The 111,885-nt window shown below is 67.7% G+C and carries 107 protein-coding genes and 1 pseudogene (2 of these 108 only partly in view); 53 read left to right on the forward strand and 55 right to left on the reverse strand.

Features of this window, described 5'->3' with window-relative positions:
* A protein-coding gene (locus tag AC3WLY_RS23615; protein WP_425132380.1) for an O-methyltransferase crosses the window boundary here: on the reverse strand, positions 1-642 show its 5' portion. 24 nt of this gene lie to the left of the window's left edge; the window shows 642 of its 666 coding nt (coding positions 1-642); its start codon is at positions 640-642; its stop codon lies off the left edge, out of view.
* Between the two features lie 48 nt (positions 643-690).
* On the opposite strand from AC3WLY_RS23615, the gene AC3WLY_RS23620 reads away from it, so the two are divergent.
* The 3 genes from AC3WLY_RS23620 (at position 691) to AC3WLY_RS23630 (ending at position 3,999) form a co-directional block, all read left to right on the forward strand.
* Entirely contained in the window at positions 691-1,368 is a 678-nt protein-coding gene (locus tag AC3WLY_RS23620) for a TetR/AcrR family transcriptional regulator (protein ID WP_175960053.1), read from the forward strand.
* Positions 1,369-1,803: 435 nt separating this feature from the next.
* The gene (locus AC3WLY_RS23625) at positions 1,804-3,192 is read left to right on the forward strand and encodes an NCS2 family permease (RefSeq protein WP_492309759.1); all 1,389 of its coding nucleotides are present in this window, start codon (positions 1,804-1,806) and stop codon (positions 3,190-3,192) included.
* A 213-nt stretch (positions 3,193-3,405) separates the two neighbouring features.
* Positions 3,406-3,999, forward strand: coding sequence for a hypothetical protein (locus tag AC3WLY_RS23630; RefSeq protein WP_175960051.1), 594 nt, complete (start codon positions 3,406-3,408; stop codon positions 3,997-3,999).
* Between the two features lie 9 nt (positions 4,000-4,008).
* On the opposite strand, the gene AC3WLY_RS23635 is transcribed toward AC3WLY_RS23630, so the two are convergent.
* Positions 4,009-4,410, reverse strand: coding sequence for a CopD family protein (locus tag AC3WLY_RS23635; protein ID WP_492309758.1), 402 nt, complete (start codon positions 4,408-4,410; stop codon positions 4,009-4,011).
* Complete coding sequence (locus tag AC3WLY_RS23640; protein WP_111019019.1) at positions 4,407-4,715, reverse strand: DUF3817 domain-containing protein; 309 nt, start codon at positions 4,713-4,715, stop codon at positions 4,407-4,409. The genes AC3WLY_RS23635 and AC3WLY_RS23640 overlap by 4 nt, the downstream gene beginning before the upstream one ends.
* A 108-nt stretch (positions 4,716-4,823) precedes the next feature.
* On the opposite strand from AC3WLY_RS23640, the gene AC3WLY_RS23645 reads away from it, so the two are divergent.
* The 4 genes from AC3WLY_RS23645 (at position 4,824) to AC3WLY_RS23660 (ending at position 9,185) form a co-directional block, all read left to right on the forward strand.
* Positions 4,824-5,771: a GlxA family transcriptional regulator gene (locus tag AC3WLY_RS23645; RefSeq protein ID WP_492309757.1), complete on the forward strand. Its 948-nt coding sequence runs from the start codon at positions 4,824-4,826 to the stop codon at positions 5,769-5,771.
* Between the two features lie 141 nt (positions 5,772-5,912).
* The gene (locus AC3WLY_RS23650) at positions 5,913-6,833 is read left to right on the forward strand and encodes a LysR substrate-binding domain-containing protein (RefSeq protein WP_165948156.1); all 921 of its coding nucleotides are present in this window, start codon (positions 5,913-5,915) and stop codon (positions 6,831-6,833) included.
* Positions 6,834-7,059: 226 nt separating this feature from the next.
* Entirely contained in the window at positions 7,060-7,842 is a 783-nt protein-coding gene (locus AC3WLY_RS23655; protein ID WP_310136621.1) for a lysine/arginine/ornithine ABC transporter substrate-binding protein, read from the forward strand.
* A gap of 227 nt (positions 7,843-8,069) precedes the next feature.
* A complete protein-coding gene (locus AC3WLY_RS23660) occupies positions 8,070-9,185 on the forward strand; it encodes a succinylglutamate desuccinylase/aspartoacylase family protein (protein ID WP_175960048.1) in 1,116 nt (371 codons plus the stop codon).
* A 133-nt stretch (positions 9,186-9,318) separates the two neighbouring features.
* On the opposite strand, the gene AC3WLY_RS23665 is transcribed toward AC3WLY_RS23660, so the two are convergent.
* Positions 9,319-10,125, reverse strand: coding sequence for a MetQ/NlpA family ABC transporter substrate-binding protein (locus tag AC3WLY_RS23665; RefSeq protein ID WP_175960047.1), 807 nt, complete (start codon positions 10,123-10,125; stop codon positions 9,319-9,321).
* 359 nt (positions 10,126-10,484) lie between these two features.
* Here AC3WLY_RS23665 and AC3WLY_RS23670 point away from each other — a divergent pair, with 359 nt between their 5' ends.
* From AC3WLY_RS23670 to AC3WLY_RS23715, 10 genes are all read left to right on the forward strand, one after another.
* On the forward strand, positions 10,485-11,645 hold the full coding sequence (locus AC3WLY_RS23670) for a porin (RefSeq protein WP_425132377.1): 1,161 nt from the start codon (positions 10,485-10,487) through the stop codon (positions 11,643-11,645).
* A gap of 207 nt (positions 11,646-11,852) precedes the next feature.
* A complete protein-coding gene (locus AC3WLY_RS23675; RefSeq protein ID WP_072440302.1) occupies positions 11,853-12,113 on the forward strand; it encodes a DUF2866 domain-containing protein in 261 nt (86 codons plus the stop codon).
* Between the two features lie 123 nt (positions 12,114-12,236).
* Positions 12,237-12,638, forward strand: coding sequence for a DUF6232 family protein (locus AC3WLY_RS23680; RefSeq protein WP_492309756.1), 402 nt, complete (start codon positions 12,237-12,239; stop codon positions 12,636-12,638).
* 210 nt (positions 12,639-12,848) lie between these two features.
* Positions 12,849-13,076: a hypothetical protein gene (locus AC3WLY_RS23685; RefSeq protein ID WP_492309755.1), complete on the forward strand. Its 228-nt coding sequence runs from the start codon at positions 12,849-12,851 to the stop codon at positions 13,074-13,076.
* A gap of 244 nt (positions 13,077-13,320) precedes the next feature.
* A complete protein-coding gene (locus tag AC3WLY_RS23690) occupies positions 13,321-15,591 on the forward strand; it encodes a TonB-dependent hemoglobin/transferrin/lactoferrin family receptor (protein WP_492309754.1) in 2,271 nt (756 codons plus the stop codon).
* Between the two features lie 49 nt (positions 15,592-15,640).
* A complete protein-coding gene (locus AC3WLY_RS23695) occupies positions 15,641-16,732 on the forward strand; it encodes a hemin-degrading factor (RefSeq protein WP_492309753.1) in 1,092 nt (363 codons plus the stop codon).
* Positions 16,729-17,646 (forward strand): heme/hemin ABC transporter substrate-binding protein, encoded by a 918-nt coding sequence (locus tag AC3WLY_RS23700; RefSeq protein WP_492309752.1) that lies wholly within the window; start codon positions 16,729-16,731, stop codon positions 17,644-17,646. Before AC3WLY_RS23695 ends, AC3WLY_RS23700 begins: the two co-directional genes overlap by 4 nt.
* A gap of 15 nt (positions 17,647-17,661) precedes the next feature.
* Entirely contained in the window at positions 17,662-18,750 is a 1,089-nt protein-coding gene (locus tag AC3WLY_RS23705; RefSeq protein ID WP_310136630.1) for a FecCD family ABC transporter permease, read from the forward strand.
* A gap of 19 nt (positions 18,751-18,769) precedes the next feature.
* The gene (locus tag AC3WLY_RS23710) at positions 18,770-19,600 is read left to right on the forward strand and encodes a heme ABC transporter ATP-binding protein (protein WP_175960042.1); all 831 of its coding nucleotides are present in this window, start codon (positions 18,770-18,772) and stop codon (positions 19,598-19,600) included.
* Positions 19,601-19,705: 105 nt separating this feature from the next.
* Positions 19,706-20,089, forward strand: coding sequence for a VOC family protein (locus tag AC3WLY_RS23715; RefSeq protein ID WP_175960041.1), 384 nt, complete (start codon positions 19,706-19,708; stop codon positions 20,087-20,089).
* A gap of 21 nt (positions 20,090-20,110) precedes the next feature.
* Here AC3WLY_RS23715 and AC3WLY_RS23720 read toward each other — a convergent pair whose 3' ends face one another.
* Entirely contained in the window at positions 20,111-20,722 is a 612-nt protein-coding gene (locus tag AC3WLY_RS23720; protein ID WP_175960040.1) for a trimeric intracellular cation channel family protein, read from the reverse strand.
* Between the two features lie 8 nt (positions 20,723-20,730).
* Entirely contained in the window at positions 20,731-22,848 is a 2,118-nt protein-coding gene (locus tag AC3WLY_RS23725; protein WP_175960039.1) for a penicillin-binding protein 1A, read from the reverse strand.
* A gap of 238 nt (positions 22,849-23,086) precedes the next feature.
* Here AC3WLY_RS23725 and AC3WLY_RS23730 point away from each other — a divergent pair, with 238 nt between their 5' ends.
* Entirely contained in the window at positions 23,087-23,878 is a 792-nt protein-coding gene (locus AC3WLY_RS23730; protein ID WP_175960038.1) for an aminoglycoside phosphotransferase family protein, read from the forward strand.
* A gap of 85 nt (positions 23,879-23,963) precedes the next feature.
* Here AC3WLY_RS23730 and AC3WLY_RS23735 read toward each other — a convergent pair whose 3' ends face one another.
* The 5 genes from AC3WLY_RS23735 to AC3WLY_RS23755 all read right to left on the reverse strand — a co-directional run bounded on the left by AC3WLY_RS23735 (position 23,964) and on the right by AC3WLY_RS23755 (position 28,163).
* Positions 23,964-24,800: a bifunctional allantoicase/(S)-ureidoglycine aminohydrolase gene (locus tag AC3WLY_RS23735; protein ID WP_060240603.1), complete on the reverse strand. Its 837-nt coding sequence runs from the start codon at positions 24,798-24,800 to the stop codon at positions 23,964-23,966.
* A gap of 878 nt (positions 24,801-25,678) precedes the next feature.
* The gene (locus AC3WLY_RS23740) at positions 25,679-26,134 is read right to left on the reverse strand and encodes a hypothetical protein (RefSeq protein WP_034181694.1); all 456 of its coding nucleotides are present in this window, start codon (positions 26,132-26,134) and stop codon (positions 25,679-25,681) included.
* 376 nt (positions 26,135-26,510) lie between these two features.
* On the reverse strand, positions 26,511-27,170 hold the full coding sequence (locus AC3WLY_RS23745) for a methyltransferase family protein (protein WP_175960036.1): 660 nt from the start codon (positions 27,168-27,170) through the stop codon (positions 26,511-26,513).
* A gap of 150 nt (positions 27,171-27,320) precedes the next feature.
* On the reverse strand, positions 27,321-27,485 hold the full coding sequence (locus AC3WLY_RS23750) for a hypothetical protein (protein WP_162836114.1): 165 nt from the start codon (positions 27,483-27,485) through the stop codon (positions 27,321-27,323).
* A gap of 258 nt (positions 27,486-27,743) precedes the next feature.
* The gene (locus AC3WLY_RS23755) at positions 27,744-28,163 is read right to left on the reverse strand and encodes an HIT family protein (RefSeq protein ID WP_072440179.1); all 420 of its coding nucleotides are present in this window, start codon (positions 28,161-28,163) and stop codon (positions 27,744-27,746) included.
* A gap of 285 nt (positions 28,164-28,448) precedes the next feature.
* Between AC3WLY_RS23755 and AC3WLY_RS23760 the strand changes: the two genes are divergently transcribed.
* Positions 28,449-29,624, forward strand: a complete 1,176-nt coding sequence (locus AC3WLY_RS23760; RefSeq protein WP_492332722.1) for a YncE family protein — start codon at positions 28,449-28,451, stop codon at positions 29,622-29,624.
* Between the two features lie 191 nt (positions 29,625-29,815).
* Positions 29,816-31,216, forward strand: a complete 1,401-nt coding sequence (locus tag AC3WLY_RS23765) for a serine hydrolase domain-containing protein (protein ID WP_492309505.1) — start codon at positions 29,816-29,818, stop codon at positions 31,214-31,216.
* 62 nt (positions 31,217-31,278) lie between these two features.
* Here the strand turns inward: AC3WLY_RS23765 and AC3WLY_RS23770 are convergent, their stop codons facing one another.
* The 5 genes from AC3WLY_RS23770 to AC3WLY_RS23790 form a co-directional block, all read right to left on the reverse strand.
* The gene (locus AC3WLY_RS23770) at positions 31,279-31,902 is read right to left on the reverse strand and encodes a glutathione S-transferase family protein (protein WP_492309504.1); all 624 of its coding nucleotides are present in this window, start codon (positions 31,900-31,902) and stop codon (positions 31,279-31,281) included.
* A gap of 139 nt (positions 31,903-32,041) precedes the next feature.
* Positions 32,042-32,350, reverse strand: coding sequence for a hypothetical protein (locus tag AC3WLY_RS23775; protein ID WP_492309503.1), 309 nt, complete (start codon positions 32,348-32,350; stop codon positions 32,042-32,044).
* Positions 32,351-32,419: 69 nt separating this feature from the next.
* A complete protein-coding gene (locus tag AC3WLY_RS23780) occupies positions 32,420-32,890 on the reverse strand; it encodes a DUF2269 family protein (protein WP_175960031.1) in 471 nt (156 codons plus the stop codon).
* A complete protein-coding gene (locus AC3WLY_RS23785; RefSeq protein ID WP_492309502.1) occupies positions 32,887-34,206 on the reverse strand; it encodes an SDR family oxidoreductase in 1,320 nt (439 codons plus the stop codon). The genes AC3WLY_RS23780 and AC3WLY_RS23785 overlap by 4 nt, the downstream gene beginning before the upstream one ends.
* Positions 34,207-34,294: 88 nt before the next feature.
* Positions 34,295-34,828: a GbsR/MarR family transcriptional regulator gene (locus AC3WLY_RS23790; protein WP_011548968.1), complete on the reverse strand. Its 534-nt coding sequence runs from the start codon at positions 34,826-34,828 to the stop codon at positions 34,295-34,297.
* A gap of 160 nt (positions 34,829-34,988) precedes the next feature.
* On the opposite strand from AC3WLY_RS23790, the gene fabV reads away from it, so the two are divergent.
* Positions 34,989-36,191: an enoyl-ACP reductase FabV gene (gene fabV, locus AC3WLY_RS23795; RefSeq protein WP_492309501.1), complete on the forward strand. Its 1,203-nt coding sequence runs from the start codon at positions 34,989-34,991 to the stop codon at positions 36,189-36,191.
* A 62-nt stretch (positions 36,192-36,253) separates the two neighbouring features.
* Here fabV and AC3WLY_RS23800 read toward each other — a convergent pair whose 3' ends face one another.
* Positions 36,254-36,958, reverse strand: coding sequence for an SDR family oxidoreductase (locus AC3WLY_RS23800; RefSeq protein WP_492309500.1), 705 nt, complete (start codon positions 36,956-36,958; stop codon positions 36,254-36,256).
* Between the two features lie 345 nt (positions 36,959-37,303).
* Between AC3WLY_RS23800 and AC3WLY_RS23805 the strand changes: the two genes are divergently transcribed.
* Complete coding sequence (locus AC3WLY_RS23805; RefSeq protein ID WP_425130869.1) at positions 37,304-37,888, forward strand: TetR/AcrR family transcriptional regulator; 585 nt, start codon at positions 37,304-37,306, stop codon at positions 37,886-37,888.
* A 33-nt stretch (positions 37,889-37,921) separates the two neighbouring features.
* Here AC3WLY_RS23805 and AC3WLY_RS23810 read toward each other — a convergent pair whose 3' ends face one another.
* The 3 genes from AC3WLY_RS23810 to AC3WLY_RS23820 all read right to left on the reverse strand — a co-directional run bounded on the left by AC3WLY_RS23810 (position 37,922) and on the right by AC3WLY_RS23820 (position 40,131).
* A complete protein-coding gene (locus AC3WLY_RS23810) occupies positions 37,922-38,500 on the reverse strand; it encodes a hypothetical protein (protein ID WP_310136650.1) in 579 nt (192 codons plus the stop codon).
* 280 nt (positions 38,501-38,780) lie between these two features.
* Complete coding sequence (locus AC3WLY_RS23815) at positions 38,781-39,566, reverse strand: YhfC family intramembrane metalloprotease (RefSeq protein ID WP_492309499.1); 786 nt, start codon at positions 39,564-39,566, stop codon at positions 38,781-38,783.
* A 34-nt stretch (positions 39,567-39,600) separates the two neighbouring features.
* On the reverse strand, positions 39,601-40,131 hold the full coding sequence (locus AC3WLY_RS23820) for a GNAT family N-acetyltransferase (RefSeq protein ID WP_175960026.1): 531 nt from the start codon (positions 40,129-40,131) through the stop codon (positions 39,601-39,603).
* 191 nt (positions 40,132-40,322) lie between these two features.
* On the opposite strand from AC3WLY_RS23820, the gene AC3WLY_RS23825 reads away from it, so the two are divergent.
* From AC3WLY_RS23825 to AC3WLY_RS23835, 3 genes are all read left to right on the forward strand, one after another.
* Positions 40,323-40,688, forward strand: a complete 366-nt coding sequence (locus AC3WLY_RS23825; protein WP_072440154.1) for an ArsR/SmtB family transcription factor — start codon at positions 40,323-40,325, stop codon at positions 40,686-40,688.
* Positions 40,660-41,145 (forward strand): SRPBCC family protein, encoded by a 486-nt coding sequence (locus AC3WLY_RS23830; RefSeq protein ID WP_175960025.1) that lies wholly within the window; start codon positions 40,660-40,662, stop codon positions 41,143-41,145. The genes AC3WLY_RS23825 and AC3WLY_RS23830 overlap by 29 nt, the downstream gene beginning before the upstream one ends.
* Before the next feature lie 127 nt (positions 41,146-41,272).
* Positions 41,273-41,749 carry an SRPBCC family protein gene (locus AC3WLY_RS23835; RefSeq protein WP_034181826.1) on the forward strand — a complete coding sequence of 159 codons (477 nt, stop codon included), beginning with the start codon at positions 41,273-41,275 and terminating at the stop codon, positions 41,747-41,749.
* A 27-nt stretch (positions 41,750-41,776) separates the two neighbouring features.
* Here the strand turns inward: AC3WLY_RS23835 and AC3WLY_RS23840 are convergent, their stop codons facing one another.
* From AC3WLY_RS23840 to AC3WLY_RS23855, 4 genes are all read right to left on the reverse strand, one after another.
* A complete protein-coding gene (locus tag AC3WLY_RS23840) occupies positions 41,777-42,907 on the reverse strand; it encodes an amidohydrolase family protein (protein ID WP_492309498.1) in 1,131 nt (376 codons plus the stop codon).
* Position 42,908: 1 nt separating this feature from the next.
* Positions 42,909-44,216, reverse strand: coding sequence for an MFS transporter (locus tag AC3WLY_RS23845; protein WP_492309497.1), 1,308 nt, complete (start codon positions 44,214-44,216; stop codon positions 42,909-42,911).
* An 82-nt stretch (positions 44,217-44,298) separates the two neighbouring features.
* The gene (locus tag AC3WLY_RS23850; protein ID WP_492309496.1) at positions 44,299-45,591 is read right to left on the reverse strand and encodes a CaiB/BaiF CoA transferase family protein; all 1,293 of its coding nucleotides are present in this window, start codon (positions 45,589-45,591) and stop codon (positions 44,299-44,301) included.
* On the reverse strand, positions 45,588-46,574 hold the full coding sequence (locus AC3WLY_RS23855) for a hydroxymethylglutaryl-CoA lyase (RefSeq protein ID WP_492309495.1): 987 nt from the start codon (positions 46,572-46,574) through the stop codon (positions 45,588-45,590). Before AC3WLY_RS23855 ends, AC3WLY_RS23850 begins: the two co-directional genes overlap by 4 nt.
* Positions 46,575-46,746: 172 nt before the next feature.
* Here AC3WLY_RS23855 and AC3WLY_RS23860 point away from each other — a divergent pair, with 172 nt between their 5' ends.
* Both AC3WLY_RS23860 and AC3WLY_RS23865 read left to right on the forward strand, forming a co-directional pair.
* Positions 46,747-47,565, forward strand: coding sequence for an IclR family transcriptional regulator (locus tag AC3WLY_RS23860; RefSeq protein ID WP_492309494.1), 819 nt, complete (start codon positions 46,747-46,749; stop codon positions 47,563-47,565).
* A gap of 134 nt (positions 47,566-47,699) precedes the next feature.
* Complete coding sequence (locus AC3WLY_RS23865; RefSeq protein WP_175960019.1) at positions 47,700-48,338, forward strand: 2-hydroxychromene-2-carboxylate isomerase; 639 nt, start codon at positions 47,700-47,702, stop codon at positions 48,336-48,338.
* 23 nt (positions 48,339-48,361) lie between these two features.
* On the opposite strand, the gene AC3WLY_RS23870 is transcribed toward AC3WLY_RS23865, so the two are convergent.
* Positions 48,362-48,505, reverse strand: coding sequence for a hypothetical protein (locus AC3WLY_RS23870; RefSeq protein ID WP_208457409.1), 144 nt, complete (start codon positions 48,503-48,505; stop codon positions 48,362-48,364).
* 345 nt (positions 48,506-48,850) lie between these two features.
* Between AC3WLY_RS23870 and AC3WLY_RS23875 the strand changes: the two genes are divergently transcribed.
* Entirely contained in the window at positions 48,851-49,543 is a 693-nt protein-coding gene (locus AC3WLY_RS23875) for a phosphatase PAP2 family protein (RefSeq protein WP_175960018.1), read from the forward strand.
* 100 nt (positions 49,544-49,643) lie between these two features.
* Here the strand turns inward: AC3WLY_RS23875 and AC3WLY_RS23880 are convergent, their stop codons facing one another.
* The 3 genes from AC3WLY_RS23880 to AC3WLY_RS23890 all read right to left on the reverse strand — a co-directional run bounded on the left by AC3WLY_RS23880 (position 49,644) and on the right by AC3WLY_RS23890 (position 52,013).
* The gene (locus AC3WLY_RS23880) at positions 49,644-50,303 is read right to left on the reverse strand and encodes a glutathione S-transferase family protein (RefSeq protein WP_492309493.1); all 660 of its coding nucleotides are present in this window, start codon (positions 50,301-50,303) and stop codon (positions 49,644-49,646) included.
* A 126-nt stretch (positions 50,304-50,429) separates the two neighbouring features.
* Positions 50,430-51,500 (reverse strand): MBL fold metallo-hydrolase, encoded by a 1,071-nt coding sequence (locus AC3WLY_RS23885; RefSeq protein ID WP_175960016.1) that lies wholly within the window; start codon positions 51,498-51,500, stop codon positions 50,430-50,432.
* Between the two features lie 231 nt (positions 51,501-51,731).
* Positions 51,732-52,013: a hypothetical protein gene (locus AC3WLY_RS23890; RefSeq protein WP_492309492.1), complete on the reverse strand. Its 282-nt coding sequence runs from the start codon at positions 52,011-52,013 to the stop codon at positions 51,732-51,734.
* Between the two features lie 829 nt (positions 52,014-52,842).
* Here AC3WLY_RS23890 and AC3WLY_RS23895 point away from each other — a divergent pair.
* The 3 genes from AC3WLY_RS23895 (at position 52,843) to AC3WLY_RS23905 (ending at position 54,818) form a co-directional block, all read left to right on the forward strand.
* Positions 52,843-53,445 (forward strand): hypothetical protein, encoded by a 603-nt coding sequence (locus AC3WLY_RS23895; RefSeq protein WP_175960014.1) that lies wholly within the window; start codon positions 52,843-52,845, stop codon positions 53,443-53,445.
* Entirely contained in the window at positions 53,442-53,837 is a 396-nt protein-coding gene (locus tag AC3WLY_RS23900) for a hypothetical protein (RefSeq protein WP_175960013.1), read from the forward strand. The genes AC3WLY_RS23895 and AC3WLY_RS23900 overlap by 4 nt, the downstream gene beginning before the upstream one ends.
* A 72-nt stretch (positions 53,838-53,909) precedes the next feature.
* Positions 53,910-54,818: an HTH-type transcriptional regulator ArgP gene (locus AC3WLY_RS23905; RefSeq protein ID WP_175960012.1), complete on the forward strand. Its 909-nt coding sequence runs from the start codon at positions 53,910-53,912 to the stop codon at positions 54,816-54,818.
* A 31-nt stretch (positions 54,819-54,849) separates the two neighbouring features.
* Here AC3WLY_RS23905 and ltaE read toward each other — a convergent pair whose 3' ends face one another.
* On the reverse strand, positions 54,850-55,863 hold the full coding sequence (gene ltaE / locus AC3WLY_RS23910) for a low-specificity L-threonine aldolase (protein WP_310136663.1): 1,014 nt from the start codon (positions 55,861-55,863) through the stop codon (positions 54,850-54,852).
* Between the two features lie 485 nt (positions 55,864-56,348).
* Here ltaE and AC3WLY_RS23915 point away from each other — a divergent pair, with 485 nt between their 5' ends.
* From AC3WLY_RS23915 to AC3WLY_RS23925, 3 genes are read left to right on the forward strand one after another with little or no spacing between them, the layout of a single operon-like run.
* A complete protein-coding gene (locus AC3WLY_RS23915) occupies positions 56,349-57,761 on the forward strand; it encodes a cytochrome ubiquinol oxidase subunit I (protein ID WP_175960010.1) in 1,413 nt (470 codons plus the stop codon).
* A 29-nt stretch (positions 57,762-57,790) separates the two neighbouring features.
* The gene (cydB, locus tag AC3WLY_RS23920) at positions 57,791-58,798 is read left to right on the forward strand and encodes a cytochrome d ubiquinol oxidase subunit II (RefSeq protein ID WP_175031550.1); all 1,008 of its coding nucleotides are present in this window, start codon (positions 57,791-57,793) and stop codon (positions 58,796-58,798) included.
* Positions 58,770-58,949 carry a hypothetical protein gene (locus AC3WLY_RS23925; RefSeq protein ID WP_175960009.1) on the forward strand — a complete coding sequence of 60 codons (180 nt, stop codon included), beginning with the start codon at positions 58,770-58,772 and terminating at the stop codon, positions 58,947-58,949. Before cydB ends, AC3WLY_RS23925 begins: the two co-directional genes overlap by 29 nt.
* A 104-nt stretch (positions 58,950-59,053) precedes the next feature.
* Here AC3WLY_RS23925 and AC3WLY_RS23930 read toward each other — a convergent pair whose 3' ends face one another.
* The 8 genes from AC3WLY_RS23930 to AC3WLY_RS23965 form a co-directional block, all read right to left on the reverse strand.
* Positions 59,054-59,341 carry a helix-turn-helix domain-containing protein gene (locus tag AC3WLY_RS23930; RefSeq protein ID WP_175960008.1) on the reverse strand — a complete coding sequence of 96 codons (288 nt, stop codon included), beginning with the start codon at positions 59,339-59,341 and terminating at the stop codon, positions 59,054-59,056.
* A 154-nt stretch (positions 59,342-59,495) separates the two neighbouring features.
* Entirely contained in the window at positions 59,496-59,690 is a 195-nt protein-coding gene (locus tag AC3WLY_RS23935; protein WP_105390536.1) for a YqaE/Pmp3 family membrane protein, read from the reverse strand.
* A gap of 169 nt (positions 59,691-59,859) precedes the next feature.
* On the reverse strand, positions 59,860-61,059 hold the full coding sequence (locus AC3WLY_RS23940) for a porin (RefSeq protein ID WP_492309491.1): 1,200 nt from the start codon (positions 61,057-61,059) through the stop codon (positions 59,860-59,862).
* A 68-nt stretch (positions 61,060-61,127) separates the two neighbouring features.
* Entirely contained in the window at positions 61,128-61,583 is a 456-nt protein-coding gene (locus AC3WLY_RS23945; protein WP_425130875.1) for a TIGR00725 family protein, read from the reverse strand.
* Between the two features lie 70 nt (positions 61,584-61,653).
* A complete protein-coding gene (locus AC3WLY_RS23950) occupies positions 61,654-62,484 on the reverse strand; it encodes an ABC transporter permease (RefSeq protein ID WP_492309490.1) in 831 nt (276 codons plus the stop codon).
* A gap of 10 nt (positions 62,485-62,494) precedes the next feature.
* A complete protein-coding gene (locus AC3WLY_RS23955) occupies positions 62,495-63,583 on the reverse strand; it encodes an extracellular solute-binding protein (protein ID WP_204422065.1) in 1,089 nt (362 codons plus the stop codon).
* Positions 63,584-63,619: 36 nt separating this feature from the next.
* On the reverse strand, positions 63,620-64,651 hold the full coding sequence (locus tag AC3WLY_RS23960) for an ABC transporter ATP-binding protein (protein ID WP_492309489.1): 1,032 nt from the start codon (positions 64,649-64,651) through the stop codon (positions 63,620-63,622).
* Between the two features lie 7 nt (positions 64,652-64,658).
* Positions 64,659-65,510, reverse strand: coding sequence for an ABC transporter permease (locus AC3WLY_RS23965; RefSeq protein ID WP_492309488.1), 852 nt, complete (start codon positions 65,508-65,510; stop codon positions 64,659-64,661).
* A gap of 162 nt (positions 65,511-65,672) precedes the next feature.
* Between AC3WLY_RS23965 and AC3WLY_RS23970 the strand changes: the two genes are divergently transcribed.
* The gene (locus tag AC3WLY_RS23970; protein ID WP_492309487.1) at positions 65,673-66,569 is read left to right on the forward strand and encodes a LysR family transcriptional regulator; all 897 of its coding nucleotides are present in this window, start codon (positions 65,673-65,675) and stop codon (positions 66,567-66,569) included.
* Positions 66,570-66,677: 108 nt separating this feature from the next.
* Here the strand turns inward: AC3WLY_RS23970 and AC3WLY_RS23975 are convergent, their stop codons facing one another.
* Positions 66,678-68,354: an alkaline phosphatase family protein gene (locus AC3WLY_RS23975; protein ID WP_492309486.1), complete on the reverse strand. Its 1,677-nt coding sequence runs from the start codon at positions 68,352-68,354 to the stop codon at positions 66,678-66,680.
* Between the two features lie 250 nt (positions 68,355-68,604).
* On the opposite strand from AC3WLY_RS23975, the gene AC3WLY_RS23980 reads away from it, so the two are divergent.
* A complete protein-coding gene (locus AC3WLY_RS23980; RefSeq protein WP_034181647.1) occupies positions 68,605-68,826 on the forward strand; it encodes a hypothetical protein in 222 nt (73 codons plus the stop codon).
* A 57-nt stretch (positions 68,827-68,883) separates the two neighbouring features.
* Here the strand turns inward: AC3WLY_RS23980 and AC3WLY_RS23985 are convergent, their stop codons facing one another.
* Positions 68,884-72,696 carry a DUF748 domain-containing protein gene (locus AC3WLY_RS23985; RefSeq protein ID WP_492309485.1) on the reverse strand — a complete coding sequence of 1,271 codons (3,813 nt, stop codon included), beginning with the start codon at positions 72,694-72,696 and terminating at the stop codon, positions 68,884-68,886.
* A 151-nt stretch (positions 72,697-72,847) separates the two neighbouring features.
* Entirely contained in the window at positions 72,848-74,284 is a 1,437-nt protein-coding gene (locus AC3WLY_RS23990; protein WP_492332723.1) for a DUF1254 domain-containing protein, read from the reverse strand.
* Positions 74,285-74,619: 335 nt separating this feature from the next.
* Between AC3WLY_RS23990 and AC3WLY_RS23995 the strand changes: the two genes are divergently transcribed.
* A complete protein-coding gene (locus AC3WLY_RS23995; RefSeq protein WP_492309483.1) occupies positions 74,620-77,460 on the forward strand; it encodes a heavy metal translocating P-type ATPase in 2,841 nt (946 codons plus the stop codon).
* 132 nt (positions 77,461-77,592) lie between these two features.
* On the opposite strand, the gene AC3WLY_RS24000 is transcribed toward AC3WLY_RS23995, so the two are convergent.
* From AC3WLY_RS24000 to AC3WLY_RS24010, 3 genes are all read right to left on the reverse strand, one after another.
* Positions 77,593-78,072 (reverse strand): GNAT family N-acetyltransferase, encoded by a 480-nt coding sequence (locus tag AC3WLY_RS24000; protein WP_492309482.1) that lies wholly within the window; start codon positions 78,070-78,072, stop codon positions 77,593-77,595.
* Between the two features lie 175 nt (positions 78,073-78,247).
* The gene (locus tag AC3WLY_RS24005) at positions 78,248-78,403 is read right to left on the reverse strand and encodes a hypothetical protein (RefSeq protein WP_175959995.1); all 156 of its coding nucleotides are present in this window, start codon (positions 78,401-78,403) and stop codon (positions 78,248-78,250) included.
* A 175-nt stretch (positions 78,404-78,578) separates the two neighbouring features.
* Positions 78,579-79,958: a flagellar hook-length control protein FliK gene (locus tag AC3WLY_RS24010; protein ID WP_492309481.1), complete on the reverse strand. Its 1,380-nt coding sequence runs from the start codon at positions 79,956-79,958 to the stop codon at positions 78,579-78,581.
* A 133-nt stretch (positions 79,959-80,091) separates the two neighbouring features.
* On the opposite strand from AC3WLY_RS24010, the gene AC3WLY_RS24015 reads away from it, so the two are divergent.
* Both AC3WLY_RS24015 and AC3WLY_RS24020 read left to right on the forward strand, forming a co-directional pair.
* Entirely contained in the window at positions 80,092-80,457 is a 366-nt protein-coding gene (locus AC3WLY_RS24015; RefSeq protein WP_492332724.1) for an Arm DNA-binding domain-containing protein, read from the forward strand.
* A gap of 220 nt (positions 80,458-80,677) precedes the next feature.
* On the forward strand, positions 80,678-81,301 hold the full coding sequence (locus tag AC3WLY_RS24020) for a tyrosine-type recombinase/integrase (protein ID WP_492309479.1): 624 nt from the start codon (positions 80,678-80,680) through the stop codon (positions 81,299-81,301).
* A gap of 339 nt (positions 81,302-81,640) precedes the next feature.
* On the opposite strand, the gene AC3WLY_RS24025 is transcribed toward AC3WLY_RS24020, so the two are convergent.
* On the reverse strand, positions 81,641-81,997 hold the full coding sequence (locus AC3WLY_RS24025) for a VOC family protein (RefSeq protein ID WP_310136676.1): 357 nt from the start codon (positions 81,995-81,997) through the stop codon (positions 81,641-81,643).
* Between the two features lie 70 nt (positions 81,998-82,067).
* Here AC3WLY_RS24025 and AC3WLY_RS24030 point away from each other — a divergent pair, with 70 nt between their 5' ends.
* The 3 genes from AC3WLY_RS24030 (at position 82,068) to AC3WLY_RS24040 (ending at position 84,557) form a co-directional block, all read left to right on the forward strand.
* Positions 82,068-82,415: a winged helix-turn-helix transcriptional regulator gene (locus tag AC3WLY_RS24030; RefSeq protein WP_492309478.1), complete on the forward strand. Its 348-nt coding sequence runs from the start codon at positions 82,068-82,070 to the stop codon at positions 82,413-82,415.
* A 304-nt stretch (positions 82,416-82,719) separates the two neighbouring features.
* Complete coding sequence (locus AC3WLY_RS24035; RefSeq protein ID WP_492309477.1) at positions 82,720-83,922, forward strand: DUF6136 family protein; 1,203 nt, start codon at positions 82,720-82,722, stop codon at positions 83,920-83,922.
* Between the two features lie 11 nt (positions 83,923-83,933).
* Positions 83,934-84,557 (forward strand): ABC transporter ATP-binding protein, encoded by a 624-nt coding sequence (locus tag AC3WLY_RS24040; protein WP_492309507.1) that lies wholly within the window; start codon positions 83,934-83,936, stop codon positions 84,555-84,557.
* A 563-nt stretch (positions 84,558-85,120) separates the two neighbouring features.
* Here AC3WLY_RS24040 and AC3WLY_RS24045 read toward each other — a convergent pair.
* Positions 85,121-86,632, reverse strand: coding sequence for an MFS transporter (locus AC3WLY_RS24045; protein ID WP_310136681.1), 1,512 nt, complete (start codon positions 86,630-86,632; stop codon positions 85,121-85,123).
* 14 nt (positions 86,633-86,646) lie between these two features.
* Here AC3WLY_RS24045 and pdxR point away from each other — a divergent pair, with 14 nt between their 5' ends.
* Complete coding sequence (gene pdxR / locus AC3WLY_RS24050; RefSeq protein WP_310136682.1) at positions 86,647-88,155, forward strand: MocR-like pyridoxine biosynthesis transcription factor PdxR; 1,509 nt, start codon at positions 86,647-86,649, stop codon at positions 88,153-88,155.
* A gap of 102 nt (positions 88,156-88,257) precedes the next feature.
* Here the strand turns inward: pdxR and AC3WLY_RS24055 are convergent.
* Both AC3WLY_RS24055 and AC3WLY_RS24060 read right to left on the reverse strand, forming a co-directional pair.
* Positions 88,258-88,551: pseudogene (locus AC3WLY_RS24055) on the reverse strand (beta-ketoacyl synthase N-terminal-like domain-containing protein); the annotation flags it as partial.
* A gap of 395 nt (positions 88,552-88,946) precedes the next feature.
* A complete protein-coding gene (locus tag AC3WLY_RS24060; RefSeq protein ID WP_310136685.1) occupies positions 88,947-89,645 on the reverse strand; it encodes an MgtC/SapB family protein in 699 nt (232 codons plus the stop codon).
* Positions 89,646-89,757: 112 nt separating this feature from the next.
* Here AC3WLY_RS24060 and AC3WLY_RS24065 point away from each other — a divergent pair, with 112 nt between their 5' ends.
* Positions 89,758-90,867: an AGE family epimerase/isomerase gene (locus tag AC3WLY_RS24065; protein ID WP_492309476.1), complete on the forward strand. Its 1,110-nt coding sequence runs from the start codon at positions 89,758-89,760 to the stop codon at positions 90,865-90,867.
* On the opposite strand, the gene AC3WLY_RS24070 is transcribed toward AC3WLY_RS24065, so the two are convergent.
* Complete coding sequence (locus AC3WLY_RS24070; RefSeq protein ID WP_492309475.1) at positions 90,840-92,459, reverse strand: methyl-accepting chemotaxis protein; 1,620 nt, start codon at positions 92,457-92,459, stop codon at positions 90,840-90,842. The two genes, AC3WLY_RS24065 and AC3WLY_RS24070, sit on opposite strands and share 28 nt — an antisense overlap.
* A gap of 304 nt (positions 92,460-92,763) precedes the next feature.
* Between AC3WLY_RS24070 and AC3WLY_RS24075 the strand changes: the two genes are divergently transcribed.
* Positions 92,764-93,207 (forward strand): PaaI family thioesterase, encoded by a 444-nt coding sequence (locus AC3WLY_RS24075; RefSeq protein WP_047902232.1) that lies wholly within the window; start codon positions 92,764-92,766, stop codon positions 93,205-93,207.
* A 67-nt stretch (positions 93,208-93,274) separates the two neighbouring features.
* Here the strand turns inward: AC3WLY_RS24075 and AC3WLY_RS24080 are convergent, their stop codons facing one another.
* Both AC3WLY_RS24080 and AC3WLY_RS24085 read right to left on the reverse strand, forming a co-directional pair.
* Entirely contained in the window at positions 93,275-94,327 is a 1,053-nt protein-coding gene (locus tag AC3WLY_RS24080; protein ID WP_492309474.1) for a CaiB/BaiF CoA transferase family protein, read from the reverse strand.
* Between the two features lie 201 nt (positions 94,328-94,528).
* Positions 94,529-95,293, reverse strand: coding sequence for an IclR family transcriptional regulator (locus tag AC3WLY_RS24085; protein WP_175959989.1), 765 nt, complete (start codon positions 95,291-95,293; stop codon positions 94,529-94,531).
* Positions 95,294-95,428: 135 nt separating this feature from the next.
* Here AC3WLY_RS24085 and AC3WLY_RS24090 point away from each other — a divergent pair, with 135 nt between their 5' ends.
* The 7 genes from AC3WLY_RS24090 to AC3WLY_RS24120 all read left to right on the forward strand — a co-directional run bounded on the left by AC3WLY_RS24090 (position 95,429) and on the right by AC3WLY_RS24120 (position 103,173).
* Positions 95,429-96,211 carry a crotonase/enoyl-CoA hydratase family protein gene (locus tag AC3WLY_RS24090; protein ID WP_492309473.1) on the forward strand — a complete coding sequence of 261 codons (783 nt, stop codon included), beginning with the start codon at positions 95,429-95,431 and terminating at the stop codon, positions 96,209-96,211.
* Positions 96,212-96,293: 82 nt separating this feature from the next.
* Positions 96,294-97,514 (forward strand): CaiB/BaiF CoA transferase family protein, encoded by a 1,221-nt coding sequence (locus tag AC3WLY_RS24095; RefSeq protein ID WP_175959987.1) that lies wholly within the window; start codon positions 96,294-96,296, stop codon positions 97,512-97,514.
* Positions 97,511-98,311 (forward strand): enoyl-CoA hydratase/isomerase family protein, encoded by an 801-nt coding sequence (locus AC3WLY_RS24100; RefSeq protein WP_310136696.1) that lies wholly within the window; start codon positions 97,511-97,513, stop codon positions 98,309-98,311. Before AC3WLY_RS24095 ends, AC3WLY_RS24100 begins: the two co-directional genes overlap by 4 nt.
* 90 nt (positions 98,312-98,401) lie before the next feature.
* Entirely contained in the window at positions 98,402-99,454 is a 1,053-nt protein-coding gene (locus AC3WLY_RS24105; protein ID WP_492309472.1) for a porin, read from the forward strand.
* A gap of 10 nt (positions 99,455-99,464) precedes the next feature.
* The gene (locus AC3WLY_RS24110) at positions 99,465-100,787 is read left to right on the forward strand and encodes an MFS transporter (protein ID WP_492309471.1); all 1,323 of its coding nucleotides are present in this window, start codon (positions 99,465-99,467) and stop codon (positions 100,785-100,787) included.
* A 37-nt stretch (positions 100,788-100,824) separates the two neighbouring features.
* On the forward strand, positions 100,825-101,979 hold the full coding sequence (locus AC3WLY_RS24115; RefSeq protein ID WP_492309470.1) for an acyl-CoA dehydrogenase family protein: 1,155 nt from the start codon (positions 100,825-100,827) through the stop codon (positions 101,977-101,979).
* Between the two features lie 255 nt (positions 101,980-102,234).
* Positions 102,235-103,173 (forward strand): alpha/beta hydrolase, encoded by a 939-nt coding sequence (locus AC3WLY_RS24120; protein ID WP_175959982.1) that lies wholly within the window; start codon positions 102,235-102,237, stop codon positions 103,171-103,173.
* Between the two features lie 57 nt (positions 103,174-103,230).
* On the opposite strand, the gene prpF is transcribed toward AC3WLY_RS24120, so the two are convergent.
* From prpF to prpB, 4 genes are all read right to left on the reverse strand, one after another.
* The gene (gene prpF / locus AC3WLY_RS24125) at positions 103,231-104,424 is read right to left on the reverse strand and encodes a 2-methylaconitate cis-trans isomerase PrpF (RefSeq protein ID WP_310136701.1); all 1,194 of its coding nucleotides are present in this window, start codon (positions 104,422-104,424) and stop codon (positions 103,231-103,233) included.
* 24 nt (positions 104,425-104,448) lie between these two features.
* Positions 104,449-107,043, reverse strand: a complete 2,595-nt coding sequence (gene acnD / locus AC3WLY_RS24130) for a Fe/S-dependent 2-methylisocitrate dehydratase AcnD (RefSeq protein WP_492309469.1) — start codon at positions 107,041-107,043, stop codon at positions 104,449-104,451.
* A gap of 79 nt (positions 107,044-107,122) precedes the next feature.
* The gene (prpC, locus tag AC3WLY_RS24135; protein WP_175959979.1) at positions 107,123-108,295 is read right to left on the reverse strand and encodes a bifunctional 2-methylcitrate synthase/citrate synthase; all 1,173 of its coding nucleotides are present in this window, start codon (positions 108,293-108,295) and stop codon (positions 107,123-107,125) included.
* Between the two features lie 107 nt (positions 108,296-108,402).
* The gene (gene prpB, locus AC3WLY_RS24140; protein WP_175959978.1) at positions 108,403-109,296 is read right to left on the reverse strand and encodes a methylisocitrate lyase; all 894 of its coding nucleotides are present in this window, start codon (positions 109,294-109,296) and stop codon (positions 108,403-108,405) included.
* A gap of 170 nt (positions 109,297-109,466) precedes the next feature.
* On the opposite strand from prpB, the gene prpR reads away from it, so the two are divergent.
* On the forward strand, positions 109,467-111,455 hold the full coding sequence (prpR, locus tag AC3WLY_RS24145) for a propionate catabolism operon regulatory protein PrpR (RefSeq protein WP_492309468.1): 1,989 nt from the start codon (positions 109,467-109,469) through the stop codon (positions 111,453-111,455).
* Between the two features lie 48 nt (positions 111,456-111,503).
* Here prpR and AC3WLY_RS24150 read toward each other — a convergent pair whose 3' ends face one another.
* Positions 111,504-111,885 carry the 3' portion of a CGNR zinc finger domain-containing protein gene (locus tag AC3WLY_RS24150; RefSeq protein ID WP_492309467.1) on the reverse strand. It continues 263 nt past the right edge of the window, so the window shows 382 of its 645 coding nt (coding positions 264-645); the start codon falls outside the window, past its right edge; the stop codon is at positions 111,504-111,506.

Consider the following 111,885-nt stretch of genomic DNA (forward strand, 5'->3'; position numbering starts at 1 on the left):
GACATCGCCGCCGAACGGCACCGACAGATAGCCGTTTTCCGGTGCGCGCACATAAGCGAGGTAGTCGGGGCTGTATTCCGCGTTGTCGGCGACGACGAACGCACCCGCCCCGAGCCGCGATTCGACCAGCGCGAGTATCTCGGGATACAGCGCCTTCGCGCCGTCGAGCAGCAGCAGATCGACCGTATCCGGAAGGTCGGCGGCCAGCGTGCGCAGCGCATCGCCTTCGCGAATCTCCACGAGATCGGCAAGCCCGGCGGCCGTCAGGTTCGCCCGCGCGCGCACGACCTTCGACGGCTCGAACTCGCTCGTGATCAACCGGCCGCCGCCGTTGTCGCGCAGCGCGGCCGCGAGATGCAGCGTCGAAATGCCGAACGACGTGCCGAATTCGACGATCGCCCGCGCGCCACGGCTGCGCGCGAGCATATACAGCAGCGTGCCCGTCTCGCGCGATACGGCGAGCGGGTAATCCTTCAGGCGCGCATAAAAATCGGCGTAGTCGGTCTTGCTGCGCATCAGCCGCGCGTGCTCGTCGTGCGACAGGTCGGCAAAGTCCGGGCTCGTCGCGGGCGACGACGCGTCGGCCTCGTCGAACAGGCGCTCCAGCAGCGAGGCAAGCGGGTCGAGAATCAGGGTGGTCATGCGAATCTCCGGTATCGGGTTGAGTGCGTCGTTGCACCCGATTAGAATATGACGAACTATTCAGGTTTTACTATTCGCATTGGCAAACCGCTCATGACCGACCGCCGAAACACCCGGATCGCCACGCGCAAACAGCCCCAGCAGGCCCGCTCGACGCGTCTCGTCGAAGACGTCCTCCAGGCCGCTGTTCAGGTTTTGGCGAGCGAAGGCGCGCAGCGCTTCACGATGGCGCGCGTCGCCGAGCGGGCCGGCGTGAGCGTCGGTTCGCTGTACCAGTACTTCCCGAACAAGGCGGCCGTGCTGTTCCGGCTGCAGTACGACGAATGGCGGCAGACATCCGAGATGCTGCGCGGCATGCTGGAGGACGCGCGTCAAACGCCGCCCGAGCGGCTGCGCACGGCCGTCCACGCGTTCATCCGTTCGGAATGCGACGAGGCGCGCATGCGCATCGCGCTCGACGACGCCGCGCCGCTCTATCGCGACGCGCCCGAGGCGCAGGAAGCGAAGGCGGCCGGCAACCGCATCTTCCAGGCGTTCATGCGGGAGGCGCTGCCCGATGCGCCGGACGCCACGCGCGCGCTCGCGTGCGACCTGATCACCACCACGCTCGCCACGGCCGGCAAGGCGTTTTCGGAAAGCGAGCGCACGCCCGTGGAAATCGACGCGTATTCGGCGGCCATGGGCGACATGTTCTGCGCGTACCTCGAGCGTCTCGCGCACAATTGACGCGTGGACGGGACCGGCCACGACGAAAGACTTTCGTAATACCCGATACGCCACCCGCTGCCGCCCTGCCCGCCGACCCCGCATTCAAATAGTCGCCTTAACGGATTCGAACTAGGCGTATACACGCGTTCCGGCACGACGAAGCCCCGTTTCACGCCGATATAAGCGTTGCGACATGCGCTGCATGCTCTTCCCCCAATGGGACGTGATGGGCGGTTCGCCTAACCTTCGCTACGGCAAAGCACACGTGACGGGGTCGACCACACAACGCGCCGTACGACGCGACACGCTCGCGATCGTTTCGATTCGCGCATGACGACACGGATCACGCGTCATTCGTCCCCACGACGTTGCCGACAATCCCAACCAGATACGAGACACCCTGACGACGGTTCTCTACGGGCCGTTTCAGCATGCTGATAAAGGAGCAAGCTCATGAGTGATACCCCGGTGCAGCCGACGGTCGGCGTCGGCGCGGAAGAAACTGACTTTGGCACCACGGGAGTCATCGACCGGTACTTCGGCATTTCGTCGCGCGGCAGCACGCAGCGCGGCGAAATCATTGCGGGCGTGACCACGTTCCTCGCGATGGTCTATTCCGTGTTCGTCGTGCCCGGCATGTTCGGCAAGGCCGGCTTCGACACGAGCGCCGTGTTCGTCGCGGTCTGCCTCACCACCGCGTTCGGCTCGCTGCTGATGGGCCTGTGGGCGAAGCTGCCGATCGCGATCGGCTGCGCGATCTCGCTGACCGCGTTCACCGCGTTCGGCCTCGTGCTCGGCAAGGGGCTGCATCCGACGGTCGCGCTCGGCGCCGTGTTCCTGATGGGCCTCGTGTTCACGGGCATCTCGGTCACCGGCGTGCGCTCGTGGATCCTGCGCAACCTGCCCGCGGGCGTCGCGCACGGCACCGGCATCGGCATCGGCCTGTTCCTGCTGCTGATCGCGTCGAACGACGTCGGCCTCGTGATCAAGAACCCGGGCGCCGGCCTGCCGGTCTCGCTCGGCCAGATCACCGCGTTCCCGGTCATCATGTCGGTCGTCGGCCTCGCCGCGATCTTCGGCCTCGAAAAGCGTCGCGTGCCGGGCGGAATCCTGCTCGTCGTGATCGCGATCTCGGTGTTCGGCCTCGTGTTCGACCCGGCCGTGAAGTACCACGGCATCTTCGCGCTGCCGTCGCTGAGCGCACCGGGCCATGCGTCGCTGATCGGCGCGATGGACATCAAGGGCGCGCTGTCGATGGCCGTGCTGCCGAGCGTGCTGGCGCTGGTGATGACGGCCGTGTTCGACGCGACCGGCACGATCCGCGCGGTCGCCGGGCAGGCCGGCCAGCTCGACGAGAACGGCCGCATCATCAACGGCGGCCGCGCGCTGACCGCCGATTCGATCAGCTCGATCTTCTCCGGCTTCCTCGGCGGCGCGCCGGCGGCGGCCTACATCGAGTCGAGCGTCGGCGTGGCCGCCGGCGCGAAGACGGGCCTCGCGGCGGCCGTGGTCGGCCTGCTGTTCCTCGTCGTGATGTTCTTCTCGCCGCTCGCGGGCCTCGTGCCGTCGTACGCCACCGCACCCGCGCTGATGTACGTCGGCCTGCTGATGCTCGGCAGCGTGAGCAAGCTGCACATGGACGACATGGTCGACGCGATGTCGGGCCTCGTGTGCGCGGTGTTCATCGTGCTGACCGCGAACATCGTGACGGGCATCATGCTCGGCTTCTCGACGCTCGTGATCGGCCGCATTGCGAGCGGCGAATTCCGCAAGCTCAACGTCGGCACCGTGCTGATCGCGGCCGTGCTCGTCACGTTCTATCTCGGCGGCTGGGCGATCTGACCGCGGATCGTGCGCGACGTCGCAGGCAGAAGGACGGCGCGCATCCGGACGACAACGTCTCCTCCACCATCATCGTTGATGGTCTCCCGCCTGGGAACGCGAGTTTCCGGGCTTTTTTTGTCGATGCGGCGCGGTGCGATGCGCATCGCCGAAGCGGCGCGGCGCCAATTCGCGCCCGGTGCTACGATCGGGCTTTGCCTTCAGGAGCCGCCCATGAACGCGCTCGGCATCGTCTCCGAATCGAGCACCCGGACCTCGGCGCGCAAGCCGCCGTTCATCCCGTCGTTCGGCTTCCACGAAGTGCACGAATCGCAGCCGATCCATGCGTCGCCGGCCCGCATCATCGACGCGGTCGCGTCGCTCGACATGCGCGCCGATCCGGTCGTCGATGCACTGATGACGGTGCGCGAATTCCCGTCGGCCGTCGTCGACACGCTTCGCAACGGGCCGGCCCGAAGCGAACGCGCGCGTTTCGGTTTCCACACGTTCACGCTGCTTCACCGGGACGACACGTCGCTGTCGCTCGGTCTCGTCGGACGCTTCTGGCGCCCGACGACCGACGTACGCGCCATCGCCGATGCAACGGCCTTCGTCCGGCACGACGACCCACGCGACGCGAAGCTGGTGCTCCGGTTCGAAGTCGTCGGGCTGGCATCGGGTGCGTACATCCTGCGTACCGAAACCTTCATCCACTGCCCGATCGCACGGACGCGGCGGCTGTTTACGCCGTACTGGCTCGCGATCCGGCTGGGGAGCGGGTGGATCCGGCGCCGCATGCTGGCAGCCGTCGAAACGGCGCTGGCGTAGGCCAACGCATCAAAACGGCTTGATCACGACCAGCCCGACGACGATCCCCGCCGCGACCACGACAGCGCCCGCTGCCTGCCCGAGCCATTGCGCGGGCACGACGACGAGATCGTCGCGCTCCATGCGCCGCAGCGTGCCGGCCAGCATCCCGTGCAGCGCCGACAGCGCGGTGACGACTACCAGCTTCACCGACAGCCACGCAGCGCCGAACCAGTGTCCGCTCAGCGCGAGCGCAATCCCCGTGATCCAGACGAGCGCGAGCGCGGGCGCCGTCACCGAACGATCCCAGCGCCGCACCGCGCGATGCACGGCGAGGTTCGCGATACGGACGCCGACGGACAACATCAGCAGCCCGCCGACGAACGTGACGACGGCGACGACGTGCACGGCCTTGAGCAGCAGGTAGATCATTGCGCGTGCCGCCTGCGCGCGATCCATCCGGCGCTCGCCAGCCCCGCAAACGGCACGACGGCCGACAGCACGAGCCGTGCGACGTCGCCCTTGCTCCACAGCCCGCTCGACGCGGTGCCGACGACCGCCCACACGTACATCGCGAAAGCGATGCCGTGAATCGGCCCCATGATCGATACCGCGACCGGATAACCGGCCAGATGCTTGAGCGGCACCGCGATGCACACCAGCACGACGAGCGTGGTCGCCTCCAGTAGCGACAGGTACTGCAGGTTGCGCAACGCATTGCGATCGTCTTGTTTCATCGATGGGCCCTCAAGGTTGGTCAGCCGCAATTATGGCGTGTGGCACGGGCCCGATCCATTGGCTAGAATGCCATCTTTAAACGGATTCTGGCCACGGCCTCGAACGCCATGCATACGGTCGCCGTCCTCGCTCTGCCCGATGTCGTCCCGTTCGATCTGGGCGTCGCTTGCGATACGTTCGCGCGCGTGCGTTCGCCCGGCGTCGAGCATGCGTACCGCGTGCGCGTGTGCAGCGAGCATGCGCGCGTCGCCGGCGACCTGTTCGAACTGCGGCCCGCGTTTCGTCTCGATGCGCTCGCCGACGCCGACACGATCGTCGTCCCCGGCACGTCCGTGCCGCTCGCGCCGACGTCGCGCCGCGCGATCGCGGCCCTGCGCGCGGCGGCCGCGCGCGGTTGCCGGATCGCGTCGATCTGCAGCGGCGCGTTCGTGCTCGCGGAAGCCGGTCTGCTCGACGGCCTGCGCGCGACGACGCACTGGCTGGCGGCCGGCGAACTCGCGCGCCGCTACCCGAACGTGACGGTCGACCCGAACGTGCTGTTCATCGACAACGGGCAGATCCTGACGTCGGCCGGCGCAGCGGCCGGCCTCGATCTGTGCCTGCACATGATCCAGGCCGACTACGGCGCGGCGGTCGCCGTCGACGCCGCACGCTGCGCGGTGGCGCCGCGCGTCCGCGAAGGCGGGCAGGCGCAGTTCATCGCGCCGGAATGGCCGGCCGGCACCGACGGGCTGCAAAGCCTGATCGACTGGCTGCAGGCCAACCTGCACAAGCCGCTCACGCTCGACGCGATGGCCCGCAAGGCGTCGACGAGCGTGCGCACGCTGACGCGGCGCTTTCAGGAGCAGACGGGCACGTCGCCGCGGCAATGGCTGCAGACCGCGCGCGTCAGGCATGCGCAGCAGTTGCTGGAAGTCACGGAGCTGTCGATCGAACATGTGGCAACGGAAGCCGGGTTCGGTTCGGTGACCGCGTTTCGCGAGCGGTTCGCGCGCATCGTCGGCACGTCGCCGCAGCGGTATCGTCACGCGTTCCGCGCGCGGTCCGGCGCATGACGCTCGCGCTGCGCATCGGCACCCGACGCGTCGACCCGACGACGTGAACCCACGCGCACAATCGCCAGGATCGCGACCGGAAGCCGCCGCCCCCGCCACCTCGCCCGCCAAAGCCCCTTTCGCGCCAACCGGACCCGACCGATGACCCGCATCCGCAATCCCCTGAACATCGCGCAGCTCCAGGCGTTCGTCTCCGCCGCGCATCTCAAGAGCCTGCGCGCCGCCGCACGCGAGCTCGGCGTGACGCAGCCCGCGATCACGCACACGATCCGCGAACTCGAAACGGCGCTCAACGCGGAACTGCTCGCGCGCAGCGTGCGCGGCGTCGAGCTGACCGCCTGCGGCCATGCGCTGCTGCCGCGTGCCGAGCAGTTGCTCGGCGACATCCGCCGCACGGTCGAGGCCGTCGAACAGGTGAAAGGCGAGATGTCGGGGCGCGTCGCGGTCGGCACGATGCCGTCGATCGCGCTGACGGCGCTGCCGCACGCGGTGACGGCGTTCCGCCGGTCGATGCCGAACGTCAGCCTGCATCTCGAGGAAGTGACGGTGCCCGACGCGCTCGCGCAATTGCGCAACGGCACGCTCGACATCGCCGCGATGCACCATGTGCCCGCGCTCGACCGCGATTTCACGCAATCGCCGCTGCTGTCGACCGAATTCACCGTCGTGATGCGCGAAGGCCACCCGCTCGCGCATGCGCGCCGTTTAGAGGAATTGCTCGACGCCGAGTGGATCGTCACCGTCGGCGCCGAGCAGTTTCCGCACAGCGTGATGGTCGGGATGTTCGAGGCGCGCGGGCTGCCGCTGCCGAAACGCCTGCTGAGATCGCCGATGTCGTTCGCGGTGACGCTCGGGCTCGTCGCGCGCTCGGACGTGATCGGCTGCTTCACGCGCCCGCTCGCCGCGATGGTCGCGCCGCTCGGCATCCGCACGGCCGAACTCGACGAAAGCATGCCGCGCTTCGACCTGTCGATCATCGCGCGGCGCGACATGCTGCCCACGCCCGCCGTTTCGCAATTCGTCACGTGCCTGCAGCGGGCGGTCAACGAAACGCTCGGCTGAATCGTTCCTGTGTCTGAAACGGTCGCGCGCAGCCGCGCGCCGCCGCCGGGCCCGGTATCGGGGCTTGTCCTAGGCGCCCTGCCGGTATTTTGTCTTGATAATCTCCGCACGTCGTGCGCCCGCATCGGGCGGGCGAAACGGACAGTCCGGCGCGAAGCCGTGCCGGACCGAAGGCTTACGGCGCGGCACAACCGCGCACCCATCGAACAAAACGAGGAGTCACCGAGTGAAAAAGATTCTTGCGGCTGTGACCGTTGCCCTGCTTGCCGTATCGGCCGGCAGCGCGTACGCGAAGGACTGGACGACCGTGCGGTTCGGCGTCGACGCAAGCTACCCGCCTTTCGAATCGAAAGGCCCGGACGGCAAGGTGGTCGGCTTCGACGTCGACCTCGGCAACGAAATCTGCCGCCGCATGAACGCGAAATGCGTGTGGATCGAAAACGACTTCGACGGGATGATCCCGGCGCTGAAGGCGCGCAAGTTCGACGGCGTGCTGTCGTCGATGTCGATGACGCCGGCGCGCGAGGAACAGATCGCGTTCTCGTCGAAGCTGTTCAATACGCCGACGCGCCTCGTCGCGAAGAAGGGCGCCGGCCTGCTGCCGACGGCCGAATCGCTGAAGGGCAAGTCGATCGGCGTCGAACAGGGCACGATCCAGGAAACCTACGCAAAGACCTACTGGGCGGCGAAGGGCGTGAAGGTCGTCCCCTACCAGAACCAGGACCAGGTCTATGCCGACCTGATCGCGGGCCGTCTGGACGGCGCGCTGCAGGACGCGGTGCAGGCCGAGATCGGCTTCCTGAAGACGCCGCGCGGCGCGGGCTTCGATTTCGCAGGCAAGGATATCGACGATCCGAAGACGCTCGGCAACGGCGCCGGCATCGGCCTGCGCAAGGAAGACACCGACCTGAAGGCGAAGATCGACAGCGCGATCGCCGGCATGCGCAAGGACGGCACGTACGACAAGATCGCGAAGAAGTACTTCGATTTCGACGTCTACGGCAAGTAATCCGGCAAGCAAGCGAGCCATTCGCTTCGACGCAAACGGGCTCCGCAAGGAGCCCGTTTTTTTTGCGCGCACGGCGCCGGAAACGTTATTTTTTCCGCGCCAACCCGATGATTCTCAAGGAAAATCAGCGCGCTCTGTCACCGGTTTGATGGCGGCGACGCAGGCAACGTACAATCGATCTTCCACGCACACCGGATCATTCGCGGCTGCGCCGCACTCCCCTCATCATGCAAACGCAGACCCATCCGCTGATTTCCCCTGCCGTCGGCACCGAACGCCAGATCACGAGCTTCCACTACGGCCCGCGCGGCGGCAAGAAGGTCTATATCCAGTCGTCGCTGCACGCGGACGAACTGCCCGGCATGCTGGTCGCCGCGCTGCTGCGCCGCAAGATCGCCGCGCTCGAGACGGCCGGCAAGCTGCGCGGCGAAGTCGTCATCGTGCCCGTGCCGAACCCGATCGGCCTGTCGCAACACGTGTTCGGCGATCACCTCGGCCGCTTCGAGCTCGGCTCGATGCAGAACTTCAACCGCAATTTCTACGATCTCGCAGCGCTCGTGCTGCCGCGCGTCGAAAGCCGGCTCACGAACGACGCGCAGCGCAACCTCGTCGCCGTGCGCGCCGCGATGCGCGAAGCGCTCGACGAGCAGAAGCCGCGCACCGAGCTCGACTCGCAGCGCCTCGCGCTGCAGAAGCTGTCGTTCGACGCCGATATCGTGCTCGACCTGCACTGCGACAGCGATGCGGTGATGCACCTCTATACGAATCCCGATCTGTGGCAGGACGTCGAGCCGCTGTCGCGCTATCTCGACGCGCAGGCGTCGCTGCTCGCGCTGAATTCGGTCGGCAACCCGTTCGACGAGATCCACAGCTTCTGCTGGTCGGATCTGCGCAGCCGCTTCGGCGACCGCTTCCCGATCCCGAACGGCGCGATTTCCGTCACGGTGGAACTGCGCAGCGAACGCGACGTGTCGTACGAGTTCGCCGAAAAGGATTCTCAGGCGATCGTCGAATACCTGACCGAGCGCGGCATCGTCGACGGCACGCCGGCGCCGCTGCCGCCGCTCGCGCATCCGGCCACGCCGCTCGCGGGCACCGATCCGCTCGTCGCGCCGGTGTCCGGCGTGATCGTGTTCCGCACGCCGGTCGGCGCGATGATCGAGGCCGGCCAGGAAGTGGCCGACATCGTCGATCCGCTGACCGATCGCGTCGTCACGCTGAAGAGCAGCGTGTCGGGCGTGCTGTACGCGCGCCAGATCGTGCGCTTCGCGACGGCCGGCATGGAAGTCGCGCGAATCGCCGGCGCGACCGCGATCCGCACGGGTTCGCTGCTGTCGGCCTGAGATCGGCCCGCGCGCCGGGTAACGGCGCGCACCGACGCGTGCCAACACGCACCAATGCAATCGCCCGCTAGCGCGGGCGATTTGCTTTCCGATATGCCCGGCGATCCGGCCGGGCGGCGGCACGCCTGGGCGCTCAGAACGCCGGCACGATCGCGCCGCCGAACTTCTGGTCGATGAACTTGCGCACGTCGTCCGATTCATAGGCCGCGACGAGCTTCTTCACCCACGGCTTGTCCTTGTCCTGCGCGCGCACTGCGATCAGGTTCGCATACGGCCCGCGCAGATCCTCGATCGCGATCGCATCCTTCACCGGCGTGAGCCCCGCCTTCACCGCGTAGTCGGTGTTGATCGACGCGGCATCGACATCAGGCAGCGCGCGCGGCAGCTGCGCGGCATCGAGCTCGACGATCCTGATCTTCTTCGGATTCTCGGCCACGTCGAGCGGCGTCGCGTTCACGCCGTTCGTGCCGGCGCCCGGCTTCAGCTTGATCACCCCGTATTTCTGCAGCAGCAGGAGCGCGCGGTTGCCGTTCGACGGATCGTTCTGGATCCCGACCTTCGCACCGACCGGCAAGTCCTTCAGCGACTTGATCTTCTTCGAATAGAAACCCATCGGCGCCGTGTAGGTGAGCCCGACGTTGACGATCCTGTAGCCGCGCTGCTTGATCTGGCTGTCGAGGAACGGCTGGTGCTGGAAGCCGTTCGCGTCGAGGTCGCCCGAATCGAGCGCCGCGTTCGGCTGCACGTAGTCGTTGAATTCGATGACCTTGATCGCAAGCCCTTCGCGCGCGGCCACTTTCGTTACTTCGGTCCAGATCTGCGCGTCGGGGCCGCTCATCGTGCCGATCTTCAGCGTTTGCGGGTCGGCGTGCGCGCCGGGCGTCGCGAATGCCAGCGCCGCGGCGAGTGCGCCGAGGCCGGTCAGGATCGAACGTCGCATGGTGTCCTCTTGTCCCGTGTCGTTGTTGGAGCACGGATCGTGGCACGGGGCCCGAACACCGCCAACCAAGCTTATTTCATGTGCATATTCCCGATCGGGATCGAATCTCAGCCGAAATCGGTATAACTCCCTCGCATACAGCCGGGCAGAATTCAGGGCCTGCTTGCATAGGGAACGGACATGCGTTCCCTATGCAAGCAGGCCGTAATGTCGCATCGGCACCACACATTCTTCATATGACAGTCGCTGTCATATTCATTACGTGGCCCGCCGATAAAGTTGCCGCCGGTCCGTGAAAGCGCCCATAGAGAGCGCCGGAACCGCAACTGGACACGCCATTCATTCGCTCGGAGAATCCTTTGAACAAGAAACTGTTGACCATCGCCGCCCTCGCAGCAACGGCCGGCACGGCACACGCGCAAAGCAGCGTGACCCTGTACGGCGTCATCGATGCCGGTATCAGCTACGTGAACCACAGCAAGACCGCCAACGGCGGCTCGGGCAAGCTGTTCAAGTACGACGACGGCGTTGCCCAGGGCAGCCGTTGGGGCCTGCGCGGCACCGAAGACCTCGGTGGCGGCCTGAAGGCGATCTTCGTGCTCGAAAACGGCTTCAACAGCGGCAACGGCACGATCGGCCAGGGCGGCGCGATCTTCGGTCGCCAGGCTTACGTCGGCCTGAGCCAGTCGCAATACGGCACGGTCACGTTCGGCCGCCAGTACTCGTTCTCGACCGACATCCTCGGCTCGAACTACTCGACGGGCGGCAACACGGTCGCGGGTAACTACGCGTACCACGTGAACGACGTCGACCAGCTCACGTCCAGCCGCATCAACAACTCGGTGAAGTTCCAGAGCGCGAACTACGCGGGCTTCACGTTCGGCGCGTTGTACGGCTTCTCGAACTCGACCGACTTCGCCGGCGCACCGGCCACGACGTCGGGCACGACGACGACGGCAGGCTCGTCGCGCGCATACAGCTTCGGCCTGAACTACGCGAACGGCCCGTTCTCGCTCGGCGCTGCCTACACGGACATCCGCTTCCCGAGCCAGTCGACGCCGGCGTTCTCGACGACGATCGCGAACATCAGCACGGGCAACATCCGCGACCTGCGCACGTATGGCGTCGGCGGCCGCTACATCTTCGGCCCGGCGACCGCATGGCTGCTGTGGACGCGCACGCAGTTCACCCCGCTCGCGAGCGGCGCATCGGGCACGTTCTACAACGCGTATGAAGCAGGCGTGAAGTACGCGATCACGCCGGCCCTGTCGGCAGCCGCCGGCTACACGTACACGAACGCGACGCAAAGCGGCGGCTCGGCGCACTGGAACCAGGGCAACCTGGGTCTCGACTACGCGCTCAGCAAGCGTACGGACGTGTACGGCCTCGTCGTCTACCAGAAGGCGTCGGGCAACAACGTGCAGGCGCAGATCGGTTCGAGCACGAGCTACTTCAACACGTCGGGCAACGGCTCGTCGAACCAGCTCGCCGCTCGCGTCGGCATCCGTCACAAGTTCTAAAGCATCCGCTTAACTCGCGGATCACGACGGCAAGAAGCGCCCCGCTCCACGCGGGGCGCTTTTTTATCTGCTTTTAAGTTTCGCTTAATTCTGGGCTGAGAGGATGCTCTCACCCCCCCTGTTGGCCGCCTGAGCATCGGCGGCTTTTTTTTTTAAATGCCGACGGCGCCGCCATCGATTGCCCACAAGACAGGATCGGAGGCCATGATGATCGAAGATACCGTTTTCAGCCATCTGCACGCGATTCTGACGTGCCAACACTCGCTGCCGGTCCAGAGCTGCCGCGTATCGGTAGCAATGCAGCGCCCGTGGGGCCGCCCGTACCGGCTCGTCGAATGGACGATGCATCTCGACGCGCCCGCGCGGCGCCAGATCGTGCCGGCCGAATCGACCGACGAAGAGATCGCCGAGGTCGTTGCGTCGCACGTGCCGGGCCGGCTTTACGGCGACGGCCGGCTGCAGTTCTGAACGCCTCCCTGTTCCCCCGCTTCCCGTATTTCGGCCGCCCCGCACGCATCGTGCGGCAGTCGGTCTCGTTTGACGCGGCAACGAAACCTGCTACGCTGCGCGTTTTCGTCCACGCAACACACGATGGAAAACTCATTCAACGAACGCGGCGTCATGATCACGCGCAACGGCCTGTCGGCCGCCGGGCAGGTATTCGCGCTGCGTGACATCCGCCACGTCGACGTCGTCAAGATTCCGAAAAACCGCGTCGTTCCGGCGCTGATCTCGCTGATCGGTGCGGCCGCCGCCATCGCAGGCGGCATCGGCGCATCGAGCGCCGCACTCGTCGTCGGCGTGATGCTCGCCGTCGTCGGTTATCTCGCCTGGACCACGCAGGACGTCACGTATCGCCTGATGGTCGAGATGCCCGACGGCAAGCGCGAAGCGCTGTCGAGCGTCGATGCCGAATTCGTCGAACGCGTCGCGCAGGTCGTGCGCGATGCGCAGGTCGTGCGCGATGCGCAAGCCGCGACGGCTGCAGGCTGATTCCATTCGCATCGCTGCACGCTTGGATGCGCGATCCGCGGATGCGCGCGGCGCGTATCGGCTCGCGCGGCACATCGTTGCGTCGGGCCGAGTCGTCTTCGTCGAATCGGCTTCCCGCATCATCAGCGCGAACCCCGCGCCTGCGCTGCGTACGCCGACCGCCTAGTATGGAAAGAGCGGCCCGCCGCCGCATCGTCCGAGGAGGTCGGCATGAACGTTCAATTGCTGTCCGGCATGCTTCGCGCGCAGGAACTGCTGCTCGTGTCGATGATCCGCGCGCTTCCCCTTGACGAACGCCGTGCGCTCGTCGAGCTCTACACCGAACAGATCGCGTTCGCCGAACAGGCGGGCCTCGAAAGCCACAGCGATCGCGCAACGCACGATGCGTTCATCGCGCATGCGCGCAACCTGCTGATCCGCATCGAAGCGCTGGCCTAGCGCTGGCGCGCCTGCGCGTTTCTCCCGAATTTCCCGCCGCGGCTCACTCGAGCCGCGCAGGCAAGCGCTCACCCGCACGGGCCGCTTTCCTTCCTTGTACTGATAATGATTCTCATTTACACTGGTAAAGTTATCAGTTTCTTTCAATTCGCCGTTCGCCGCATGCCGCGCGCGGACGGGCCAGCCAGGTGAACGCGTCACCCAGCCAGCCTTCGGGCTTGTTTTCGTCAATGGGAGACCACCTGTGCATTGCTATCCGCTGGCGCGGCGGCCGATCTGTGCCGCGCTGTTCGGCGCGTTCGGCCTGTCCGCCGCCCCGGCTCACGCCGATTCGTCGCCGCAAGGCGCCACCCCGCCTCCTGCCGTCCTCGTCGCCGCGTCCACGCGCGGCGATGCGGCGCTGCTCGACCCCGTCACCGTCACGGCCACCCGCACGGCCACCGCTGCGAGCCGCACGGCGGCGTCCGTGTCGGTGATTACCGACGAGGATCTCGAGGAACAGCAGGCCACGAACATCAAGGACGCGCTGCGCTACGAGCCGGGCATCACGGTGCGCCGCACCGCGTACCGGCCCGGCAGCGCCGCGCTCGGCGGCGGCCGCGACGGCGATTCGAGCATCAACATCCGCGGCCTCGAAGGCAATCGCGTGCTGCTGATGGAAGACGGCATCCGCCTGCCGAACGCATTCTCGTTCGGGCCGCTCGAAGCGGGGCGCGGCGACTACGCCGATCTCGACACGCTCAAGCGCATCGAGATCCTGCGCGGGCCGGCCTCGGCGCTCTACGGCAGCGACGGCCTGACCGGCGCCGTGAACTTCATCACGAAGGATCCGCGCGACCTGCTGTCGATCTACCACAAGCCCTATTACTTCTCGTTCCGGCCGAGCTACGACTCGGCCGACCGCAGCATCGGCGCGACCGTGTCGGCCGCGGGCGGCAACGACCGCGTGCAGGGGATGATCATCGCCGACGGCCGGCGCGGCCACGAGGTCGACACGCGCGGCGGCAACAACTCGGCGAGCACGCTGCGCACGACGTCGAACCCGCAGGACGTCTATTCCGAATCGCTGCTCGGCAAGCTCGTGCTGACGCCCACCGCGCGCGACACGATCAAGTTCACCGCGGAAACCGTGCAGCGGCGCGTGAGCACCGACGTGCTGTCCGCGATCAATCCGCCGAATACGCTCGGCCTCACGACGAACGACCGGCTCGAGCGCAACCGCTTCAGCGTCGACTACGACTTCCGCGACGACGCGTTCCGCTGGTTCCAGACCGCGCACGTGCAGTTCTACTACCAGGACGCGAAGCAGGACCAGTACGCGTTCGAGACGCGCGGCGCGCCGCTGAAGTCGCGCTCGCGCGACAACCAGTACAAGGAACGCACGTTCGGCGGCTCCGCGTTTGCCGAAAGCGGCTTCGCGACCGGCCCGCTCGCGCACAAGCTGCTGTACGGCATCGACGGCAGCCTGTCGCGCGTGACGAACCTGCGCGACGGCACGGTGCCGGGCGTCGGCGAAGCGTTCCCGAACAAGGCATTCCCCGACACCGACTACACGCTGTTCGGCGCGTTCGTGCAGGACCAGATCGGCTACGGCCGCCTGCTCGTCACGCCGGGCCTGCGCTTCGACACATACCGGCTGAGCCCGACCGGAAACGATCCGCTGTTCACCGGCAAGGCCGTGTCGACGAGCGCGAACGAACTGTCGCCGCGCGTCGCCGTGCTCTACGAGATCACGCCCGCGGTCATTCCGTACGTGCAGTACGCGCACGGCTTCCGCGCGCCGACGCCCGACCAGGTGAACAGCAGCTTCTCGAACCCGGTGTACGGCTACACGTCGATCGGCAATCCGAACCTGAAGCCCGAGACGAGCGACACGTTCGAAGCCGGCCTGCGCGGCAAGGCCGGCACGGGCTACGGCGTCGTGCGCTACAGCGCGGCCGCGTTCACGGGCCGCTACCGCAACTTCATCTCGCGCACGACGATCGCCGGCAGCGGCCGGCCGGCCGACCCGTTCGTGTTCCAGTACGTGAACTTCGCCGACGCGCGCATCCACGGCCTCGAAGGCCGCGCCGAATGGGCGATGCCGAACGGCATCACGCTGAAGACGGCGATGGCGTTCACGAAGGGCTCGACGCAGAACGACGGCGCGGCCAGCCAGCCGCTCAACACGGTCAACCCGTTCTCGGCCGTGTTCGGCGTGCGCTACGAGCCGGGCGAGCGCTGGTTCGTGCAGACCGACCTGCTGTTCCAGGCCGCCAAGCGCGACAAGGACATCGACAAATCCGACTGTTCGAACAAGGCGTGCTTCACGCCGCCGTCGTCGTTCGTCGTCGACCTGCGCGGCGGCTACCGCTTCAACAAGCACGTGAGCGCAACGATCGGCATCCGCAACCTGTTCGACCGCAAATACTGGAACTGGTCGGACGTGCGCGGCATCGCGGCCGATTCGCAGGTGCTCGATGCGTATACGTCGCCCGGACGCACGGTCGCCGTCAGCATGAAAGTGGATTTCTGATGCGCGAAGCCCGCGCTGCCACCCCAACCGTTACTTGAAGGAGTCCGACATGATGCAATCCGCCCTTCCCGGTCAACCGGCCGGCCCGGCCCGCGCGGCCGCCGCACTGCGCGACGCGTTCATCAAGCTCAAGACCGAGCGCCAGCTGCGCAACCGCGACGTCGCGCAGGCGCTCGGCGTCAGCGAAGGCGAGGCGCTCGCCGCGTTCGTCGGCGAGCACGTCGTGCGGCTCGACGCGCGCTTTCCGGCGATGTTCGAGGAAATGCCGCGCCTCGGCCGCGTGATGGCGCTCACGCGCAACGACACGGCCGTCCACGAAAAGGACGGCGAATATGCGCAGATGAGCCATGACGGCCCCGTCGGCCTCGCGCTCGGCGACATCGACCTGCGGATCTTCTATCGCCACTGGGTGTCGGCGTTCGCGGTGCGCGACGAGACCGCGCACGGCCCGCTGAAGAGCCTGCAGTTCTTCGACGCGCAGGGCCATGCGATCCACAAGGTCTACCTGCGCGCGCACAGCGACCACGCCGCGTACGACGCGTTCGTCGAACGCTGGCGCGCACCGTCGCAGGAGCCGGGCCTCGACGTCGCGCCCGCCGCGCCGAAGACGCCCGAGCGCGCCGACACCGAGATCGACGTCGCGGGCTTCCGCGCCGCGTGGGACGCGATGACCGATACGCACCAGTTCTTCGGCATCACGCAGCGCTTCGGCGTGAGCCGCATGCAGGCGCTGCGCCTCGCCGATCCGCAATACGCGTATCCGGTCGAAACCGCGCGTGCGCTGCGCCACGTGCTCGAACGGGCCGCGCAAAGCGGCCAGCCGATCATGGTGTTCGTCGGCAATGCGGGGATGATCCAGATCCATACGGGCCCCGTCGCGAACGTGCGCGAGGTCGGCGCGTGGATCAACGTGCTCGACCCGGGCTTCAACCTGCACGTGCGCGAGGACCTGATCGCCGCCGCGTGGGTCGTGAAGAAGCCGACGAGCGACGGCATCGTCACGTCGCTCGAACTGTTCGACCGGCAGGGCGACCACGTCGCGCTGCTGTTCGGCGAACGCAAACCGGGCAAGGTCGAACGCGACGACTGGCGCGCGCTCGTCGCGACGCTGCCGCCGGCCGCACGCGGGGACGCGCGGTGAGCGCGCGATCGTTCGATCCGCGGCGCCGCACGGTGCTGGCGAGCGCGGCGGCTGGCGCGCTCGCGGGCGCGCTGCCGGGCCGCGTGCTCGCACAAGCCGCGCAGGCCGCACCGAAGCGCGTGGTCGTGATCGGCGGCGCGCTCGCGGAAACCGCGTTCGCGCTCGGCGGTGCCGAGACGCCGCGCTACCGGCTCGTCGGCGCCGACACGACCTGCACGTACCCCGACGCCGCGAAGCGCCTGCCGAAGGTCGGCTACCAGCGCGCGCTGTCGGCCGAGGGGCTGCTGTCGCTGCGGCCCGATCTCGTGCTCGCGTCGGCCGAAGCCGGCCCGCCCACCGCGATTGCGCAGGTGAAAAACGCCGGTGTCGCGGTGACGACGTTCGACGAACGCCACGACGTCGAGTCGGTGCGCGCGAAGATCACCGGCGTCGCGCAGGCGCTCGACGTGCGCAATGCGGGCGCCGCGCTGCTGCAGCGCTTCGATCGCGACTGGCAGGCCTCGCGCGACGCGGTCGCCGTACGCGCACCCGGCGGCGCGCAGCCGCCGCGCGTGCTGTTCGTGCTGAACCATACCGGCAACCAGGCACTCGTCGCCGGCCAGCGCACGGCCGCCGACGCGATGATCCGCTACGCAGGTGCGCGCAACGCGATGCAAGGCTTCGATCATTACAAGCCGCTGACGACCGAGGCGCTCGCGGCCGCCGCCCCCGACGTCGTGCTGATCTCCGACGAAGGGCTCGCGGCCGTCGGCGGCCGCACCGCGCTGCTCGCCACGCCCGGCTTCGGCGCGACACCGGCCGGCCGCGCGCAGCGCGTCGTGTCGCTCGATGCGCTGTTCCTGCTCGGGTTCGGCCCGCGCCTGCCGCTCGCCGTCACGACCCTGCACCGACGCCTGTCGGATGCACTCGCCTGATTCCGGACCGCCCCGATGCCCGCTCACGCTTCGCCTTTCCCTGCACCGTCGCCCGCCTCGCACTCCGGCGCCGCGCGCATCGGTACGTCGCGCCGCTTTGCACCGTTCGCGCTGGCCGCGCTCGCGTGCCTCGTGTGCGCGATGTCCGTCGTCGCGCTGTGCGTCGGCGCGTACCGCATTCCGCTCGCGCAAGCATGGGCCGCGCTGACCGGCGATGCAGCCGCGCAGCAGGCCCGCGCGGTGCTGCTCGACATCCGTGCGCCGCGTGTCGCGCTCGCGCTGCTGGTCGGCGGCGGCTTCGGCGCGACCGGCGCCGCGATGCAGGCGCTGTTCCGCAATCCGCTCGCGGATCCGGGGCTCGTCGGCGTGTCGAGCGGCGCCGCACTCGGCGCGACGACGACGATCGTGCTCGGCCCTGCCCTATTTGCCGCGCACGTGAGCGCGGCCGCATTGCCCGTCGCGGCCTTCGCGGGCGCGCTCGCGGTCGCGGCGCTCGTCTACCGGCTCGCCGCATCGCGCGGCCGGCTCGCGCTGCCGCTGCTGCTGCTCGCCGGCATCGCGATCAACGCGCTGGTCGGCGCGGCGATCGGGCTGCTGACATTCGTCGCCGACGACGCGCAGCTGCGCTCGCTGACCTTCTGGAGCCTCGGCAGCCTCGGCGGCGCGCAATGGTCCGCGCTGGCGGCCGTCGCGCCGTGCGTCGCGATCGGCTGCGTGCTGCTCGCACGTGAACGCGATGCATTGAACGCACTGCAGCTTGGCGAAACCGAGGCGCTGCATCTCGGCGTGCCGGTGCAACGGCTGAAGCGGCGCGTGCTCGTCGCGGTCGCGCTCGCGGTCGGCGCGCTCGTGTCGTGCGCGGGCATCATCGGCTTCATCGGGCTCGTCGCGCCACATTGCGTGCGGCTCGCGTGCGGCCCCGACCAGCGCATCGTTCTGCCCGGCGCCGCGCTGCTCGGCGCGCTGCTGACGCTCGCCGCCGATCTCGCCGCGCGCACGGTCGCCGCGCCCGCCGAAATCCCGCTCGGCGTGCTGACCGCGCTGCTCGGCGCGCCGTTCTTCCTCGCGCTGCTGTGGAAAAGCCGCGGCGCGCTCGGCGGCTAACCCTTCCGTCACGATGACCATGCTGACCGCCCACCATCTCGACGTCGCCCGCCGACACACCGCCATCCTTCGCGACCTGTCGCTGTCGATCGAGCCCGGCCGCGTGACCGCGCTGCTCGGCCGCAACGGCGCGGGCAAGAGCACGCTGCTGAAGACCTTCGCCGGCGAGCTGACCGGCAGCGTCGCGCCGAACGGCGTGCGCGTGACGGGCAACGTCACGCTGAACGGCGAACCGCTCGCACGCATCGACGCGCCAAGGCTCGCGTGCCTGCGCGCGGTGCTGCCGCAGGCCGCGCAGCCGGCCTTCCCGTTCAGCGTCGACGAAATCGTGCTGCTCGGCCGTTATCCGCATGCGCGGCGCAGCGGTGCGCGGCACGTGATCGCGCACCGCGATCGCGACATCGCGTGGCGCGCGCTCGAACGCGCGGGTGCCGAAGCGCTCGTCGGTCGCGATGTCACGACGCTGTCGGGCGGCGAACTTGCACGCGTGCAGTTCGCGCGCGTGCTCGCGCAGCTGTGGCCGGACGACGACGGTATGGAGGGCGGCCCGCGCTACCTGCTGCTCGACGAGCCGACCGCCGCGCTCGATCTCGCACATCAGCACCGGCTGCTCGATACCGTGCGCGCGGTCGCACGCGAATGGCAGCTCGGCGTGCTTGCTATCGTGCACGACCCGAACCTCGCCGCACGGCACGCAGATACGATCGCGATGCTCGCCGACGGCACGATCGTCGCGCACGGCACGCCGCGCGACGTGATGACGCCCGCGCATATCGCGCAATGCTACGGATTCGCGGTGAAGATGGTGGAAACCGGCGACGGTACACCGCCGGTGATGGTGCCTGCGTAGCGTAGGCAAATACTGCACGGTCGTTGCGTCGCTCGATGTCCTACGCTGCCTTCAACTGCGACGTTCACCCAACATCATTCGCGCATCCCCTTCGAGGAGCCTCTCGTGCCGCTTTCAATAACCCGCATCATCCTGTACGTCCGCGACGTCGCGTTGCAGAAGGCGTTCTACCAGCGTTATTTCGACCTGCCAGTCATCGAGGAAATCAATGGTGAATGGGTCGTGCTCGATGCGGGCGCGATCGAACTGGCGCTGCATCTGGCGGGCCCGGCGTTTCGCCAAACAACCTCGTTCGTGCATGCGAATTCCGACGCAAACGCCGTGAAGCTCGTTTTCTCGATCGACGCCGATATCGACACGCACCGCGACCGACTCTCCCGCGACGGCGTGACGGTACGCGATCTCAAGCGCTACGACGGATTCGCATACCGGATGTACGACGGCCTCGATCCGGAGGGCAACGTCTTTCAGGTGATGCAGCCGGACTGAATGTCGGCGCGCGGGCCGCGCTCAATGCTCGACATCCGCCGCACCGAAGGTCCGCATCTTCCACCCGAGCCGCACCGCAAGCATCCGCATCGAGAATCCGGCCGCCAGCGCGATCACCGTCGCAAAGCCCGCATCGATGCCGAGATGCTGGATCCCGACATACAGCGTGCCCGTGACGAACGCGACGCTCGCGTACAACTCCTCGCGCAGGATCAGCGGCATCTCGTTGCACAGCAGGTCGCGCAGCATCCCGCCGCACACGCCCGTGATCGCGCCGGCCAGCACGACGATGATCGGCGCCGTGCCGGTCGACGCGCCGATGTCGCAGCCGATGATCGTGAACGCCGCGAGGCCGATCGCGTCGACGGTAACGAACAGCGTCTTCATCCGCGCGACATGCCGGGCAACCCACGATGCGACGGTCGCCGCGACGAGCGTGATCACGAGGTATTCGGGATGCGCGATCCAGCCGAGCGGATAGTGGCCGAGCAGCACGTCGCGCACGGTGCCGCCGCCGAGCGCCGTCACCGCGCCGACGAGCGCGAGCCCGAAGCGGTCCATCCCGCGCCGCATGCCCATCAGCGCCCCCGACATCGCTTCCGCGACGATCGCAATCAGATAGAGCGTATGCATCGCGCGCGTCAGTCGTCGGTCCGGAACAGGTCGAGCACGCGTTCGCGCTCGGCCGCATCGACCGCTGCGGGCATCGGCTCGCCGGGCTTGCCGTGGTCGGCAGGCGCGTCCGACGCGTCCTGCACCGCCGCGCCGCCGCAGGCGAAGCGGCTGCGGATGTATGGCGGCACGTCGGCCGTGCACGTGCCGCGCGTGTATTCGGCGTAGACGAAGTCGCCGTCGACGAGCGCAACGTCCTGCGGCGGCGAAGCATCGACCGGCGTGCGCCCGTCGACGGCCGTCTTCATGTAGTCGAGCCAGACCGGCAGCGCCAGCGTCGCGCCGGTCGCGCGCCCCATCGGACGCGGCGTGTCGTAGCCGAGCCACGCGACCGCAACGATGCCCGACGAGTAGCCGGCGAACCACACGTCCTTCGATCCGTTCGACGTGCCCGTCTTGCCGGCCGCGTCGTCGCGGCGCAGCGCCAGCGCGCCGCGCGCGGTGCCGGCCCGCACGACGTCGCGCAGCATGCCGTCCATCACGAACGCGTTGCGCGCCGACACGACGCGCTCGCCTGCCGGTGCGGTCGCCTCGTACATCGCGCCGCCGTGACGCTGCTTCACCGACAGGATCAGGCGCGGTTCCATCCGCGTCCCGCCGTTCGCGAACACGCTGTACGCGCTCGCGAGTTCCAGCGGCGTCACCGCGCCCGCGCCGAGCGCGAGCGGCAGCGATGCCGGATTGCGCTGCGCGTCGAAACCGAAGTGCGCCGCGTGCTGCTGCACGTAGCGCGCGTCGGCGGCCTGCATCAGGCTGACCGCGACCAGGTTCTTCGAGCGCACGAGCCCGCGCCGCACCGGGATGAAGCCCTCGTAGCGGTTGCCGAAATTGCGCGGACGCCACGGTCGCGCGCCGGTTTCCTCATGCGTGAGCGTGCGCTGCGTATCGTCGACGAGCACGCCGGGGAAGTAGCCCTTCTCCAGCGCCGCCGAATAGACGAACGGCTTGAAGCTCGAACCCGGCTGGCGATACGCCTGCAGCGCATGGTCGAACACGTTGCGATTGAAATCCGCGCCGCCGACGAGCGCGAGCATGTCGCCGGTGGCCGCATCGAGCGACACGAGCGCGCCTTCGAGCCCGTTGCGCGCATCGCGCGTCGCGCGTGGCTGCCGGCTCAGCGTGCGGTCGAGCGCGGCTTCGGCCGCGCGCTGGTCGCGCATCGAGACCGTCGTCGTCACGTCGAGGCCGAGCGTATAGGCATCGTCGTGAAAACGCTCGACCATCATGCGGCGCGCGCGCTCGGCAACGTACGGCGCGGCGACGATCCCGGGCGGCGGCGTGGTCGCCAGCGCGATCGGCGCGTCGACGGCCGCGCGGTACGTCGCGTCGTCGAGCTGGCCGAGCGCGTGCATCCGGCCGAGCACATAGTTGCGCCGCGCGGTTGCGCGCGACGGGTTGACGACCGGGTTGAACGCGGACGGCGCCTTCGGCAGCCCCGCGAGCACGGCCGCCTCGCCCGCGCTCAGCGCGTCGAGCGGCTTGCCGAAATACACGTTCGCGGCCGCCGCGAAACCGTACGCGCGCTCGCCCAGGTAGATCTCGTTCATGTACAGCTCGAGCAGCTTGTCCTTGCTGTATTCGCGTTCGAGCTTGGCCGCCATCAGGATCTCGGCGAGCTTGCGGCTCAGCACCTTGTCGCGCGTCAGGTAGAAGTTGCGCGCGACCTGCATCGTGATCGTGCTGCCACCCTGCCCAGGCTGCCCCGTCACGACGTTCGCGAACGTCGCGCGCGCGAGGCCGCCGACATCGACCGCGCCGTGCTGGTAGAACTTCGCATCCTCGGCCGCGAGCAGCGCCTGCCGCATCAGCGGCGGAATGCGTTCGAGCGGCACGAACTCGCGCCGCTCGATGCCGTATTCGGCCAGCAAGTCTCCGTCGCGCGAGAAAATCCGCAGCGGCAGCGCGGGACGATAGACGGCCAGGTGCTCGACGGACGGCAACTGCATCCAGATGCGCTGGATCGTCCATGCGCCAATGCCCGCGCACGCGAGCGTCAGGCCGAGCAGCGCGCCCGCGAGCGTGCGCCATACGCGTCGGCGGCGCGGCGGCGCGGGTTGCGGCGGAGGGGAAGCGGTGTGGTCGGTCATGTCGGGCTCCTTCTTCGAGGCCGCGACGGCCGGCGCGCGACAGGCGCCTGCCGATCGCAGAAGGCGCGCATTGTCGAAGGGATGGCGCGAAACCGGAACATTCTTTAGCCAAAGTTTGGCAGGCTGAATTTTATTTAGGAAAGCGCGCCGGAGCCGTTCGCGCAGCGCATGCCGGCCTGCGGCGCACCGTCGGACAAACCGCGCGGCATGCGGTCCGGTTCGCCTGTACCATCGCGTGATGTTCGATCGATACATCGGCCTGTGGGGCCTCGTTCCCGACGGCGGCCCGATCCTGACCGCGAGCGGCGGCCTGCTGCCCGTTCTCTGGCACGCGCGACCCGCGATGCTGAAGGTCGCCACGTGCGACGAAGAGCGTCGCGGCAATGCGCTGATGACCTGGTGGAACGGGCAAGGCACCGCGCAGGTGTGGCAGCACGACAGCGACGCGATCCTGCTCGAACGCGCGCAGCCGGCGCCGTCGCTGGCCGGCTTTTCGGCTTCGGGTCATGACGACGACGCGATGCGCATCGCGTGCGACGTCGTCGCGCGGCTGCATGCGCATCGTGCTGAGCCGCCTGCGGTCGTGCCGCTGCACGACTGGTTCCATGCACTGCTGTCGGATGCCGCGGCCAACGACGTGCTGCGCCGATCGGCCGCAACGGCACGCGCGCTGCTGTCGGCACAGCCCGTCGATGAAGTCGTCCTGCACGGCGACATCCATCACGGCAACATCCTGCATTTCGGCTCACGCGGCTGGCTCGCGATCGACCCGAAGGGGCTGCGCGGAGAACGCGGCTTCGACTACGCGAACCTGTTCTGCAATCCCGCGCACGACATCGCGGTCGACCCGGTGCGCTTCGAGCAACGCGTCGCGTGCGTGGCCGACGCCGCGCAGCTCGACCGCCGCCGGCTGTTGCAGTGGATTCTCGCGTGGGCGGGCCTGTCGGCCGTATGGCTGATGGAAGACGGCCTGCCGCCCGATACGCGGCTGCAGGTCGCGGCGCTGGCCGCGACCGCGCTCGGCCTGTAGCGCGCACGACGCCGGCCGCACCGCCCATGAAAAAGCCCGCCGGCATGCACCGGCGGGCTTGCGTATTCGACTGCTGGCGCGGCGCTTAGCGCGCGGGGTTCAGCGTCAGGTTCATGTGACGGTTCACGTCCTTGTACAGCAGGTAGCGGAAGCGGCCAGGGCCGCCCGAATAGCATGCCTGCGGGCAGAACGCGCGCAGCCACATGAAGTCGCCCGCTTCCACCTCGACCCAGTCCTGGTTCAGGCGATAGACGGCCTTGCCTTCGAGCACGTACAGGCCGTGCTCCATCACGTGCGTTTCAGCGAACGGAATCACGCCGCCCGGCTCGAACGTCACGATGTTCACGTGCATGTCGTGGCGCATGTCGCTCATGTCGACGAAGCGCGTCGTCACCCACGCGCCGTTGGTGCCCGGCATCGGGATCGGTTCGACGTCCTGCTCGTTGGTCACGAAGGCTTCGGGGAGCGGGATGCCGTCGACGGCCTGGTAATGCTTGCGGATCCAGTGGAAGCGCACCGCGGCATCGCTGACGTTGTGCAGCGTCCAGTCCGCACCCGGCGGAATGAACGCGTAGCCGCCCGGCTTCAGCACGTGCTTCGAGCCCTGCAGCGTCAGCTCGGCTTCGCCTTCAACGACGAACAGCACGGCTTCGGCGTTCTTGTCCTGCTCCGGCTTGTCGCTGCCGCCGCCCGGGTTCACTTCGACGATGTACTGCGAGAAGGTTTCGGCGAAACCCGACAGCGGGCGGGCGATCACCCACAGGCGCGTGTTCGTCCAGAACGGCAGCCAGCTCGTGACGATGTCGCGCATCACCCCCTTCGGGATCACCGCGTACGCCTCGGTGAACATCGCGCGATCGGTCAGCAGATCGGTCTGCGGCGGGTGGCCGCCATGCGGCGCGTAATACGTTGTCTTAGACATATGCATCCAGGCAATGGGTTGGTCCGGCCCCGGGCGCAAACGGCATCGGGCGGCACGCATGCGCGTGGGGCGCGCATGCGGCGGCGGGACATCGTTGCCGGGGTGGCTTGAAAGCGCATGCGCCTTCGTTCGGTCGGCCAGGCTTCGCGACGGATCCGTCCGGTTGATCGGACGCGGCGACCGATGCTGGTGGAGCCGGTGGCCGGGCCGCGGCGTTCGCGCTCATGCGACGAGGCGAGACGCGGCGGATGGCTCGGTTCGATTCCGTACGCGGGCATCGCTGACGATAGCGAAGTCGATCGCGATCGACCAATTAAATGTTGCGATGCTATCCATTCGATTTCCCACTACTCGCCGGCGCGTGCGATGCGCGGCGAAGCAGCGTGGCGCGGCAGTCTGCGTATCGGGGAAATCCTGACGGTCGGGGGGTGACGCGAACGATCGCCCGGACGTTGGGGATGCGACGCATCCGATCGCGGCAACACGGGTTGCACGCGCGGGCCGCGATACATCCGGTTACGCAGATCGAGGATGGTCAATGTGCGCGTGGCCGCGAAGCACTCCGCCCCGGTCGCGAACCATTGTCAGGCTGGAACCGGCAGACGTGTCGAACGGAATCTGCGTAATGGCGTTCGCCGATCTTGCGCCGGCGCATTCAGGCGCGGCAGGCTTTGTAGTCGGGAAGCGGGAAATACGGCGAGGAGAGAAATTGCCTGCCCGTCGGTCGGGCGTATGGCAGCGGCTGATGAAACCGGAAAGGGTCGCCGGTCTGGCCGGCGATGGCGGCCCGGCAGGCCGCCGGGCCGATTCTCGCGTCGGGTGCCGACGCCGTCGGCGCGACGGTGCGCAGGTCGCGCACCGTGCCGCGCCAGCGGCGATCAGTCCCAGTCGCGGTGGTGATGATGCTTGTGGCGACGATAGCCGCGATCGCCGCGATAACCGCGATCGCCGTAATCGCGTTCGTACGAGCTGCGCGACATGTTGCCGCCGAGCGCCGCGCCCGCGCCGCCGCCGACCGCCGCGCCCAGCAGGCCGCCCGTGCGGCCGCCCATCGCGTTGCCTGCCGCGGTACCTGCGCCGCCGCCGAGTGCGCCGCCGATGATCGCGCCGGTGCGCTCGCGACGGTTCGACGTCACCGCACCACCCGCGCCGCCGCCGATGGCGCCGCCGATTACCGAGCCGGTGCTGCCGCCGACCGCGCCGCCGACCGCTGCGCCGGCAACCCCGCCGAGCGCGCCGCCAAGCGCGTTGTTCAAGTCACCGGCCAATGCCGGCAGTGCAGTCGTGCCGGTCAGCGCGGCGACGACGAGAGCGGGGGCGATTTTCTTCCACATTCCCGTATTCTTCCTTGTTCGCAATCTGGTTATCGAAGGTCCGCTCGGTACGACGATCTGAATCGATCGACATCGATTCAGGCATTGTGCCGAACCCCGGACCAATTCATTTCATTGAGCTTGCGGCGAAGAATAGCATCGGTCCCACACCCTTGATGTGGACATTCTGGTAACAAGTTGTTTGCGAATAACGGACCTCGAACGCGCTCCGCGAAATCGCCTGAAACCCTTGCCGGTATTGGCTTCGGCGGCGGTCCGGCCGTCACGAATGGCAGACCGGCCACGCGCAACGTCGCACGTTCGAGACACACGTGGCAACACATCGGGCACGTGTCGCGAGCGAGCGCCGAAACGACGGTCGGGGTGGGATGAAGGGTCAGTACACGCCGGGCAGCAGCCGCCAGGTCCGCGCGCAATACGCGTCGTATTCGGCGCCGAATTGCGAACGCAGCAGCGCTTCCTCGGAGCGGATACGCGCGACGAGCGGCACCGTCATCAGCGCGACCAGCAGCACGCCGACGCCCGAGCGGAACGCGAGCGCCCAGCCGACCGAATTGACGAGCAGGCCGAGATAGCTCGGATTGCGGATGCGGCGATAGATGCCGTCGGTCACGAGCGTATGGCCCGGCTGGATCGCGACGAGCCCGCTGAAGCGCTTGCCGAGCACGAACACGGGCCAGATGCGCAGCGCCCCGCCCGCGATGTACAGCGCGACGCCGAACCATCGCACCGTATCGCCGCCGAGGGTCCAGAAATCGAGCCGGTCGGTCAGCGCGGGCAGATACGCGAGCAGGAAGCCGCTCACCGCGAATGCCGCGAGCACCCAGCGGTTGTCGCGGTTCTCGCGCTCGCCGGCGCTCAGGTTGCCTTCGGTGAACATTGCGACGACGGCCATCGCGAGTGTCGCGACGACGATGACGATCAGCGGCGGATGCGAGAAAAAGGCGGCGAACCCGCCGAAACCGAGCACGGCGAGCCCGAGATAGACGAGCGTCGATACGCCCGACAGGACAGCGACCTTGCGTGTGACGGACATGGCGGCCTCACAGGATGCGCTTTCCTGTGAAGTATAGGAACCGCGCGCACGATGCGCAGCGTGCCGTCGTCATGCGGCGCGCGAATCCGCGCGAACCTTCCGGTGAGGGGCAGCGAACCGGTGCGGGCAAGGCCCGCGCCGGGTACCCGATCAGCGGATGCGGAAGTTGCCGCCGATCCCGACGCTGACGGGCGGCGCGTAATACGCCGGCGCGTAGCCGTAGTAGGCCGGCGCGGGCGCGTAACCGTACGGCGGCGCGACGTAGCAGCCGGACAGGCCGCCGATCAGGGCAAGTGTGATGAGAAGTCTGGACATGGCTCGATTCCCGGCGCGAAAGACGAATGACACCTTGCGAAGACCATGCCGCCGGAGGCGACGGCGGCCGGCACGAAGAGGCGATCCGCTCTTCCTGTCGCTCGATGAAGTAATGCGCGGAGTCTAGCGCCGGGCTTGCCGAGCCGAGTTTCGCCGGCGGTTACACGTGTTACTTCGCGTGACCGCCGAAACAGGCGACGGCGGCGCGGCAGCCGGCCGGTTCTCGGCCGCCGTGCCGCGCCGCGTGCCGTCGATCCGTTACACGAAACGCGCGCGAATGCGCTGCGCGATCGATTCGAGCGTTGCCGCGTCGGCGATGTCGCGCGCATGCATCCGTAGCTCGGCGCCTTCCCAGCGCGGGATCACGTGGAAGTGCACGTGCGGGACCGTCTGGCCCGCCGCCGCGCCATTGAACTGGCCGATGAACACGCCGTCCGGCTCGAGCGCCGCGCGCACGGCTGCCGCGACGCGCTGCGTCATGCGGATGCCGGCCGCGGCCGCGTCGCCGGACAGCTCGAAGATCTGCGCGGCCGGCTCCTTCGGGATCACGAGCACGTGACCGTCGGCCTGCGGCATCAGATCCATGATCGCGAGGGTCGCGTCGTCTTCCGCGACCTTCACGCACGGCAGTTCGCCACGCAGGATTTTTGCGAACGGGTTGTTGTTGTCGTAGGACATGGCGGTTTCCGATAACGGTTGAACAGGGTGAGCATTCGATGCCGGACGATTATCGGCCTTCGGCGCTCGATATTTCAACTTGTCAGGTCGTGTCGCCATTGCAGCGAACAATCGATGCCGGCGCGCATGCAACGTGCACAGCCGGATGGAATAAGCAGCCGTCGCCATCCGTTTATTTCGAGCGCGGGTTCGCGCGGCAAGATCGCGACCCCGCGCCGGACACCCGTCGGCTGCGCTGGCCGGCAGCCGGGATGACTGCTCGCGTTCATCAACCGGAGTCATGCCATGGACCCTCTCCCCACCTGTCGTTCCCCCGCCCCGCCCGTCTTCGCCGCGCACCCGCCGGCATACGCGCGCGCCTCGCACGCGCTGGCGCGCACGTTATGCCGCGCGGCTTGCGCCGCCGGGCTGGCCGCCTTGTCGTCGACGTTCGCGTGGGCCGGCAGCAACGACATCATCCTGCCGCCTTCGTCGGTCACCGCATCGACCGTGCCGGCCAACGGCGATCTCAATCCGTACGGCATCGCGTTCGTGCCGCGCGGCGTGCCGACCTGGAGCCCGCTGAAACCGGGCGACGTCGTCGTGTCCAACTTCAACGCGGCGTCGAACCTGCAAGGCACCGGCACGACGATCGTGAAGCTGTCGCCCGGCAATACGCCGGCAACGTTCTTCCAGGGCCGCAATCTCGGCCTGACGACCGCGCTCGCGGCGCTGCGCAGCGGCTTCGTGCTGGCCGGCAACGTGCCGGCGCCGGACGGCAAGACCGTGGTCGCGCCGGGCTCGCTGCTCGTCATCAATCCGCAAGGCAATCTCGTCACGCAACTGGTCAGCGCCACACTGCTCGACGGGCCGTGGGACATGACCGTGATCGATCGCGGCCAGCGCGTGACCGCGTTCGTGTCGAACGTGCTGAACGGCACGGTCGCGCGGATCGAACTGGCGATCGGCAACGACGGCGTCACGATGCTGCCGAGCTCGCGCATCATCGCATCGGGCTACGTGAACCGGACCGATCCCAATGCACTCGTCGTCGGCCCGACCGGCCTCGCGTACGACCCGAACGTCGACGTCCTGTATGTCGCGTCCACCGGCGACAACGCGGTGTTCGCGATCCAGAACGCCGCGTCGACGAACCGCAACGGCGGCGTCGGCCGGATGATCTACTTCGACACGAAGCACCTGCACGGCCCGCTCGCGCTGGCGCTCGCGCCGAACGGCCATCTCGTGACCGCGAACGGCGACGCGGTCAACGCCGACCCGCTGCATCCGAGCGAGATCGTCGAATTCACGGTGGACGGGCGCTTCGTCGCGCAGATGCAGGTCGATATCGTGCCGGGCGCGGCATTCGGCCTTGCATTCGGGCGAGGCAGCAAAGGCCAGCCGCAATTCGCGGCCGTCGACGACAACACGAATACCGCGACGGTCTGGACACTGCGTTCGGACAACGACAACACGCAATGACGCGCCGCGTGAACGGGCCGCGTGCGGCCCGTTCACGTAACCGATCGACACATACGATTCGCACACGCCGGGCAACATGCGCCCGATCGACGCCACCCGGCGTCGCCAGCACCCGCGATTGCCACCGCTTGCCCGAACCTGCGACACTGCCGGTTCATGGCCCGCCTGCAGACAACCAAGGACGCTCGCGCATGACGACACCCATCAAGACGTTGATCCGACGGGGCGCCGCCCTCGTGCTGCTGGCCGCGATCGGCTATGCCGGATACATGCTGTCGCGGCTTGCGCCGATCGCGACCGGCTATGCCGCGAAGGCGCTGTGCTCCGGCGTGTTCGTGTCGGGCCGCCCGGCCGCGTCCGTGATCGACGTCGACATCATGGCCGGCGTGCATCCGCTGCTGAAGCTGGTGCGTCCGTCGCTCGATCCCGACCATCATCGTGCGGTGGCGACCTTCGCCGGCTTCGCCGGGCGCGAAGCCGACTTCCGGCCCGGGCTCGGCTGCACGCTCGCACTCGGGCCGTCGTCTGCCACATTGCCGGCCGCGTTGCCCGTTCTCCCCGACCCGCCGCCCGCGCAACCCGCACCCGCCGCGCCGCCCGCCGGCATCGACGCACACAAGCTGCAGACCGCGCTCGACCGCGCATTCGACGAACCCGATCCGGCGCGGCCGCGGCGCACGCGCGCGGTCGTCGTGATGTGGCGCGGCCAGGTGATCGCCGAACGTTATGCGCCTGGCTTCACGGCCGACACGCCGCTGCCCGGCTGGTCGATGACGAAGACCGTGACGGCCGCGCTGGTCGGCATGCTCGTCGCGCAGCACAAGCTGTCGCCCGACGCGTCGGCGCTGCTGCCCGAATGGCGCGGCAGCGGCGACCCGCGCGCGGCCGTCACGCTCGACGAGCTGCTGCGGATGACGAGCGGCCTGCAATTCAACGAGGACTACGACGACCCGCTGTCCGACGTCGCCGTGATGCTGTTCACGCAGCCCGATACCGCGCGGTTCGCGTCGGCGAAACCGCTCGCCGCGACACCCGGCACGCAGTGGTACTACTCGAGCGGCACGAGCGCGATCATCGCGCGCGTGATGCGCGAAGCGATGGGCGGCAGCGACGATGACTACCTCGCGTTTCCGCGCCGCGCGCTGTTCGCGCCGCTCGGGATGCGCAGCGCGGTGTTCGAGCCCGATGCGTCCGGCACGCTCGGCAGCTCGTCGTACATGTATGCGAGCGCGCGCGACTGGGCGCGCTTCGGGCAGCTTCTGCTGCAGGACGGCGAATGGAACGGGCAGCGGCTGCTGCCGGCGGGCTGGGTGCGCTACCTGACGCGCGCGACGCCGCAGTCGCCGCGCCAGGAATTCGGCGCGCATCTGTGGGTCAAGGTGCCGGAGCCGTTCAACGATCGCGATCCGCATGCGAGCGCGATGCCGGCCGACGCGTTTCATGCGGTCGGCCATGAAGGCCAGTTCGTGAGCGTGGTGCCGAGCCGTCAGCTGGTGGTCGTGCGGCTCGGGCTGTCGCGGCCGGAATCCGCGTGGAATCACGACGCGTTTCTCGCGCGCGTGCTCGACGCGGTGCCGGCGCCCGGCGCTTGACGACAGGCCGGCGAGCCCGCTGGCCCATGCATGCCGCCGCGCCGCGCGCTACCTGCGATGCGTCACGGATTCGCGCTGCCGGCGTAGGTCTTGAAGCCTTCGCGCGTCGCAAGACGCTCGATATAGCGCGACACCGCCGGGAAATCCGGATGCTCGAACGGCGTGCCGAACCAGCGGTTCACCGACAGGCCGATCGGAATGTCCGCGAGCGTGAAGGTGCCGCCGGCCACGAACGCGCCGGTCGATTCGAGCTGCGCGTTCAGCACGCGCATGTGCTTCGTCCAGCCCGCGATCGACTGCGCGATGGCGTCCGGATCCTGATGATCGGGCGATTTCCGCACGAGGCCGAGGAACGCGCCGATCCACGAACGGTTCAGGTCTGCGCCCTGCCAGTCGATCCATTGATCGACCCGCGCACGCGCCCGCGGCTCGGCCGGATAGAGCGCATCGTCGCCATAGCGGTTCGCGAGGTAGCGGATGATCGTATTCGATTCCCAGAGCACGAAATCGTCGTCCTTGATGACGGGCACGAGCGCGTTCGGATTCAGCGCGAGATAGTCCGGATCGTTGGTCGTGCGAAAACCCGCGCCCCAGTCCTCCTGTTCGAACGGCAGGTTCAACTCGGTGCACAGCCACAGCACCTTGCGGACGTTGATGGACGGGATCTTGCCGAGGATGTGCAGCATGCAGTCTCCTTGTGAGGTCGGATGCGGAGCGTTCGGGAAGCACGACGCGTCCCGGGCGCGGTCACGTCGAATTTATACACGACGGCGCGGGAAACGGCATGCCGTGCAGGCAAAATCGGCGTGCGGCCGATTCGTCAGGTCACGCAGCGCGTGCTCGGCGGTCGGGCACCGGAACACCGTCGCGGCGATCAGCGACATCCGCCATATCTGCCGCGCGCGCCGGTACCGGTGTCGCGCCGGCCCGGAAATGCAGCGCGATGCCGCGGCGATACGCATCGTCGAACGGTGCACCGGCAAGCCACGGAACGGCCACGCCGACGAACAAGTGCGCGATCGCCGCGGCGTGCAACCCGCTCGCTACGATGCCGCGCATGGTGTCGCACGAACGCCGGGGCGCAACGTTTTCGGCAGCGTTGCCGATGGCCGGCACCACTTCACCGGCGTTCATGCTCTGTACTCTTTTCTTTACCGAAAGCATCACGCATCGATCGGTCGACTTCTTTCAGGCACGACGCGCCTACATCGGCTTGAGCACCATCAGGAAGTAGACGGACAGCATCGCGAAGAACGCCGGATAACCGAGCAGTTCCCAGCGCTTCGCATAGCGCCAGTAGCGTTCCGGCAATGCGGCGTCGCCGTTCACGTGAGCGAGCTTCGCCATCGCGGCGAGTTCGACCTGCAGCCACACGACCGGCAGCCAGCACGCGCCCGCGACCGCGTACAGCACGATCGACGCGACGAGCCACGGCGTATGCCACGGCCAGCCGGCCGTATGCGCAAGCCACAGCCCGGATGCCGGCTGGAAGATCACGGCCGGCGTCGTGAACCACCAGTCCGCGCGCACCACGAGTCGCGACACGGCCGCGATCGCGGGCACCGACCGCGTGCGGTTCGCGAAGAACAGGTAGAACGCAGTGCCGAACCCCGTGCCGACCAGCAGCACCGAGGACAGGATATGCAGCGCCTTGACGACGAGATAGGTATTCATGCGTGTTCTTCTTCTGAAAACAGGATCAACAGGATCGCGAGAATCGGTACGTTCTTGAGCACCGGGCCGAACGGTTCGGCCAGCAGACCCGGCATCGTGACCGCGATGACGGCCGAATACGCGACGATCAGCGCGGCTTGCGCCGCCCACAGGCGGCGCGACGGTGCGGCAACGGTCGCGATGCCGAACGCGAAGTCCAGCGCGCTTGCCGAATAGAGCGCGACCAACGCAGGCAGCCCCGTCAGGTGCGCATGCGCGAGCAATGCGAGGCTCGCGTGCAGCGGATGGATGAACGCGCTTGCGATCGCCGTCCAGATCCATACGATCGCGAGCGCGCCCAGCAACAGCGGGCGCCGCCACATCGCGAGCGCGTCGCGACGCAGCGCGGCCGCGTCCGCGCCGATGAAGCGGTCGATGCCGCGCGGCGGCCGGCCGAGTACGGCCGTGGCGGCCGCCGGATCGCCGGTGTTGCCGCCGCGCAGCATCGTCCACGTGTCGCGGGTGAGCAGCGCACCCGGCAGCATGCCGAGCAGCGCGGCCGCCGCGCCGACCAGCGGGGCCGGCAGCGTCACACCGGCGGCCGGCGGAAACCCGAGCGCGGCGCGGTAGCGGGCCAGCATCTCGCGGTATTCGACTTCGTCGTTGCCGACCACGTCGATCACTTGGTTGCCGGCCGCCGGCGAATCAGACGACTGCGCGACCAGCCGCGCGACGAGTTCGGCGAGATCGTCTACATGCACGGGGCGCAGCCGCTGATGGCCGCCCGCCGGCAATGCATGCACGGGCAGGCTCGCGAGCATCCGGAAAAAACGCGCCGACGTGCCGGCCGCGCCGTAGACCAGCGCGGGACGCACGATCCGGGAGTCGATCGGCAGCGTCTGCAGGAAGCGGTCGGCTGCGTGCTTGCTCGCGAAGTACCGCGTATCGCCGCGCTCGACACCGAGCGCCGAGATCTGGATCACGCGCCGCACGCGCGCACGGCAGCACGCGGTGAAGAGCGCGCACGGCGCGGCGCGATGCACGGCATCGAGCGTCGCGCCGCGTCGATCGCCGAGGATGCCGACCGCATTGATCACGACGTCGACGCCTTCCAGCCGCGCCAGCCACGCTGCGGGATCGACGTCCTTCGCGAAGTCGATCGCGACGTCGCGCGGGCCGGCCGCATCGCGCACGCCGCGCAGCACGCGATGGCCGCCGGCTTCAAGCTGCGCGCACAGTGCCCGCCCGATGAAGCCGTTCGCGCCGCAGACGAGGACGGTCATGCTGCGTTCCCCGGTGCGGCCGCTCTGGCCGGCCGACGGCAAGACTACGTTCATTTCCATCCTCTATTTACAGTTATTTCTGTACAGACAGAAATAACAATTCCGAAAAAAGCGGGCTGCCTGCCCGCACTTCCGTTACCGCTTACTTCGACGGCTTGCGCCTGACCGTCTGGCTGATCTTCGCGCCGATGCCGAGCGCCTTCATCAGCGTGTCGGGCTTGAGCCGCAGCATCTCGTCCGACCAGGTCGTGAGCGTCTCGACGAACTGCAGCGTGTCGCGGATGCGCTGTTCGGTCTCGCGGCTCTCGTTGGCGATCTCCGGGCTCGTCAGGCAATCGCGCAGCACCGTGAGCGTCGGCTCGATCTCGCGCTGCCGCCGCCCTTCGACGATCAGCTTGAACAGTTCCCAGATGTCGGTCGACGTCTCGAAATGGTCGCGGCGGTCGCCCAGCACATGCACGACCTTCGCGAGTCGCCACGCCTGCAGCTCCTTCAGGCTCGTGCTGACGTTGGAGCGCGCGACGTTGAGCGTCTCGGCGATCTCGTCGGCCGCGACCGGCCGGCCGGCCAGGTAGAGCAGCGCGTGGATCTGCGAGACGGTTCGGTTGACGCCCCACCGCGAGCCCATTTCGCCCCAGTGGAGAATGAATCGTTCGGCAATCGGTGTGAGTTCCATGTCGGGAAATTTATTCATTTCAGTTATTTCTGTCAAGAGAGAAATAACCGGACGATCCGGCACCTTCCGGCCGCGCCCGCCCGCGATCGGCCGCTTCCTTTACAATGCGCGGGATTTTTCCGATTTCAGGCCGTTTCTGCCTTTCTGACAAGAGGTTCCCATGATCATCAAACCGCGCGTGCGTGGCTTCATCTGCGTGACGACTCATCCCGTCGGCTGCGAAGCCAACGTCAAGGAACAGATCGACTACGTGACTTCGCACGGCCCGATCGCCAACGGCCCGAAGAAGGTGCTCGTGATCGGCGCGTCGACCGGCTACGGCCTCGCCGCCCGGATCTCGGCCGCATTCGGCTCGGGCGCGGACACGCTCGGCGTGTTCTTCGAGCGCGCCGGCAGCGAATCGAAGCCCGGCACGGCCGGCTGGTACAACAGCGCCGCGTTCGAGAAATTCGCCGCCGAAAAGGGGCTCTATGCGCGCAGCATCAACGGCGACGCATTCTCCGACAAGGTCAAGCAGGTCACGATCGACACCATCAAGCAGGATCTCGGCAAGGTCGATCTCGTCGTCTACAGCCTCGCGGCACCGCGCCGCACGCACCCGAAGACGGGCGAAACGATCAGCTCGACGCTCAAGCCGATCGGCAAGCCGGTCACGTTCCGCGGCCTCGACACCGACAAGGAAGTGATCCGCGACGTCGCGCTCGAACCGGCGACGCAGGAAGAGATCGACGGCACCGTCGCCGTGATGGGCGGCGAGGACTGGCAGATGTGGATCGACGCGCTGGATGAAGCCGGCGTACTGGCCGACGGCGCGAAGACGACCGCGTTCACGTATCTCGGCGAGCAGATCACGCACGACATCTACTGGAACGGCTCGATCGGCGAAGCGAAGAAGGATCTCGACAAGAAGGTGCTGTCGATCCGCGAAAAGCTGGCCGCGCACGGCGGCGATGCACGCGTGTCGGTGCTGAAGGCCGTCGTCACGCAGGCCAGCTCGGCGATCCCGATGATGCCGCTGTACCTGTCGCTGCTGTTCAAGGTGATGAAGGAAACCGGCACGCACGAAGGCTGCATCGAGCAGGTGTACGGGCTCCTCAAGGACAGCCTGTACGGCACGACGCCGCACATCGACGAGGAAGGCCGGCTGCGCGCGGACTACAAGGAACTCGATCCGCAGGTGCAGGCGAAGGTCGTCGCGCTGTGGGACCACGTGACGAACGAGAACCTGTACGAGCTGACCGACTTCGCCGGCTACAAGACCGACTTCCTGCGGCTGTTCGGCTTCGAGATCGCCGGCGTCGACTACGACGCGGACGTGAACCCGGACGTGAAGATCCCGGGCATCATCGACACCACGGCCTGACGGCCTAAGGGCCGAGCCCGCCGCGCGCGAACGCGGGCGGCGGGCAGTGCCTCCCGGCAGCGTCAACGCGGCGCCGGTTCCTCCAGATAGACGCCCGACGACAGCGTGGCTTTCACGTGCCGCGTGAATTCGTCGGTCGACACTTCCTCCGCACCCGCTTCGATCGCGTCGTAAGCCTGGCGCACGACGTCGTCCGGCGTGGCCTTCGGCACGTCGAGGCCGCGTGTCAGGTCGGTGTCGATGAAACCGGCATGCAGCCCGACGACCTGCGTGCGCTGCTCGCGCAGCGAATGGCGCAGCCCGTTGGTCAGCGCCCATGCGGCCGATTTCGACACGCCGTAGCCCGACAGGATCGGCCGGTTCACCCAGCTCGCGACCGACAGGATGTTCAGGATCGTGCCGCCGCCATGCCCGGCGAGGGTTCCCGCAAACGCCCGCGACATCGCCAGCATCCCGAACACATTGGTTTCGAAGTGATCGCGCAGCGCGTCGGGCGCGCCGTCGTCCGTCAGGCTGCCGAGCCGCGCAATGCCTGCGTTGTTGATCAGCAGCGTGACGTCGCGCGCCGCGTCGGCCGCCGCGGCGACGGCCGCCGGATCGGTCACGTCGAGCTTCACGGGCACGACGCCCGGCAGCGTCACGGTGGCCGGATCGCGCGCCGCCGCATAGACCTTGCGCGCCCCTCTCGCGAGCGCCTGCTTCGCAAACTCGAGCCCGAGCCCGCGGTTTGCGCCCGTCACGAAAACGACTGCACCTTCGATCTTCATGATCGTTCCTTTCCTTTCGCATGATGAATCGCATGCGCGCCGGCTCGTCGCGCGCGTGAGATCCGGTGGAAAACGAGGCTGCCATTGCGTACCGAATCGCTGCGCCGCCGGAGGCAGACGGCGAGCCGTCCGCTGCCCGTCACCCTGCGGCGCCAAAGACCTTGACCGATTGCCATCCGTGTTCCGGCCGTGGCTTCGCACTGCCCGCCAAGTCGGCTACACTTGATATCAATGTCGATCACCATTGTCTTTGCGGTGCATTGTGTTCGCGCCGTCCGGGCATGTCAATTGTGATCGCCATTGTGTTTTTCAATCGATGCGATCGGCAGAATCGGGGAGGGATCGATGGGCGTGTCAAGACAGCAGGCTGCCGAGAACCGGAGCGCGATCGTCGCGGCCGCCGAGCGGCTGTTCCGCGCGCGCGGCGTCGACGCCGTGGGGCTGACGGAGCTGATGAAGGAAGCCGGCTTCACGCAGGGCGGCTTCTACAACCACTTCAAGTCGAAGGATGCGCTGGTCGCCGAGGTGATGGGAAAGGCGATGCAGGACCGCGAAGATTCGCCGAACGCCGGCAGTCTCGCCGCGCAGGTGGCGTCGTATCTGTCGGCGGCGCATCGCGACAATGTCGAGGCCGGGTGCCCGCTGTCCGGTTTCGCGGGCGACGCGCCGCGACTGACCGAGGCGGCGCGCGCATGCTACGCGCACGGCCTCGCCGCGTATCTCGACCGGCTGGAACGAATGGTGGCGACCGAAGGCGCGACGCCGGAACAGACGCGCCGCGACGCGCTCGCGGTCTTCAGCCAGATGGTCGGGGCGCTCGTGCTGTCGCGCGCGATCGCCGGCACCGATCCCGTGCTGGCCGACGAGATCCTCGAGGCGGGACGCGATACGCTCATCGACGGACGCGGCGGTCCTGCCGCGCCGGCGTAACGGCGCGCGCAGCGGCGAGCCACGCTTCGCCCGCTATTCGACCGCCCGCGCGGCATCCCATAGCGGCTGCCCGCCCAGCGCCACATACCACGCGTCAAAACGCGTGCGCCACGATTCGAACGGCTCCGTCAGCGGATGGCGCGGATCTTCGCTGAGCGAATACGCCATCCCTTCGATCAGCCAGCGCGGCTTGGTCACGACGGCCAGGTTGCCGAGCACTTCGGCCTGGCGGTGATGGATCAGTTCGTGCGCGAGAAAGTAGGTCTGCCAACCGCGCGGCGCGATGACCACGCCGAAATTCCCGAGCGTCAGCGCCGCGCGCTGGCCGAGGCCGAATGCGTCGGCGCACGCGCGCGTCGAGCAGAACACGACGCGCGGCGCGGCGCGGAACCCGCCGACGGCCGCCGCCGCGCGCGCATAGCCGTCGCGATAGAGCTGCTGTGCGTCGCCGAGCTTCGCGGCATCGTCCGTGCAGATGTCGGCGCGTGGGCAGGACACGCCGGGGATCAGTGCGGGCGCGACGATGCGCAGCGGCTTGACGAGCGCGTACGCGGCAATCGGCAGCGCGACGAGCAAGCCCGTGAGGGCGAGGGCGACGTGGGAGCGTTTCATCGAGGCGGAGGTTCCGTGGCGTTTTGTTGGAGTTCTACCTGCGCGAATATATCGGACCGGCACGGTTGCCGGCCCCGCTTCTCTTTCTGCGTGGCGTCCGGCCGGCTCTCATCGCGACCGGGGACACGCCCCGGCGCTCGCCGGCATCGGCATCGGCATCGGCATCGCCATCGTCACGGCTGGCATGGCCTTGCGCCTCGCCAGCCAGCGGCGAACCGGAGACAGGCCCACGATCCGGCGACCGAACCGCACCGCGCACGGCTGAAACATGCGACGCGCGTCACGCGGCGTGCCCGGTGCGCGCGTCGCTGGCGCCTGTCCCCCACCGGCTCCAGCGAATGGCCCGCCACAGGATCGCGACGCTGCACGCGAACAGGATCGCCTCGACCAACACGGTATCGACATGCCAGTACCGCGTCAGCAGCACGACGGCGAGGTCGAACACGAAATGGATCGCGATCGCATACGCAAGCCAGCGCTTGGTGCCGCGCACGAATGCCTGCAGCACGATCAGCGACAACCCGACATGCGCGGCCAGCGCACTCGTGCGTTCGAGCAGCGCGAGAAACGGCGACACGAGCGTAATGCCCGCGAACTGCGCCCCGATCAGCGACTGCACGCCCTCAGGCACGACGACGCCCACGTGCGCGAGCAGGTAACCCGTGCCGAGCGCGAGAAACCCGACTCCGACCAGCAGCATCGCCTCCAGCCCGCCGTGCCCGAGCCCGAGCATCACGGCCGTCTGTGCTTCGTGCCGCTTCGGCAGCAGATACCGGAACGCGACCCAGCGCCCGCATTCCTCGAAGAGCCCGGCCGTCAATGCCGCGAACACCAGCATCGGCACATGCCAGCGCGGGTCGTGAGCGAGCCAGCGGTACAGCTGAACCTGCCACGACATGCGCAGCACCGGCTGGAACACGAAAAAGGTCAGCATGCCGTAGAAAAACACGCGCCACGGCACCTGCGTGCGGCATCGCCACGCGGCCGCGAGCACCGCAGGCGCAAGCAATGCGACGACACCGGCCGCGAGCGTGAGGAACAGGAGAACCGGGGCGACGGGGTGCATGGCGGATGCCGATGAGCGGCGCTAACGCGCACCGCTACGCGAGCTGCTTGTGGAAAAACGTCGTCGCGCAAAACGCGCCGTCGGGCATCAGCGCGTAGTTCGGCACGACGCCGACACGCTGCCAGCCTGCCCGCTCGTACAGCCGCTCGGCGTCGCCGCCCGTCACGGTGTCGAGCACGAGCACGGTCTTGCCGGCGTCGCGCGCGGCCGCGTCGGCCGCCGCCATCAGCCGCGCGGCGACGCCCTGCCGGCGCGCGTGCCGCGACACGAGCATCTTCGCGATATCCGCGCGATGCGGCTGGTTCTCGGGCTGCGCGGTCACGACCTGCACGGTGCCGACAATCCGGCCGGCCGCGTCCTCGGCGACGAGCAGGATGCGCTCGCCGCTCTCCACGCCGTCGGCCACGCGCGTCCAGAATGCGACGGCGGTCGGCCGCTCGATCGGCAACATGAAGCTGACGGACGCGCCGCCCTCGACGCAATCGATCAGCACGTCGGCCAGCGCGTCGACGCAGGCCCTCGCGTCGCGCGCGCCGACGCGGCGGACGGTAACAGGTTCGGTCATGCCATCTCCGGTGGTCAGCCAGGCCGCACACGTTCGTTCGTCATGCGCCCGGATTGGAAAGAACGCCAGCCGGTCGTCGAGGCTTGAGCAACGGCGGCAGGCGTCCGGCAACGCGGCACAGGTCGGCGCGTGTTACCGCCCCATCATCCTACGCGACGAAAATGTCCGCTGCATCGCCTATACTTAGCCACATGGCTAACTTTCAACCCGGCATCAGCGACGTCTTCCACGCCCTTGCCGACCCGACGCGCTGCGCGATCGTCAGCGCGCTCGGCCAGGGCGAGCGAACCGTCTCCGCGCTGGCCGCGCCGTTCGACATGGCGCTGCCGTCGTTCATGAAGCATGTCGCCGTACTCGAGCGCAGCGGCCTCGTCCAGACCCGCAAAACCGGCCGCTCGCGCACCTGCGCGCTGGTCGGCAGCCGGCTGACCGAGGCCGAGGAATGGCTCGCCGCGCAGCGTGCGCTGTGGGAAGCGCGATCCGATCGTCTCGTCGAATTCGTCGAACGCCGTCACCAGGAGGAGCAAGATGTCAGCAAGCCACGTCGAACCCGCTGAAGCCCACGATCTCGTCATCACACGCACACTGCACGCGCCGCGCCACGCGCTGTGGCGTGCGTGGACCGACCCCGAACTGTTGAAGGAATGGTGGTGCCCGAAGCCGTGGACCACCGAGGTGCGCGCGTTCGACCTGCGGCCGGGCGGCGCCTTCCATACGTTCATGCGCGGCCCCGATGGCGGCACGAGCGACAATCCCGGCTGCTTCCTCGAAATCGTGCCCGAAGCGCGCATCGCGTTCACGTCGATGCTCGCGGGCGGCTGGCGGCCGCAGGTGCCGTGGCTGGGCTTCACGGCAATCATTACGATGGCCGACGACGCTGCGGGCAGCCGCTACGAGGCGCGCGTGATGCATCCGGATGCCGCGACGCGCGAGCGCCACGAAGCGCTCGGCTTCTTCGAGGGCTGGAACACCTGCATTACGCAGCTCGACGCATTCGCGGCCACGCTGCGCTGAACGGCTGAACGCGGGCGAGCGTGCGGTCATTGCATGCCGCCCCGCCCGCGCCTACGATTCCTGAAGGAAGCCTGACGACACGCCGGCATCCGGCGTGCACCGTCGCGCGCGCTCCGCGGGAGGCGACATGTTGCATACGCACACGCATTCGACCCGGGTCAGCCGGCACCTGAACGCACCGCGCGGACGCGTCTACCGCGCGCTGCTCGATCCGCACGCGGTCGAGCAATGGAAGGTGCCCGACGGCATGACGTGCCGCGTGCATGCGTACGACGCGCGCGAAGGCGGCGCGCTGCGCGTGTCGCTGAGCTACGACGCGCCGTCGGCGGACACCGGCAAGACCACCGCGCGCACCGATACCTACCACGGCCGCTTCGTCACGCTCGTGCCGGACCAGCAGATCGTCGAGATCGACGTGTTCGAGACCGACGATCCGATGCTGCGCGGCGCAATGACGATCACGATCACGCTGTCCGACGAAGCGGACGGCACGCGCGTGGACGCCGTGCACGACGGGATCCCACCCGGCGTGCCGGTCGCCGACAACGAGACCGGCTGGCGCATGGCGCTGGCGAAGCTCGCGGCGCTGGTCGAGGCCGGGTGAGCACGCGCGGGCGCGCCGCGACACGCGTCAGCCGAGCCGGTAAGCGCGCGTGACCGTGCCGCGGAACAGCGCGTCGCGCTCGTCCGGGCTCGCATGCGCGGTCAGCCGCTTGAACGCGTTCCAGCCGTTCACGTACGAATACGAGCCCTTGTCGACCGGGAAATTGCTCTCGAACATGCAGCGCTCGGCGCCGAACGCTTCGATACAGGTCAGCATCCACGGCTTCCACGCGTCCGCGAGCTGCGCGGACGACGGCGGCCGCGCGCCCTTCTCGAAATCGAAACCGTTGATGCGCATCCCGAGGCCGCCGACCTTCACGTACACGTTCGGCAGTTGCGCGAGCGTGCGCATCGACGCCGACCAGCGCTCGAACACCTCCGGCCGCTGGTCCGCATAGCTCGCGATCCGCACGACGCCGCCGCAGTGATTGACGACGATCCGCGTATCGGGGTTCGCTTTCGCGAGCTCGAACAGCTCGGGCAGTTGCGGAAAGAACAGCCACGCGTCATACGACAGCCCGAGCGGTGCGAGCTGCGCGACGCCGGCCCGGTACGCGGAATCGAGCAGCAGCCCGCGCGGCACCGCCGACAGCGGATTGGCGAGCGTCGGATCGGCATCCCACGTGGTCAGGTGCCGAACCCCGCGAAACCGCCCGCGCCCCGCTTCGAGATGCGCTTCCAGCACGTCGCGCACGCGTTCGCCGAGCCGCAGGTCCGCGTGGCCGACGATGCCTGTCGCGACGGCCGGACGGCCGTGCTGCAGCGGCTCGGTCACGCCGGCGACATAGGCCGTCTCGCCGGCCGGCTTCAGCTCGGCCGGGCCGGAATCGCGGTAGCGCGTCTGCGCCTGCATGTAGACGGACGCCTGGATGTTGTGGCCCGAGCGTGCGTCCTGCAGGTAGTCGTCGAGCATGTAGATCCAGCCCGGCCGTTCATAGAAATGATGATGCGCGTCGACGATCGGCAGGTCGGGATCGAGCGCGGGTTCGAGCGCCGACGCGAGCCAGTCGGGTCGGACCGCGAGATAGTTGCCTTGCGTCGTCATGCGGGAAGCTCCATCTTGAGCCGGTGCGTGCGTATCGGCGAACGCGGGCACCGCGAGCGACGCGGCGGCCGCGCCGAGCAGCCGGCGTCGCATGATCGAAATCGTCGTGTCCATGTCATTCGCTCCGGTCGAACGCATACAGCGACAGCGTGAGCAGCGTCGTGATCGCGAGGACAATGGCAAGACCCAGCATGCCGGCCGTGAAGGTACCGAAGCTGTCCTTCAGGTAGCCGACGAGATAAGGGCCCGCGAAGCCGCCGAGCGCGCCGATCGAGTTGATCAGCGCCAGCCCGCCGGCCGCTGCCTGGCCGGACAGGAAGCGCGACGGCAGCGTGTAGAAGATCGTGCGGCCGGCAATCGTGCCGATCAGCGCGAGCGTGATGCCGACGAGCGCGGGGCCGAGCGTCAGGAAATGCGTCGACACGCCGAGCGCCACCGCACCGATGTACAGCCCGATCGCGAGGTTCGCGACAGGGCCGCCGCGACGGTCCACACGTTTCGCCCACCACAGCAACGCAATCGTCGCGAAGAAGTACGGCACCGCGGACAGCCAGCCCGTCTGCATCGTCGACATGCCGTGCGCCTTCAGCATCTGCGGCAGCCAGATGCCGATCCCGTACGAACCCATCGTGAAGCCGAACGAGATCAGCGCGAGCACGTACACGCGCACGTCGCGCAGCGCAACGCCGAATTGCTTCTTCCGTCCGGCGGCCGCGCCTTCGCGCTCGAACGCGCGCTGCAGCGCGGTACGCTCGTCGTCCGACAGCCACGCGGCATCCGCCGGCGAATCGGACAGCAGCTTCAGCACGAGAAAACCGAGCGCGCACGCAGGCAGCCCTTCGACGATGAACATCCACTTCCAGCCGGCAAGCCCGAGCGCGCCGTCGAGCTGCAGCAGCCACGTCGACAGCGGGCCGCCGATCAGCGACGACAGCGGCGTCGACACGGTGAACCATGCGAGCACACGCGTGCAGTAGCTCGCCGGAAACCACACGGCAAGGAAGAAGATCACGCCCGGAAAGAACCCGGCCTCGCCGATGCCCAGCAGCAGCCGGATCGCGTAGAAGCTCGTCGGCCCGGTCGCGAGCGCGGTCGCGGCCGCCATCAGCCCCCACGTGATCATGATGCGGGCGAGCCAGCGGCGCGCGCCGAAGCGGTACAGCGCGAGATTGCTCGGCACCTCGAACACGCAGTAGCCCGCGAACATGATCCCCGCGCCCCAGCCGAACTGCGTCGCGGTCAGCCCGAGATCGCGGTTCATCGTGAGCGCCGCGAACCCGACGCTCGTGCGGTCGAGGTAATTGAAGAAGTAAGCCATCGCGAGCAGCGGGATGAACCGCCATGCGGCCTTGCGCACGGCCCGTTGCTCGACCGACGCATCGGTCTCGCGATCGGCGGCCAGCGCCGGGGAAGCGGATGTCATGGTTGTCTCCGTGGATGCAGCAATCCGCGCCCGCGCGTTGCGCGGCCGGGTGCCTTTGTTCGTTCGATGGATCGCGGCCGCGCTACGCGCTCGCCACTTCGTTCGGCGAAGGCGCGCCGCCCGGCCCGTCGCCGTGCGCTGCACCGTCCGCGACGTACTGTCCTGCGACGACGCCCGCTTCGATCAGCGCACGCGCGTCGTCCGGCGCATAGCCGAGCTCGCCGAGCAACGCGTGCGTGTCCTGGCCAAGTGCCGGCGGCGCCGAGCGCAGCCGCAGCCGCTCGCCCGCGAGCGTCAGCGGCAGCAGCGCGGTGCGCGTGTCGACCGGCCGGCCTGCACAGCTCGCGTCGGCCGGCAGCGTCACCGCTTCGAGGCCGCCGGTCGCCAGCAGATGCGGATCGTCGAACAGGTCCTGCGGCTTCGTGATCGGCGCATAGGGCAGGCCGATCGATTCGAAGATCGCGCCGATCTCCGCGGCCGAATGCGGCGTGAGCCGCGAGCGCAACTCCGGCAGCAGCCACTCGCGCGCCTGCACGCGCAGGTTGTTGGTCGCGAGGCGCGGATCGCCCTTCAGCGCCGCAAAGCCGAACGCATCGCAGAACAGCGCCCACTGCGTATCCGACACGACCGCGAGAAAGATCTGCTCGCCGTCCTTCACGGAGAACACGTCGTAGACGGCCCACGCGGAAATCCGGCTCGGCATCGGCGACGCGGCCTGCCCCGTCACCGCGAACTGCATCATGTGCTGCGCGACGAGGAACACGTTGTTCTCGAACAGCGAGCTCTGCACCTGCTGGCCGCGGCCGGTGCGCTCGCGCTGCGCGAGCGCGGCCATCGCGCCGATCGCGCCGAACATGCCGCCCATGATGTCGTTCACGCTCGAGCCCGCGCGCAGCGGCCGGCCCTCGGGGCCCGTCATGTAGGCCAGGCCGCCCATCATCTGCACGACTTCGTCGAGCGCCGTGCGATGCTCGTACGGCCCCGGCAGAAAGCCCTTGTGCGACACGTACACGATGCGCGGATTCAGCGAGGACAGCGCCGGATAACCGAGGCCGAGCCGGTCCATCGTGCCGCTCTTGAAGTTCTCGCTGAAGACGTCCGCCGTTCCGACGAGCCGCAGCACGATTTCCAGCCCGCGCGGATCCTTCACGTCGACCGCGAAGCTCTTCTTGTTGCGGTTGAACATCCCGAAGAAGCCTGCGCCTGAGCCGCGCAGCGCACGCGTGCTGTCGCCCGCGATCGGTTCGATCTTGATGACTTCCGCGCCGAGATCCGCGAGCAGCATGCCGCAGGTCGGGCCCATCACCATGTGCGTCATCTCGATCACGCGCACGCCTTGGTACGGCAGTGCCGAAGTCGGTTGGCGATCGTTCATTGCGCGACTCCCGTCAGGCAACCTTCCGGCTGGGCCGCGGTCGGCACGCGGCCGTCCGCATAGCGGAAGCCCTTCGGCAACCCGGCGTCCGGCACGTGGCCGTACAGCGCCTCGGACGGCAGCGCGTCGTGCAGAATCACGCGCGCGGCGAACAGCGCGTCGACGTCGACGCCCGTGTCGACTCCCATCGATTCGAGCAGGAACACGAGATCCTCGGTGACGATGTTGCCAGTCGCGCCCGGCGCATACGGGCAGCCGCCGAGGCCGCCCTGGCTCGCGTCGATCGTCGTCACGCCCGCGTCGAGCGCCGCGACGACGTTCGCGAGCCCCTGCCCGCGCGTGTTATGGAAATGCGCGCCGCCCGCCTTGTCGCCGACTTCGCGCCGCAGGCGCGTGAACAGCCGGCGTACCTGCGCCGGGTTCGCATAACCGCTCGTATCGGACAGCCCGATTTCGTCGACGCCGCACTCGGCCATCGCGACGGCCATCGCGATCGTCTCGTCGTCGCTGACGGCGCCCGCGATCGTACAGCCGAACGCGACCGACACGCCCGCCTCGATCTGCACCGCCGGAAACCGCGCATCGCGCAGCGCGACGATCGCGCGCACCTCGTCGATCATCTGCGCGGGCGTCTTGCGGATGTTCGCCAGCGAATGCGCTTCCGTCACCGATACCGGCAGCGTCAGCTTGTGCACGCCCGCGCCGAATGCGCCCTCGGCGCCGCGCAGGTTCGGCGCGAGCGCGGCGACATGCAGCCCGGGAATCGCCAGCGCGTGCGCGACGACTTCGCGCACATCGGCCATCTGCGGCAACAGCGTGGCCGGCACGAACGACCCCACCTCGATCTCGCGCAGGCCGGCCGCGGCCAGCGCGGTGATCCAGCGCAGCTTGCCGGCCGTCGGCATCACGGTCCCGATGCTCTGCAGGCCATCGCGCGGCCCGACCTCGCTGACCAGCACCTTCGGATATTCGGAAACGCTCATTCGATACCTCATTGTTCTATCTGAAAGAACATAGTTCTGTTAGACGGAACTTTAGACGCGCGTCGAATGAGCTGTAAGCGGGGTATACCCGTGAAATTGCGATTTTCTGGAACTTGAGTTCTGCCAGGCAGAACAATATAGTCGACCGACCATCATCCGAAGGAAGCAGGCAGTGCCTACCACTCAAGCAGATCACGCCGGCGACGGGCCCGATTCGTCGACCGAGGAAGCCTCCAGCGGCGTCGCCGTGCTCGATCGCGCGTTCGCGATCCTCCGTGCATTCGGGCCGACCGACGACCGGCTGTCGCTCGCCGAGCTGTCGCGCCGCACCGGGCTGTACAAGAGCACGATCCTGCGTCTGCTCGCCGCGCTCGAACATGGCGGCTTCATGCGCAAGCTCGACGACGGCCAGTACGCGGTCGGGCACGAGCCGCTGCGGCTCGCCGCGCTGTACCAGCGTTCGTTCCGGGTCGGCCCGGTGGTCGAGCCGCTGCTCGAGACGCTGAGCCGCGAACTCGGGGAAACGGCGTCGTTCTATGTTCGCCAGGGCGACATGCGCGCGGTGCTCTACCGCGTCGAGCCCGCACGCGCGGTGCGCGTGTCGATTCGCGTCGGCGAGGAGTTTCCGGTTCGCCAGGGCGCGTCCGGGAAGGTGCTGATGGCGTTCACCGACACGCAGGACGCACGCTGGAACGACGTGCGCGAACGACTGTGGGCCGCATCGTACGGCGAGCGCGACCCCGAGACGGCGTCGGCGTCCGTGCCGGTGTTCGATGCTGCCGGCGCATGCGTCGGCGCGCTGACGGTGTCGGGCCCGAAATCGCGGCTCGCCGCCGCGCCGACGATGGCGGCGGCGCTCGCGATGCTGCTGCCGCTCGCGCAGAAGGCGACCGTTGCCCTCGGCGGCGCGGGCGCACGCTACGACGCAGCCGCCGTGCGCGACAGCCTCGCTCGGCTCGCGTCGGCAGCAGACGACGCCGCGGGGTCGTAGCCGGCAGCGCAGCGCAGCGCAACGCAAAAGGCGACCGCGTGCGACACTGGCCGCCGATGCACGCATCGCACGCCGCCCGTGTGCGCACCATGCGTGCAACCGTCAACCGGCCATGCACAAGAGGGGCATCCGCCATGAACGCCGCGCGCACCGCCACCTGGTATTTCGATTTCGTTTCGCCGTTCGCCTACCTGCAGCAGGAACAGTTCGACCGGTTGCCGCCCGCCGCGGCGTTCGAGCCGCGGCCGATCGTGCTCGGCGCGCTGCTCGCGCACTGGGGCCAGAAAGCGCCGGCGGAGATCGCGGCGAAACGCGTCTTCACCTATCGCCACGCGCAATACCGCGCGGACAAGCTCGGCATCCCGTTCCGGATGCCGCCGGCCCACCCGTTCAACCCGATCAAGCCGCTGCGCCTCGCGATCGCGATGGGCTGTTCGCTCGATGCGATCCAGCGGATCTTCCGGCATATCTGGCGCGACGGCCAAGACGTATCGACACCGGAAGGCTTCGCCGCGCTGTGCGAAGCCGTCGGCTTTCCGGATGGCGTGACGGCCGTCGAAGCACAGCCGGTGAAGGACGCGCTGCGCGCGAACACCGATCGTGCGATCGCGCACGGCGTATTCGGCGTGCCGACTTTCGAACTCGACGGCGACCTGTTCTGGGGCGAGGATGCGACCGACATGTTCGCCGACTGCGCTACGTCCCGCGCGTGGCTCGACTCGCCCGAGGTGCGCCGCATCAGCGCGCTGCCCGAAGGAATCCGGCGCGGCTGACGGCGCAGCCCGCGCCCTCCGGGTCAGACTTCGCGCGCTTCGACGAGCCCCGGCACGGCCTCGCCCATCATCGCGACGAACTGCACGACCGCGTTGCGCCGGCAAAACGGGCAGGCCCACCGGGCTTGCCCACCTTTTCTTTTATTTTCGACCGGCGCATGCGTCATGCTGCGCGGCCTGACAGATTCGCACAGAGCGTAACCCGCATTCGTTCATCCGGCGCAAGGTCCGCACCGGCTTGCCAAACTGTCCAGCTCAACCAAATATTTTTCCGGCGCCCGTGCGCATCGACGCACAAACATCGGATGATTCGCCCCTGCCCCGCCGCTCGGCACGCTCCCATCCGGCCCCACTGCACAGCCCCGTTTTATCAGGGGATTCCCGGTATTTTTTCGCATTTTCTTCGAAATAACGGGTGACATACTTGCCCCCCGTTGCGCTCCGGTACGAGCGCGCTTCCAGATCCTGCCGGCCGCGCGCCGCGTGCTGCGCATCCGCCGGGGTCACAGAACATGAACAATTTCGACACCACGATCCAGATCTTCCTCACCCACGTGACGTTCGGCCCGCTGATGAATCACGCGATCCGCGTGATCGCCGGCCTGTACACGTTCAAGGGCTTCGTGCTCATTCCCGTGCTGTGCTGGCTGTGGTTCCAGCCGGGCCCGAACCGCGAGCGGCAACGCGAGCTGGTTATCGCAACGGTCGCGAGCGGGCTCATCGCGCTCGCGTTCGGCCGGCTGCTCGCGCAGGTGCTGCCGTTCCGCGTGCGGCCGATCTACAACCCCGACCTGCACCTGCACTTCCCGTCGGCCGGGCTGCGCGCGGCAACGCTGCAGGCGTGGAGTTCGTTTCCGAGCGATCACGCGATGCTGTGGATGGCGATCGCGACCGGCATCTTCATCATCGCGCGCCGCGCCGGCGTGTTCGCGCTGCTGTATTCCGTCGTGTTCATCTGCGTGCCGCGCGCGTATCTCGGCTTTCACTACCCGACCGACCTGATCGCCGGCGCCACGATCGGCATCGCGATCGCATGGCTGCTGACGCGCGACGCGGTCCGGTCGCGCTTCGCGCCGCAGGTGCTGGGAATGATCCGGCGCTTCCCCGCGCCGGCCTATACGCTCGCGTTCCTGCTGTGCTTCGAGTTGATCACGCAGTTCGACGAACTGCTGACGCTCGCGCAGTCGGCCACGCAAACGATGTAACGGGCACGCGCCGCGATGCTGCCGCTGCTTTCTTTCCGTCGCCCCGGCACGCGCTGCCGGCCGTGCGCGGCGGCAGCACGCCGCGCGACGGCCGCGCAGATCAGTCGCGATCGGGCGCGCCGAGCGGAAAGAACGAGCGAAACGGCCGCGCCTCGTCGACCGCTCGCGCGAACGACGGCCGCGCAAGCAGACGCTTCCGATACGCGATCACGTTCGCGAACGACGGATCGATCCGGTGCGTCCAGTCCGCGTAGAACAGGAACGGTGCCGCGCCGCAATCGGCGAGGCTGAAGCGGTCGCCCGCCGCCCATTCGCGATCGGCCATCTTCTTGTCCAGCCACGCATACGACGTTTCGAGCATCGCGCGCGCATCGGCGACACCGCGCGCATCGCGCTCGGCTTCCGGCCGCAGCGCGTCGTGCACGACCTTCTGCTGCGGCGTCGACACGTAGTTGTCGAAGAAGCGATCCATCATCCGCACCTCGAGCGCCGCGTGCGGATCGTCGGGCAGCAGGCGCACGGGGCCCGGATGGTTCAGGCCGAGATACTCGATGATGATCGACGCCTCGACCACGGTGCGGCCCGCATCGACGAGCACCGGAAAACGCTTCAGCGGCCACAGCGCGGTCAGTTCCTGCATCGGCTTCGGATCGTCGTGCGCGAGCACGCGATACTCGAACGGCGTGCCGTTCTCGTACAGCGCGGTCAGCACTTTCTGGCAGTAGGACGAAAAGGGATGGGCATAAAGCGTCGGCATCATCGTGCGGTCTCTCAGGGTTTCGGCGCTGCGTCATGCGGCGCCACATGATCTCGGATACCTTGACGACGAACGGCGACCGGCCGTTTCGACATCGGTCCGGAAATTTTTTTGCGCGGCCTCGGCGCGCTACGACCGGCCGTCCATCACGACGCGCCCTTCGGCGCGCCAGCGCAGCATCCCGCCGCCGAGATTCGCGACCGCGTCGAAGCCGGCCTTCAGCAGGATCACGTTCGCCTGCGCGGATCGCCCGCCGGCCCGGCACACGGTCACGACCGGCCGGTCGCGCGCGATCTCGCCGGTGCGCGCGGCCAGTTCGCCGAGCGGAATCGGCGTCGCGCCGGGCAGGTGGCCGAGCGGGCCGGTGAATTCGTCCGGTTCGCGCACGTCGACGACCTGCACCGCCGGCAGATGATCCTCGAGCCACTGCGGATCGATTTCCCAGAAGCCGGCGAACGTATAGACGAGCGGCGCCCAGTCGGGTGCCGCCTGCGCATCGGGCGCGTTCGCGGCAACGCCGCACTGCAGGTTCGCCGGCACCGCGACGTCGATCTGGCGCGGGTGCGCGAGCCCGAGGTTGCGCATGTAGCCGGCGAAATCGTCTTCGCTGAGATCGCCGCCGAGGCGCGGATTGAAGCGCCGCTCCTCGCCGACGCTCGTCACCGTGAGCCCGCGATAGTCGTGCGCCGGATACAGCAGGCACGCGGCCGGCAGCGTGAAGAGCCGGCCGTGCACCGCGCGATACAGCGCGCGCGGGTCGCCCTGCTGGAAGTCGGTGCGGCCCGTGCCGCGGATCAGCAGGCAGTCGCCGGTGAACGCCATCGATTCGTCGTCGAGCACGAGGCTGATGCAGCCGCTCGTGTGGCCGGGCGTCGCGCGCACGGTCAGGTAGCGCGAGCCGAATGCGCAGCGGTCGCCGTCGTTCAGGTAGCGGTCGGCGCCCTGCGCGCCGCTCGCGGCCGAGATCGCGATCGCGCTGCCCGTGCGCTGCTTCAGCAGCCATGCGCCCGTCACGTGATCGGCGTGCACGTGCGTGTCGACGGTCGCGACGAGCCGCAATCCGAGCTCATCGACGAGTGCCGCGTCGCGGCGCACCTGCTCGAACACCGGATCGATCAGCAGCGCTTCGCGCGATGCGCGGTCGGCGAGCAGATACGTGTATGTCGACGATTGCGGGTCGAAAAGTTGCCGGAAGATCATCGCGAAGTCGCTCCGTCGCCTGTTCAGGTTGGTGTTGTACGGCCCACGTGCCGTGCGTCGCCGATGCGCGTGTGCGCGAGCACGAGTGCCGCCCCGTGTCCGTATGCCTGCCGCGCCGCATGATCCGTAAATTCACGGCTGCGTCTGCTGCGCATCGTCGTCCGACATCGACGTCGGCATGATGACATCGTCGCCGGACAATCGGCATCGCACCTGCCGCGTTTCACACATTCATATAGCGTAGATCAAAATGCACGCGCCACCGGCGTCCCATGCATGGCAACCGATTCCGATGACGAATGGCACGCGGCGGGACGATTCGCCGCGCCCGGACAGTGGCGCGCGCTGCCTTACACTCACAACGCGCGGGATTGACTCCGGGCGATCAGAGCATTTTGCATTTTTGACGTCTGCGATTTTTACCTGCTGCCGGTCGTACGTGATCTTCCTCCAATCGACCGCACAATCCACTTCGATTTCTTGTTCTTTTTTTTCAAAAAAAATCCGGGTCATCCGATTTTGGCCGTTTCGACTCGAGCAGCTTATTCATTTCCACCAGTACCGGTAGTTCCGACGCTCAACCCGCCAAGACGACGCGACGCGAAGGAGGAGACGGGAGATCTCCCAGCAAACCGCGCAGATTTTCAGGTGCTCGCCGGTGCATCGATGCCCGATGCTACCGGCGTTTCGTCTGAGAAAATCGATGCTCGATATTATTTTGAGTGTTCGAAATTTCTCTATTCAACATATAAAAGTTTCGCAACGTGCATTGTGAACTGCGACCCCTTTAGTATTTAGCGCTCAAATGTAAAATGAAGTGACTCATCAATCAGTGCCCGACTCCAAGTCAGAACAATTCGGCACACTCCAGATGGCGGAATTCGCGCAAGGGTCGGACCGTTCTCACACCGATTTCTCGCTCGTTACGCTCTTTGCATTTCGTAACAAGTCGGGTTGATTCGTCGCGGCCTGCTGTTTTAAATTTCGCGGGTCGTCCGGCAGCATCCGGCAGTTGGGCGACGTTTCATTCTACAAATCGCGACATGCCGGATACCTGGGTGGCCAGCCATCCGACACTGCAAGTCTGCACGCTGTGCGGGCTTGATCAAGCGGTCGAACTCGCAATGGGTATCGATTCGACTACATGCATCCTGTTGGGACCCGACGCGCCGTAGTGGGCTCGCCGAGTTGTTCATGTCATGCCGAACTGGAGCCAGCTTGATCGTGGAATCCACGGTCGCATTTTTATATCTGCGTCGTACTCCTAACGTATCGCCGAAATTCACCCAGATTTGCGACGGTACAACTCAACTTTGCGCAACGCGCCGAAAAAGGACAGAAAATGGAATTCGTACGAATGGGAATCGTCTTTGTTCATCTCATAGCCTGCTGTGTCGCGATTGGCCTCGTGCTGACCAGCGACATTGCCATGGTCAGGCGACTGTTGGATTCTGACGCGCCTACCGATCTTGCCCAGGTCCACCTGCCCAGCCTGCAGCGCACCGTCACGTTGGCGCTGATGGTGCTTTGGATCACCGGCATCGCGATCATTGCGTTCGATATGCGGACTCAGGGTCTCGGGTATCTCGGCAATCCCAAGCTGCAGGCCAAGATTGGCATCGTCGCGTTGCTGACCTTCAACGGTATCGCTTTGCACTCCGCGGTCCTCCCGGCATTGCAGAAAGCGGGATCCTTGCTGAAGCTTTCCTTCGAACGGCGCATGGTTGCCATTTTCGCGGGCGTGATTTCCGCCGTCTCGTGGTTCTATGCGGCAATGCTTGGCGTCGGGCGCCCATTGAGCTGGAAGTATTCATTGATCCAAATCCTGGCGGCTTACCCGGCACTGGTCGCGAGTGGAATCGCCGCCATGTTGTTTATCACGGCAGTGGCGAAATCCAGGACGGCCGTTGAACGACGGAATACCGAAAACGTGGCGGCCTATTGATCGCCGACACCCGAGGGATGCGCACTGCTCGCAGCAGTGCGCATTCTGTCTTCGCACATTCCGCGCTTCGGCCAGCGTCGGATCCCGAATTTTCGGGTGCACGCGAGCGCTCGCCGGAGCCGGCGCGGCTGTTTCTCCCTGGACATCGAACAGGTACCGGCGACGCCACGCGCGCGATCGCGTACCTCGAACACGCCGACATGTTTAAATGCAGCACCCCGCTGCGCCGCTTGTCGAACAAGATCGACAAAGAGATCATGCGGGCAAGCCGAATGGGAAATCCGCGCGAGCACCTTGCGCCAGACCATCTGGCACAACATGCCGAATCGGTCGCGGTTTGGTCCCAAGGCATGACCGAGTTCCATTTCACAATTGATCGCCACGCGTCATAATCGGCCGCAACGCCATGACTAGCAGGGCCTCATCGTTTTGAACATCACAATCTGTCTCGGTTCATCTGATACATGTCGCTGACGATCGATCCGAAGCAGGCCGCCGCGCTGCTGGCCGTCGCCGACACGGGCAGCTTCGAGCAGGCGGCCGTGCGCCTGCACGTGACCGCGTCCGCGGTCACGCAGCGGGTCCGCGCGCTGGAGGCGAGCCTCGGCACGCCGCTCGTGCTGCGCACGCGGCCGTGCCGCCCGACGGTGGCCGGGCAGCGCGTGCTGCAGCACCTGCGGCGCGTCGCGCTGCTGCAGGCCGACCTGCAAAGCACGCTCGCGACCGAGCGCGAATCGCCGATCTCCGTGACGATCGCGCTGAATTCCGACAGCCTCGGCACGTGGTTCCTGCCCGCGCTGACGTCCGTGCTCGCGGGCGAGCGGATCCTGTTCGAGCTGATCGTCGAGGATCAGGACCACACGTTCGCGCTGCTCGAAAGCGGGATGGCGGTCGGCTGCGTGACGACCGAGCCGAAGCCGATGCGCGGCTGCGTCGCGACGCCGCTCGGTACGATGCGCTACCGCCTGCTCGCGGCCGCCGCGTTCGCGGCGCGCTGGTTTCCGCGCGGGCTGAACCGCACGAGCGCACGCAACGCGCCCGTCGTCGCGTATTCGCGGCGCGACACGCTGCAGTCGTCGTTCCTGAAGGAGAAGTTCGGGTTGCCGGAAGGTGCATACCCGTGCCATTACGTGCCGGGCACCCATTCGCACTTCGCGGCGGTGCGGCACGGACTCGGCTACGCGATGGTGCCGGAGCCGCTGATCGGCGCCGCGCCGCTCGACGCGCAGGGGCTCGTCGATCTCGCGCCCGCGCATCCGACCGACGTCACGCTGTACTGGCACGCGTGGACCGTGCAGTCGCCGACGATGGCGTCGCTGTCCGCGCGGGTGGTCGAAGCGGCGCGCCGGTTGCTCGCGCCGCTGCCGAAATGACATGAGCCGGTGACGGCCCGGCTCGCGGCGGTTACGCGCGCCGCTGCGAGAAATACGCGCCGACCGCGTCGACGAACGTATCGATGTCCGCGCGCGACACGTCGCAGTGGGTGACGAAGCGCGACGCGTACAGCATCTGCGTGAGGATCCCGCGCTCCTTGAGCCACGCCTCGAGCGGCGCGCAATCGGCTTCCGGGAATTGCGCGAACACCATGTTCGTCGCATGCGACAGCACCTTCACGGATTCGATCCGCGCGAGGCCTGCCGCAAGATGCGCGGCGTTCGCGTGATCGTCCGCGAGCCGCTCGACGTTATGGTCGAGCGCATACAGGCACGCCGCCGCGAGAATGCCCGACTGCCGCATCCCGCCGCCGAGCACCTTGCGCCAGCGCTGCGCGCGCTCGATCAGCGCACGGCTGCCGACCAGCACCGAGCCGACCGGTGCTCCGAGCCCTTTCGAGAAGCAGATCGATACGGTATCGAACGGCGCGCACAGCTCCGCGATCGGGCGGCCCGACGCGACGGCCGCGTTGCATACGCGCGCGCCGTCGAGGTGCGTGGACAGCCCGCGGCTGCGCGCGAACGCGACGGCTTCCTGCACATAGCCTTCCGGCAAGACCTGGCCGCCGATCGTGTTCTCGAGCGCGAGCAGGCGCGTGCGGGCAAAGTGATTGTCGATCGGCTTGATCGCCGCGGCGATCTTCGCGAGCGGCAGCGTGCCGTCCGGCGCGTTCTCGATCGGCTGCGGCTGGATGCTGCCCAGCACGGCCGCGCCGCCGCCTTCGTACTTGTAGGTGTGCGCGAGCTGGCCGACGATGTACTCGTCGCCGCGCTCGCAATGGGACATCAGCGCGGCGAGGTTGCTCTGCGTGCCGCTCGGGAAGAACAGGCCGGCTTCCTTGCCGGCCCGCTCGGCCGAAACCGCCTGCAGGCGCAGCACGGTCGGGTCGTCGCCCCATACGTCGTCGCCGACTTCGGCGGCAGTCATCGCGGCCAGCATCGCCTGGCTCGGACGTGTCACGGTATCGCTGCGTAAATCGATCATCTTCGTGCCCTGAGTGAACGCGGACCGGAACCGATGCGCCCGGCCCTGCCGAAACGAGACTGAGAGTGTACGCAATTCACGCAGCGCGTGCCGACGGCCGCGCTGCCGCCCCCACCTGCCGCGCCCCTCCCGCGCGGTCGCCCGCATTACGGGCTGACGCGTCGAAACGGATCGGCCGCGCACGGCGGCACGCCAGAGGTTCCGCACGGTGCGGGCGTGCGGATCGAATCGTTCCGATGACGCGACGCGCCATATTGCCGCACGTGCGTCAGACCGCCACGCCGCGGCCGCACGCGCCGCGAGCGGCCTTCTTGATACGAATCAACGATTTATCCCGAAATCGCGCGCGGCGGGCTGGACATCTGCGACGAGTTGGCGCATTTCGCGGTGCAACATCGCGGCCCATACTCCAGCCAACCCCGCCGCCTGTCGGCCGGGGTCCGCCGGCACCCGCCGGCGGGTATCGTCAGCTTCGGTCATCTGGTATGGACACCGCACTTTCGGCCCTCGATCTGGCCCGCCTGCAATTCGCGTTCACCGTCTCCTTTCACATCGTCTTTCCGGCGCTGAGCATCGGCCTCGCCAGCTTCATCGCCGTGCTCGAATATCGCTGGCTCAAGACCGGCAAGCAGTACTACAAGACCCTCTGTCTGTTCTGGTCGAAGATCTTCGCGGTCGCGTTCGGGATGGGCGTCGTCTCCGGCGTCGTGATGAGCTACCAGTTCGGCACCAACTGGTCGGGCTTCTCGAGCTTCGCCGGCGCCGTCACCGGGCCGCTGCTGATGTACGAAGTGATGACCGCGTTCTTCCTCGAGGCCGGCTTCCTCGGCATCATGCTGTTCGGCTGGAACCGCGTGAGCCCGCGCGCGCACTTCGGCGCGACGCTGATGGTCGCGGTCGGCACGCTGATCTCGACGTTCTGGATCCTCGCGTCGAACAGCTGGATGCAGACGCCGCAGGGCTTCGAGATCGTCGACGGCCGCGTCGTGCCGACCGACTGGTTCGCGATCATCTTCAACCCGTCGTTCCCGTACCGCCTGTTCCATATGGCGATCGCGGCGTTCATCGTCGCCGCGCTGGTCGTGGCCGCGACGGGCGCGTGGCACCTGCTGAAGGGCCGCCGCGACAAGGGCGTGAAGAAGATGTTCTCGATGGCGCTGTGGCTGCTGCTCGTGCTCGCGCCGCTGCAGGCCGTGATCGGCGACCAGCACGGCATCAACACGCTGAAGCACCAGCCCGCGAAGATCGCCGCGATCGAAGGGCTGTGGGAAACCGAGAAGGGCGGCACGCCGCTCAACCTGTTCGGCATTCCGGACATGCAGGCGGAAACGACGCGCTACGCGGTGAAGGTGCCGCACCTCGGCAGCCTGATCCTCACGCACAGCTGGGACGGCGAGATCCGCGGGCTGAAGGAATTCCCGCCCGAGGACCGCCCGAACTCGACGGTCGTGTTCTGGAGCTTCCGGATCATGGTCGGCCTCGGCTTCGCGATGATCGGCCTCGCCGCGCTCGCGTGGCTGCTGCGCCGCCGCGGCCGCCTGTATGAATCGAAGTGGTTCCAGCGCTTCGCGCTCGTGATGGGCCCGACCGGCTTCGTGTCGCTGCTCGCGGGCTGGGTGACGACCGAAGCGGGCCGCCAGCCGTGGGTCGTGTATGGCGTGATGCGCACCGCGCAGGCCGTGTCGCCGCTCTCGGTGCAGCAGGTCAGCCTGTCGATGATGACGTTCGTGATCGTGTACTTCCTCGTGTTCGGCACCGGCGTGTACTACATGCTGAAGCTGATGAAGGCCGGCCCCGCGCTGCCCGACGCGAAGCACGACGACACGCCCGACACGCGCCCCGATCACACCGCGCGCCGCCCGATGTCGGCCGTCGACGAGCTGATCGAGACCGTCTGAGCCCACCCCATCCGCAAACGAGAAAACCTATGGACGTCACCGTAATCTGGGCCGCGATCATCGCATTGGGGCTCTTCATGTACGTCGTGCTCGACGGCTTCGACCTCGGCATCGGCATCGTCTTCCCGTTCTTTCCGGACGAGAAGGAACGCGACCTGATGATGAACACGGTCGCGCCCGTGTGGGACGGCAACGAGACGTGGCTCGTGCTCGGCGGCGCCGGGCTGTTCGCGGTGTTCCCGATCGTCTATTCGACCGTGCTGTCGGCGCTGTACCTGCCGCTGATCTTCATGCTGGTCTGCCTGATCTTCCGCGGCGTGTCGTTCGAGATCCGCGCGAAGGCGCGGCGCACCAAGCAGCTGTGGGATCTCGCGTTCATCGGCGGCTCGGCCGGCGCGACGTTCTTCCAGGGGATCGCGCTCGGCGCGTTCCTGCAGGGCATCAACGTGAAGGACGGCGTGTTCGCGGGCGACGCGTTCGACTGGCTCACCCCGTTCAGCCTGCTGACGGGCCTCGGCCTGATCGTGACCTATGCGCTGCTCGGCTGCTGCTGGCTCGTCGCGAAGACGGAAGGCGACCTGCAACGCCGGCTGCATCGCGTCGTGTGGCCGCTGACCGTCGTGCTGCTCGGCTTCATCGCCGTCATCAGCCTGTGGACGCCGCTGCAGGATCCGGCCATCGCGCAGCGCTGGTTCGATTCGGGGCTGTTCTGGCGCCTGCTGCCGGTGCCGTTCCTGGTCGCCGGGTGCGCGGTGTGGATGCGTCGCGCGGTGCGCGACCGGCACGACATGACGCCGTTCGTGCTCGCGCTGGCGCTCGTGCTGCTCGGCTATGTCGGCCTGCTCGTCACGCTGTTCCCGTATGCGATTCCGCAGACGATGACGATCTGGGAAGCGGCCGCGCCGCGTTCGAGCCAGACCTTCACGCTGGTCGGCGCAGCGGTTATCCTCCCGATCATCATCGCCTACACGACGATGGGTTACTGGGTATTCCGAGGGAAGGTGCGCCATGAAGACCAGCATTACTACCACCACTGATTCCGCCGATCGCCCGCTCGAGGCGCCCCGGCCGCGGATGCGCGGCTGGATGTGGTTCGTCGTCCTGTGGGCGGGCGGCGTGGCCGGCGCCGTCACGCTCGGTTATGCGTTCAAGATCTTCATGAACCTGACGCTGTTTGCGGTGAAGTGAAGCCGGAACGCCGGCCGGGCGATCGCGCCACGCGCGCGGCCCGGGCGCGGCGCGCAGCGATCGCCCGATGGATGCGCGCCGCGCTGCCTCTTCCTCCGCGTGCGTTATTGCGGCGCCCGCCGCACGACGCCGAGCTTCAACCCCAGCATGCCGAATCTGCGGTTCATCGTCTGTACCGTCCCGTCGCTGCGGCCCTGCTCGATATCCTGGATCGTCTTCGTCGACACACCGGCGAGCTTCGCCATCTCGGCGCTCGTCAGCCGCATCGTCTGCTTCAGATGACGCACCGATTCGCGCAGCGACCACTCGGGATGCGCGAGAACGTCGTCGATCGCTTGCCGCCGCCGCGCAAGCTGTTCGGGAAGCGACATCGCGTTATAGCGTTTGTCCATCGTGTCGCCTCCCGTCCGTCGAACACGGCCATCTCAGCAGAAATCTATACAAATTGTGCACGCGGCTGCGTGCAAATTATGTAGATATCTACCGAAACAGGAACCCTTGGCGTTGCACCTGGCGAGGAGAAACGCCCGGAATCGCAACGACGACTTACCGCCGCTCGCGCAGCGCCGCTTCGATCTTGCGATCGGTCTTGTACTGGCTCAGCGCATACACCGACCAGATCGCGGCCGGCAGCCAGCCGACGATCGTGAGTTGCAGGATCAGGCAGATCACACCGGCGATCGGGCGGCCGATCGTGAAAAACTGGAACCACGGCAGCAGCAGGGCAAGCAGAAGGCGCATCGGGAATCCTCTGGAGGCGTCGTTGAAAGTTCATGCGCTGCCAATATGGCGGGTTGCTCTCCCCAATTCAAGTCCGGCCCGGCATGATCCTGGCGATCGGCCGGACGAAAAAAGGCCCTCGCGACATGCGAGGGCCAATCGAATTCGCCGGAGTGCGATCGTGCGACGATCAGAACGTGTGACGCATGCCGATCCGCACGAGCGTCTGCGTGTTGCCGGCGGACGAGATGCCGTTGCCGACGTCGCCGACCGACGCCGTCGCGGCGACGACGTTGCCGTACGGGTCGAGCGTCTTGCCGCTCGCCTTCTGGTAGCCGACGAGACCGTAGAGCGCGGTCCGCTTCGACAGGTAGTAGTACGACGCCAGGTTCAACTGGTGATACTTCGGCGCGGCTTCACCGCCGACCGAGCTGCCGCGCGTGAAGTCGTAGCCGGCCGCGACGCGCAGCGCCGGCGACACCTGCCACGACGCCGTACCGCCGACCGAGTTGTAGGTCGCGTTGCCCCGGAACGTCGAGAACGCGCCTGCCCGGTACTGCGTGTTGCTGTACGACAGGCCCAGCGTCACCGCGCCGATCTGGTAGGTCGACGCGGCCGCGACGATCTGCATGCTCTTCGACGACGCAAAACCCTCGTTGATCGACGACGCGAACGTGCCGTCGTACGAGCCGGTCCATGCGCCGCCGTTCGCACCGAATGCGTTGGTCGCATACAGGTAGGCCGCGCCGAGCGCGAACGGCCCGTTCACGTACTGGCCGCCGACGCTCCACGTGTTCTGGTTCTTCGCGCTGCCTGCCTGGTTGCCGAAGCCGTACAGCCCGCCGAACGTGAAGCCGCCGAACGACGGGCTCACGTACTTGATCGAATTGTTCTCGCGCGACTGGTTGTCGATGTTGTCGAGATCGCCCGGATGCGCACCCATGCCGGTCAGGAACGAGCCGGGCCCGATCGAGCCGACGAAATCGACGATCGGATCGTACTGGCGGCCCATCGTCAGCGTACCGTAGCGCGTGCTCGACAGCCCCATCCACGCCTGGCGGCCGAACATCCGCCCGCCCTGGCCGAGCTGCCCGGTGCCGATGTTGAAGCCACTCTCGAGCTGGAAGACGGCCGCGAGCCCGTCGCCGAGATCTTCCTTGCCCTTCAGCCCCCAGCGGCTGCCGGACCACGTACCGCTCGCGAAGCTGTAGCTCGACGCGCCGCGATACGCGACCGGCGAACCGAGCGACCCCTTGCTCGTCGCGACGCGCTGGTTGCTCGTGTACCCCAAACCCGCGTCGACGATCCCGTAGAGCGTGACGGTGCCTTGCGCATGCGCCGTCGTGCAGAGGCCGCCGGAAACGCAAAGCGCAAAAGTGATCTTCTTCATGTAGAGGATTCCTGTTTATTCAATCGATACCACCTGAAACGATGCATCCGGTTATCCGGAATGCCGATCTACGCCGAACCGGACAGCCACTGCGCGACCCGCGCGACGAGCAGGTCCGTTTCGTCGAAGTTCTCGACGCCCGCCACCTGCGGCGCGTCGCAAATCGTGAACACCGGCTTGCCCCATTGCAGCCCCAGCGCGATTTCGGACAGCGTGCCAAGGCCGCCGCCGACCGCGATCAGGCACAGCGACGCGCGAGCGATCAGCGCGTTGCGCGTGATGCCGAGCCCGGTGGGCAGCGCGACGCTCAGATACGGATTCGCATGCTGCGCGTCGTCCTCGGGCAGCAGCCCGATCGCACAGCCGCCCGCCGCATGCGCGCCGCGCGCGGCGGCCTCCATCACGCCCTGCTTGCCGCCGCCGACGATCGCGACGCCCGCCGCCGCGAGCCCGTGCGCGATTCGCTCCGCGATGGCGAGCTGGGCGTCCGTCGCATCGCGCGGGCCGATCACGCCGACCGGCATCCGGTGCCGGTCGGCGCCGCGCTGCCGTTGCGCGAGTTGCTGCAGCGCATCGCGCGCCTGGTTCGACCATTCAATGACGTCGTTGCCGTGCAAGTCCTTCCCCCAATGCAAGAACACAAGTGCAGAGCGCCGTCAGCACGATCGACAGTACGGCGGCCTGCGAGAAATCGGTCTGTCCGTCGGACAGCTTCAGGTACATCAGCAGCGGCAGGATGTTGATCTGCGTGCCGGCCAGCGCGAGCGCCGTGCCGTACGTGCCGAGCGCGAGCGCGCTGACGAGGCACCACGCCGACGCGATCGACGGCCACAGCTCGCGCCACGCGACGTCGAACCACGCGCGCCACGGCCGTGCGCCGAGCGTCAGCGCCGCCTCGAGCGGCCGCCGGTCGAGATTCGCGAGCGCCGGGTAGAGGATCAGCGCGACGCGCGGGATCAGGTAGTACGCGTACGCGAAAGCGAGCCCCGGCATCGTGTAGATCGCGCCGCCGACCACGGTCGGGTCCGCGCCGAGCGACGCCAGCAGCGTCGTCACGAAACCGGCGCGGCCGAACACGAGGATGAAGCCGTACGCGATCACGAGGCCGGAGAACGCAAGCGGCACGCCGAGCAGCGCGAGCGACCAGCGGCGGCGCGCCGGCGACTGCCCTGCCAGCACGAACGCGACCGGCACGCCGACCGCGACGGACAGCGTGCCGGCGCCGATCGCGAGCGCCAGCGAACGCACGATTGCGTCGGCGACGAGCGGATCGCCGAATACCGCGGAGAACGCACGACCGCCGCCGTCGAACGCGGCGCCGACGAGCGCGGCGAGCGGCAGCGCGAAGCACACCGCGAACAGCCCGGCCGCCGGCACCGCGCCGTAGCGGCGCAGGACGCCGCGCTGCATGGACGAGACCCGCATCCCGTTCCCCTTACTTGCCGAGCGTGGCCTGCGACCAGAGCTGGTCGACCTCGGCCTTGCGCGTCGCGGCCTTCGCGACGTCGAGCGGACGCACCTGCGGCGCGTTCGGCAGCTTCGCGGCAACCTCCTGCGCGACCGGCGTGCCGGGTACGGCCGGGCGCACGTAGCCCTGCGCGAACAGCGCCTGGCCGACATCGCTCATCACGAGGTTGAGCCACAACTGCGCGGCGGCCGGGTTCGGGCCGTTCTTCACGAGACTCATCGCGTACGGCGCCGATACGCTGCCGTCCTGCGGAATCACGACGTCGGCCGCGTCGCCCATGCCGTCCGTGTACTTGGCCTTGAGCCCGTCGTTCTCGTAGCCGATCAGGATCGGAATCTCGCCCTTGACGAACTTCGCGTACGGCGTCGTCCCCTCGACGCGCAGCACGTTGCCCGCCTGCTTCAGCTTGCCGAAGAACTCCGCGCCCGGCTTCGGGTTGTCGACGCTGCCGCCGTTCGCATAGGCGGCGGCGAACACGGCGACCTGCCCCTGCCCGGTCGAGCGCGGGTCGAGATAGACGACCGCATTGCGATATTCGGGCTTCAGCAGGTCGGACCAGCGCTGCGGCACGTTCTTCACGAGCTTCCGGTTGACGAGCAACGCGATGTTCAGCGAATGCACGGCGAACCAGCGGCCGTCGGCCGCGCGGAACACCGGCGGCAGCTTGTCGAAATTGACCGGCTTGAACGGCGCGACGACGTCCTTGGCCGTCGCATCGAGCGCCGACGCCGCGAAGTAGTACGCGGTGTCGGCCTGCGGGCGACGTCGCGACTTGTCGAGCGCGACGACCGTGGCCGCCGAGCCGATGTCGTTGTACGTGATCTCGACCTTCGGGTAGCGCTTGCGGAATTCGGCGAACAGCGATTTCCAGTTCGCCCATTCCGGGCCCGTGTCGAACGACACGACGAGCCCTTCGTCGGCGGCCTTCTCGTACAGCGCATCCTCGCCGGGATACAGCGGCGCGGCATGGGCCAGCGCCGGCGCGAGGGTCGCGAACGCGCAGAGCGCCAACAGGCGGCGGCGCGTCGCAAGAAGGAAGTGGCGGCGTGCAGACATCGTGATTCTCCGTTGAATGAATTGGGTCGCCCGCACTTACGCGGCGGGCAGCACGAGCAGGTGGCGCGGCTCGATCGACACGCAGCGCGCGGGCAGCTCGCGCCCTTCGCCGAGCAGCGCGTCGGTCGCGCCGGCCGGCACGAAGTCGAAGCGCTGCGTCGCGCCGAAATAGCGCACCTCGCCGACCCGGCCGTCGATGCGGTTCGCGACGTGTTCTGGCGGATCGGGCTGCAGGTGTTCCGGCCGGACCAGCACGTCGACCGGGTCGCCCGGCCGGTGCGCGCCCGTATCCGCGCACAGCGTGGTGAACCGCACGTCAACCGCGCCGTGCGCGAGCACGCGGCCGCGCAGCAGCGTCGAATGGCCGACGAAGCGGGCAACCTGCGCGGTCGCCGGACGCTCGTACAGGTCGCGCGGGGTGCCGGCCTGCAGCACGCGCCCGCTGTCGACGATCGCCACGCGATCGGCCATGCTGAGCGCCTCGTCCTGGTCGTGCGTGACGAGCAGCGTCGTCGCGCCGCACGCGCGCTGCAGCGCGCGGATCTCGTCGCGCAGCTGGTGGCGAATGCCGGCATCGAGCGCCGCGAGCGGCTCGTCGAGCAGCAGCAGCTTCGGTTCGATCACGAGCGCGCGGGCCAGCGCGACGCGCTGCTGCTGGCCACCGGACAACAGCGCCGTACTGCGGTCGGCCTGCGCCGCGAGGCCGACGCGTTCGAGCATCTCGAGCGCGCGGCGGCGGTGCAGTGCCGCCGTCATGCCGCGCATCTTCAGGCCATAGCCGACGTTGTCGACGACCGACAGATTCGGAAACAGCGCGTAGTGCTGGAACACCATCCCGATCTCGCGCTGCCACACCGGCACGCCGGCCATGTCGCGGCCGACGATCGCGATGCGGCCGCGGTAGCCGTCGAGCAGCCCGGCGGCGAGGCGCAGCAGCGTCGATTTGCCGGAGCCGCTGCGGCCCATCACGGCGAGCAGTTCGCCCTGGGCCGCGGACAGCGTGACCGCGTCGACGCCGTGACGGGCGCCCGGATACTGAAAGCTGACGTTTTCGAAATCGAGACTCATGACGGTTTCACTTCAGGCGTTGCACGGTGAAGACGGATGCGAGCGTCGCGAGCCCGGCGAGGACGAGCAGCACGACGGTCGCCGCACAGGCCATCCCCGACGCGCCGTAGAACGCTTGCAGCAGCACGATCGGATAGTTGCGATAGCGGAAGCCCGCGATCAGGTTCGAGATCTGGAATTCGCCGATCGACAGCGCGGCGACCATCACGAGGCCTGAAAACAGGCTGTGCCGCAGGTTCGGCACCACGATCGTGAAGAACTGCCGCAGCGGCGTCGCGCCGAGCGTTGCCGCACACGCCTCGAGATGGGCGAGGCCCAGGTGGCGCAGGTCGCTCAGCAGTGTCTGCAGCAGATACGGCAGCGTCAGCACCGCGTGCGCGGCGATCATCAGCGGCAGCGTGCCGAGCCACGGCAGCGCATCGCCGCTGAAGATCGCGATGTAGCCGAACCCGAGCGTCAGCGCCGGCACCGCGATCGGCATCAGCATCACGACGCGCGCCGCGAAGCCGCGGCCGGCCAGTGCGCGGTGATGCAGCGCATACGCGAGCGGCAGCGCCAGCACGGCATTGATCGCACAACAGGCGAGCGCGACGACGAGGCTCACGCCGAATGCGCGGGTAAAGCTGCGATTCGAGGCCAGATCGGCGAACCAGTGCGACGTGATGCCGGACGGCAGCAGCGTGTTCGTCCACGACTGGCCGACCGAGCCGATCAGCAGCAGCGCGATCGGCAACGCGAGGTACAGCGCGAAGGCCGCGACGAATGCCTGCAGCAGCAGGCGTCCCGCCAACGCGCGCGGCCGTTTGTTACGACGAATCGGAATAGCTTCGGCAAGGGCCGGAGCGGATGGCGGATGCATGGCGAAACTCGCTGACGGATACGGAATGGGTCACGCAACGCCCGCCGGACAGGGCCGGCATGCATTGTCGTGACGGACGCAGTGTGCGGATCCGACATGGCATCGTCATGAAAAAAACGTACAACGCCCGCATCGATCTGTGCGCGCAAGGAATAGTTCGCCGTGAAGCACCTGTTTCCCAATATCGCGGAGCTGCACGCGTTCGCGAGTTCCGTGAAGTACCTGAACTTCTCGTATGCGGCCCGCGAGCTCGGCCTGACGCCGAGCGCGGTCAGCCGGCAGATCGCGAATCTCGAGACGCTGTTCGGCGTCAAATTGTTCGTGCGCGAGGGGCGCAATCTCGCGCTCACGCGGGCCGGACAGGTCTATCACGCGCGCGTGATCGGCCCGCTGCGCGAGATCGGCAACGCGTCGATCGAATTGCTGAGCGCGCGCGAGAACAGCGATCTGCTGACGATCGCGAGCGTGCCGACCTTCACGACGAAGTGGCTGGTGCCGCGGCTCGCGCGCTTTCTGGCCTGCGCGCCGGGCGTCACGCTGAGTTTTCGCCGCCATCTGGCTCACGGCGACGTGTTTCCGTTCGGACTCGACGCGGCGATCCGCTATGGCGACGGCGCTTGGGAAGGCGTGCGCTGCGATTACCTGGACGGCCGTACGTTCGTGCCGGTCTGTTCCCGTGAATTCGCGGCGCGGCATGCGCTGCGCACGCCGGCCGACGCGGCATCCGCGCCGCGGCTCGTGCACGAGCAGGCGGAGATCGCATGGTCCATGTGGGCGGAACGCCATCGCGCGGCACACATGAACGCGCTGTCGGGGCCGCGCTTCGAACAGTATTCGGTGCTGATCCAGGCCGCGCAGGCCGGGCTCGGGCTCGCGCTCGTGCCGCGTTTCCTGATCGTCGACAATCTCGCGACCGGCGTGCTCGTCGAACCGTTCGACGCCCCCGTCGACGTCGACGCACAAGGGCACTACCTGTGCTACGCGCCGGAGCGCCTGGAGACGAGCGCTGCGTTGCGGCGCTTCAGGGAATGGATGCTCGACGAATGCGCGAGCGGATGAGCCTGTCCGGCTATGCCGGACAGGCTCGGGAGACTGGAACCGGGCAAGCCCGGGCGGCATGACCGGGCAGGCCCGGGCGGCACCGCAGTGCCGCGCCGCCCGCCCCGCTCAACGCCCGATACCGAGCCCCGGCAGCACGCGCGTGTTCTCGGCCACGACCGCATGCAGCAGGCGCGGATCGGCGCCGAGCAGCTCGAGGATCGTCGGCGCGACCTGCTTCGTGCCGACGAGATCGTTCACGGTGCGCGCGCGATGGATGCCCGGATACGACACGAGCAGGCCGAGGTGGCTGTCGTCCGGCGCGTTGCCGCCGTGCTCCTCGTCCTTCTTCGTGCTCGACGTGTAGATCACGCCCGGATTCGGCTGGACGATGATGTCCGGCGTGCGGCCGTTGGCCGGATCGCCGAAGCGGTCGGCGAGCGCCGCGCCGTACAGGATGTACGCCTGCGAACCGTCCGCGCAGATCCCCGGCGCGTTGCAGCCCAGGTTCGCCTTCAGCGTCTGCACGACGGCCGTGCGCTGGCTGCGGTCGCGCAGCCAGATCAGGCCGACGTCGTCGGTCTGCACGAAGCCCGTGCCGACCAGGCCCGACCCGTCGTTCAGGTTGCCCGTCGACGTGTTGTTCTGGCCGAAGTTGCCGTTCGGGTCGAGGTAGTTGTTCGCTTCGAGCAGCTTCGTCAGCGTATCGCCGTTCTTCACGAGCTTCGTGTGGTCGGTCGGCGACTGGCCATGCTTCGCCGTCACGATCACGGCCGTCGACGTGTACAGGTCGGCCTGCTTCAGCGCCGCGACGACATGGCCGATCGAGTTGTCGACATACGTGATCGCATTCGCGACCTGACCGTTCGGCGTGAAGTCCGCGTCGAGATACCCGCCGCCCTTCGCGACCGGCGACTTCTGCGCGACGCTGAGCGTCTGGAAGTCGGCGCCGAACAGCGTCGGCACCGGCGCGCTCTTCGTGCCCGTCGAATCGCGGCCTTCGATCTGGTTGATCAGCGCCTGCACGTGCAGGTTGTCGAAGCGCGCGGTGTGCGAGTAGACGTCCGTGTACTCGGTGTTCGTCGCCGGGTCGATCGAGTTGATCTCGGTGCGCATCAGGTCGTCGACGCCGGTGCCCGACGGACCATTCAGCCAGTCGTAGCCCCACGCATGCTTGTCGGCCCACGCGGTATGCGCATTCGGCACGCCGGCCTTCACGGCCTCGAACACCGTGTTGGTCTTCAGGTAGTTGTGTGGATAGACCGGCACGCACTGGCCGCCCACGCGCGCATGCGGGATCGCTTGCGGGTTGAACGCGCCGCCGCCGTCGAGGTGCACGAGCTTGCCGCCGTTGATCGCGTCGATGCCGGTCGTTTCGTCGAACACGACGTTCCAGCCCTGCTTGCCCGAGCACGTCGTGTCGCTCGGCGCATACAGGTTGCGGTCGTACGACACGTCGTAGAACAGGCCGGCCGTCTTCGGCGAGCCGCCCGTCACGAGCGCCGCGAGGCCCGGGAACGAATCGGACAGGCCAGGCGTGTACGCATTCGCGTACGTCACGCCGCTCTTGGCAAGCACCGCGATGTTCGGACACGTGTTCGCACCGATGCAGCGCGCGAGATCCTGCTCGTGCAGGCCGTCGACGCTGATCAGCAGCACGTGCTTCACGACTCGGCGCGCATGGCCGCCGTTCTCGCCCTGACTGTTGCCGTCCTGCTGCGCCGCGTACGCGCCCATGCTTGCGAGCGCCAGCGCGCCCGCCACCATCGCGGCCATCTTCCGCTGCTTACCGAAGAACGAAATCATCACCCCACCTCATCGATTGATGTTGAACTGCGTGACTTGCCATCAGGCGCGCAAAATATCGCCGGATCGTGCGGCGGTCGGATGAAGCGGGGCTTTCTGTTCTCTGTCAAACGTAACCAAACGCAAGCGACATGAAGCGGTCGCAATGCGGTCCGCTCCGTGCGTCGGCGCGCGCGGCCGGATTTTTTTTCGACTTGGCCCGCGACTATTGGCGTGTAATAAAGGGTTTTCCCTGACCCGGAGCACGACTATGTCGACCCTGGAAGCTCTCCGGTTCGTGCTGGACGATGCACGCACCCCCGAAATCATCCGCCATCACGTCGTCGACGCGCTGCAGTACGCGCTGCGCAACTACGGACAGGTATTCACCGCGAAGGAAGTCGAATGGCTGACGCAGTGGGACGACGCGCGTCTGCCGCTGGCCGCGAGGAAGGAACTGGACAAGCGCGAACCGGCAATCGTCGCGCGCTGAAAAAAAGCCGCCGCGCCCGGCTGGTGCGGGCGCGGCGGCAGCGGATGAAGCGACGGCTTACTGGAGCCCGAAGTCGACGCGGGTCGTCGCGCCCTTGTCCTCGATGCCCTTCGCATCGAGCTTCGGTGCAACGACGAACACGCGGCTCGAATCGATCTTTCCTTCGAGGTACTGGCGCACGGCCTGCGCGCGCTGCTGCGCGAGCGCACGCAGCGCGTTGTCGTCGGCCGGTGCGTGATCGGCCAGCGCCTGCTTCATGTCCGCATCGGGCAGCGTCTTCTGCAAGCCGACCAGGTTGCGCGGCTTCTTGAAGTCGGCGGCCTTGTACGCGCGCGTCAGGTACTTGGAATATTCGGCCTGCTCGACCTTCACCGACATCGGATCGATGCTCTCGCCCTGGCCGACCACGTCCCTCAGCTTCTGCTGGCGCACCAGCCGGTCGACGTACGCGTCGCGCAACCCCGGCGTGTCCTTCGCCGGATCGACGCGGCCGATCAGGTCGAGGCGGATCGACGGCTTCTCGGTCAGCATCTTCACGACGGTGTCGAGCTTCTGCTGCTGCGCATCGGTCAGCGCGTACGTACCCGGCGCGAACTCGACGTAGCCGAGATCCTCGCCGCCGCCGCCGAACGCATTCGCGAGCAGCGTGAACGGCGACGTGACGGCCTTCGCGATCAGGTTCAGCACCGCATGCCAGATCAGCCCGCCGATGCTGAACTCCGGATTCGACAGCGAACCCGACACCGGCAGGTTCACGTCGATCTGGCCGCGCGTGTTCTTCAGCAGCGAGATCGCGAGCTTCACCGGCAGCTTCGTCGCCGTGTCGTTTTCGACGTGGTCGCCGAACGTGAGCTGGTCGATGAAGATGTGGTTGTTCGCCGTCAACTGGTCGTTCGCGAGCTGGTAGTGCAGGTCGACGTTGAGCTTGCCCTTCGTGATCGGATAGCCGGCGTACTTCGCCGAATACGGCGTCAGGTTGGTCAGCTCGATGTCGTGCGCGGTCGCCGTGAGGTCGAGCGCGGGTTTCTCGATCAGCGGGTTTACCGAGCCCTTGATCGAGATCGGCCCGTTGCCCGCGAGGTTCGCGGCGACATCGACCGGCGCGGACGTCGTCGAATCCGTGCCGAACGCACCGACCGTCCCCTTGATCGCGACCAGGTTCGCCGTGTAGTTCGGCTTGATGAAGTTGTCGGTGTACGTGACGCGGCCGTCCTGCAGCACGAGCTGACCGAAGTGCATCCGCACCGGGTTCTGCGGCGGAGTCGCAGCCTTCACGACCGCCGGCGCCGACGCGGCCGATACGGCCTGGGCCACGGCCGGCGCCGACGCGGCCTGCGGCGACAGCGGCACCGGTTCGCCCTTGCTCGCGTCACGCGTGAGCGACTGCGCGGGGCCCGTTTGCTTCGCGACGACGTCCTTCAGGTTCAGGCGCCCCTGTGCATCGAGCAGCACGCGGCCGTAGAAGTTCGAGAACGTCACGCGCGCGGCGTCGACGTCGGTGCCTTTCTCGTCGTAGTTCGCCTTCAGGTTCGACAGCGCGAGCGAGCGCCAGCCCGCGAACGGGTCGGACGTCGCCTTGTCGAGCATCCGCACGTCGACGAGCGCGACATCGCCGCGATAGGTGGCGCGCGGCGTGTCCTTTACCTGCGCGAACGTCAGGTTGCCCTGCGCGTTGAGCAGCGCGCTCGCGATCGTCGCGTTCAGCGCGCTGCCGAAGTACGGCTCGAACGCGGCCGCGTCGAGGCGGTTGCCGTCGATCTTCAGGCCGACCTTCAACGGCTGCGCGGTCACGTCGCCCGCGACGTTCAGCGAACCCTTGCGGTTCAGCGTCGCCCTCAACTGTACCGGCAGCGGCTTGGTCATGTCGTCACTGATCTTCTGCACCGACAGCTCCAGCGGCTTGATCGCCAGCTTCACCGGGCGCGGCGTCGACAGATCGGTGAAGTTCGCGGACGAATCCTTCACGTTCAGCGCGTCGATCCGGTAATGCCACGACGGCGCGGCGGCCGCGGCCTTGCGCGCGACCGTGCGCTGCGGCACCGACGCCTGCGCGGGTTCGGCCAGCGCCGCGAGGTCGATCTTGCCGTCCTTCAGGCGCTTCACGTCGAGCGCGAGCCCGCTCGCGTCGACGCTCGCGATCTCCGCGGTGCGCGCGGCGACGTCGACCTTCGTGATCCTCGCGCTCGCATCGGGCAGCACGATCGCGGGCGCCTTCGTGTCGGGCGTCGCGATCTTCAGCGATTTCAGGCTCACCGTGCTGTCGGCGACCTGCGCGGCGAGCGGCGTCTTGCCCCAGTCGGCCTGTGCGTTGACGGTCGCGCCGAGCGTGCCGTCGAGCACGCGCGCGCGCGTCGCCTCGCCGAGGTACGGTTGCAGCGCCGGCAGCGCGAGCGCGGCGACCGTCAGCTTCGTGCCGGCCTGCTTCGCCGCGAGATCGAATGCGCCTTCGGCCGTCACGTCGCCGCCGCGCGACAGCGACGTCGACAGCGTGTACTTCGCGGGCGTCTTGCCCTGCAGCGAGAAGCCGTCGAGCGTCGCGGCGAGCTTCGTCAGCGACAGCGCGGTCGGCTGCGCCGGCACGCGGTCGTCGACGTTGACCGTGCCGCCGTCGATCGCGAAATGACGGATCGTCAGGTCGAGCGGCGGCGCCTCCTTCGCGGCAGCGGTGGTTTCTGCCTTCGCGCCGCTGGCTGCTGCGGCGGCGGTTTCGGCCTTCGCACTGCTGGCTGCCGCGGCGGCGATTCCAGAAGCGGCTGCGGCCCCCGACGCCGCCGGCTTGCCGGCTTCGGCCTTCGGTGCGGCGCCCGGTTGCGCTGCGAGCTTCTCGACGTTCAGCACGCCCTGCTTGTCGCGCGACAGGTCGACCACCGGCTGGTCGATCCGGATCTCGTCGAAGTGCATCGCATTGCGCAGCGGCTCGAGGCTGGCCGCCGCGACGTGCACGCCGCGCGCGGCGAACAGCGGCGCCGACGTATGGTCCGTCACCTTCGCGTCGTTCAGGTCGACGGTGCCCGATACACGCAGCGCGGGCTTCTCGCCGCTCATCACGAAATTGACCGCGAGGTTGCTGCTCAGCAAGCCGCTCGTCACGGCCACCGGCAGCTTCGCCGGCACGTACGAGATCAGCTTCGGCACGTCGAGACGGTCGAACTTCAGCGCGATCTCCGACTCGCGCGACTGCGCGAACGGCTTGGTCCTGCCGTCGATCGCGATCGGGCTGCCGTCGAAACGCATGCGCAGCTTCGGCTCGACGAAGATGTCGGTCTTCGACGCCAGCGTCGCGATATACGGAATGCCGAGCGTCCAGTTGTCGACGACGTGCTTTTCGTTCAGCAGGCGATCGTCGAAGTCGATCCGGCCGTCGTTCACCTGGATGTTCGACACCGAGAACTGCGTCGGCTTGCTTTCGGGTTTGGACGGCGTCGAGAACTTCTCGATCAGGTCGGTGAAGTTGAAGCGCTGCGCGTCGTAGCGGACGATGTGAAAGCGCGGCGAATCGACGCGGATTTCGTTGACGATCGGCGCGCCGCGGAACAGCGACGACCACGACGGCCTCACGACGAGCTTGCCGATGTCGATGAAGTCGCCCTGGCCGCCGCGCTCGCCCAGGCGGATGCCGTCGGCTTCGAGATTCAGCGTGTACGGGTTCAGCGCGATGCGCTGGATCGTGGCCGGCCGGTCGAGCTGCTTGCTCAGCTGCTGTTCGGCGACATGGCGGATCAGCGGCGGCGCCGCGAAGAACCCGAGCAGTCCGAATAAAACGAGGAAGATCAGTACGCCGATGCCGATACGCCGGGTCCGGCGCGAGCGTGCAACGCCGCCGAGGGCATGGAGGGTCGAGGATACGGTTTCTTTGTCTGCGCTTGCCATGCTTGAATATCTCGGGAATGGATGCTGGGCCGCACCGGAAAGCCGGGCGGCCGTGCACGCTATCCCGAAAGTATAGGCTCAGGAGGTGGCGGTACGGAGGTCGGGCGCCGCCGCCGCGCCCGCGGGTCGGACAACGGCGGCGGTCAACCGTTCATTTCCGGACGACGACGGGCGGCATCCACGAGCCGTCGCTTGCCTGCGGCTTCGGCGCGTACAGGCGCAACGCGAGCGCGAAATCGGTGCGCGGCGCCGGCAGCCAGTTGCCCGCATACGCGCCGCCCGGCGACGCCGACACGACGATGTCGATCGAGCCGTCGTGGTTGCGGCGCAGCCGGTCGCGATCGCCGAGCGAGCGGCGCGCCGCGCCGACGTCGGGCAATGCGCCGTTCGTCGTGTAGGGCGTGAGCGTCCAGAACGCGCGCACCGGCGGCAGCGCGCCCGGCGCGAAATGCAGCACGTAGCGGTTCGCGCCGTTCAGCGGATGGCCGTCGCTGTCGACGCGCACGACCGCGAGCGTTTCGTCGTCGCGCGTCGCGGTGCCGAACTGCGTGTAGGCCGCGTATGCGCGCAGCGCGTAATCCTGGCCGTACTTGCCGGCCGTGTCGCCGATCCAGCTCCAGCCGTTCGCGTTCAGCAGGTTCGACGGCGGCGTCGCGAGCCGCGCGCGCGCCTCGGCGACGCCCGCCGTCGCGGCCGCGAGGCGGTCGCCCGTCCACAGCACCGGGTAGCCGGCCGACACGCCGATGTCGCCGAGCAATTCCTGCGCGTGCGCGTCGTCGGCCGGCGGCGGGTTGTCCTGCAGCGCCTGCGCGAAGCGCGCGAAGAACGCCTTCGGGTCGAGCGCGGCCACCTGCTCGGCCGGCGTGCCGCCGCCCACCGCTTCGGACGGCGCGCTGCCCGCATGGACCGCGACCGACGCGCCGCGCGCGGCGCCTGTGTAAACGGACAGCGGCACCACGCGGATCGCACGCTGCAACTTCTTCACGTTCGTGAGATCGCGCCCGCCGCTCGTCTGCAGCCGCACTTCGAGCCACGCATTGCCCGACGGCACGTCGACGCGCTGCACGCCCTTCGGCAGCGTGCCCTGCCAGTCCTTCGCGGCAAAGGCAATCGTTTGCGATCGTGCGCCGCCGCGGGCCCCGCGTGCCGGCACGCCCGACGACGACCACAGCACGTTCGTCCACATGTCGAGCGCGCGCGCGTCCCAGTAGCGGCCGCGCGTGTCGGGCAGCGTGACGATCACGGGTTCGGCGCCGACGTCGAGCCAGCCGGTCGAGTCGAGCGTGTCGACGCCCGGCAGCGGCGGATTGACCGCGCCGACCGGCGGCAGCGCCTGCGCGTGGCGCAGCGTGTTGAGCGGCGCCTGCCCCGGCTGCGCGCCGTCGCCGCCCGTCGCCGCTTCCTTCGCGACGTCCATCAGCACGAGCGGATACGCATAGACATAGGAGTCGGCGACTTCCGCACGCATCCAGCCGGTTTTCCGCTGGATCGAATCGGGTTGCGACGCGCATCCCGCAAGCAACGCCGCCATGACCAGCGACGCGCACGCGCGCCGCGGAGAAACGGATTCTCGTAGGTTTTCAATCATCGATTACTGGCCGAATATCGTTCTTTTCAGTCAACGCCTTGTTCGACTCGCGAACGGCGAACGCAAGGCACCTCAGCTTGCCCGCATGACCGTCTCGCTACGGTGGGCGCTGGTATCAGGCCGGTATCATAGCGCCTAAGGGCATCCCCCAATATGCCGAATAGAGGGCGGAACGCTAGTTCCGCCGTCGCCGGGCAGCGCTCCGGCGTGTCGGGTCGATCCGGCACCGCGTCCAGACGACGCGTCGTATCGTCGCCGGCGCTTGACCTTCCCATCATGGGAATGTTGATACTGGGATCATTCGCGGCACGAACCGCGCTTTTGGGGAATCCGACATGACTGAACCACTTGCCTCCGCCGCGCTGCAAACGATCGAACTGAGCGTCGACGGCATGCATTGCGGCGGCTGCACGGGCCGCGTGCAGCGCGCGCTGGCCGCCGTGCCGGGCGTCGTCGATGCGGCGGTCGATCTCGACGCGCATACGGCGACGGTGATCGCGCAGGAATCGGTCGAACCCGGCCGGCTCGTCGACGCGGTCGGTGAGGCCGGCTACCGCGCGGCCGTGCGTGAAGCGGTACGTGAAGCGGCGGTCGAAGCCGTCGCGACCGCGCCTGCGGTGCGCGCGCTGCGCGACGAAACGCCGCCCGTTTCGGCGGCAGCGCTTCCTGCGGCCGCGACCGCAATCGAACTCGAAATCGACGGGATGACCTGCGCGTCGTGCGTGTCGCGCGTCGAGAAGGCACTGGCGAAGGTGCCGGGCGTTACACGCGCGTCGGTCAACCTGGCGACCGAACGCGCCACGGTCGATGCCGCGGCCGACGTTTCCGCCGCGCAACTGGCGGACGCCGTGAAGCAGGCCGGTTATGGCGCGACGCCGGTCGCCGGCACCGCCGCCATCGCCGTCCGGTCGGCAGAATCCGCCCCCTCCGCCGATCTCGAACTCGACATCGGCGGCATGACCTGCGCATCTTGCGCCGGCCGCGTCGAAAAGGCGCTGGCCGCCGTGCCGGGCGTCGCACGCGCATCGGTCAACCTTGCAACCGAGCGCGCGACGGTGCACGGCACCGGCGCACTCGACGCCGCCACGCTGATCGCGGCGGTCACGACGGCCGGCTACCGCGCATCGCTCGCCGCCGCGCCGTCAGCCGGTGCAACGTCCGGCGCAGACGCGCAATCGGCCAGCCCCGCGCAGGATCCCGACACCCGCAAGCGCCGCGAAGCGGTTCGCGAACGCAACCTGGTGATCTGGTCGGCGGTGCTGAGCGCGCCGCTCGTCGCGCCGATGCTCGTCGCGCCGTTCGGCATCGACCTGATGCTGCCCGGCTGGCTCCAGCTCGCGCTCGCGTCGATCGTGCAGTTCGGCTTCGGCGCGCGCTTCTACCGCGCGGCCTGGCATGCGGTGAAGGCGCGCGCCGGCAACATGGACCTGCTCGTCGCGCTCGGCACGTCGGCCGCGTACGGGCTGAGCCTGTGGATGCTGCTGCGCGATCCCGCGCATCCCGGCCACCTTTATTTCGAGGCGTCGGCCGTCATCGTCACGCTCGTGCGCTTCGGCAAATGGCTCGAATCGCGCGCGAAGCGCCAGACCACCGAGGCGATCCGCGCACTGAACGCGCTGCGTCCCGACCGTGCGCGCGTCGTCGAGCACGGTGTCGAACGCGACGTGCCGCTGTCGCAGGTGCGCGTCGGCACGAACGTCAGTATCCGCCCCGGCGAACGCGTGCCGGTCGACGGCCGGATCGTGACGGGCCGCTCGCATATCGACGAATCGCTGATCACCGGCGAAAGCCTGCCCGTGCCGAAGGACGACGGCGACGCCGTCACGGCCGGCTCGATCAACGGCGAAGGCGCGCTCGTCGTCGAAACCACCGCGATCGGCGCGGAGACGACGCTCGCGCGCATCATCCGCCTCGTCGAATCCGCGCAGGCGGAGAAGGCGCCGATCCAGCGGCTCGTCGATCGCGTCAGCGAAGTGTTCGTACCGGCGATCCTCGGCATTGCGCTGCTGACGCTGGTCGGCTGGCTGATCGCCGGCGCCGGGACGGAAACCGCGATCCTCAACGCGGTTGCGGTGCTCGTCATCGCGTGCCCGTGCGCGCTCGGCCTCGCGACGCCCGCCGCGATCATGGCCGGCACGGGTGTCGCAGCCCGGCACGGCGTGCTGATCAAGGACGCGCAGGCGCTCGAACTCGCGCAGCGCGCTACCGTGATCGCGTTCGACAAGACCGGCACGCTGACCGAAGGCAAGCCGTCCGTGACGGCATTCGAAGCCGTCGGCATGCCGCGCAACGAAGCGCTCGCGCTCGCAGCGGCGGTGCAGCGCCAGAGCGACCATCCGCTCGCTCGCGCCGTGGTCGCCGTGCACGATGCGGACGTATCCGCGCGCGGTGCTGCAGCGCCGTCGGCCGTTGCAGCCGATGCGCGCGCGGTGGCCGGACGCGGCGTGGAAGCACGCGTCGGCGGACAGTTGCTCGCGCTCGGCAGCACGCGCTGGCGCGACGAACTCGGCCTGGCAGTGCCGCCGGCGCTCGACGCTCGCGCGGCGGAGCTCGAACGCGCGGGCAACACGATCTCGTGGCTGATGCGCGCCGATGCGCCGCGCGCGCTGCTCGCGCTGATCGCGTTCGGCGACACCGTAAAGCCGGGCGCGCGCGACGCGATTGCGGCGCTGTCGGCGCGCGGCGTCGCGAGCGTGCTCGTGACGGGCGACAACCGCGGCAGCGCGGCGGCCGTCGCGGCAGCGCTCGGCATCGGCGAAGTGCATGCGCAGGTGCTGCCCGACGACAAGGCGCGCGTCGTCGCCGAACTGAAGCGCACGCACGGCGGGATCGTCGCGATGGTCGGCGACGGGATCAACGATGCGCCCGCGCTCGCCGCGGCCGATGTCGGCATCGCGATGGCGACCGGCACGGACGTCGCGATGCACACGGCCGGCATCACGCTGATGCGCGGCGATCCGGCGCTCGTCGCCGACGCGATCGACATCTCCAAACGCACGTACCGGAAGATCCAGCAGAACCTGTTCTGGGCGTTCGTCTACAACCTGGTCGGCGTGCCGCTCGCGGCGCTCGGCTTGCTGAATCCGGTGATCGCGGGCGCGGCGATGGCGTTTTCCAGCGTCAGCGTCGTGACCAACGCACTGCTGCTGCGGAGATGGAAAGGGCGGGCGCGCTGACGCGCTCCGGTGACGCTGGCCGGACGGGCGTTCGGCGTTCGGTGACAGGAAGGATCGGGAGGGTGGCCGGCGTTTGCCGTCAGCCGCGTGTCGAATCGGTCGCACGTGACGACGCAGCGCCTGCCAGCGGATTCAGCCCGGGATGACCGGCTTGATCAACGTCGTCGTGATCGGCACGAAGCCGCACGCACGATACAGCGCGCGGGCCGCCGTGTTGTGATTGAACACCGACAGGCCGATCTCGGTAATGCCGTACCGGCGCGCCTCGGCGTCGAGCGCATCGAGCGCGCGCGTGGCCCAGCCCTGGCGGCGCCGGGACGCGACGATGTCGAGGTCGTAGATGAACAGCGTGCGGTTCGGCCCTTCGGGCACGACCGCGTACCAGAGGTCGCCCACCGCGTCGCCGCTGGCGCCGTCGATGAGCACGACGAGTGTCTGGCCGGATGTTCGCAGGCCGTCCGGCAACAGCATGTCGAAACAGGCGCGCGCACGATCGGCCGCGTCTTCGACAGCATTCTGTCCGGATGAAACGAGATCGCGCGCGTAGCCGTCGATGGCTCGCGTGCGGTACGCGTGGAATTCGCCGGCCGTCATCGGCCGCATCTGCAGCATGGCCCGGTCGCCGTGAGAGGAATCCAGCTTCCAGTGTAGCGGGACGGTCGCGCCGGCGCGCGGGGCAGCGGCGGAAAACAAGCGGGCAGGTGTAGCAGGCGCCGCGCCGAATCAGCGAATCAGCGAATCAGCGAATCAGCGAATCAGCGAATCAGCGAATCAGCGAATCAGCGAATCAGCGACGATACAGGACGATCGGCACGAGATGCGCACGACGCACGCGCTCGGCTTCGGCATGACGCGCAGCGTACGAGTAATCGGCATCGAGCGGCAGGTGCGGCGACACGAACAGGTCGTCGATCTTTTGCAGCAGGGCAAGGATGAAGCTCATGTGAGACTCCTGACAGTTGTGTCTAGGGTTTTCCCTTAGATGGACTCCATTCTAAGGGTTTTCCCTGAACTCTGCCAGTACGCCGCATCAGTTTGCCGCACGCGCGCCGCCAGCGACCGCAGGCGCGGAACGGCGACACTTGCCCCGTCGGGCTTCCAGGATAGGGTCGGAACGATCAGCGCGTGCGGCGGGCACGCTTCGCGACGGCCGCGTCGCGGTTCGCATTGCGCTGAAGCCGGTCAACCTGCGACAGGAGCGCTTCGTGGTGCTCCTCGAGCGTCATCAACGTCGCCTGCTGCGTCGACAGGTCGGCCGCCAGGCGATCGATCCGCTGCTGCCTGGTGGCCGCGTCCTGCTTCAGGTGCGCGATCTGCCGCGTTTGCAGCATCAGCGCGACGAGCCCCGCCAGCACGACGACGGCCAGCGCCAGCAACAGACGGTTGACGCGGCGCATCTCGCGATCGGCCGCGCGCGTCAAACCGTCCAAGTCGGCCTGCAGCGCGGCGAGCCGGTCGGTCAGCGGGCGCAGGTGCGTGTCAGGATCGAAGGCCGGCGCGGCCGGCTGCGTGCGTTCCGACGACGGCTTCGTCACGAAGGACGCGGCGGAAGCGACAGGCTGCGTGACCGGCGACGGCGAGGCGTTGGTCGGGGCAGCGTCACGGGCGCGCGCGGGGGGCGCTGGCTCGACCGGTTGTGCCGGCGTCTGCGGCTCGACCGTCGAAGCGGCGTCCGGCACCGCGTTCGATCCGATCGCGTCCGGCGCCTTGTCGACACTCGTCGCAACCGGCGCGGATTGCACCGACGTCGCGTCGCTTGCGCCGGCAGCCGCCCGGCGTTTGCCGCCCGACGACGAGCGGCGTTCCTTCACTGCGTCGCCGGAAGAGCGCCCTTCGCGGGATTTGACGGTCGCGACGCCGGCCGCCGCTTCGACAGCAGCTTTCGCGACTTCGTCATCAGTCGCTTGCCGATCGGCCACCTTCGTCGCAGCATCATCTGCTGCTTGCAGCTCGGCTACCGCCACCGTGCCGCCATCGGCCTCACGCACATCGGCTGCCTTCGCTGCAACGCCATCGGCCGCAAGTACCTCGACCACCTTCATCGCAACGCCGTCGGCCGCAGTCACACCGTCCGCTTTCACAGCATCGCCGCCTTCAGGCGCCGAAACACCGTCAACCGCCACCGCGACTTCCGGCTTCACAGCGCCGTCAGCTTCCGCATGCCCCGCCGCACTCGCGCCCTCCGGCGCACTGAACCCATCCAGCGAGGCCTGCCGCCCGGCGGCCGCATCGTCCGCGACACCGGCCGCCGCTTCGGCTTCCGCAACCGCTTCGTCGCGTGCCGTGACCGGCACCCGCTCGCCCGGCTCGAGCACCGGATCGCCAAACAGGTCGAGCGTCAGTTCATCCCGCGACGCATCGCCGGCCGGCGCGCTGCCGGGCCGCGACGTCGCCCTCGCGGACGTGCTGCTCGCGGCAGCCGCCGAGCGCTGGCGGGAACGGGCCGACGAACGATTGAAACGGGAACGGGAACGAGACGTGGAAACGGATTCGGTCATGTCAGCCAAATTAATGTCCAAGAACATCCATCAAAATCCAATCATCTTCAAACAAATCAATAACCTGCATCATCAACTTGTCCAATTTACTCCAACGCTATCCGGCCCAGTCCAGTGACTCTCGAGGGGCTACATGATGGGCCGAAAAACGATGCTAACCGACAAACAAGCCCAAGCGCTCAAACCAACCGACAAACCCGTCTTCGACGGAAAGGTGACCGGACTGCTGCTAACCCCGACGAAGTCGGGCTACAAATGGACCCTGCGCTTCACCAGCCCCGTGACCGGTAAGCGACGTGACGCAGGTCTTGGCACCTACCTCGAAATCTCCATCGCTGAGGCGTGCGAGAAAGCGCTCACCATGCGGAAGCTCATCGATAGCGGCGAAGATCCGATCGACCAGCGCAATCGGGATCGCGAAGCGGCCAGTGTTGCCGCCGCGGCCCTAACGTTCGAGAAAGCTGCCCGCCAAGTCCACGAAGAGCTGAAGCTAGGCTGAAAGAGCGAGAAGCGTGCAATTCAATGGATCGGCAGCCTAGAAGCCTCTGTCTTTCCCAAGCTCGGTAACCGCAAGCTCGATGTCATTAGCCCGGTGACTGTGCAGACATCCTGCGCCCGATCTGGCTGACGAAGACTGCTACAGCCAGCCGCGCTCGTCAACGCATGCAGCCATCATGCAGTGGGCCTGGGCACACGGCCATATCGCAGCGAATCCCTTCATGGCAGTCGACTACATCCTTCCCAAACAGTCGACCAAGACGACACGCCAACCGGCAATGCCGTGGCGTCAGGTGCCGCAATTCGTGGCGACTCATCTCGCAAAGCACGCACCGATAGACAGCACGCGCGCCGCTTTGCTTTTCCTAATACTTACCGCAGCCCGCAGTGGCGAAGTGCGAGGCGCGACGTGGGACGAATTCGATCTGGTTGGACGCGTTTGGAACATCCCAGCTTCGCGCATGAAGGCCAAGGAAGCGCATCGCATCCCGCTGTCTGAGCAGGTGTTAACCCTTCTCAAATGGCTTAAGCAACATCAACTGCACGAGACGCTAGTCTTTCCATCGCCACGTGAGAAAGTGCTGAATGACATGACGCTGACTGCATTTCTTCGTCGTGTTAAGGCACAAAGTGATACGCCCGACCGCGTGGCAACAGCCCATGGGTTCCGTTCCAGTTTCCGGGATTGGGCAAGCGAACAAGGCTACGCACGGGACCTTGCAGAACGCGCACTGGCTCACACAGTGAAGAATCAAGTCGAGGCCGCCTATCACCGCACCGACCTACTGGAACAGCGTCGGCCACTGATGGAAGCATGGGCCAGACACGTCTCATTGGAAAACTAAAAGGCATATGGGCTACAAGGTTGCATGTAACCCCTTGGGGCTCGTTAATTGTATTAGCCGGGATTCGATCTGACAGGTACGGGCTACGCCCTTCGCGCCAATGCGCGCCAGCATGAAAACCCAACCACTGTCAGATTGAGTCTAGGGTCTGTTTACATTCGCTGAAATGTGTTTACATCTTGTCTTTTGCACAAGACCGTTGAGATGGCGGTCTCATGATGACTTCCCGGTGCAGCCAGATTGCATTCTCACTGGCGTCGACTGCGGCTCACTCCTCCAGTGCGTGATGTGACGAACTAAAAGTATTTGGAGCATGACGCGCGCCTATCTCTCCTTTTGTCAGGCGCGAAGCTGAAGGTACTCAAACGTCTTTTGGTCCGGATGAGTGGCGATAAATCGCCTTCCTGTTTCGATTTCCTCAAGCGGAATCACGACGGACACCTTTGTCATTACGCGATTCCAGAAAGCATCAATATCGTCGACGATCAAAATCGCATGTACTCGCGCAGCGAGATCCAATGCGTCGCGAACACCGGAGTGAAGGAGTAGCATCGGCGCGACGAGCGTCATATGAAAGCCAAGCCTCTCCATAAAGACGTCTCGCAATACGGGCAAATCTAACGTATCCCGATAGAAGGCGAGCGCGTCTTCATGCGCGGATAGAACCGATGGGATCAGAACGTTTAGTATTTTCATTCATGTAGTATAGTGACATGAAGTGATTGTCACGCACTCATTCTCGAGTGAGTTCGGCAAAGGAGATGCGATGCGAAAAATCAATGGGCCGACCGCTTTAAACGAACGCACGCTGGAAAGCGTTTGCGTTCTAAATGCAGTGCTTTCCACGATGAGCCGCCGGTGGAAAATGCAAATATTGTTTTTTGTACATCATGGCAGTACGAGTTTTTCGGCACTGAAGGCACTGCTCCCGGGTATCTCGGATCAAGTGCTCGATGTTCGGCTCGGCGAGCTGGTATCAGAGGGGCTGCTGGAAAAATATGAGGATGCCGCTCATCGCCCTGCATACCGATCAACCTCAAGCGCGTCATCCTTGCTTGCGCTCATGCAAGGGCTATGTGATTGGGGTAAATGCAATCTCCAACCTCGAGCATAAGGATTGGTTGGCGTTGGATTCCCGCTGCTTCCGGCAGCCGGCTTGCGGTTGACGTACCAACACCAAGATCAGCAGCATCGCATTTGCGTGACTGGCATACCTAAGCGTTATGTCGTGACTTGGACGAACGGCCGATGAGGTGATGTCGCTTGAATCGGACGGGTGCTTCGTTTAAGCCGAACCGCAGACACTCGGGGAAATTGCATGAATGACTCAAAGGGATGCGAGTTGTGCCATTCCGGCCGACATGGCAGGATACCGCTTCGATCATGCGGGGCCGCGTGGCGCGTTACGTGGATAAAAAATGATGCTTTCGTGGCGATTGCGTTGGTACGTACTGGCGACGGCCCGGGTGCTGCATAGGCACTGGCAGGCTCTATCCCTCACTGTCCTGCTGTTGCTGCCCACAATGCCCGTGTTTGCACAGTCCCGCCTCTTGGGCGCGCCCATACTCGCACCTTTGGCTTCAGAGCATGGCTTCGAATGGCGGTTCGTCTGGGTGCATATGCTCGAAGCCATCGGCATGCTTTGGGTGCTGATCCAACGTACGGCCATTAGCGGCGGCCCGTTCGCCGTCTTCGTCAAATCGTTGCCTGTTTCCGATCGGCGTCACCGTATCCTGGATGCAACCGTCGTGCTGATCGCCAGTACGCCGCTACTGTTACCCGTTATTTCTGCAGCGATCGCGTTCGCTTACTTGCCGGATAAGGCCTCGAACTATCTGTACGTTATCGGTTTGATGACGATTACGCTTGGATGGCAATTGGCCGCGTTGTCGCGCAATATCAGTAACGGAACTCCGTTGGTGGTTGCCAATTTCATTCTGATCAGCGCGCTGCAGACAGGTAATGCCGTGCGGACGACGCTGCTAGTAGCGTCGTTGATCATTGCTGCGTTCGCGTTAGTCCATACGCCTGCGGCATCTTCTTCGCGCGCGAGGCAGTTCGGTACAACATGGCGTCGAGCAGCCGGTCACATGTCCGCAAATACAGCACGTTGGCTTCCGGCTTTCGTAAGACTTCAGCTCGGTATTCTAGGGTGTCACTTCGCAGGGACCGTCAGCCGCTGCGTAGTCATGGGTGCGGTCGCTGTTTCCACTTGTTACGTGGCTGACCTGTGGGGTTTTGACACACGTGTCGTGCCATTGACGCTGATCGCACAGGCCGTGATCGCGCTGATCGCGGCGACGACCTATCGCGATTTGTGCGCGAGTCATGTTCGGGCGGCCCATTTTGTGCGATCGCTCCCTCTACGCTCGGCTATGCAGGTTCGTGCGGATGTACTGACAGTCACCACGCTCGCACTGCCATTTGCGGCCGTTGCGCCACTGCTTCTGGTCGTGCATGGGGTCCTGTCGGTACACGTCGCCGTTGGTATCGTATTGGCCGGGGCGCCGCTGCTTGCGCTGCTGCGTTTGCCACAACGCTATGCTCCGAGAGAGTCCGTATTGCTCGGCGCAATACTCGCCGTGGTCTGGATCGTCGCCGCATGGCACATCTTCGTCTAATCGACTTCACGATGCTTCGAATTGAAAACATCCGCAAACGTTATGGCGAGCGCGTCATATTCCAGGGGCTGCACCACAGGTTCGGAGCGGGCTGTGTAGCGCTTTGTGACGAGAATGGCAGCGGCAAGTCGACCTTGCTTGGTATCCTCGCCGGGACCATCGATGCCGATGAAGGTGATGTCCGGATCAATGGCTATTCGCTACGTGAAGCGCCGTTCGAGGCAAAGTCCTCGCTAGCATACGTGCCGGACGACTGCATGGCGTATCCGTTCCAGACCGGACGCGAGTTCCTGGAATTCGTCGCCTCGACCAAAAAGACGGTGGTCGACCACGTCACTCTCGATGTCGCGCATCGTTTCGGGTTGGCGTCGCACTTGGAAAAGCGCTTTGAGCAGATGTCGCTCGGCACTCGCAAGAAGATTTTCTTGAGTGCTATCACACTCGGGAAACCCTCGGTCGTAGTTGCGGACGAGCCCAGCAACGGGCTCGATGCCGCTGCGCGCGGCGTCCTCATGGATATGTTCCGCACGCTGGCAAAAGATCGGGTGGTGTTCTTTTCGAGTCATGATCTCGAATTCACCGAAGGCTGCAGTGCGAGAACAATCAGTTTTGCCGATCTTGGTGCGGTTGGATAGCGCGCTAGTTTAGCTATCCAGTTAGCCATCCCAATACCTGAGGATTTCGATGTCGCTATTGCCCGTCTCTGATGGATGACCGGACAACGAGAAGCAGTCGACCAATGACAAATTCTGGCCGGTAAGCGACCGATGATTGCTCTTCACGCATGAAATTTGCGCTCGACTGTTGATTTTCACCGAGCCTTAATTCCGGTGGGTTAAGGCTCGGTGAAAATCAACACGCGTTGGACACTTCACTATTTTAAAGTTAGATCTCGCCCCGCTCTGGGGACTCGATAGGACGACGCCCCACGAGGATTCCTCGTTCCGCTGAATAAAGTTAGTCGGTGCTGGCCCGGCCCGCGGCGCCGGCCGGATCCGTCGAGGTCGGCACCCGGTTCGGATTGCCGCGGCTGCCGAGTTCCGATGTCATGTTGCACAGCGGCTCGCTGGACGAGCGCGCGAAACAGGCGCTGCGCGTCATCGCCGCTTCGTATGGCGGCAAGGATCGCGTCGCGGGCACGACGTGAGCGCTCCGTGCCGCACGCGGGCAAGCCCGCCCCGGGACCTCGCGCGCCGGGTCAGATGCCGCGCACGGCACTCGTCGTCCGATCGCGACGCCGCACCATCCAGACGCTAACCAGGAACCCCGCGACGAGCGGCACGAGCATCCATTCGAGGCCGATGCGCATCGCGTGCGCGTGCGCTGCCGCGCCGCCGCCCTCGCCGAGCGCGCCGAAGAACGCACCGCCGATGCAGGCGGCCGCGAAAGCGGCGCCGATATAGAGCATCGCGACGATCGCTCCGGCGGTCATGCCGGCATGGCGCGTGTCGACGTCCGCAAGCACGATCCGCTGCAGCGACGGCAGCGCCAACCCTTGTCCAGTCCCGGCAATCAGGAGACCGATATAAAACGGCAGTTCCGGCGCGCCATGGCCCAGTTGCGATGCGCAGAGCCCGAAGCCGCCGGCGAGGCAACCGAACCCGAGCGGCATCAGGCCCTCGCCGATGCGGCGGGCGAGCCATGGCGTCGCGAGCGGCCCGAGCAGATAGCCGGCACCGTAGGGAGCGAGGCCGAGGCCCGATTGCAGCGGGGTCCAGCCGAGCCCCTCCTGCAGGTAGATGCCATAAGTGAGAAAGAACGCCGCGATGCTGTAGAAGAGGAACGCGAGCAGCAAGCCGATTGCCACGACCGGCTGGCTCAACACCGCCACATCGACGAGCGGATCGCGCGCCTGCCGCGCAATCCGGCGCTCGATCCGGATGAACGCAACGAATGCCGGTATGCACAGGCCGAGACTCCAGAACGTCCATGCGGGCCAGTGCAGCTCGCGGCCGACAGTCAGCGGATAGATCAGCAGCATCAGCGCAATTGTCAGCGCGACCATGCCCGGGACGTCGATGCGCGCGCCGCGCTCCGCACGGCTCTCGGGCAGATACCGCCAGGTTCCCACCAGCGCGAGCATGCCGATCGGCACGTTCACGAGAAATACCACGCGCCAGTCGAGTCCCCAGGGATGCAGATCGATCAGCGCGCCGCCGCCGACTTGCCCTGCCACCGACGCGAGCCCGAACACGAACCCGTAGATGCCCATCAGGCGCGCCTGCATCTGCGCAGGAAAGACGGTGCGGATCGACGCGAGGACCTGCGGCGTGATCAGTGCCGCGCTGATGCCCTGCACGACGCGGCTCGCGACCAGCACCTCGCCGCTCATCGCCATGCCGCACAGCGCCGATGCAACGACGAAGGCTGCCATGCCGATCATGAAGATCCGCCGGCGTCCGTACAGATCGCCGAGGCGCCCGCCGGTGATCAGGACGACTGCATATGCGAGCGCGTATGCGGAGACCGTGAGCTGGATCTGCGCGTCGCTGGCTTTCAGGCCGACGTGAATCGCAGGCAGCGCTAGATTGACGATGAAGTAATCCAGCGGCGGCAGGAATACGCCTGTATAGAGCGACGCGAGCGCGAGGCCGCGGCGCAGGGAAGACGCTTCGATAGTCATGCGCGTGATCGGGAAAGGAATGACATGGTTTGCACGATAGCAACAAGTGGCACTATTATCTAAGCCCACTTTCGGAAACCGAATCATTCCACTTTCAGGCCATGAGCAAACGCGCCACCCCACCCGTCTGGGGCGCTTTCGCCGTCGATCCCGCAGCGGCGCTGCCGTTTCAGGAGCAGATCGCCCGTCACCTGCGCGAGGCGGTGCTGCGCGGCCACCTGCGTCCCGGTGCGCGCCTGCCGTCGACGCGATCGTTCGCGGCCGAACTGGGCGTGTCGAGGCAGACCGTCGTGCTGGCGTACGAGAGGCTCATCGCGGAGGGCTATGCGCGCGGGCAGCGCGGCTCCGGCATCTACGTGCCGGACGTGTTGCCGGAGGATCTGGCGCCGCCCGCCGCCACGGCGTCGCTGTCCGTTACCGCAGCGCGCGGCGATGCATACCCGGCGCTGTCCGAGCGGGGCCGCCGTCTGGCCGGGCTGCCGGTCACGCCGGTGCCGCGCGGGCCGGGCCTGCTCGCGCCCGGCACCCCCGCGTTCGATGCGTTCCCGTACGACACGTGGACTCGACTGTCCGCCCGTTTCTGGCGCAGCCGGCCGACCGCCGACCAGCTCGGCTACGCCGATCCGGCCGGATACCGCCCGCTGCGCGAGGCGATCGCCGAACATCTGGGCGTGACGCGCGGCCTGCCGTGCGATGCTGACGACGTCGTGATCACGTCCGGCTCGCAGCACGCGATCGAGCTAGCCGCGCGCCTGCTGATCGACGCGGGCGATACGGTATGGATCGAAAACCCGGGATTCGTCGCGGGGCACAGCGCGGTCGAAAGCGCGGGCGCACGTGCGGTGCCGGTGCCGGTCGACGCGGAGGGCCTCGACGTCGAGGCCGGTACACGGCTGGCCGCGGACGCGCGCCTCGCGGTGGTTACGCCGTCGCATCAGTACCCGCTCGGCGTGACGATGAGCCTGCGGCGCCGGCTCGCGCTGCTGGACTGGGCCGAGCGTACGGACGCCTGGATCATCGAGGACGATTGCGACGGCGACTACCGCTACGCCGGCCGGCCGCTGCACCCGCTGCGCGCGCTCGGCCGGCAATCGGCCGCGAATCGCGTGATCTACGTCGGCACGTTCGCGAAGGTCCTTGCGCCCGGATTGAGGATCGGCTTCCTGATCGCGCCGCCGGGGCTCGCCGGGGCTTTTGCGCACGCCCGCGCACTGGTTGACCGGCAATCACCGACGCCGTTGCAGGTCACGCTCGCGGAATTCATCGGCGAAGGGCATTTTGCGACGCACCTGCGCCGCATGCGGATGCTTTATGCGGAGCGTCGGGATGCGCTGCTGGCCGCGCTCGAATGCCACTGCGCGGACGTGCTCGATTGGGGAGGCGCGCCCGATGCCGGCCTGCATCTCGTCGCGAAGCTGCGTGGCGCGGCTGCACCGGACGCGGATCTCGCGGTATGGAAAGCCGCTACGGCGCTCGGGCTGCAGACGCCACCGCTGTCTCCGCATTACCGCGGCGGCGGCGAGGCCGGGCTTGTGATAGGTTTTGGCGCGACGCTGCCGGGCAACATGCGGGACGCAGTGCTGCGGTTGCGGCGCGCCATCGTGGCCTGACGGCGCGACGCCAGACAGTACACCCGGAACGTTGCGCAAGATTTGTCTCCTGTTTGCGGTTTGCTTCGAACTCGAGACGGCCGGCATGCTGAAGGAAGGTCGCAGCTTCATCGCCCGCATGGCGCCGGATCCGTCGTCGGGCCCGGCGGTCATGTGGTAGGCGTCCGCCGTGGTTCCGTACCCGATGATCTCCGCGATCGGGCGGGCGCCACGTGCGATGGCGTGGTCGAGAGACTCGACCACCAGCATTGCAGCCCCCTCACCCATGACAAATCCGTCCCGATCGCGGTCGAACGGCCGCGAGGCGCGAATCGGCTGATCGCTGAAGCCGGTCGACAGCGCTCGCGCCGCCGCGAATCCGCCCAGGCTGACCTTGTCGAATGCCGCTTCTGCGCCGTTCGTATATCGGAGTGTTCAACTCTTTGCCCATCCGAACCACTGGAGCAATCTGCGCCTTCAGCGAGAGCGTCAGGTTCAGCTTGTGTTTCGTGAAATCCGAAAAGCGATACTTCCCTCGCTCGCCGGCCTGCTCACGCTTTCCGGGCTTCGTCTTCCACACACCGAGCATGACGATTTCCGAATCTTCCTCAATACCTTCGAACCAATCGGCATTGTCAGTCCAGACGAGGGGTTCAGAAAACAAAATTCCACAACCTGTTGAATTTATAAGAATTTCCACAAAATCATGGCGCAAGTCATGGAAATCGGATTGCGGGGCCCGCGAGCGCGGAACCGGATGTCGAACGGAATCGGTGGCCGGCCATTGTCGCACGCCCCGCAACCGATGCAGCCTATTCGTCGCCCGACAACCCGTTCCCTTCTTCGAAACGCGTGACACCCTGCAACGCGCGCAGCTTGCCGCAGATCGCCTGGTATTCGAGTTCCGACACCCGCGCGAGCGCGATGCGCACTTCGTCGTGCTCGCCCGTATCGTCGGCGCGCTGCACGATGAATTGCTTCACGCGCGCGCTGTCGGCGCCGAGCGCCGCGTGCAGCGAATCGAACGTCAGCGCGCCGCTCACGACCGTCAGCGCAAGCTGGCGCCGCTGGCGCACCGTGAAATAGCGCCGCTCCAGCGGCTTGATGCCGGCCAGGATGATCAGGATGATGATCGTCGCCGAAATCGACGCGACATAGAGCCCGCCGCCCACCGCGAGGCCGATCGCGGCAACCGACCACAGGCTCGCTGCCGTCGTCAGCCCGCGCACGATCTCGCCGCGCAGCAGGATCGAGCCCGCGCCGAGGAAGCCGATGCCCGACACGACCTGCGCGGCGATCCGCGACGGATCGAGCACGATGTGCTCGCTGCTGCCGAGCACGTCGGCGAAACCGAATGCCGACACGATCATGATCAGCGTCGAGCCGACGCACACGAGCATGTGCGTGCGCAGGCCGGCCGCCCACGACAGGCGCTCGCGCTCGAAGCCGATGACGCTGCCGAGCGCCGCCGCGAGAACGAGCCGCATCACGAGTTCCAGGTTGCTGAGCATCCGATTTATCTCCTTTTTTTTGTGCCGGCCGCGCGGAATGTTTTATCCTTGGCCCCGGCCGCGCCGATCCGGGCCGCGCCGACACGTTCAGATCCAAGCGCTCAACCCCGTCATGTCCGTTTCCGACTCCGCTTCCGCCCAGGCCGCCCAGCTGCGCCACCATTTCGCGCACGTCGTCTTGCCGATCTGGCGGGGTTCCGGGTTCGACCACACGTTGCGGCTGCCGTTCGAGGCCGTCGATCCGGCCGCTCACGCGCCGCTACCCGTCACCCGTTATCGCGCAATGGCCTGCGCGCGGCAATTGTTCGTGTTCGCGCAGGCCGGCGACACAGCACACGCGGCCACGCTGTTCGACGCGCTGTGCAGCCGCTTCCGCGACGCGCGCCACGGCGGCTGGATCTACAGCGTCGACGCGCAGGGGGCGCCGCTCGATACGACCAAGGATCTCTATACGCACGCGTTCATCGTGTTCGCGTGCGCCGCATGGCATGCGGCGTCGGGCGACGCCGCCGCGCGCGCGGTGGCCGAGGAAACCGCCGCGCTGATCCAGGACCGCTTCGCGCCGCGCCATGGCGACGCGCTGCTCGATGCGGCGCGCCACGCCGATTTCTCGTCATCCGGCAGCGGCGCGCTGCAGAATCCGCTGATGCATCTGACCGAAGCGTGGCTCGCAGCCGCCGACGCGTTCGGCGACGCGGCGTTCGACGATGCGCTCGCACGCACCGCGCAGGCCGTCGAGCGCACGTTCGTCGACGCGGCGACCGGCTGCGTCGCCGAACTGCCGCTCGGGGCGGCCGACAACCGTTTCGAACCCGGCCATCAGTTCGAATGGTTCTATCTGGTCGATGCGGCCGGCGCACGGCTCGCGCAGACCGGGCTCCCCGACGCGCTGTCGCGCGCGTTCATGTTCGCGGAGCAATACGGTGTCGATGCGCAGACGGGCGGCGTCTGCGCGGCGCTCGACGCGCAAGGCGTATGCATCGACGGCACGCAGCGGATCTGGGCGCAGACCGAGTACCTGCGCGCGCTCGCGACGCACGGCGGCACGCCGGCGTCCGCGCCCCTCGCGCAGCAAATCGGGCGTTTCGCCGCGCGCTTCCTGCATCCGCGCGGCTGGTTCGAGTGCAAGACGGCGGACGGGCAGGTGTCGCGCGCCGACATGCCGTCAACGACGCCCTACCATCTCGCGACCGCCTACGCGGCGCTGCCGGCCGGTTCGTAACCCGCGTCGGCGAACGACGGCGCCGCGCGTTCGCCACGTGCGGCGCGCGCATCGCCGAGTTCGAACACCGACACCGCCTGCATCAGGTGCGCGGTCTGGTCGTTCAGCGACGCGGCCGCCGCCGCGACTTGCTCCACCAGCGCCGCGTTCTGCTGCGTCAGTTGATCCATCTGCGTGACGGCCTGGTTCACCTGCTCGATCCCGACGCTCTGCTCGACCGACGCGGCCGTGATCTCGGACATCGTCTGCACGACGCGCGTGATCGACGTCGACACCGTCCGCATTGCTTCGCCGGCGCGTTCGACGAGTTCCGCGCCGCCGTTGATCTGCGCGACCGAATCCTCGATCAGCGCCTTGATCTCCTTCGCCGATTGCGCGCTGCGCTGCGCGAGCGAGCGCACTTCGCCCGCGACGACCGCGAAGCCGCGCCCCTGTTCGCCGGCCCGCGCGGCCTCGACCGCGGCGTTCAGCGCGAGGATGTTGGTCTGGAACGCGATGCCGTCGATCACCGAGATGATCTCCGCGATCCGCCCCGAGCTCTGCGCGATGCCGCGCATCCGGTCGATCACGCTGTCGACCACGCCGCCGCCGTGGCTCGTCGCTTCGAGCGCCGCGTCGGCCAGCGCGCTGGCCGCGCGTGCGCTGTCGGTGTTCTGCCGGACGGTCGCGGTCAATTCCTCCATGCTCGCGGCCGTTTCCTCGAGCGACGCGGCCTGCGTGCCCGTGCGCGCCGACAGGTCGGCGTTGCCGCCCGCGATCTCGCCCGCGCCGAGGTGGATCGCATCGGACGCGTGGCGCACCGTGCGCACGGTGCCCGCGATGCTCGTCTGCATCGCGGCGAGGCCGCGCAGCATCCGGTCGATCTCGAATACGCCGCCCGCCCGCACGGCTTCGTCGAGCCGGCCCTGCGCGATCCGCTCGAAATGGCGGCTGGCCTCGTCCAGCGGCGCGACGACCGCGCGCCGCGCGGCTGCGTAGATCGCCGCGCTCGCCGCGAGCATCGCCACCAGCAGCGCGATGCCGACCGACTTGAACCAGAGGATGCCGCCGTCGATCGTGTCGAGCGCCGTGCGGCTCGATGCGCTGCCGTATTCGGCGAAGCGGTGCAGTTCGGCGAGGTAGGCGTCTTGGATGCCTTGCGTCGGCTGGTCGAGGAAGGCCTGGATGTTGTCGGCGTCGAGGAACTGCACGAGTTCGCCAAGCGCGCCGCGCAGCGCGCGATAGCGCTCGGCGAGCGCCGCGACGCGCGTGCGGTTCGTGTCGTCGACCGGCTGCGCGGCCGTCAGCGCGGCGAACGCCTTGTCCGCTTCGGCAAGCGAAGCGCCGGCATGGCGGATGATGTCTTCCGGCTTCGGGCCGCCGCGCACCATCCGCGTGCCGGCGCGCGACAGGTTGATGCGCGCGTCGAGCAGGTGCTCGGTCGCCTGGTTGGCCGCGTTGACCTGCGCGATCGCGACGTTCGACAGATCGTCGACGCCGCTGCGCGTCGACGCGAGCGCCCGGAAGCCGAGCGCTTCGATCGCGAACAGGAAGAGGCAAAACACGGTCAACACGCCGAGCAGACCCGACGCGAGCTTGATTTTTCCGAACATGGGAGATTCCTGGAGAGCGGACGATGAGGCAATGCCCCGGCATTAGCGGCATTTCTTCGTCGGACTTTAGGAGCGGTCGCCTAGGTGGGGCCGGCGAGATGCGGCCAGCAAGGTGGGCCCGTGACGTGCGTCGCTCGCGCATTCCCGCCGAATCGCCCGCAAACAAGGACAACTCCCGCGTTCGACGCAATAATCGCATCGCATCGCGCCGAAAATTGCAGGAATCGCGGACGAATTTCCTTGCTTATCCGCAGTCCCCTTCCTAGAGTTCAGCGCAAGCGGGCACTCATTTCGAGGAAAGTCGATGACCGACATCACGGACCACGCGCGCGGCGCATTGCGTGCGCAACCGTTCAGCATGCTGCTGGGCACGGAGCTGATGCATATCGGCGACAACGAGGTGTCGCTGTGCCTGCACGTGCGTGACGAGCTGCGGCAGCAGCACGGTTTCGTGCACGGCGGCGTCATCAGCTATCTCGCCGACAACGCGCTGACGTTCGCCGGCGCGCTCGTGCTCGGCCCGCGCGTGATCACGGCCGAATACAAGATCAACTACCTGCGGCCGGCCGTGAACGGCACGCTCGTCGCGCGCGCGAAGCTGGTCTACGCAGGTCGGCACCAGGCGACCTGCCAGTGTCACGTGTTCGTCATCGACGGCGATCACGAGCGGCTCGTCGCGATCGCGCAAGGCACGATCAACCGCGTCGGCGACGGCAAGGTGCCGGATATGCCGGAGGAAACGGCCTGAAGAAACCGCCTGAAAACGGCCCGAGCGGCCGCCATCCGATGCCGCGCAACGGCACGCCTCCGCGCCGCTAGCCCGCATCGTCCCCCGTCAGCGGCAGGAAACGCGGCGCCACGCGCACCCGCACGTTGCCGTTCTCGTCGGTCCGATAGATCCCGCGCGCCGCGTTGTGCGGATGCGCGGCCGCGTCGGCCACGCTCAATACCGGCGCGAAACACGCATCGGTGCCCTCCAGCAGCGCGCGCCAGTGCGCGGACGGCTGCTGCGCGAACACCTCGGCGAACCGCACCTTCAGCGCGGGCCAGCGCGCGCGGTCGTACTGCGACGCCGGATCGACGTCGGTCAGCCCGAGCCGCTCGACCAGCAGCGCATAGAACGGCGGCTCGAGCGCGCCGATCGTCACGCATTCGCCGTCCGCGCAGCGATACACGTCGTAGAACGGCGCGTCGTGGAAGAGGCTCGGCTGCGCGCCGTCGAGTTGCCCGTTCGCACGCGCCCACAACGCAAGCGAACCGAGCATCGACACGATGTCGACGATCGCGCCGTCGACCACGCGCCCCGGCCCGCCGCCGCGCACGTCGAACAGCGCGCAGACGATCCCGAACGCGAGCCCGAGCGCGCCGCCCGCATCGCCGACGACGGTCGGCGGCAAACCCGGCCGGCCGTCGTTCGGTGCCGATAGCGACAGCAGCCCGGTCAGCGCGACATAGTTCAGGTCGTGCCCGGCCGCGGCCGCGAGCGGGCCGTGCTGGCCCCAGCCCGTCATCCGCCCGTACACGAGCTTCGGGTTGCGGCGTGCGCAATCTTCGGGCCCGAGGCAGAGCCGCTCCATCACGCCGGGCCGCAGTCCCTCGATCAGCGCGTCGGCCTGCGCGATCAGATCGAGCGCCGCATCGCGGCCGGCAGGCGCCTTCAGGTCGAGCTCGACGATCGCCTTGCCTTCGCGCAGCAGATCGCCGTCGCGGCCCCGCAGCGCGTCCGGCGCGCTCGTGCGGCCGGACGGCCGCGCGATCAGCGTGATCCGCGCGCCCATCCCGGCGAGCATCCAGCCCGCGAGCGGGCCGGGGCCGAGGCCTTCGAATTCGACGATGTGGATGCCGGCAAGCGGCGCGTTCAATGGCATTGCGACCTCGCTGAAATGCAACCGTGACAGGGGCAAGGAAACGCATCGATTCTATGCGAATGCGTGCGACGGGCGCGGCACGAACGATGACCGGGCCGATACCCGGGATCGACGTCCCGGCCGCATCGCCATCGCTCGCCGTCAGGCACCGGCACTTGCCCGATGCCGACAACGCCCGGCGCACGGGCCAGCCTGCCGCGGCTAGCCGGCCGCCTCGCCCGCGCGCTCGGCCAGCGCCTCCCGCATCGCCAGCACGATCGCGTCGCGGTGCGCGTCGATCCGCTCGACGGGCCCGGCCACGCCCATCGCCAGCGGCAGACCGTTCCAGCCGTCCGCGATCACCATCGAGATCATCGCGGCGCCCTGCGTCACCGTATGCGCCGAATACGAGTAGCCGTGCCGGCGCGTCTGTTCGACCTTGTCGAGCACGACGTCCTCGTCGATCGTCCTGCCCGACTTCCCGAGCCGGCGGATGCTGCGCGCCACGAGCCGGCGGATCGTGCTGTCCGGCTGGATGCTCAGCAGCGCCCAGCCGAGGCTCGACATGCAGATCTCGCGGCGCGTGCCGATCGGCGCATAGAACTGGATCGGAATCCTATGGGAGCCCGCGATCGCGTCGATGTACTGCACATACAGATCGCTCTGCACCGCGATCACGACCGCCTCGTGCGTGCGGGCGGCCAGCCGCTTCGCGACGGCGTGCCAGTGCCGCCGGCTGCCTGCCGCCGAATCGACGAGCGCTTCGCCGAGATTGACGAGCCGCGCGGTGGGCGCATAGGCGTGCGTCGCGTCGTCGTACGCGAGATAGCCGAGCGCTTTCATGCTGGTCAGCAGCGCCGCCGCGCTCGACCCCGGATAGCCGCAGCGCGTGGCGATCTCCCGCACGCTCAGCGGCCGCTGCAATGTGCTGAAGAGTTCCAGCACCTCGAACACGCGCGCCGCGCTCTTGACCACGTTTCCGCTCATCCCGCCCTCTCCGCACGCAACCGGGACGGGCCTTCCACATATGTGGAACGGAATTTCCCGCCGCCAACCGTCGTGACGATACTAGGCTTCGGCCCGCGGCGTGAAGTCCCGCGGCACAGAACATACGGAGACATCATGGCAGCCTTTCTGATCCGTGAACGGCAGGGCCCGATCCTGACCGTCACGATGAACCGCCCCGAAACCCGCAACGCCATTTCGGACACCGATGCGATCGATGCGCTGACCGAATGCTGCGACGACGCGAACCGCGACGAATCGATCCGCGTGCTGATCCTGACCGGCGCCGGCACGGCGTTTTCGTCGGGCGGCAACGTGAAGGCGATGCGTGCGTTCATCGAATCGGACCCGCACGACCTCGCCGCGATCCGGACGAGCTATCGCCGCGGCATACAGCGCGTGGCGCAGGCGTTCCAGCAGCTCGAAGTGCCGGCCATCGCGGCGGTCAACGGCCCGGCCATCGGCGCCGGCACCGATCTCGCGTGCATGTGCGACATCCGCATCGCCGCCGGCAGCGCACGCTTCGCCGAGAGCTTCATCGCGCTCGGCCTCGTGCCGGGCGACGGCGGCGCGTGGTTCCTGCCGCAGATCGTCGGCGCCGCCGTTGCCGCGGAAATGTCGTTCACGGGCGACGCGCTGGACGCACAGGCGGCGCTGCGCTGCGGGCTCGTGTCGCGCGTCGTTCCCGACGGCGACCTCCTCGCGCACGCGCACGAACTGGCCGGCCGCATCGCCCGCCACTCGGGCACCGCGTTGCGCCTGACCAAGCGGCTGCTGCGCGAAGGCCGGCACACGAGCCTCGACACGCTGCTCGACCTGTCGGCCTCGTACCAGGCGTTCGCGCACGCCACACCCGAACATCGCGCGGCGGTGAACGCGCTGTTCGCCGCGCGCGGCTGAACCGGCGCCGCATCGCATGCCGCGCGGCCGGCACATACCGGCACGCCGGACCATCGAATTCCACATCGAAGGAAACATCGTCATGACCAGCAACAACGAAGGCGCACTCGCGGGCGTGCGCGTGGTGGACCTGAGCCGCGTTTATGCGGGGCCGTTCTGCGCGCAGACGCTCGCGGACCACGGCGCGGACGTCGTCAAGATCGAACCGCCGCAAGGCGACGAAACGCGCGACTGGGGGCCCGCGATGCCGGGCGGCATCTCCAGCTACTACTGGGGACTCAACCGCAACAAGCGCAATCTCGCGCTCGACCTGTCGCATCCCGACGGACGCGACGTGCTGTTCCGCCTGCTCGAGACGGCCGACGTGCTGATCGACAACTTCAAGCAGGGCACGCTCGAACGCTGGGGCATCGGGTACGAAGACTGCCTGCGCGAACGCTTCCCGCGCCTCGTCCATTGCTCGATCTCCGGGTACGGCACCGACGGCCCGCTCGCGCGGTTTCCGGGCTACGACGCCGTCGCGCAGGGGCTGGCCGGCTTCATGTCGATCAACGGCGAACCGGGCGGCATGCCGCTCAAGGTGCCGTTTCCGGTCGTCGATTTCGCGGCCGGCCTGAGCGCCGTGTCGAGCATCCTGCTCGCGCTGGTCGAACGGACGCGCTCCGGTCTCGGGCAGCATGTCGACATCGACCTGTTCAGCACCGCACTGTCGATGCTGCACCCGGTCAGCACGAGCTGGATGGCGACCGGCGACGTTCCCGTCGCGACCGGCAATGTGTATGGCGCGATCGCGCCGTACGGCGTCTATCCGTGCAAGGACAAGCCGGTGGCGACGGGCGCCGGCAACAACCGCACGTTCGCGCGGCTCGTCGAAGCGCTCGGCGTGCCCGAGCTTGCGCGCGATCCCCGGTTCGCGACCAACGCGCAGCGCGTCGCGCATCGCGACGCGCTCGACACGCTGCTCGGGCAACTCACCGCCGAACTTCGCGCCGACGACGTCGTCGAGCGGCTGCTGCACGCCGGCGTCGCAACGGGGCCGGTGAACACCGTCGCCGATGCATTCGGCCATCCGCAGGCGGCGCGCAACGCGATGTTCGTCAATACCGATACGTACACCGGCGCGGGCATCCCGGCCAAACTCTCCCGCACGCCCGGATCGATACGCCGGCCGCCCCGGCCGTTCGCCGCCGACACCGACGCGGTGCTCGACGCGTTCGGCATCGATGCAGCCCGGCGCGACGCGCTGCGGCAGGCAGGCGTCATCCACGACGAACGCGCAGGCTCTGCCGGGAGCGCGTCATGAGCGCGCCGCGCACGTTCTCTTCCCCGACCGGCGACGACGCCCCGTCGATCCTGCGCAACGACGACGACGGCATTGCGTGGCTGACGATCCATCGTCCGCACGTTGCCAATGCACTGTCCGCCGAAGCGATCCGGCGCCTGTGCGACGAACTGGTCACGCTCGACGACAACCCCGCGATTCGCGCGATCGTGATCCGAGGTGCCGGCGAACGGGCCTTCAGCGCGGGCATCGATCTCGGCGATCCCGAGATGCGCGGGATGCGGCCGATGCGCGGGCTCGCACGCAACGTGCACGAGCTGATCCTGGAGCTGCGCAAGCCGACCATCGCGGCCATCAACGGCTTCGCCGTCGGCGGCGGCTTTGAAATCGCGCTCGCGTGCGACCTGCGGATCGCCGCCGAGCACGCGTACTTCGCGCTGCCCGAAGCGCGGGTCGGCATGGGCGCGAACTTCGCGAGCGTGCTGCTGCCGCGCATGCTGCCGCGCGCCGTCGCGATGGAGCTGCTGTTCACGGGCCGCCGCTTCGACGCTGACGAAGCGCAGCGCGTCGGGGTGCTGAACCGCGTCGTACCCGGCGCCGCGCTCGACGACACCGTGCGCGAACTGGCGGAGGCGATCGCCGCGAACGCGCCGCTCACGATCCGCCGCATCAAGGAAACCGCGACACGCAGCCAGGGCTTGCCGGTTGCCGCGGCGCTGCGGCTGGACGTCGGCCCCGACGTCTATGCGAGCGAGGACCGGATCGAAGGCGCCCGCGCGTTTCTCGAGAAGCGCAAGCCGGTGTTCAAGGGGCGCTGATCCCGACGCAGCACGGTGGGCGACACGACGCGCGCAACCGCTCCCAGAACGCGGGCGCGTCAAAAAAAAACATGGAACGGAGACATCTTCATGCAACGGAAAGCATTCCTGGTCGGCGCCTGCGTGCTGTGCGCGTCGCCAGCGCACGCGTCGTCGGTCACGCTGTACGGGATCGTCGACAGCTACGTCGAATTCGATCGCATCGGCAGCCTGTCGAGCGTGCGGCAGAGCGGCGGCGGATCGTCGACAAGCCGCATCGGGTTGACGGGCGTCGAGGATCTCGGCGGCGGCACGTCGACGAAGTTCGTGCTGGAAAGCGGCTTCTCGCCGGCCGACGGATCGTTCCAGGGCGGCACGCTGTTCTACCGGCAGGCATACGTATCGCTGCAGAACACGCGCTACGGCGACCTCCGGCTCGGCCGGCAATACACGCCGTCGTTCTACGTCGTATACGAAGGCGATCCGTTCGGACTCAACGAGCGAATTTCGCCGCTCGCGCTGCTCGCGACGTCGACGGATACGATCACGAGCAACACGACGCCGCCGATTCCGCGCTTCAACCAGGCGGCGTCGTATCTCAGCCCCGACTGGAACGGCCTGCGCGTGATGGCCACGTACGGCTTTCCGACACCGAACGCGCTGTCCATGCAGGCCGGGCGCAACTATGGCGCCGGGCTTCAGTACCGGATCGGCGGGCTCTATCTCGGCGCGGGCTTCCAGGGCGACGTGTCGGCCGGCAACCTGTCGCCCGTCGTCTACCCGTCGACGACCCGCCACTACGTGTTCGCGGCCAACTATGCGTTCGCGCGCGTCAAGCTGTACGCCGCGTTTCTCCATGGCGCCAGCACGGCGCCGAACCTGCCCGCGTTCTCGACCGCGAGCGTCGGCGCATCGATCAATGTCGGCGCGCTCGATCGCGTGCTCGTGTCGGTCGTGCGCCGCGACGTGAAGGGCTCGGCGAACGACGCGACCGCGCTCGGCGTCGGGTACGACCATCCGCTGTCGAAGCGGACTTCGCTCTACGCACGCTATCTCTACATGAAGAACGGCGGCGACGCGCGCAACACGGTCGTCGCCGGCCGGCAGCCGCAACCGGGCGGCACCGAGCAGGTGCTCGCGCTCGGCATCGTTCACCGCTTCTGACGGAGTGCCCATGACCCCGACCCTTTCCACCCACCCGGCCGCCGTCGACGATGGCGCGACGCAGGCGCTCTACCGCCGGATCTCGCGCCGGCTGCTGCCGTTCCTGATCCTCTGCTACACGCTGTCGTTCATCGACCGGATCAACATCGGCTTCGCGCACGCGCAGATGGCTGCCGAGCTGCACTTCTCCGATGCCGTCTACGGGCTCGGCGCCGGCATCTTCTTCATCGGCTACATGGCGTTCGAGATTCCGAGCAACGCGTTACTCGTGCGGATCGGCGCGCGCAGGACGATCGCACGAATCATGGTGCTGTGGGGGCTCGGTTCGGCCGCGACGATGTTCGTCACGACGCCCGCGCAGTTCTACGCGTGCCGGTTCCTGCTGGGCGTGTTCGAGGCCGGCTTCTTCCCCGGCATCCTGTTCTATCTCGGCGCGTGGTATCCGCCGAAGCAGCGCGCGAAGGCGTTCGCGCTCTTCATGACGGCGCTGTACCTCGCGGGGCTGATCGCCGGACCCGTGTCGGGCGCGATCCTCACGCTCTTCGACGGTGCAGCCGGCCTGAGCGGCTGGCAATGGCTGTTTCTCGTGGAGGGGCTGCCGAGCAGCGCGATCGGCATCGTTGCGCTGCGGTTTCTCGACGACCGGCCGGACGACGCACGCTGGCTGTCGGATGCCGACAAGGCCGCACTGCGCGCCGCACACGTGCATGCCGAAGCCGGCATGCCGGATGCGGACGCGGCGCGGCCGCTGGTCGCGCACCGCGATTTCTGGCTGCTGTGCGCGGCCAATTTTGCGATCGCGGCCGCTGGCTACGCGCTCGTGTTCTGGATGCCCGTGATCCTGCATCGCGGCGGCCTGCACGGCGCGATGCAGATCGGGCTGCTGTCCGCGCTGCCCTATCTGTGCGGCATCGTCGGCATGCTCGGGATGGGCTGGCGCACCGAGCGCCGGCGCGAATGGCGCGGGCACGGCGCGGTCGCGATGCTCGCCTGCGCGGCGGCACTCGCCGGGCTGGCGAGCGTCGACGGCACGCCGCACCTGATGATCGCGCTCTGCATCGCGGTCGCCGCGCACGCCGCGGCGCTGCCCGCGTTCTGGGTGCTGCCGGGGCTCGCGCTGCCCAAACGCTCGATGGCGGTCGCGATCGCGGCGATCACGATGTCCGGCGCGATCGGCGGGTTCGCGAGCCCGTTCCTGATGGGCGTGCTCAACACGGTCACCGGATCGATGCGCGGCGGACTCTATTTCAACGCGGCACTGCTCGCGGCCGGCTGCGTGGCGCTGCTCGGCACGCTGCGCGCGCGGGCTGCACCGCTTCCAGCCGCGCGCTGACCGCGCCGGTTTCCTTCACTCACTCATCGATCAGCACATGAACTTCGAACTCGAACTCGAACACCGGATGATCAAGGACCTCGTCGCGCGCTTCGTGAACGACGAACTGATTCCGCTCGAAGCCGCCGTGATGGCGCGCGAGGCCGATGGTCAGCGCTTCGCGCTGCTCGCCGACGAGCACGCGCGGCTCGACGAACGCTCGCGACAGCTCGGCCTGTGGGGGCTCGACGCACCGCTCGACGCCGGCGGCTCCGACCTGTCGGCCGTCGCGATGGTCGGCGTGAACGAAGCGATCGGCACGACCGTGACGCCGTACGTGCTGCCGCCCGATTCGCCGAACCTGAGGATGCTGTGCGACTCGGCCGACGACGCGCAGCGCGCCCGCTATCTCGACCCTTATGCGCGCGGCGTCACGCGCTCCGCGATGGCCATCTCCGAACCGGGCGCCGGCTCGGACCCGGGCGCGCTGTCGACGACGGCCGAGCGCGATGGCGACGGCTGGGTGCTGAACGGGCGCAAGATCTGGATCAGCCACGCGAGCGAAGCCGACTGGACGATCGTGATGGCGCTGACGGACCGCAGCAAGGGCAAGCGCGGCGGCATCTCGGCCTTCATCGTCAAGCGCGATACGCCGGGCTTCATCATCGAACGCCGGATTCCGATGATCGGCGGGCTGTCCACCTACGAGATCGTGCTGGAAAACTGCCGCCTGCCCGCCACGCAACTGCTCGGCCGGGAAGGCGAAGGCTTCGTGCCGATGCAGGGGCGGCTGTCGAACCGGCGGCTGGAGATGGCGGCCTGGTGCATCGGTCGCGCCGAGCGCGCGGTCGCGCTGCTGTGCGAATACGCGAAGCAGCGCACGACCTTCGGGGTGCCGCTCGCGGAGCGCCAGGCAGTCCAGTGGTGGGTGGCCGATGCGCTGACCCGCATCCACGCGTGCCGCCTGATGACCTACGAAGCAGCCGCGCGGGTGGATGCCGGGCAGGATGCGCGCACGCAGATCTCGATGGTCAAGGTATTCGCGACCGAAATGGCGTGGACCGTCATCGATCACGCGATGCAGACGCTCGGCGCGATGGGCATGACGAAGGAACTGCCGTTGCAGCAGATGGCGAGCGAAGCGCGGCTGATGCGAATCTTCGAGGGCCCGAGCGAGGTGCACCGCTGGGTCGTCGCACGCAGCGTGCTGTAGGCGTCCGCGCTGCGCGGGCCGCGCACCGCGCATCACGACGACGATGTCGCACCGGTCGGCGCCGCCGCGGGAACTTGCGCGTCGACGGCAATGTCAGCCCACTGTCGTGCCGCACATGACACGCGCCCGGCGGCACCGCCCGCCTGCTGCGGCATGCCGGAAGGACATGATCGCGGCGGCCGGCCGGCCTCCGAGCCCCGCTGCGGCGACACTGGCTCGTCCGTTATCGCCGCCCCCCAATCACGGAGCAACCGCTTGGATACCCTGCATCTCGTCGATCCCGAAATCCGCCCGCTGCTCGACGTGTGGCCGACCGTCACGCTCAGCGCCGACAACCTCGCGCAGGCGCGCGAGCGCGTGCTGCCGCTGCCGCCGCCGGACCCGGCCGGCAGCACGCTCGAGCGCCGCGCCGTCCCCGGCCCCGCCGGCGCGCCGGACGTCCCGCTCCACATCTACACGCCCGACGACACCGCGCGCCCACTCCCGGCGATCGTCCACATGCACGGCGGCGGCTACGTGCGCGGCGCGGCGAAGGACCTGGAGGCCATTCATCGCCAGGCAGTCAAACAGCTCGGCTGCGTGCTGATCTCGATCGACTACCGCCTCGCGCCGGAAACGGTGTTCCCCGGTGCGATCGAGGATTGCTACGCGGGCCTCGCGTGGACCTTCCTCCATGCCGACACGCTCGGCATCGACCCGGCGCGCATCGGCGTGACGGGCGAAAGCGCGGGCGGCGGGCTGGCCGCCGCGCTGGCGCTGCTGGCGCGCGATCGCGGCGAATACCGGCTCGCGTTCCAGCACCTGATCTACCCGATGCTCGACGACCGCACCTGCACGCGTACGCCGCATCCGCATGCCGGCGAGTTCGTCTGGCACGCGGCCAACAACCGGTTCGGCTGGACGTCGCTGCTCGGCCACGCGCCAGGCCTCGACGGCGTGTCGCCGTATGCCGCCGCCGCGCGCGCGGACAAGCTCGACGGCCTGCCGCCGACGTTCCTGTCGATCGGCTCGCTCGACCTGTTCCTCGAAGAAAACCTCGACTATGCGCGGCGGCTGCTCCGCGCCGGCGTGCCGACCGAACTGCACGTGCTCCCCGGCGGCGTGCACGGTTTCGACATCGTGCCCGACGCGCGACTCTCCGAAGCGGCACGCCGCCTCAGCCGCGACGCGCTGCGCCGGTTCCTGCACGGCTAGCCGAAACGACGCGGGCGGCCGAAGCCGCCCGCGCATCCCGGTCGAACGACGGAAACGTCAGAACGCGTCGCCCGGCACCCGCACCCAGCCCTCCATCAGCACGCGCGCACTGCGGCTCATGATCGCCTTCGTGACGGTCCACTCGCCATTCTCCTGCTGCTGCGCTTCCGCGCCGACGCGCAGCGTGCCCGACGGATGTCCGAAGCGCACCGCGTTGCGTTCGCCGCCGCCCGCCGCCAGATTGACGAGCGTGCCGGGGATCGCCGCGGCCGTGCCGATCGCGACCGCCGCCGTGCCCATCATCGCGTGGTGCAGCTTGCCCATCGACATCGCGCGCACCAGCAGGTCGACGTCGCCCGCGTTCACGCGCTTGCCGCTCGATGCGACGTAATCGGCCGGCTTCGCGACGAACGCGATCTTCGGCGTGTGCTGCCGCGTCGCGATTTCGTCGAGCGTATCGATCAGCCCCATGCGCAGCGCGCCGTGCGCGCGGATCGTCTCGAACTTCTCGAGCGCCTTCGCGTCGCCGTTGATCGCGTCCTGCAACTCGGTGCCCGTATAGCCGATCGCGTCGGCCTCGACGAAGATCGTCGGGATTCCCGCGTTGATCATCGTCGCCTTCAGCGTGCCGACGCCCGGCACCGCGAGATCGTCGACGAGGTTGCCGGTCGGGAACATCGACCCGCCCACACCCTCTTCCTCGGCGGCCGGGTCCATGAATTCGAGCTGCACTTCGGCGGCCGGGAACGTGACGCCGTCCAGCTCGAAGTCGCCCGTCTCCTGCACCGCGCCGTTCGTGACCGGCACGTGCGCGACGATCGTCTTGCCGATGTTCGCCTGCCAGATCCGCACGGTCGCGATGCCGTCGCGCGGCACGCGCGCGGGATCGACGAGCCCGCCGCCGATCGCGAACGGGCCGACCGCCGCCGACAGGTTGCCGCAGTTGCCGGTCCAGTCGACGAACGCCTTGTCGATCGCGACCTGCCCGAACAGGTAGTCGACGTCGTGGCCGGGCCGCGTGCTCTTCGACACGATCACCGTCTTGCTGGTGGACGACGTCGCGCCGCCCATCCCGTCGATCTGCTTGCCGTACGGATCGGGGCTGCCGATCACGCGCAGCAGCAGCGCGTCGCGCGCGGCGCCCGGCGCCTGCGCCGCGTCGGGCAGGTCCTGCAGCCGGAAGAACACGCCCTTGCTGGTGCCGCCGCGGATATAGGTCGCGGGAATCCTGATTTGAGGAATGTGAGCCATGTCTGTGTTCTCGATGTAACCCCGTCACGCCGCCTGCGACGATTCGAGGAAGTCCTGCGCGAAGCGCTGCAGCACGCCGCCGGCCTCGTAGATCGACACTTCCTCGGCCGTATCGAGCCGGCACGTCATCGGCACCTCGACGCGCTCGCCGTTCCTGCGGTGAATCACGAGCGTCAGGTCGGCGCGCGGCTTGCGCTCGCCGATCACGTCGAAGGTCTCGGTGCCGTCGATGCCGAGCGTCGTCCGGTTCGTGCCGGGCTTGAACTCGAGCGGCAGCACGCCCATCCCGATCAGGTTGGTGCGGTGGATCCGCTCGAAGCCTTCGGCGGCGATCGCCTCGACGCCCGCGAGCCGCACGCCCTTCGCGGCCCAGTCGCGCGACGAGCCCTGGCCGTAGTCGGCGCCGGCGACGACGATCAGCGGCTGCTTGCGATTCATGTACGTCTCGATCGCTTCCCACATCCGCATGACCTTGCCTTCCGGCTCGACGCGCGCGAGCGAGCCCTTCCTCACCGCGCCGTCGACCACCGCCATCTCGTTGATCAGCGTCGGGTTCGCGAAGGTCGCGCGCTGCGCGGTCAGGTGGTCTCCCCGGTGCGTCGCGTACGAGTTGAAGTCTTCTTCCGGCAGGCCCATCTTCGCGAGGTATTCGCCGGCCGCGCTGTTCGCGAGGATCGCGTTCGACGGCGACAGGTGGTCGGTCGTGATGTTGTCGCCGAGCACCGCGAGCGGGCGCATGCCCTGCAGCGTGCGTTCGCCGGCAAGCGCCCCTTCCCAGTACGGCGGACGGCGAATGTACGTGCTCTGCGGCCGCCAGTCGTACAGCGGCGCCGCGCGCTCGCCCGCATCGGCGCTGCGCGCGAACATCGGCTCGTAGACCTTGCGGAACTGCTCGGGCTTCACGCTCGACGCGACGATCGCGTCGATCTCCTCGTCGCTCGGCCAGATGTCCTTCAGCGTGACGGGCTTGCCGTCCTGGTCGTGGCCGAGCGCGTCCTTCTCGATGTCGAAGCGGATCGTGCCGGCGATCGCGTACGCGACGACGAGCGGCGGCGACGCGAGGAACGCCTGCTTCGCATACGGGTGGATGCGGCCGTCGAAGTTGCGGTTGCCGGACAGCACGGCCGTCGCGTACAGGTCGCGATCGACGATCTCCTGCTGGATCTTCGGGTCGAGCGCGCCCGACATCCCGTTGCAGGTCGTGCACGCGAACGCGACGATGCCGAAGCCGAGCTTCTCGAGTTCCGGCAGCAGCTTCGCCTCTTCCAGATACAGCTCGACCGCCTTCGAACCCGGCGCGAGCGAGCTCTTCACCCACGGCTTGCGCGTCAGGCCCTTCGCGTTCGCATTGCGCGCGAGCAAGGCCGCCGCGATCACGTTGCGCGGGTTGCTGGTGTTCGTGCAGCTCGTGATCGCGGCGATGATCACCGCGCCGTCCGGCATCTCGCCCGCCTTCTCTTCCCACTGGCCGGCGATCCCGCGCGCGGCGAGATCGGACGTCGGCAGCCGCTTGTGCGGGTTCGACGGGCCGGCCATGTTGCGCACGACGCTCGACAGGTCGAACGTCAGCGTGCGCTCGTACTGCGCATTGTCCAGCGTATCGGCCCACAGGCCCGCCGCCTTCGCATAGGTCTCGACCAGTTTCACCTGCTCGTCGCTGCGGCCGGTGAGGCGCAGGTAGTCGGTCGTCTGGCCGTCGATGAAGAACATCGCGGCCGTCGCACCGTATTCGGGCGCCATGTTCGAGATCGTCGCGCGATCGCCGAGCGTGAGGCTCGCGGCTCCCGCACCGCGGAATTCCAGGTACGCGCCGACCACCTTTTCCTTGCGCAGGAACTCGGTCAGCGCGAGCACGACGTCGGTCGCGGTGATGCCGGGCTGGCGCTTGCCGGTCAGTTCGACGCCGACGATGTCCGGCAGGCGCATCCACGACGCGCGGCCGAGCATCACGTTCTCGGCTTCCAGGCCGCCTACGCCGATCGCGATCACGCCGAGCGCGTCGACGTGCGGCGTGTGGCTGTCGGTGCCGACGCAGGTGTCCGGATACGCGACGCCATCCTGCGCCTGGATCACCGGCGACATCTTCTCGAGGTTGATCTGGTGCATGATGCCGTTGCCCGGCGGGATCACGTCGACGTTCTCGAACGCCTTCTTCGTCCACTCGATGAAGTGGAAGCGATCCTCGTTGCGGCGATCCTCGATCGCGCGGTTCTTCGCGAACGCGTCCGGATCGAAGCCGCCGCATTCGACGGCGAGCGAGTGATCGACGATCAGTTGCACGGGCACGACCGGGTTCACCTTCGCCGGATCGCCGCCGCCGTCGGCGATCGCGTCGCGCAGGCCGGCGAGATCGACGAGCGCCGTCTGCCCGAGGATGTCGTGGCACACGACGCGCGCCGGGAACCACGGAAAATCGCGTTCGCGCTTGCGCTCGACGATCTGCTTCAGCGACTCGGCGAGGATCGCCGGATCGCAGCGGCGCACGAGGTTTTCGGCGAGCACGCGCGACGTGTACGGCAGCGTGTCGTAGGCGCCGGGCGCGATCGCGTCGACCGCGGCACGCGCGTCGAAATAATCCAGCGACGTGCCGGGCAGGGGTTTGCGGTTGGCGGTATTCATGATGTGGGGATACCTGGGTATGGCGTTCAGCGCGCGCCGGCCGCCCGCGTTGCGGGGGCCGGCGCGCGCTGCGGGAGAGTCAGCGCTTCTCGATCGGCACGAACTGCAGGTCTTCCGGGCCCGTATAGTTCGCACTCGGGCGGATGATCTTGTTGTCGATGCGCTGCTCGATGATGTGCGCGCTCCAGCCCGACGTGCGCGAGATCACGAACAGCGGCGTGAACATCTCGGTCGGCACGCCCATCATGTGATACGACACCGCGCTGAACCAGTCGAGGTTCGGGAACATCTTCTTCGCGTCCCACATCACCGATTCGAGGCGCTCGGCGATGTTGTACAGCTTCGTGTCGCCCGCTTCCTTCGACAGCTTGTACGCGACGCCCTTGATCACCTTGTTGCGCGGATCGGAGATCGTGTAGACCGGGTGGCCGAAGCCGATCACGACTTCCTTGTTCTCGACGCGGCGGCGGATGTCCGCTTCGGCGTCGTCCGGCGAGCTGTAGCGGCTCTGGATTTCATACGCGACTTCGTTCGCGCCGCCGTGCTTCGGCCCGCGCAGCGCGCCGATCGCGCCGGTGATCGCCGAGTAGATGTCCGAGCCCGTACCCGCGATCACGCGGCCCGTGAACGTCGACGCGTTGAATTCGTGCTCCGCGTACAGGATCAGCGACGTGTGCATCGCCTCGACCCACGACTTCGACGGCGTCTTGCCGTGCAGCAGGTGCAGGAAGTGGCCGCCGATCGAATCGTCGTCGGTTTCCGTCTCGATGCGCTTGCCGTTGTGCGAGAAGTGATACCAGTACAGCAGCATCGAGCCGAGCGACGCCATCAGGCGGTCGGCGATGTCGCGCGCGCCCGGCAGGTTGTGATCGTCCTTCTCCGGCAGCACGGTACCGAGCACCGACACGCCCGTGCGCATCACGTCCATCGGGTGCGCGGACGCCGGGATCTGCTCGAGCGCCGCCTTCAGCGCGCTCGGCAGGCCGCGCAGCGCGCGCAGCTTGGTCTTGTACGCGGCCAGTTCGGTCAGGTTCGGCAGCGTGCCGTGCACGAGCAGGTGCGCGATTTCCTCGAATTCGCACGACTCGGCGACGTCGAGAATGTCGTAGCCGCGGTAGTGCAGGTCGTTGCCGGTCTTGCCGACCGTGCACAGCGCCGTGTTGCCGGCCGTCACGCCCGACAGCGCCACCGACTTCTTCGGCTTGAATGCGCCTGCGGCGGCCGGTGCTGCTGCGTCTTTCGTCTCGCTCATGTTTCCGTTCTCCAATAGGTAGCGTGTCGACCGGACTTGGCGCTTTAGCGCTTAGTGCGGTCCCATGCAAAGCTTCCCGGGAATCGTGTCCCGGCGCGCGGGCCGCGTTACTTCTTGCCCTGCGCGAACAGTTCGTCGAGCTTGCGCTCGTATTCGTGATAGCCGAGGAAGTCGTACAGCTCGGCGCGCGTCTGCATCGTCGGCACGGCCGCCTTCTGCGTGCCGTCGCGGCGCAGCGTCTCGTAGAAGTTCAGCGCGGCCTTGTTCATCGCGCGATACGCGCCGCAGCAGTACAGCGCGATGTCGACGTTCGCCTCGCGCAGTTCGTCGAGCGTGAACAGCGGCGTCGAGCCGAACTCGGTCAGGTTCGCGAGGATCGGCACCTTCACGGCCGCCTTGAAACGGCGGTAGTCATCGAGCGTCTTCATCGCTTCCGGGAAGATCATGTCGGCGCCGGCTTCGACGTACGCGACCGCGCGCTCGATCGCCGCGTCGATCCCTTCGGCGGCGGCAGCATCGGTGCGCGCCATGATCACGAACTGATCGTCGGTGCGCGCATCGACCGCGGCCTTGATGCGATCGACCATTTCGTCGGCCGGCACGACTTCCTTGCCCGGACGATGGCCGCAGCGCTTCTGGCCGACCTGATCCTCGAGATGCACGGCCGCAACGCCGGCCTTGATGAACGAGCGCACCGTGCGCGCGATGTTGAATGCGCCGCCCCAGCCCGTATCGATGTCGACGAGCAGCGGCAGATCGGTCGCGTTGGTGATCCGGTTCGCGTCGATCAGCACGTCTTCCATCGTGCTGATGCCGAGGTCGGGGATCCCGAGCGAGTTCGCGGCGACGCCGCCGCCCGACAGGTACACGGCCTTGAAGCCGACGGCCTGCGCCATCTTGGCCGCGTACGCGGTGATCGCGCCGACCACCTGCAGCGGCTGCTCGGCCGCGACTGCCGCGCGGAATTTCGCGCCGGCGCTCTGAAGATGCGTGTTGCTCATGAACGGCCTCCTGAAGGAATGCCCGATAACAGCAAGGACCGGGCCAGCTCGCGAAACGTCGCTAACCCACTGATTCTTAAGCAACTGGCGCGGGCGATGCAGCGCCCGGCGATTTCAATTCGGCAATTTCATGTTTCAAAAATGAAATCCCACGCGCATAATCGATCGCCATGGACCTCTCCTCGACCAAGCCCGTCGGCCCGGCCGATCGCGCGGCGCGCCCGCGCATCTGGGCGATGGGCATCAGCCGCCTGCGCGACTTCTTTCGCGAGATCGCCGGCGAATTCGACGAACGCGCCGACGTGCGCATCGTGACGCGCGCGTATGAGGATGCGCTCAGCGCGATCGCCGAGGCCGGCGCCGCGCGACCCGACGTGATCGTCGCGGCCGGCTCGAACGGCGCCTTCCTGAAGACGCGTGCGCAGGTGCCGGTCGTGGTCGTGTCGCCGACCGGCTTCGACGTGATGCAGGCGCTCGCGCGCGCCCGGCGCGATGCGTCGCGGATCGCGCTCGTCAGCGCCGGGGAAACGCCGCCCGAAGTGCGCCGCTTCGTCGCCGCGTACGGCCTCGACGTGCAGTTTGCGTCATATCAGTCTGCGCAGGAAGCGGAAGCCTGCGTGCACGACCTGCGCGACCGCGGCATCGAGACGATCGTCGGCCCCGGCCTCGTCACCGACCTCGCGGCCAGTGCCGGCATGGGCGCGGTGTTCCTGTATTCGCATGCGTCGGTGCGCAAGGCCGTCGATACGGCGCTCGAAGTCGCGTATGCGACGCACGCCGAGGCATTCCGCCGCCAGCGGCTCGACAATCTGCTGCAACACCTGCGCGACGGCGTGGTCGCGCTCGACGCGCGCGGCCGCGTCGAGGCGATCAACGAGCGGCTCGCGTCGGCGCTCGGGGTCGAACCCGCGGCGGCCGTCGGCCGCGCGCTCGTCGACCTGCGGCCCGAGCTGCGCACGCTGCGCGGCGAGGACGGCGACGCGCTCGCGACCGTGCGCGGCGTGCGCTACGTCGTGCATCGCGGGCCGCTCGTCGATCGCGGCGTCACGTCGGGCAGCGTGCTGACGTTCCAGGAATCGCGCGCGGTCGAACGGCTCGATCGCGCGCTGCGTTCGCAGCCGACCACCCAGCAGTTCGCGGCGCGCTATGCGCTCGACGACGTAATCGGCGCATCGGCGCCGATGGCGCGCGTGCGCGACCTCGTGCGCCGCTACGCGAAATCCGACGCGACCGTGCTCGTGCTCGGCGAAAGCGGCACCGGCAAGGAAATGATCGCGCAAAGCCTGCACGCGCTGTCCGCGCGGCGCAGCTACCCGTTCGTCGCGGTCAATTGCGGCGCGTTTCCGGAAGCGCTGCTCGAGAGCGAGCTGTTCGGCTATGAGGAAGGCGCGTTCACCGGCGCGCGGCGCGGCGGCAAGACCGGCCTGTTCGAGGCCGCGCACCGCGGCACGCTGTTCCTCGACGAGATCGGCGAAATGCCGTCGTCGCTGCAGAGCCGGCTGCTGCGCGTGCTGCAGGAGCGCGAGGTGATCCGCCTCGGCTCGACCGAGCCGATCCGCATCGACGTGCGTGTGATCGCCGCGACGCATCGTCCGCTGCTCGCGGCCGTCGAGGCCGGCACGTTCCGCGCGGATCTCTATTACCGGCTCAACATCCTGAACGTCGGCCTGCCGCCGCTGCGCGAGCGCGCGGCCGACATTCCCGCGCTCGCGGCGACGCTGCTCGTGCAGGCCGCGCGGCGCGAGCCGCGCCTCGCCGAACGCCTGCGCGACGCAGGCGACGCCGCGCGCGTGCTCGGCGCGACGCAGGCAACGCTTGCGCGCTACCGGTGGCCCGGCAACGTGCGCGAACTGCAGAACGTGATCGAGCGGATCGCGGTGGAACTCGCCGAGGAAGCCGATGAAAACGATCCGGCCGCCGCGTGCGCCGCGCTCGATCCCGACGCGCTGCAGGCGATCGCGCCCGAGCTGTTCGCGGCGCCGTCCAACGCGACCGGCGCCGACGCCGATGACGCGCAAACGCTGCACGCGCGCCGCCGCCGCGCGGAAGCCGACGAGATCCGCGCGGTGCTCGACGCGTGCGGCGGCGACCGCGACCGCGCATGCGCGATGCTCGGCATCAGCAAGACGACGCTGTGGCGGAAGTTGTCGGCGAAGTAGGAAGGTTCGGGTTCGACGCGCTCGTAGGCGCATGCCTGAACGGGCTCGTCAGTCGGCCTTGTGATAGTGGCGGTATGCCTTCGCGCGATTGCCGCACGACGACATCGAGCACCAGCGGCGGCTGCCGTTCTTGCTGTCGTCGATGAACAGCCACTGGCACGCGTCGTTCGCGCATCGCTTGACCTTCGCGAGCCGCGCGCCGCCGAGCAGGTCGATCGCCGACCACAGCACCGGGCTCAGCAGTCCCGCGAGCGTTGCTCCAGCGTCCCCGATCCGCCACGCATAACCGCCGTCGACACGCGCCAGCGCGACGCGCGGCGACGCTTCCGCCAGAAAGCCGCCGAGCAGCGCGAGATCGTCGGCCTGCGGCTCGCGCCGTTCGGCCTGCGCATGAAAGAGCCGATACAACGCCTCGCGCAACGCGAGCGCA

The organism is Burkholderia sp. FW306-1C-G01B, from assembly GCF_058781685.1.

Bases quoted from the DNA above. Each gene is read 5' to 3' on its own strand.
- AC3WLY_RS23680 (WP_492309756.1), top strand. From the start codon at position 12,237: ATGGAAAACTCATTCAACGAACGCGGCGTCATGATCACGCGCAACGGC.
- AC3WLY_RS23995 (WP_492309483.1), top strand. From the start codon at position 74,620: ATGACTGAACCACTTGCCTCCGCCGCGCTGCAAACGATCGAACTGAGC.
- AC3WLY_RS23865 (WP_175960019.1), top strand. From the start codon at position 47,700: ATGAACGCCGCGCGCACCGCCACCTGGTATTTCGATTTCGTTTCGCCG.
- AC3WLY_RS23720 (WP_175960040.1), bottom strand. From the start codon at position 20,722: ATGCATACGCTCTATCTGATTGCGATCGTCGCGGAAGCGATGTCGGGG.
- AC3WLY_RS23985 (WP_492309485.1), bottom strand. From the start codon at position 72,696: ATGGCAAGCGCAGACAAAGAAACCGTATCCTCGACCCTCCATGCCCTC.
- AC3WLY_RS23640 (WP_111019019.1), bottom strand. From the start codon at position 4,715: ATGAAACAAGACGATCGCAATGCGTTGCGCAACCTGCAGTACCTGTCG.
- AC3WLY_RS24105 (WP_492309472.1), top strand. From the start codon at position 98,402: ATGCAACGGAAAGCATTCCTGGTCGGCGCCTGCGTGCTGTGCGCGTCG.
- AC3WLY_RS23625 (WP_492309759.1), top strand. From the start codon at position 1,804: ATGAGTGATACCCCGGTGCAGCCGACGGTCGGCGTCGGCGCGGAAGAA.
- AC3WLY_RS23965 (WP_492309488.1), bottom strand. From the start codon at position 65,510: ATGCATCCGCCATCCGCTCCGGCCCTTGCCGAAGCTATTCCGATTCGT.
- AC3WLY_RS23890 (WP_492309492.1), bottom strand. From the start codon at position 52,013: ATGACCCGGATTTTTTTTGAAAAAAAAGAACAAGAAATCGAAGTGGAT.
- AC3WLY_RS23725 (WP_175960039.1), bottom strand. From the start codon at position 22,848: ATGACCGACCACACCGCTTCCCCTCCGCCGCAACCCGCGCCGCCGCGC.
- AC3WLY_RS23750 (WP_162836114.1), bottom strand. From the start codon at position 27,485: ATGTCCAGACTTCTCATCACACTTGCCCTGATCGGCGGCCTGTCCGGC.
- AC3WLY_RS23940 (WP_492309491.1), bottom strand. From the start codon at position 61,059: ATGAAGAAGATCACTTTTGCGCTTTGCGTTTCCGGCGGCCTCTGCACG.
- AC3WLY_RS23770 (WP_492309504.1), bottom strand. From the start codon at position 31,902: ATGCTGCACATCCTCGGCAAGATCCCGTCCATCAACGTCCGCAAGGTG.
- AC3WLY_RS23645 (WP_492309757.1), top strand. From the start codon at position 4,824: ATGCATACGGTCGCCGTCCTCGCTCTGCCCGATGTCGTCCCGTTCGAT.
- AC3WLY_RS23835 (WP_034181826.1), top strand. From the start codon at position 41,273: ATGTTGCATACGCACACGCATTCGACCCGGGTCAGCCGGCACCTGAAC.
- AC3WLY_RS23730 (WP_175960038.1), top strand. From the start codon at position 23,087: ATGTTCGATCGATACATCGGCCTGTGGGGCCTCGTTCCCGACGGCGGC.
- AC3WLY_RS23740 (WP_034181694.1), bottom strand. From the start codon at position 26,134: ATGTGGAAGAAAATCGCCCCCGCTCTCGTCGTCGCCGCGCTGACCGGC.
- AC3WLY_RS23820 (WP_175960026.1), bottom strand. From the start codon at position 40,131: ATGACCGAACCTGTTACCGTCCGCCGCGTCGGCGCGCGCGACGCGAGG.
- AC3WLY_RS24095 (WP_175959987.1), top strand. From the start codon at position 96,294: ATGACCAGCAACAACGAAGGCGCACTCGCGGGCGTGCGCGTGGTGGAC.
- AC3WLY_RS23635 (WP_492309758.1), bottom strand. From the start codon at position 4,410: ATGATCTACCTGCTGCTCAAGGCCGTGCACGTCGTCGCCGTCGTCACG.
- AC3WLY_RS24025 (WP_310136676.1), bottom strand. From the start codon at position 81,997: ATGAAAATACTAAACGTTCTGATCCCATCGGTTCTATCCGCGCATGAA.
- AC3WLY_RS24040 (WP_492309507.1), top strand. From the start codon at position 83,934: ATGCTTCGAATTGAAAACATCCGCAAACGTTATGGCGAGCGCGTCATA.
- fabV (WP_492309501.1), top strand. From the start codon at position 34,989: ATGATCATCAAACCGCGCGTGCGTGGCTTCATCTGCGTGACGACTCAT.
- AC3WLY_RS23830 (WP_175960025.1), top strand. From the start codon at position 40,660: ATGTCAGCAAGCCACGTCGAACCCGCTGAAGCCCACGATCTCGTCATC.
- AC3WLY_RS23945 (WP_425130875.1), bottom strand. From the start codon at position 61,583: ATGCCGGTCGGCGTGATCGGCCCGCGCGATGCGACGGACGCCCAGCTC.
- AC3WLY_RS23895 (WP_175960014.1), top strand. From the start codon at position 52,843: ATGGAATTCGTACGAATGGGAATCGTCTTTGTTCATCTCATAGCCTGC.
- acnD (WP_492309469.1), bottom strand. From the start codon at position 107,043: ATGAATACCGCCAACCGCAAACCCCTGCCCGGCACGTCGCTGGATTAT.
- AC3WLY_RS23660 (WP_175960048.1), top strand. From the start codon at position 8,070: ATGCAAACGCAGACCCATCCGCTGATTTCCCCTGCCGTCGGCACCGAA.
- AC3WLY_RS23975 (WP_492309486.1), bottom strand. From the start codon at position 68,354: ATGATTTCGTTCTTCGGTAAGCAGCGGAAGATGGCCGCGATGGTGGCG.
- AC3WLY_RS23695 (WP_492309753.1), top strand. From the start codon at position 15,641: ATGATGCAATCCGCCCTTCCCGGTCAACCGGCCGGCCCGGCCCGCGCG.
- AC3WLY_RS23850 (WP_492309496.1), bottom strand. From the start codon at position 45,591: ATGAACGATCGCCAACCGACTTCGGCACTGCCGTACCAAGGCGTGCGC.
- AC3WLY_RS24090 (WP_492309473.1), top strand. From the start codon at position 95,429: ATGGCAGCCTTTCTGATCCGTGAACGGCAGGGCCCGATCCTGACCGTC.
- AC3WLY_RS24010 (WP_492309481.1), bottom strand. From the start codon at position 79,958: ATGACCGAATCCGTTTCCACGTCTCGTTCCCGTTCCCGTTTCAATCGT.
- AC3WLY_RS24110 (WP_492309471.1), top strand. From the start codon at position 99,465: ATGACCCCGACCCTTTCCACCCACCCGGCCGCCGTCGACGATGGCGCG.
- AC3WLY_RS23800 (WP_492309500.1), bottom strand. From the start codon at position 36,958: ATGAAGATCGAAGGTGCAGTCGTTTTCGTGACGGGCGCAAACCGCGGG.
- AC3WLY_RS23815 (WP_492309499.1), bottom strand. From the start codon at position 39,566: ATGCACCCCGTCGCCCCGGTTCTCCTGTTCCTCACGCTCGCGGCCGGT.
- prpB (WP_175959978.1), bottom strand. From the start codon at position 109,296: ATGAGCAACACGCATCTTCAGAGCGCCGGCGCGAAATTCCGCGCGGCA.
- AC3WLY_RS23765 (WP_492309505.1), top strand. From the start codon at position 29,816: ATGACGACACCCATCAAGACGTTGATCCGACGGGGCGCCGCCCTCGTG.
- AC3WLY_RS24000 (WP_492309482.1), bottom strand. From the start codon at position 78,072: ATGCTGCAGATGCGGCCGATGACGGCCGGCGAATTCCACGCGTACCGC.
- AC3WLY_RS24065 (WP_492309476.1), top strand. From the start codon at position 89,758: ATGTCCGTTTCCGACTCCGCTTCCGCCCAGGCCGCCCAGCTGCGCCAC.
- AC3WLY_RS23775 (WP_492309503.1), bottom strand. From the start codon at position 32,350: ATGAACGCCGGTGAAGTGGTGCCGGCCATCGGCAACGCTGCCGAAAAC.
- AC3WLY_RS23735 (WP_060240603.1), bottom strand. From the start codon at position 24,800: ATGTCTAAGACAACGTATTACGCGCCGCATGGCGGCCACCCGCCGCAG.
- AC3WLY_RS23980 (WP_034181647.1), top strand. From the start codon at position 68,605: ATGTCGACCCTGGAAGCTCTCCGGTTCGTGCTGGACGATGCACGCACC.
- AC3WLY_RS24015 (WP_492332724.1), top strand. From the start codon at position 80,092: ATGATGGGCCGAAAAACGATGCTAACCGACAAACAAGCCCAAGCGCTC.
- AC3WLY_RS24020 (WP_492309479.1), top strand. From the start codon at position 80,678: ATGGCAGTCGACTACATCCTTCCCAAACAGTCGACCAAGACGACACGC.
- AC3WLY_RS23755 (WP_072440179.1), bottom strand. From the start codon at position 28,163: ATGTCCTACGACAACAACAACCCGTTCGCAAAAATCCTGCGTGGCGAA.
- AC3WLY_RS23785 (WP_492309502.1), bottom strand. From the start codon at position 34,206: ATGAACGTAGTCTTGCCGTCGGCCGGCCAGAGCGGCCGCACCGGGGAA.
- AC3WLY_RS23665 (WP_175960047.1), bottom strand. From the start codon at position 10,125: ATGCGACGTTCGATCCTGACCGGCCTCGGCGCACTCGCCGCGGCGCTG.
- AC3WLY_RS23790 (WP_011548968.1), bottom strand. From the start codon at position 34,828: ATGGAACTCACACCGATTGCCGAACGATTCATTCTCCACTGGGGCGAA.
- prpF (WP_310136701.1), bottom strand. From the start codon at position 104,424: ATGGCTCACATTCCTCAAATCAGGATTCCCGCGACCTATATCCGCGGC.
- AC3WLY_RS24100 (WP_310136696.1), top strand. From the start codon at position 97,511: ATGAGCGCGCCGCGCACGTTCTCTTCCCCGACCGGCGACGACGCCCCG.
- AC3WLY_RS23650 (WP_165948156.1), top strand. From the start codon at position 5,913: ATGACCCGCATCCGCAATCCCCTGAACATCGCGCAGCTCCAGGCGTTC.
- AC3WLY_RS23630 (WP_175960051.1), top strand. From the start codon at position 3,406: ATGAACGCGCTCGGCATCGTCTCCGAATCGAGCACCCGGACCTCGGCG.
- AC3WLY_RS23675 (WP_072440302.1), top strand. From the start codon at position 11,853: ATGATCGAAGATACCGTTTTCAGCCATCTGCACGCGATTCTGACGTGC.
- AC3WLY_RS23805 (WP_425130869.1), top strand. From the start codon at position 37,304: ATGGGCGTGTCAAGACAGCAGGCTGCCGAGAACCGGAGCGCGATCGTC.
- AC3WLY_RS23930 (WP_175960008.1), bottom strand. From the start codon at position 59,341: ATGGACAAACGCTATAACGCGATGTCGCTTCCCGAACAGCTTGCGCGG.
- AC3WLY_RS24085 (WP_175959989.1), bottom strand. From the start codon at position 95,293: ATGAGCGGAAACGTGGTCAAGAGCGCGGCGCGCGTGTTCGAGGTGCTG.
- AC3WLY_RS24115 (WP_492309470.1), top strand. From the start codon at position 100,825: ATGAACTTCGAACTCGAACTCGAACACCGGATGATCAAGGACCTCGTC.
- AC3WLY_RS23620 (WP_175960053.1), top strand. From the start codon at position 691: ATGACGAACTATTCAGGTTTTACTATTCGCATTGGCAAACCGCTCATG.
- AC3WLY_RS23810 (WP_310136650.1), bottom strand. From the start codon at position 38,500: ATGAAACGCTCCCACGTCGCCCTCGCCCTCACGGGCTTGCTCGTCGCG.
- AC3WLY_RS24030 (WP_492309478.1), top strand. From the start codon at position 82,068: ATGCGAAAAATCAATGGGCCGACCGCTTTAAACGAACGCACGCTGGAA.
- AC3WLY_RS23825 (WP_072440154.1), top strand. From the start codon at position 40,323: ATGGCTAACTTTCAACCCGGCATCAGCGACGTCTTCCACGCCCTTGCC.
- AC3WLY_RS23760 (WP_492332722.1), top strand. From the start codon at position 28,449: ATGGACCCTCTCCCCACCTGTCGTTCCCCCGCCCCGCCCGTCTTCGCC.
- AC3WLY_RS23745 (WP_175960036.1), bottom strand. From the start codon at position 27,170: ATGTCCGTCACACGCAAGGTCGCTGTCCTGTCGGGCGTATCGACGCTC.
- AC3WLY_RS23960 (WP_492309489.1), bottom strand. From the start codon at position 64,651: ATGAGTCTCGATTTCGAAAACGTCAGCTTTCAGTATCCGGGCGCCCGT.
- AC3WLY_RS23875 (WP_175960018.1), top strand. From the start codon at position 48,851: ATGAACAATTTCGACACCACGATCCAGATCTTCCTCACCCACGTGACG.
- AC3WLY_RS23935 (WP_105390536.1), bottom strand. From the start codon at position 59,690: ATGCGCCTTCTGCTTGCCCTGCTGCTGCCGTGGTTCCAGTTTTTCACG.
- AC3WLY_RS24060 (WP_310136685.1), bottom strand. From the start codon at position 89,645: ATGCTCAGCAACCTGGAACTCGTGATGCGGCTCGTTCTCGCGGCGGCG.
- AC3WLY_RS24005 (WP_175959995.1), bottom strand. From the start codon at position 78,403: ATGAGCTTCATCCTTGCCCTGCTGCAAAAGATCGACGACCTGTTCGTG.
- AC3WLY_RS23780 (WP_175960031.1), bottom strand. From the start codon at position 32,890: ATGAATACCTATCTCGTCGTCAAGGCGCTGCATATCCTGTCCTCGGTG.
- AC3WLY_RS23880 (WP_492309493.1), bottom strand. From the start codon at position 50,303: ATGATGCCGACGCTTTATGCCCATCCCTTTTCGTCCTACTGCCAGAAA.
- AC3WLY_RS24070 (WP_492309475.1), bottom strand. From the start codon at position 92,459: ATGTTCGGAAAAATCAAGCTCGCGTCGGGTCTGCTCGGCGTGTTGACC.
- AC3WLY_RS24080 (WP_492309474.1), bottom strand. From the start codon at position 94,327: ATGCCATTGAACGCGCCGCTTGCCGGCATCCACATCGTCGAATTCGAA.
- AC3WLY_RS24045 (WP_310136681.1), bottom strand. From the start codon at position 86,632: ATGATTCGGTTTCCGAAAGTGGGCTTAGATAATAGTGCCACTTGTTGC.
- ltaE (WP_310136663.1), bottom strand. From the start codon at position 55,863: ATGATCGATTTACGCAGCGATACCGTGACACGTCCGAGCCAGGCGATG.
- prpR (WP_492309468.1), top strand. From the start codon at position 109,467: ATGGACCTCTCCTCGACCAAGCCCGTCGGCCCGGCCGATCGCGCGGCG.
- AC3WLY_RS23915 (WP_175960010.1), top strand. From the start codon at position 56,349: ATGGACACCGCACTTTCGGCCCTCGATCTGGCCCGCCTGCAATTCGCG.
- pdxR (WP_310136682.1), top strand. From the start codon at position 86,647: ATGAGCAAACGCGCCACCCCACCCGTCTGGGGCGCTTTCGCCGTCGAT.
- AC3WLY_RS24075 (WP_047902232.1), top strand. From the start codon at position 92,764: ATGACCGACATCACGGACCACGCGCGCGGCGCATTGCGTGCGCAACCG.
- AC3WLY_RS23885 (WP_175960016.1), bottom strand. From the start codon at position 51,500: ATGATCTTCCGGCAACTTTTCGACCCGCAATCGTCGACATACACGTAT.
- AC3WLY_RS23845 (WP_492309497.1), bottom strand. From the start codon at position 44,216: ATGACATCCGCTTCCCCGGCGCTGGCCGCCGATCGCGAGACCGATGCG.
- prpC (WP_175959979.1), bottom strand. From the start codon at position 108,295: ATGAGCGAGACGAAAGACGCAGCAGCACCGGCCGCCGCAGGCGCATTC.
- AC3WLY_RS23855 (WP_492309495.1), bottom strand. From the start codon at position 46,574: ATGAGCGTTTCCGAATATCCGAAGGTGCTGGTCAGCGAGGTCGGGCCG.
- AC3WLY_RS23950 (WP_492309490.1), bottom strand. From the start codon at position 62,484: ATGCGGGTCTCGTCCATGCAGCGCGGCGTCCTGCGCCGCTACGGCGCG.
- AC3WLY_RS23990 (WP_492332723.1), bottom strand. From the start codon at position 74,284: ATGATTGAAAACCTACGAGAATCCGTTTCTCCGCGGCGCGCGTGCGCG.
- AC3WLY_RS23955 (WP_204422065.1), bottom strand. From the start codon at position 63,583: ATGTCTGCACGCCGCCACTTCCTTCTTGCGACGCGCCGCCGCCTGTTG.
- AC3WLY_RS23685 (WP_492309755.1), top strand. From the start codon at position 12,849: ATGAACGTTCAATTGCTGTCCGGCATGCTTCGCGCGCAGGAACTGCTG.
- cydB (WP_175031550.1), top strand. From the start codon at position 57,791: ATGGACGTCACCGTAATCTGGGCCGCGATCATCGCATTGGGGCTCTTC.
- AC3WLY_RS23840 (WP_492309498.1), bottom strand. From the start codon at position 42,907: ATGGACACGACGATTTCGATCATGCGACGCCGGCTGCTCGGCGCGGCC.
- AC3WLY_RS24035 (WP_492309477.1), top strand. From the start codon at position 82,720: ATGATGCTTTCGTGGCGATTGCGTTGGTACGTACTGGCGACGGCCCGG.
- AC3WLY_RS23705 (WP_310136630.1), top strand. From the start codon at position 17,662: ATGCCCGCTCACGCTTCGCCTTTCCCTGCACCGTCGCCCGCCTCGCAC.
- AC3WLY_RS23905 (WP_175960012.1), top strand. From the start codon at position 53,910: ATGTCGCTGACGATCGATCCGAAGCAGGCCGCCGCGCTGCTGGCCGTC.
- AC3WLY_RS23925 (WP_175960009.1), top strand. From the start codon at position 58,770: ATGAAGACCAGCATTACTACCACCACTGATTCCGCCGATCGCCCGCTC.
- AC3WLY_RS23710 (WP_175960042.1), top strand. From the start codon at position 18,770: ATGCTGACCGCCCACCATCTCGACGTCGCCCGCCGACACACCGCCATC.
- AC3WLY_RS23870 (WP_208457409.1), bottom strand. From the start codon at position 48,505: ATGACGCATGCGCCGGTCGAAAATAAAAGAAAAGGTGGGCAAGCCCGG.